A 97857-nucleotide genomic window follows, 5' to 3' on the forward strand; every position below is an offset into this window, starting at 1 on the left:
GGTCGACTGCCTGTACCAACGAGCTCCGTTGCGCTTTCGCCTCAACCTCTCAACGTGCTTGCAGGACCTGCGAAAACGCTAACTTCCCGGCCTTGCGGGAAGCCCCCACCCGCCCCCACCCCTTAAGGTTGCCGCCATGAAGCGCCCCGCGCAGCACCCGGCCCCGCTCCGGCGGGTCCGCGTGCTGCTCGCCCTCACCGCGCTTCTCGGACTGCTGGCCATGCACGGCCTGACCGGCGGCACCGTGGGCGGCGCCGACGCGGCCCCGGCCGCCGCGTCCGCCGTCCACACCGTGCCGTCCGCCGACGGGGGCGGCACGGACGGCCACCACGCCGACGACTGCCCCTGCCCGCACCACGACGGCGGCCACGGGGGAGCGGTCCACGCCGGGCCCATGTGCCTGTCCGCGGCCCCCTCCGCCTCCTGGACCCCGCCCGCCCCCGCCCCGGCGCCCCTGGCCGCCCCGCCCGGACCGCGGGCGGCACCCGCGGGCGCGGACCCCGCCGCCCTCGGCGGACCGCGCTCCCCGCCGGACCTCGCCGAGCTCCAGCTCCTGCGCATCTAGAGCAGCCCGTGCCCGTGCGGCCCCGACGGCCCGCACGCGGCACCGCCGCAGCCTCTTCCCCTTCGTGCACCCCGCAGGAGTACCCGCATGTCCTCTTCCACCCTCGCCCGCCGGGCCGCTGTGTCCGCCGCTGCCGCTGCCGCCGCCGTCGTCCTCGCCGCCTGCGGCGGCAACGGCGGCTCCGCCTCCGACGCCCACACCGGCCACGGCTCCGGCGCCCCGTCCCCGGCGGCCCCCTCCGCGCCGGCCTCGGCCACCGGGGCCCACAACGCCGCGGACACCGTCTTCGCCCAGCAGATGATCCCCCACCACCGCCAGGCCCTGGCCATGGCGGGGCTCGCCGCCGCCCGGGCCTCCTCCCCGCAGGTCAAGCAGCTCGCCGCCGCGATCGAGAAGGCCCAGGGCCCCGAGATCGCCACCATGACGGGCTGGCTGGCCGCCTGGGGCGAGCAGGTCCCCGACGCCATGGCGGGCATGGGCTCCATGCCCGGCATGGACCACTCCGCGATGCCCGGCACGGAGGACACGGCGGACATGCCGGGGATGGCGGGCGACGCCGAGATGGCCCGGCTCGGCACGCTCACCGGCAGGGCGTTCGACACCGCCTTCCTGCGGATGATGATCGCCCACCACGCCGGCGCGGTGCGGATGGCCGGGGACGAGCAGGCCGGGGGCGCCTACGCCCCCGCCAGGCGGCTCGCCGCCTCCGTCGCCACCTCCCAGACCGCAGAGATCACCCGCATGAAGCAGCTCCTCGCCCGGGGCTGACCCCCGCGGGCGCCGCCGGACCGCACCCCGCGGCCCGGCGGCGCCCCGTCCCGGGACGCCCGGCGGCAGGCCTTCCGCGGGACCGCGCCCTGCCGCCACACGGGCCGGTGCCGGCCGGCCCGCGCGCCGTACCGGCTCCCCGCCCGCCCGCCTGCCGCGCCCGCCCGCGGAAGGATCCCGCCCGTGCCGACCGCAGCTCCCGCCCGAGGCGGTGCGCCGGCGCGCGCCCGCCTGTGGCCGCTGTACGCGGCCGGGTTCACCACCGCGTTCGGCGCCCACGGGGTCGCGGCGAACCTGGGCCGCTTCACCGCGGGACACCACGACCCGCTGCTGGTCCTCGGCGGCCTGCTCGCCCTGTACGACGGTGCGGAGGTGCTCCTCAAGCCGGTCTTCGGCGCGCTGGCCGACCGGATCGGCGCCCGCCCGGTCCTCCTCGGCGGTCTGGCCGCGTTCGCCGCCTCCTCGCTCCTGTTCGCCCTCGCCGCCCACACCTCGCTGCTGTGGGCGGCCCGGCTGGGGCAGGGCGCCGCGGCCTCGGCGTTCTCCCCGGCGGCGTCCGCGCTGGTCGCCCGGCTGCGCCCGGCGGCCGCCCACGGGCGCGCGTTCGGCTCCTACGGCTTCTTCAAGAGCGTCGGCCACACTGCGGGCCCCCTGCTCGGCGGCCTGCTGGCCGCCCGGGGCGGCCAGCCGCTGCTCTTCGGGGCCATGACGGCGCTCGCCGCCTCCGTGGCGGTCTGGGCCGCCCTCGCCGTGCCCGCCGCACCGCCGCTGCCCAGGGCCCGGCAGGCGGTGGCCGACCTCGCGAAACGCCTGGCCGAGGGCGGCTTCCTGCGGCCGACCGCCGCGCTGGCGCTGGCGACGGCGGCCCTCTCGGCCGCCGTGGGCTTCCTGCGGGTCGCCGGGGCCGCCGCCCGTATGGGGCCCGTCGCCACCGGCGCCGCCGTCTCCGTGCTCGCGGTCTGCGCGGCCCTGCTCCAGCCGTGGGCCGGGACCGCCCTCGACCGCGGGCGGATCACCACCGGCGCCGGGACCGGTACGGGACTGGCGCTCACGGCTGCGGGACTCGCCTCGGCGGCCTTCCCCGGCCCCGCCGGAGTGCTCGTTGCCGCCGTGCTGGTCGGCGCGGGGACGGGCCTGGTCACCCCGCTCGGGTTCGCCGCGCTCGCCGCATCGACCCCGCCCGGGCGGCTGGGCGCGACGATGGGGTCCGCCGAACTCGGCCGCGAGCTCGGGGACGCGGGAGGTCCGCTCGTCGTCGCCGGGGTGGCGGCGGCCACCACGCTCGCCGCCGGTTTCGCCGCCCTCGCCGCCGTGACGGCCGCCGGCGCCCTTGCCGTGCGCCGATCCCACGCCCGGCCGTGAGCGTTCCCCGCCGCGACCGCCGGACGGGCTCCCCGCGGACCGGCGGGCTGTCGGCGTCCCCACCACCGCGGGCCGCCCGGTCGGCGGGCGGGCCGAGGAGGACCTACCCGGGGATCTTTGCGGCGATAATTCCCACAGGGGTGATGGTGGGCGGTACGGCGAACAGCTCCCCGCCGCGCTCCTCGATGGCCGTCCGAACCCCTCCCTGCAAGTGCGTCTCCCTTTCCTCCTCCGTTTCGAAGGCGTCGAAGATGCGGAACGACGAATCCCCGAGGCGGAATGCGAACCATGCCAGGGTGCCGGGCTCGTCGTCCACGATCGCCTTTGCCTCCTCGAGGAACCGGGCGACGTCCTCCTCCTTTCCCGGCTTGGCCTCGAACTCCACGAAGAATCCGTATTCGGGCATCCTGGAACTCCTTTACGAATCGTAATCGCACTTTTCGACGGCAGGTGCCGACGGTATTCCTCAAGACTTTACAGTCTGATGTCGCGGCATGTCCGGCGCGATTGCGCCCAATGGGCGCACCCGGGACTGGTGTGTTTTCGTCCGACGGGGCGGGCGGGTTCGTCGGGCCCGTCGTCCGGCGGGTGGCCTGTCGGGGTGCGCGCGGGAGATGCGACGCCGGGTGGTCGGGGCTGTCAGGGCCGGGGGCCGGTCCTGAGCCGGGCCCGCCGCCGTCCTCCGGGGCCCGCGTCCTCGCGCGCCCCCGCGGAGGTGCCGCCGCCCTCCTCGGGATCGGCCGCCGGGAGTGCGCCGGCCCGGGGGTGCGGGCCGATTGACGCCGAAGACGTAACTGCTACAGTTACGACATCGACAGGGCCCCTGGATGCCCTGTCGTAACAGAGTCAGTGACGTCTTCCCCGTGAAGCGACCTACGCGAAGTGACGTGAAGCAGCCCATGTGCAAGCAGGACCGATGAGCCGGGCCCGGCTGCGGACACGTGCGAAGCCCCTGGCAGGGCAGGTCTCGCCACGAGATCCCGGCCGAGGGCCGGGGGGCCGTCCCGCCCCGGTCCGCGGCCCGAAGGTCCGCACCGGGCAGGCTCTGCACACCGGCACGCGCACCACGGGCAGCCTGATCGGGGCCGTCCGGGCATGCGGCGCACGTGTCGCGGCCGAGCCCGGGCGGCGCCGGCGCGTGCTGCGGCACACCGCCCCCGCTCCGGACCGGACCGGTGGCACCGCCCGTGCGGCCTCCGTCCTCGACGGAATCCGGAGACGGTCACCCCTGGGAGGACGCCGGTCACCCCAGGGGCGCGGAAAGCAGAGGGCGGGCACGAGGCCGGGTTCATGACGTCGGAACGGCGGCTGACCCGACCCCGCCCCGAGCCGCGGAATGCGCTCCACCCGCCGCACGCCCAGGGCCGAACGCCGCAGTCCGGACGGTTCGGTGATCCGCGGAGCCGTGATCACCGACCACCCGCCCGCAGAACGGGCCCATGGATCGACGGGCCCGTGGACCGGTGTGCGCCACCTCCCGGGACCCCCGTGCGAAAAGCGGCGCCGTGCTCGAACGGCACGCGCTTTTCGAGTGCCGCGGGACCGACGTGCCCGGACGTCCGACCACTCTCACTGCATCATTCCTCCAAGGAGTCTTTCATGGACAGCCACAACGAAGATGTCGCCAACACCCCGGAAACGCGCCGCATCGGCCGCAGGGGCATCCTCAAGGCCGCCGTGGTCGGCGCCGCCGTCGCCCCCGCACCGTGGCTCATGTCGGGCGCGGCGGAGGCGGTGGGCAGGCCGTCCACCGCAGCCGCCCCCCGTCTGCCCGGGCTGCCCGAGGGCTTCTGGAAGACGTTCACCAGCACCCGGGTCCGCGTCAACGGGATCCACCTCCACGCCGTGACGGGCGGCAGGGGGCCCGCAGTCCTCCTCATCGGCGGGTGGCCCCAGACCTGGTACGCCTGGCGCCATGTGATGACCGCCCTCGCCCGCGACTTCCGCGTCGTCGTCATGGACCCCCGCGGTGTGGGCCTGTCGGACAAGCCCGCGTCGGGTTACGACTCCGGCACGCTGGCCGGCGACGGGGTCAAGCTCATGAGGGCCCTGGGGCACAAGCGGTTCGCCCTGGTCACGCATGACGTCGGCGCGTGGACGGGGTACGCGCTCGCCTCGGACCACCCCGAGGCCGTGGAGCGGTTCGTGGCGATGGAGACGATCACCCCGGGCCTCACCGATCCCGCTTCCTTCCTGCTTCCGGGGAAGCTGAACAGCCTGCTGTGGCACTTCCCGTTCAACCGCGTCCAGGGCATCAACGAGCAGCTCGTGCGGGGCCGCGAGGAGGTGTACTTCGGGTACCAGTTCGCCACCAAGGCCGCGTCCCCGACGTCCATGCCGGCCGAAGCCGTCAAGGTCTACATCGACGCCCTCAAGTCGAGCCCCGAGGCGCTGCGGAGCAGCTTCGAGTTCTACCGCGCCATCGACGAGATCATCGCTCAGAACACCGAGCGGAAGAAGACCAAGCTCCGTATGCCCGTCCTGGCCGTCGGAGGCGAGCTGGCCGTCGGAACCGGCGTGGAGACGGAAATGCGCACCGTCGCCCAGAACGTGCAGAGCGTGCTCATCCCGCACGCCGGCCACTTCCTGATGGACGAGAACCCCGACCAGGTGATCCAGGCCATCACGCCCTTCCTCGAGCACCACCGTTCCTGACGTGCCGGGGGCGGCGCACGAGCCGCCGGGCCCGCCCCGCGCACCGGGGGCCGGCCCGGCGGCCGCGCCGACTCCCCGTCCGGCGGAGGGCGCCCGTGCGGTCGCCCGGCGGCGGCCGTGCGGCTGCCCGGCTGCGCCCCGCGCCGGTGCGCCCCGGCGGGTCAGGACGCCCGGCGCCGCCAGTGCGCGGGGCGGGTGAGGGCCGGCGGGATCCGGGTGGCCGCGTCGCCCCTGGCCGCTTCCAGCTGGGCCTGGGTGAGGAAGATGCTCCCGGTGAGGTCCGCCCCGCCCAGGTCGGCGTCGCGCAGGTCCGCCCCGATCAGGTCGGCCGCCCGCAGGTCGGCGCCCCGCAGGTCGGCGGCGATCAGCACGGCCCCGCGCAGGCTCGCGCCGCGCAGGCCGGCGCCGGCCAGCCGGGCCCCGGCGAGGTCGGCGCCCCGGTGGTTCCTCCTCCGGCCCGGGGCCGTGGCGCGCACCAGGTCGCCGGCCCGCAGCAGCAGCGGGTTGACCTCGCCCCGCAGGGCCGCCACGTCGGTCGCGGCGACCGACGCGGCACGGCCGCGGGTGAGGCCGTCGACGGTCTCGAACGCGCGGCGCAGGTCCTCGTGGACGGGGGCGGCCTCGGCCCGGTCCAGCGCCTCGGCGATGTACCGGAGCAGCTCGTGCAGGTGCCGCATGACGGGGAAGACCTGGAACATCAGGCGTGCGGACCGCGGGTCCTCCCACCAGCTCCGGCCGCCGAAGGTGACCCGGGAGACCTTCTGGCCCGCGCCGGCGCAGTCGAAGACCGTGCAGCCGGAGAAGCCCTCCTCGCGCAGCCGGGTGTGGATGCCGCAGCGGAAGTCCGCCCGCAGGTGGGCGCATGGCTGCCCGGCGTCCTTGTCGACCGCGAAGTCGGACGAGCGGGCGAAGGGCAGGGCGACGCAGCACAGTCCGAAGCAGTTCGCGCAGTCCGCCTGCAGGCCGGGCCGGCCGGCCGGGCCGGAGGGGGCTTCCTGTTCCTGGGGCAACGTGCGTGATCTCCTTCTTCGCGAACCGGGCACCGCTCAGCGCCGTCCTCCGGACCGGGCCCATCCTCCCAGACGCCCCGGTCCGCGGGGGGCCGGGGCCGAGGCCTTCCGGCGCACCGCCCGCGGCGCGGAGCGCTCGACGCCGGCCTCGCGGGCGCCGTCGCCCGGACGGAGCTCCGGCCCGCCCCGCGCCGGCCGACCCCGCCCGCCCCGCGCCGGCCGACCCCGCCCGCTCCGCGCTGGCCGACCCGGGCGGTGCCCGTCGGCGCTCCGGGACGCCGGACGGCGGGTGCGGCGGCCTGCGCGGACGCCTCCGGCCGCCAGGGGCAGCGGTATGTGCAGATATGGAAAGAATGTACTTTTAATCCATGAATGTGCGGCTGGAGCTGCTCGGCTCCGTGGAGCGGGGCATTGCGGAGAGCGAGGTGTTCCGGCTCGCCCTCCAGCACGCGGTGGCCGAGCTGGGCGGCCTGGGCGGGACGGTGCACCTGTGCGGCCCCATGTCCGCCCTGCGCCTGGTGTCGGCGGCCGGGCTCCCCCCGGACCTCGTCCGGGCGTGGGAGATCATCGACCAGGAGGGGCCGACGGCGCCGGCCCGCGCCGTGCGCCGGTCCGGCAGCGTGTGGGAGCCCGCAGAGGCTGCAGAGCGGGCTGCAGAGCCCGCCGGGCCCCCGGACCGCGCACCCTCCGCCTCCGCCGACCGCACCGCGCCGGGCGGCCCCGGCCGCCCCGCCGACCTCTCGGCGGCGCAGGTGTGCCCGGGCTCGGGCTTGGCGGCCGTGCCGGTCCACGGGGGCGACTGCAGCCCGCTCGGCGTGCTCACCGTCGTGACGGGCGCCGCGGGGGAGCCGACCGGGGACCAGTGGGCCTTCCTCCGCGCCGTGGCCGCATGGGCGGAGGAGTGGGTGCGCCAGTCGCCGGTGCCGGTCCGACCCGCCCGGGAGGAGCTGAGCGGCGCCCGCATGCGGCAGGCGCTCAAGGCCGTCCAGGTGGGGACCTGGGACTGGAACATCCGCACCGGCGAGCTGGCCTGGGACGACGCCGCCATGGTCGTCTACGGCACCGACCCGGCCGACTTCGTGCCCCGGGTCGAGAGCTGGATGAAGATCGTCCATCCCGACGACCTGCCGTCGACGCTGGCCGCGGCCGACAAGGCGATCCGCACCCGCACCCTGTTCGAGGCCGAGTACCGGGTGCGGCGCCCGGACGGCGGCTACACCTGGACGCAGACCCGCGCCAGGGTCCTCCTCGACGACAGGGGCGAGCCCTACCGCATGATCGGCAGGGCGTGGGACAGCAACGAGTCCCGCTCCGCCCGCGACGCGCTCAGCCGCGCCCTGCGCCACATGAGCGACGGCTTCCTCTCGGCGGACGACGACTGGCGGATCACCTTCGTCAACCTGAGGGCGGAGCGCATGCTGGGCTCCTCCGAGGAGGAGCTGTTCGGCCGCGTGCTGTGGGAGGTGCCCTCGGTGCGGCAGATCCCCGAGCTGGAGGCGCGCTGCCGCAAGGCGGCCGCCGCGGCCGCGCCCACGAGCTTCGACGTCGAGGTCCCGGACACCGGGCGCTGCTACCACCTGCGGCTCGTCCCCGTGCCCGACGGGGTCACCCTCTACCTGACCGACGTCACCGACAGGCGCAGGGACGAGGCCGAGCGGGCCGCCGCCGCGAGCGCCGCGTCCGGGCGCGCCGCCCGGATCGCGGAGCTGACCGCGGCGCTCGCCACGGCGACCACCTCGCGGGACGTGGTGGCCGCGGTCGCCGCGAGGGTGCTGCACCCGTTCGGCGCCACCGGGCTCATGGTGCAGGCCGTCGAGGGCGACCGGGTGCACACCGTCGGGGCCGTCGGCTACCCCCCGGCCTTCCTCGACGTAATCCACGGCCGCCCCCGGAGGCCGCACGACCCGGTCTGGGACGCGATCCTGGGCGGCGAGCCCCTCTTCTTCTCCTCGGCCGAGGAGTACGGAGCGCGCTACCCCGGGCTCGCCGACCGCCCGCGCGCGATCGGCAAGCAGGCCGGCGTGTTCCTCCCGCTGACCGCCTCCGGGCACACCTTCGGCGTCTGCGTGATCGCCTTCGACCGGCCGCGCCGTTTCAGCGAGGAGGAGCGCACCCTGCTGACCGCCATCAGCGCCCTCGTCGCGCACGCCCTGGAGCGGGCGCGGCTCTACGACGCCGAGCACGCCCGGTCCCGCGAGCTGCAGCGCGGCCTGCTCCCCCGAAAGCTGCCCGACCTGCCGACGTGCACCGCCGCCGCCCGCTACCTCCCCGCCGGGCAGGGCATGGAGGTGGGCGGCGACTGGTACGACGTCATCCCGCTCTCCTCCGGCCGGGTCGCGCTCGTCGTCGGCGACGTGATGGGCCACGGGCTCTCCGAGGCGGCCACCATGGGGCGGCTGCGCACGGCCGTCCACACCCTGGCCGGCCTCGAACTGCCCCCCGACGAGGTCATGGGCCACCTCAACGAGATCGTGGGGGGCCTGGGCGACGACTCGTACGCCACCTGCCTCTACATGCTCTACGACTCCACCACCCGGACGTGCTCCTTCGCCCGCGCCGGACACCCGCCCCCGGCCGTCGTCCACCCGGACGGCACCGTGCGCTTCCCGGACCCGGCCCCCGACCCGCCGCTGGGCGCGGCGGAGCCGCCCTTCGGGACGGTCGAGCTGGCGGTGCCCGACGGGAGCCTGCTCGTGCTGTACACCGACGGCCTGGTCGAGTCGTCCGGACGCGAGATCGACCAGGGGATGGCCGAGCTCGCCCGGATCCTGCACGGCACGGACGGCGCGGACCTGGAACGGCTCTGCGACGCCGTCGTCGCCGGGCTCCTCCCCGCCGAGCACCCCACCAGCGACGACACCGCCCTCCTGGTCGCGCGCGTCCACGCGCTCCCCGCGGACCGGATGGCCTCCTGGCCGCTCCCGGACACGCCGCAGGCGGCGGGGCAGGCGCGCAGGTACGTCCGTGAGCAGCTGTCCGCCTGGGGTCTGGACGACCTGGCGGCCACCACGGAACTGCTCGCCAGCGAGCTGGTCGGGAACGTCGTGCGCCACGGGAGGGGACCGGTGGGGCTGCGGCTGCTGTACAGCACCTGCCTGGTCTGCGAGGTCTCCGACGGCAGCCAGACCATGCCCCGGATCCGCCACGCGTCCGCGACGGACGAGGGCGGCCGGGGGCTGCAGCTCGTCGCCGCGCTCTCCCAGCGGTGGGGCGCCCGCTACACCGCGACCGGCAAGTGCATCTGGACCGAGCAGCCGCTGCCCGGCTCCGGCTGCCCGGAGGTGCTCCCGGTCGCGCTCGACGCGTGGTCCCTGCAGCTGTGACCCCGCCCGACGCGGCCGCCCGGTACGGGCACCGCCGGCCGCTCCCCGGGCGGGGAGCGGCCGGCGGTGGTCCGGCGGTGGTCCGGTGACGGAACGTCAGTGACCTGCCGCCGGGGGTCGACGGGCCGTCAGCGGTCCGTCGGCGGCCGCAGGACCCGGTTCACCACCGGGTCATGTCGGGGAGCTGGTCGAGGGAGATCGTCCTCGGGTCGGCCATGGCGGTCCTCCACAGCCCCTGGACGTCCTTCCCGCTGCCGGCCCAGTCGCGCGAGGCCCACACGACGAAGTAGTTCCACGCCGGGTCGCCGGACGGGTTGAGCGGGCTGAACGTCTCGGCCACGCCCACCGTTTTGCCGCTGCCGACGGCCTTGGCCGTGGAGTAGTCGCCGGAGCCCTGGTAGTAGTCGGAGGTGACCAGGTCCGCGTAGGCGTCGCCCGGGTACCAGGAGGACAGCGAGGTGCCCTGCCCGCTCGCCATGCCGTTGAACACCCACACCACGTTGTGCACCCCGGCCAGCTGCGCCCGCTGGAAGATCAGCCGCCACAGCTGCTTGTACGCGTCCTGGCCCTTCTTCGTCCACCACATGTAGTTGTTGTTGCTCTCGTGCAGCGGGCGGAACATCACCGGGATGCCGGCGTCGCCCATCTTCCTCAGCTCCCGCACGACCAGGTCGATGTCCTGGTAGAGCTTCGACGAGGGGTTGCCGAGGTCGGGCACGAAGTCGCACGGCGCGGAGTAGTTGCCGCCGTGCGGGCAGTACCAGTGCCACTGGAAGGCGACGATGCCGTGGTGGGCGTTGTACCAGTCGACGACGCTCTGGGTCTGGATGCTGCCGTTGGTGTACTCCATGAAGTCGAAGGCCGTGATGGCCGGGTAGCGCCCGGTCAGCGCCTTCACCTTGTCCGAGTCGGGGGCGTCGGTCTGCCCGCTGACGTACGCGTGGGTCCTGAGGTAGCAGAGCAGGTTGCGGGCCTTGGAGTTCGCTCCGGGGTCGGCCGGCTCCTGTCCGCAGTCCGGTCCGGTCGGGGCGGGCGGGACGGCGTAGACCTCGAACTCGTACAGGGAGTAGCCCCAGCCGGTGCCGCGGGCCGTGCCGTACAGGCGCACGTAGCGCCCGCTGCCCGAGACGGCGAGGTTCTCGACGCCGCCGGTGCCGGTGGTGGTGCTGTGGACCGTCGTCCAGTTCACGGCGTCGTCGGAGGTCTCGATGCGGTACCCGCGGCCGTAGGCGGCCTCCCAGCGCAGGGTCACCTGCCGGACCGGGCGGGTGGCGCCCAGGTCGACCTGGACCCACTGCGGATCGCTGTACGCGCTGGACCAGCGGGTGGTGCGGTCGCCGTCGACGGCCAGGTCCGCGGTGAGGCCGGCGCCCTCGTTCGACGAGGAGGTGACCGGCCGGTGCAGGGCCAGGTCGCCGGCCGGTGCCGTGTCCGTGTGCGTCGGGGTGGGGCTGCCGGTCGGGTCGGGCGTCGTCGCCGTGGGCGTGGGCGTGGGCGTGGGGGTGGGCGTGGGGGTGGGCGTGGGGGTCGGTGTCGCGGTCGGGGTGGGGGTCGGGGTCGGCCCGGTCCCGCCGCAGGCGGCGCCGTTCAGGGTGAAGCCGCCGGGGGAGGGGTTCGCGCCGCTGTAGGCGAGGTTGAAGCCGAAGCTCACCGACCCCCCGTTCGCGGGGATGACGGCGTCGTAGTCGACGTTGGTGGCGGAGGCCGAGGCGCCGGACTGGGTCTTCGTGGCGCCCCAGATGTCCGCGAAGGTCTGGCCGCCGGGGAAGGTCCAGCCCAGCGTCCAGCCGTTCACGGCCGAGGCGTCGTTGTTGGTGACGACCACGTTGACCGTGGCGCCGGACCCCCAGTCGTTGGTGACCTGGTACTGCACCTGGCAGGCGGCCGTGGCGGCGTCCGCCTGCGGGATCTGCGCCAGCCCGGCGGCCGACAGCACGGCCAGTGCCGTGACCAGGCCGGCGAGCCACGCCCTGACGCGGTTTCTGCGGTGTTCCATGGGAAGCTCCTTGACCGGACGACGGCCGACGCGGTGCCTCCGGGCGGCGCGCAGCCGCCCCGCGTCCCGGCGTTGCCGGACCGATGGGTGGATCGGTGGTGGGGGGGATGTGCACGGGTGCCGGGCAGCGTGCCGCTGCGGCGGGGCATCCCGGGATCGCCGACTCCTCCGGAACACCGGTCCTCGGGCCGCCTCGACGCGATGCGCTGCCCTGACACGGGTGCCGCCGCGGTGGACCGCCGACACGGCGGTGCACCGGGAGTGCTGAGACGATGGTCGTGCTGAACCGGTTTACTTGTCAACGCCCTGACAGCGATGCGTCGTACGGCCCGGGTGCGCCGGTGGGAGGTGTCCCGCTCAGGGGTGTGCGGGTCGGGGATGCATACCGCTCAGGGGTGCGCCGGCCGGGGCCGAACCGGTCCGGGTGGCCCGGTCGGCGCGTCCGGAGGGCAGGCCGTCAGCGGGCCACGGCGGCGCCCGCGGCGGCGAGGGCGTCGGCCCAGGTGTGCATGTGCGCCGCGGCGGAGCCGTTGAGGACCTGGTCGAGCAGGCCCGCCCGGCGGGGGGCGGCCGAGGCGGGGTGGTCGGCGAGGAAGGCGGCGCACCCCTCCTGCTGGAGGCTGCTCGGCGCCGGCGACTGGGCGCCGCCGCGTCCGACGAGCGCGTACGCGTGCCCGCCGACGGTGAGCGTGAGGGTGCCGAGCCGGGACAGGCGGGCGGCGACCTGGCCGGCCGCGGCGGTGAGGACCTCGCCGCCGTCGCGGTCGCAGGCCCGCAGCCGGTCCCCGTGCAGGGTCATCAGGAGCGGTTCGCAGCGCGCGCCGTTCCACCGGCTGCGCCGCCAGAACACGATGCTTGCGTATGCCTGTTCGTCGACCACCTCCGCACTGTAGCGGGACCCGCCGCGCGGCCGCGTCCCGGATGCGCCGCCAGGTCCGAGCGCCTCCACGCGCCGCGTCCGCGAACGGGTCGCCACCCGGCTCCACCGGGCCGGCTCCGGACCCGGACCCCTTCCGGACGCGTTCACGGCCCGGGCGGCGGACCGCCCGCGGGTCGGACGGCCCGCGGGTCGGACCGCGGACCGGGGGCGACGCCGCTGCCGTCCGTCGGTGCGGCAGAGTGGATCCCGGCCCCGGACCGCCCGCCGGGTCCGGGCCGTGCGGCACCGCGCCGAGGACGGCGGGACATCCACGAGAGGCGGAGGACATGGCACGAGTGGTCGTCATCAGCGGTGGCGGCACAGGCATCGGGTTCGGCGTCGCGGAGGCCTTCGCGGCCGACGGCGAGCAGCTGGTCCTGGTCGGGCGGCGCGCGGAGGTGCTGGACCGGGCGGCCGCCCGGCTCCGCACCGCCTTCCCCGGCATCCCGGCCCCCCTGGCCGTGGCGGCCGACCTGGCCGACCCGGCCGGGGCGGAGCACGCGGCGAAGGCCGTGGGCGGGCGATGGGACCGGGTCGACGTCCTGGTCAACAGCGCCGGCGGCAACGCGGCCCTGGGCGCCCCCGCGGACCGGACCGGGGGCCTCGCCGGGACGGCCCGGCACTGGGAGCAGAACTTCCGCGCGAACACGCTGACGGCCGTCCTCCTCACCGAGGCGCTGAAGGACCGTCTTGCGACCCCCGGCGGCAGGGTGGTGCTCGTCAGCTCGATCGCGGCGTACCGGGGCTCCGGATCGGGCTCCTACGGCGGGTCCAAGGCCGCGCTCCACCCCTACGCCTACGACCTGTCGGCCGAGCTCGGCCCCCGGGGCGTCACCGTGAACGTCGTCGCCCCTGGATATGTGGCGGACACCGAGTTCTTCCGGGGCGCCCTGTCCGCCGAGCGCGAGCGGACGCTCGTCGCCCAGACCGACACGGGGCGCGCCGGCCGGCCGGAGGACGTCGCCGCGACCGTCCGCTGGCTCGCCTCCCCCGAGGCCGGCCAGATCACGGCGCAGGTGGTCCAGGTCAACGGCGGAGCCGAGCGCGGACGCTGACCCGCGGGCCGGCCGCCGGGCGGGCCCGCCCGGCGGAGGCGATGACCCCCGGCGGGCGGCGGACGGTGGGCGGTGGGCGGTGGGCGGTGGGCGGTGGGCGGTGGGCGGTACCGCCGGGACGGCGTTCGCGGCGGGCACCGCTCCACCTGCCGCTGCGCCGCTCCGCGGTGCCGGCCGTGTCCGGCCGCCGGGCGGGCCGCACCGCCGCGGGATGCGCGCGGCGTCAGCCGGTGACCGCCACCGTGACGTCGTAGGAGGACTGGGCCGGTGAGCAGGGCCTCGCCTCGCCGCAGGACCTCCGGAAGGCGGTGATGCGGGCGGTTCCCGGCTGCCGCGCGGTGAAGCGGGCGGTGGCGGTGCCGCAGCCCCCGCCGGGCCGGCAGGTCGCGCCGGGGCTGGTCGCGCCGCCGGCGGCCGGTGCCAGCACCTTCGGGGCGGAGGCCGCGGGGATCGACCAGTAGGTGCTGTGGAGCAGGACCGTGACGGCCGTTCCGGTGCGCACCCGGACGGCGGTCCCGGCGGAGCGCTCGTCGAGGGTGACCGCTCCGGCCGCCGGCGTACCGGGGCCGGATGCGGATGCGGACGTGGACGCCGTCGCCGGCGGACGGCCGCCGGAGGCGGGGAGGCCGCCGCCCCCCGACGAGCAGGCGGCGGCGCCGGCGGTCAGGACGAGGGCGAGCAGGGCGCCGGTCGCGGGCCGGCTGCGCCGGCGGTCCGGTCGGGTGGGCACGGGTCCTCCTGGAGCCGGGGTGTGCTGCGGTGCGCGCCTGTGGGGGCGGTCCGGGCGGACCGCCCCCACAGGGCCGGGACGACGCCGTGTCAGGAGGCGTTCAGGGCGGTGTCGTCGAGGACGAACGAGGTCTGGAGGCTGGAGTCCTCGGTGCCGGTGAACTTGAGGGTCACCGTCTGCCCGGCGTAGCCGGACAGGTCGAAGGACTTGAGGGCGTAGCCGGTGGCCGCGTTCAGGTTGGAGTAGGTGGCGAGGGTGGTGCTGCCGACCTGGACGGTCAGCTTGTCGTAGGCGGAGGTCGTGGTGGTCTCCGCGGTGTCGACGTGCAGGTAGAAGGAGAAGGTCGCCTTGCAGCCGGCCGGGATGGTCACCGACTGGGAGACGGTGTCCGTGTGGGCGCTGCCGTAGCCGTTCATCCAGGCCTTCCAGCTGCCCGAGTGGGCGGGCTCACCGGTGGAGTTGTCGATCACGCCGGTGCTGGCGGTCCAGGGGGCGGCGGTGCCGGTCTCGAAGCCGGGGTTGCCGAGCTTCTGGCCCGGGCTCGGGCAGCCGCCGCCGGTGGTGCCGACGGTCCAGGTGAAGGAGGTGCTGCCGGTGGCGCCCGTGCCGTCCTTGGCGGTGACGGTCACGGAGGAGGTGCCCGCCGTGGTCGGGGTGCCGCTGATCAGGCCGCCGGAGGAGATGGACAGCCCGGCCGGGAGCCCGGTCGCGGTGTAGGTGAGCGTCTGGCCCGAGGCCGAGTCCGAGCCCGACATCTGCAGGGAGACGGCGGTGCCCACGGTGCCGCTCTGGTTGCCGGGGTTGTTCACGGTGACCGTGTTGCCCGTGGTGCCGCCGACGATCGCGTGCGAGATGGCGCAGGAGTTGGTGTCGTTCGACCAGCTGGCCTGCTCGGCGAAGGTGCCGGTGCCCATGGTGACGTTGGCCGCGCCGCCGGTGCTGCCGGGCGCGATCCAGGCGCACTCGTCGGAGTTCTCCTGGCCGTTGTACGAGCTGCCGGTGTGGTTGGTCCAGCCGCCGGCCGGGTTCTGGTCCGACATCATCTCGTGCCACTCGTGGCCGAGCGTCATGGTCCAGCCGTCGAGGGTGCCGGGGGAGTTGACGAAGCCGACGCCGCAGCCCGCGCCCGAGTCGATGTTGTACGGCTGGTTGCTGAAGGCGACGTCGCCGACGGTCGAGGAGACCGCACCGCCGGTCAGCGTGGTGTCGCCGTTCCAGTCGTGCCAGGCGCAGTACTGGCCCTGGTAGTTGTCCGGGTTGGTGCCGTGCGGCGAGAGGATGACGTAGTAGGCGTTCCGGTTCGCCGCCGCGGTGGTGTTGCCGAAGTGGCCGGCCGCCTTGACGGCCTCGACGCCGAGCTGGTGGCCGGTGGCGGCGCTCGGCGAGGCCGCCGAGTTGTCGTACCACACGCCGCTCAGCACGCCGCCGCTCTGGTACGGGATGAAGTTGGCGTTCGCCGGGCAGCTGGTCGCGCCGGTCGGCACGTTCGGGCCGTCGCACCACTGCGTCAGCTCGGCCGACCACCGCTCGTTGCCGGTGCCGATGCCCTTGAACATCTCCTGGGCGGCGGCGGCGGCGCCGTTCGCGTCGCCGGAGAACGTCAGGTCCCCGCTGCTGTTGGTGCTCTGGGTGCCCCACTGGGTCCCGTAGAAGACCAGGTAGACCTTGGAGTGCCCGCTCTGGACGCCGATGCCGTCCACGCCGCCGCCGTAGGAGAGCGTCTGGCTTCCGGTCGCGACGCTCGCCTGCTGGTTGGCCTTGGCCCAGGCCTTCATCTTCGCGTGCTGCTGAAGGGTCGGCACGACGCCGTGGCGGTAGTCGTGCCCGTAGGCCGGGCTGTACGGGTTGGTGACGGGGTTGCTGTGCGCGGTGCGGGCCGCGGGGGCGGCGGCCGGTGCGGCGGCCAGCGCCTGGGGTGTGGCGGCCAGCATGCCGCCGGACACCAGGGCTGCGGTGGACAGCAGGGCGGTGGCCCCGCGACGGGTCATCCGGCCGAGTCGGCCGGATCTCCCGTGGTCCGTGTTCTGCGAACGCAAGTGACTGCCCTCCAAGGGGGTCGGGGGCCCTGCGGCGGGGAGTTCGCCTGCTATGTCCAGTTCATGACAACACATGATCCGGGACATGACGGGTCCACAGCTGCCGGCGGGCTTCGAGGAGCGCGCATTCAGGGGTGAGGGGTGCCACCCCGATGAGTGGTGGCAATCGATGATGCTAGGGACCGCCGTCCACGGGGGCCACGGGTGCATGGGCAAAGACTTCCCCCCGGAAGCGTCAAGGCCGGGTGGAGGGCCGGGGCGCCGGGGCGGGGGAGCGGCGGGCCGCGGCGCCCGGCCGCCGATCCGGGAGGGCGGCGGCGGCCCGGTGCCGATCGGCGGTAGCGTGACGCCGTGGACGCGGACGACGGACCGGTCAACGACCTCATCGCCCTGGGGCTGTCGCGCTACGAGGCCCGGGTGTACCTCGCCCTGGTCAGGCGCGAGTCGTACACCGCGGCCGAGGCGGCGCGCGAGGCCGACGTGCCCCGCCAGCGCATCTACGACGTGCTGGACGGCCTGGTGCGGCGCCGGCTCGCCGTGGCCCGCCCGGGCAGGGTCGCCACCTTCTCGGCGGTCGCACCCGGGCTCGCCACCGCCCGGCTGATGACGCTGCAAAGGGAGTCCCTGGACCGGCTGGAGCGGGTGTCCGCGGCCCTGACCGCCGCGCTCCTGCCGGTCTGGTCCGACGGGCGCACCCACACCGACCCGCTCGACTACATCGAGGTGCTGCGCGAGCCCGGCGCCATCGCCGAGCGGTTCGCCGACATCCAGGAGCAGGCGGGCCGCGAACTCCTGAGCTTCTGCAAGCCGCCCTTCGTCGCCCCGGCCGCCAACACCGAGGGCATCGCCGTGGTCCGCAGGCTGCACCGGGCGGGCGGCCGGGTGCGGGCGGTCTACACGCACGACGCACTCGACGACGCCGAGACGCTCGACAACGTCAGGTCCTTCGCCGAGGCGGGGGAGGAGGCCCGGTTCACCGCCGGGCTGCCGATGAAGCTCGTCATCGCCGACGCCTCGCTCGTGCTGTGCGACATGCCGGACCCGGTCGCCGGCACCGGCGCCACCACCGCGCTCTACATCGAGCACCCGGCGCTCGCGGCCTGCCTCCGGCTGGCCTTCGAGAGCGTCTGGCAGTGCGCCGAGCCGGCCGCCGGGGCGCGCGCCGCCCGGTGACCGGCAGCCCCCGGCCCCGGGGACGCCCGTGCGGCGCCGGGCCGCCGCCGGTGGCGCACCCGCCCGGCCGGGGAGGCCCGGCCCGGCGGCCCGCTACCGCTCCGGTTTCCGGGCCTCGATGAGGAACCGCTGTGCGTGGGCGACGAAGGGGCCGTGCCGTTCGATGAAGCCGTGGAGTTCCGCGAGACGGCCGCGGTGGGCGTCCACCGTGAAGCCCGGGACGATCCAGACCACCTTCCGCAGGAAGTGGACCACCGCGGCGATGTCGTGGAACTCCATCCGCAGCGCCTCCTGGCGCAGGTCGAGCACCTCCAGGCCGGCGGCCTCCGCGTCCGCCACCGCCGTCAGGGGGCTGCGGGACGGGTGCACGGGCCGGGGGCCCGTCATGAGGTCGGTCAGCTCCCGGACGGACCCCGCCCCCACCTGCTGGGAGAGGTACGTGCCCCCGGGGTGGAGGACGCGGTGGACCTCGTCCCGGCGGACCGTGGTCGGGTGCCGGCTCACCACCAGGTCGAAGCGGTCCGGCGGGAAGGGGAGGTCGGCCGTGTCGTCGACGTGGACGACGGCGGCGCCGAGCGGGGCCAGGGTGCGCCGCGCGATCTCCAGGTTCGGCGGCCACGACTCGGTGGCCGCGAGGAACGGCGGGGCGGCCGGGACCGAGGCGAGCACCTCGCCGCCGCCGGTCTGGACGTCGAGGGCCGCCTCCGCCTCGGCCGTCCTGGCGGCGAGCAGTCCCGCGTAGCCCCAGGACGGACGCTCCTCGGTCGCCCGTCCCGCGAACCACGAGAAGTCCCAGCCCTCGGTCGGGACGGCCTCGCCCTCGGCGGCGAGGTCCTCGAACGCGGACGGGCTGCCGGATGCGGGCGGGCTCCCGGGCGCGGACGGGTTGCCCGGCGCGGGCGGGCTCCTGGGCGCGGACGGGTTCTCGGGTGCGGACACGGGGCGAGGCCGGCAGGCCGCCGCGGCCCCGTGCAACCGGATATGCGCCGCCGGGCACCCCGTCAGCGGGCCGCGAGCACCGGGAGCGCGCCGGGCAGGACGTCGAGGGTGTACCGGCTGCCGCCGCCCCCGACCAGCTCCCCGTCCTGCTCGAAGACGAGGGGGTGTCCGTCGGTGCGTTCGACCGTGATGCGGCGGCCGCGTGCGCAGACCACCTCGGGGCGGTCCACGTGCCCTCCGTCGAGGGCGAGCCGCGGCAGGTCGCCCAGCGGGATCCCGGCCCCGACCACGCACACGTCGAGCAGTCCGTCGTCGAGCACGGAGCCGGGCAGCAGCCGGAACCGGCCGCCGCGGTGGCGTCCGCCCCCGACGTTGGCGAGGACGGTGGCGCCCTCGTGGACCACCTCGCCGTCCACGAGGACGCGGCCCGGGTAGGGGCGGAAATCCCGCAGGGTCTCCGCGACCGCGACGGCGTAGCGGTCGCGCCCGGCCACCCCGGTGACGCCGCGCACGGTGACCAGCGCCTGCGCCACCACGCCCGAGCAGGCGCCGAGGACGGCCAGGCTGCCGGTCTCCTCGATGCGCGCCAGGTCGATCCGGCGGGTCGGCGCGCCGGCCAGCGCCTCGTCGAGGGTGGACCGCCACGAGCGGTCCCCCCAGAGTTCCCGGTGGAAGGAGTTGCCGGTGCCTCCGGGCAGCACCAGCAGGACCGGCCGGCGGTCCGGGGCGCCGCCGTGCACCAGTCCGTGCGCCACGTCGTGGACGGTGCCGTCGCCGCCGACGGAGACGACGGTGGCGGGCCCGCCCGGGGCGGCCGCTGCGGCCGCGAGCCCGCGGGCGTGTCCGGGATGCTCGGTGAGGACCAGTTCGACCGCCGCGCCGGCCGCCTCGAGGCGGCGCGCGACGTTCTCCGGCCGTACCCGGGAGGAGTCCCGGCCCGCGGCCGGGTTGGCGATCACCAGGGCCGACTGCATCCGGACTCCCCCGTTCGGTTCGCCCGCGCCGCCGGACCGCGGGCGGCGGCCGGCGGCGGTGGGGCCGGCGGCGGTGGCGCTTGCGGCGGTGGCGGTCCGGCGGTTCGGCGGAGAGGGCAGGATTCGAACCTGCGTGGGCTTGCACCCGTACCGGATGGCTCCGGAACCCCGTTGGGCCGCTTCGGGTACCTCTCCCTGCTGCGCCACCCATCCTGCGGCAGCGCGCTGAGACGCCGCTGAGACACCCCTGAGACGCCGCCGGGAGTCCGCCGGGACGGGCGTGACGCCAGGTCAGGCGGGTGCGGTCCCGGGCTCGGGGTCGCCCAGGCCGCGGTGGGCCAGCTCCAGGACGGCGGCGGTGACGGCGTCGAGGTCGATGTCCTCCCGGCGGCTGATCAGGTCGTCGAGCAGCCCGTCCGCCGCGTGGAAGACCAGGCGGCAGGCCAGCCGGGTGTCCTGGGCGCTGAAGGCGCCCGCCAGGGTCCCCCGCGCGACGAAGTCGGCCATCAGGTCGACGACCCGCTGGTTGGAGAGGCGGCACAGCTCCAGGGCGCGCCCGTTCGCCGACTGGTAGACGATCCGGTGCAGCTCCGCGTTGCCCACGGCGTGCTCCACCAGGGCCCGGATCAGGCGGTCCAGCGTCGGCCACCAGGCCCCGCCCTCGTCGAGGAGGGTGCGGGTGGTCTCCAGGAAGCGGTCGACGTAGCGCTCCCACAGGGCGCCGAGGAGGTGCTCCTTGGAGTCGAAGTACAGGTAGAAGGTGCCCTTGGCCACCTCGGCGGCCTCGGTCACCTCGGCCACGGTCGCCGAGGCGAAGCCCTTGTCCCGGAACACCCGTGCCGCGCCCAGGAGGAGGCTCTCCCGGCGGTCCTCCGGGCTCCTGGTCACGCGCCTGCGGCGGGGCGCGGTGCCTGCGGTGGCTGTCATGGTCCTCACCTTGGTTCCACTCGACGGTGCTCCCAATCTACATCCGCAACGCCGGTGACTGACCGTCGGTCATTGACTGACTGACCGTCGGTCATTATCGTGCTGGGGGCCCGGCGGACGTGTCGTGCACCCCACCCCGCGCAGCCGCCGCCCGACGAGGCGGCCACTCCACGAAACAGGGGGAACCCCCGATGACCGAGAGCACCGGAAGCGGCAGCCGCAAGGGGCTGCTGCTGGCCTTCCTCTGCTTCGGCGTGTTCATGGTCTACCTGGACGCCACGATCGTGAACGTGGCGCTGCCGAACATCCAGCAGGACCTGGGCGCCGACATCACCCAGCTGCAGTGGATCATCGACGCCTACACGCTCACCTTCGCGTGCCTGCTGCTGACCTCCGGCACCCTCGGCGACATCCTCGGCCGCCGGCGGCTCTTCCTCGGCGGACTGGCCGGCTTCACGCTCGCCTCCGTGGCCTGCGCCCTCTCGGGCAGCATCGGGCTGCTGCTCGCCGCCCGCGCGGTCCAGGGCGTCTGCGGCTCGATCATGATCCCGGTCTCCCTGGCGCTGGTGTCCGCCGCCCACACCGAGCCCGCCGCGCGCGCCAGGGCGATCGGCATCTGGGCCGGCCTCGGCGGCCTCGCCCTCTCCGCCGGCCCGGTGCTCGGCGGCCTCCTGGTCGACCGCTTCGGCTGGCAGAGCATCTTCTGGGTCAACCTGCCGATCGGCGCCGTCGCCGTCGCCGTCCTGCCGCGGCTGCTCACCGAGAACCGCCCGGCCCGCTCCCGCCGCCCGGACCCCGTCGGCCAGCTGCTCTTCATCGCCGCCGTCGCCGCGCTCGCGTACGGCCTCATCGAGGGCAACAACCGCGGCTGGGGCTCCGGTCCCATCGTCGGCTCGTTTGCCGGCTCGGCCGCGGCCCTGCTGGCCTTCGTCCTCTGGGAGCTGCGCCGGCCCGACCCGATGCTGCCGCTCGGCCTCTTCCGCAGCCCCGTCGTCGTGGTGGCCGGCGTGGTCAACTTCCTGAGCCTGTTCGGCCTGTTCGCCGCCATCTTCCTGCTCACCCTGTACCTGCAGAGCATCAACGGCCTGAGCACCGTCGGGACCGGGGTGCGGTTCCTGGCGCTCACCGTCCCGATCATGGTCGCCTCCTTCGCGGCCAGCGTCCTCGCCGCCAGGGCCGGCTCCCGATGGCCCATCGTGGCCGGTTCGGTGCTCTCCGCCGCCGGCCTGCTCGCCCTCACCCGGACCGAGCCCGGGACCGGCTTCGGCGGCTACTGGTGGGCGCTGGTCCTGCTCGGCGCCGGCGTCTCGCTGACCGGTGCGCCCGCCACCGTCGCCCTGCTCGGCTCGGTGCCGCCCGAGCAGGCCGGCACCGCCTCCGGCGTCTCCAACACCTTCCGCCAGGTCGGCGCCGTCTTCGGCGTGGCCCTGGCCGGGGCCCTGCTGGTGCGCCGCCTCGGCGACGGCCTGCCCGGCGCCCTCGCCGCCGTCCCCATGCCCGACGCCGTGCGCTCCAGGGCCGTCGCGCTGCTCGGCGACGGCGACCTCTCCCGGATCCGGCTGCTCCCCGCCGGACTCCGCCGCCCGGTGCTGCAGGCCGTCGGCCCGGTCTACGTGGACGGACTGCACCTCGTGATGACGGTCGCCGCCGTGGGCACCCTGGCCGGCGGGGTCTGCGCCCTGCTCTTCCTCAGGGGCGCCCGGGACCGGGCCCCGGCGCCCGCGGCCGGGGCGGCCGGGGCGGACCGTCCCGCGGCGGAGGCCGCCCGGTGAACGCCGCCCCCGGACCCGGCGCGGACCCGCGGAACCCCCCGAGCCTGATCATCCGGCTCGCCGGATGGGCCGCCGCACTCCGGCTCGACGACGCCCCCGGGCGCGTCACCGCCCACCTCAGGAGCCAGCTGCTCAGCCAGCTCGCCGCGGCCCGCGCCGGGTACGCCCACCCCCTCGGGGCGAGGATCCTCCGGGCCTGGGGCGGCCCGCTCCAGGCCGACCCCGGCCGGGCGGCCCGCACCCTGGCCGCGGCCACCATCTGCCTCGACTACGACGACACCGCCTACGCCGGGCACCTGTCCCACTCCACCGTCAACGTGCCCCTCGCGTACGCCCGCCCGCTCCGCCTGTCCGGCCGCGGACTGCTCACCGCCGTCCTCGCCGCCAACGAGTGCGCCGCCCGGATCACCGCGGCCGCCACCCTCGGGCCGTTCCGCGGCCAGACCGCCGGGCACACCCACCTGGCCGGAGCGGTGGCGGGGCGGCTGCGCGCCGAGGACGCCCCGGCGGCCACCTGGGCGAACGCCCTCGGGCTCGCCTTCTCGGTGCCGACCTGGACGCTCCCGCGCGGCTTCTTCACCACCGACGCGAAGCTGCTCACCGCCGCCGCGCCGCTGCAGACCGCGCTGAGCGCCTGCGACGGCGCCGCCGCCGGCCTGCTCGGGCCGGACGACATCCTGGAGCACCCGGCCGGCTTCCTGGACCGCTTCGCCGACCTGCCGCTCCCCGAGGAGGCCGTGGCCGGACTGGGCACCTGCTGGTACACCGAGACGCTGTCCTACAAGGTCCACCCCGGCAGCGCCTACACCAGCGCGGCGGTCGACTGCGCGGTCGAGCTGCACCGGGACCTGCCCGGCCTGCGGCCCGAGGAGGTGGCCGACGTCCTGGTCGAGGGCTCGCTGTTCACCAGCGGCCTCGACCGGATCTCCCGCCGGCAGGCCGTCGGGCCGGACTCCAGCGTCGCCGCGCTCAACTTCTCCCTCCCGTACAACGTGGCCACCGCGCTCCTCACCGGAGCCCTGCGGCCGGCCGACCTGGCACCGCCCGCGGTCGCGGAACCGGACCGGTGGGACCTGGCCGCCAAGGTCCGGACCGGCCACGATCCCGAACTCAGCAGGACCGCCCTGCTCGCCACCGCGCCGCTCGGCCAGGCGCTGCGCCGGGCCGGGGACCGGGCCGAGGGCTGGGTGCGGGCGGCCGACGCGGAGGCGGCCGACGCCCTGCCCCCGTCCTGGCCGCCGCCCGAGGAGGACTTCCGCCGCGCCCGCAAGGACCTGGGCGCCCGGCTCACCGTCCGGCTCCGGGACGGCCGCACGCTGCGCGCCGAACGCCGTACCGCGGTGGGCGCGGCCGGGAACGCCGGGGGCCCGGACCACGCCGACCTCGCCCGCCGGAAGTTCCTCGGCTGCGGGGGCCCCCCGGAGGCCGCCGACCTCGTGCAGGACCTCGAACGGCTGGGGCCCGAGGAGGTCGGGCGGCTGCTCGACCTCGCCCTCGGGGACGTCGGCCGCACCCACGGGCACTGACCGCACCCCCGGCCGCGGCCCCCGGCTGCGGCCGCCGACCCCGTCTCAGGGAAGGGACCCCGGTGGACACCACCTCGCTCCGGACCGCCTACACCGGCCTGCTCGACGCCGCCGCCGCAGCAGGGGCGGCGGCGCAGGCCGGCCGCCCGACCGCGGAACCGCCCGGGGAGCCGGGCGCGGAGCGGACCCTGGCCCACGTCGCCCTCGGCGACCGCCTGCTGGCCGCCGCCGCACGCCGGCTCCTGGAGGGCGCCACCCCGTCGGTCGACAACGCCCCCGCCGTGGACCCGGCGGCGATCGACGCCCTGACCTCCTCGGCCGGGCACGACGTCCTGGCGGACCTGGTCCGCCGGAACGCGGCGGAGCTGCTCGGCCTGGTGGAGCGGCTCCCGGACGACGCCGCACTCCGGCTTGTCCGGGTGCGCCTGGTGGACGGATCGGGCCGGGAGGCGTTCAGCGGCGAGGTCCCCTGGGGAGAGCTCCTGCGCGTGCGGGCCGAGGAGCACCTGCCCGGACACGCGGACCGGCTGCGGCGCCTGGCGGCGGCCGGCTGAACGGTGGCCCACAGGGGAGAGCGGAGGACGGGCATGGGGGAACGGCGCACGGGGGAGCGGCCGGGCACGGCGGCCGGGCACGGACCGGCGGCGCCGGTGCCGGGCGAGGACGGCGACCCGCACTGCCTGGGGGAGGGGGAGGCGCGCCGGCTGCTGGCCGGGCACCCCTGGCGCCGGCTGGTGGTCCTCGGCGGGAGCGCGGCCGACCCGTCGCCCGAACCCGTACCGGGCTACCGCAGCGCACCCTGGTACGACCGGGTCGCCTCCGCCCTGCGCACCGCCGGTGCCGAGCCGGCCTGCCTCGTCCTGCTCGGCCCGCGGGAGCTGGCCGTCGGTCGGGTGCGGTCCCAGCAGCTCGCCCGGGCGCTCGACTTCAGGAGCGACCTCGCGCTGGTCTGCTGCGACGGCACCGACCTCCTGCGGCCGTCCTTCGCCCCCGACGCGCTGGAGGTCGAACTGGAGCGGATCGTCACACCGCTGCGGGACGGCGGCGCCGACGTGCTGGTGGTGGGCCCGTACAGCCTCGCACACTCGGCACGGGCGCCGGAGCCGCTGCGGGAGTCGGTGGGGCTGCGGCAGCGGGTGCTGATGGAGCGGGCGCGCGCCGTGACGCTGCGCCACGGGGCGCTGCTGCTGGACCTGTCGGTGCTGCCGCTGCCGCTGCCGCTGCCGCTGCCGCTGCCGGGGACGGCGGTGCGGGGTGCGGACCGGATGCGGCCGGACGGCCGCGGCCACGCGGTCGCGGCCGCGGCGGCGGTCCGGCGGCTGGGCTCGTTCCTCGCCGGGCGGTGATCCTCGCCGGGCGGTGGTCCTCGCCGGGCGGTGGTCGGCGCCGGGCGGCGGCCCGCCCGGCGCCGGTGGTCCGCGTCAGCCCTCCAGGGCCTGCCCGAGCCGCTGGAGGGTGGTGCCCATACCCGCCCGGTTGACCAGGTGGCGGCCGGCCGGCCGGGTCCCGGTGAAGAGCCGTCCCAGCAGGGAGGCGGCCCGGCCGGCCCGGCCGGTGCGCAGGTCCTCCCGGTACTCGGTCACCCGCGTGCCGCCGTCCTGCGCCGCGAAGCGGTGGCCCCACCGGGCCACCGGCATCCGGAAGGCGGTCACCCGGAACTCGAGGCACCGCCCCGGGTCGGCCCGGGTCACCCGGCACTCGGTGAACCACACCCACGGGCCCCGGCGGTTGAGGCCGGCGAACCGGGTGCCCGCGGCCACGGGCGGGCGGGGCACCCGGACGGCCCGGCACTCGGGGCTCCACCGCCCCGTCGACCGCACGTCGGCGACCGCCCGGTACACCCGCTCGGGCTCCGCCGCGACGAGCACGGCCTCCTCGACGCTCCACCGGCGTTCCATCGGCCCGCGGCCCCCGCCCCTCCCGGCTCCGGCCCCTCCGGCCTCAGCCCCGGGTGAACAGAAGGACGCTGTTCTGCCCCCCGAACCCGAACGAGTTGCTCAGCGCCACCTCGACCGGCATCTCCCGCCCGGCCTTGGCCACCACGTCCAGCTCCACCGCCGGGTCCTGGCTCTCCAGGTTCGCGGTCGGCGGCACGAAGGACTGCTCGACCGTCAGCGCGGTCACCACCGCCTCGATCGCCCCCGCGGCGCCCAGGGAGTGGCCGACCACGCCCTTGACGGAGGTGACGGCGGGCCGGTCGCCCAGCACCCGGCGGATCATGCGGGCCTCGGTGGCGTCGTTGAGCGGCGTCGACGTGCCGTGCGCGTTGACGTGGTCCACGTCGCCCGGGTGCAGCCCGGCGTCCCGCAGGGCCGCCCGGACGGCGAGCTCGGCACCGGTGCCGTACGGCTCCGGAGCCGTCGCGTGGTAGGCGTCGGAGGAGGCGCCGTACCCGCTCACCACGGCCCGCACCCGCGCCCCGCGGGCCCGCGCGTCCTCGACCCGCTCCAGGACCAGCACGCCCGCCCCCTCGGCCGGCACGAACCCGTCCCGGTCGACGTCGAAGGGGCGCGAGGCCGCCTCCGGCCGGTCGCGGCGGCGCGACAGCGCGCCCATCTGGCTGAACCCGGTGATGATCGAGGGGACCAGGCACGCCTCGGTGCCCCCCGCGACGACCACGTCGCAGGCGCCGCTGCGCAGCAGGTCGCGCGCCACGCCCACCGCCGTCGTCCCCGAGGCGCAGGCCGTGGCCGTGACCAGGCTCGGTCCCCGTGCGCCGAACTCCATCGCCACGTAGCCCGCGGACATGTTGACCGACAGCATCGGGATGAGCAGCGGGGAGACCTTCAGCGGACCGTCGGACAGCAGGGTGCGGTGCTGCTTCTCCCAGGTCGCGGCGCCGCCGATGCCGTTGCCCAGCACCACGCCCATCCGGGCGCGGTCCCAGTGGTCGGGGTCCAGCCCGGCGTCGGCGAGGGCCTCGGCGGCCGCGGCCAGCGCGAACTGGCTGCAGCGGTCGATCCGCCAGGCCTTGCGCCGGCCGATGGCCCGCACCGGGTCGAAGCCGGTGACCGCGCAGCCGAAGCCGGCGGGCAGGCCGGACAGCTCCGGCACCGCGGTCGCGGCCGTGGCCGCTCCGGCCCGGATGCGCTCCCAGGACGCCGCCACCCCGACACCGGCGGCCGTGACGAGGCCGACCCCGGTGACGGCGGCGCCGAACGGGGCGGGGCCGCCCGGCATCAGGCCGCCACCGCCTTCCCGGCGATGACCTCGGCGGCGTGCGCCACGGTGTCGTTCGGGCCCAGGTCGTCGTCGGAGACCGGCACGCCGAACTCCTCCTGGGCCGCGATGGAGAGCTCCACCAGGGCCAGCGAGTCGAGTTCGAGGCCGCTGAAGGTGTCGTCCGGGGCGATCTCCTCCGGTTCGAGGCCGAAGCCGGAGACGAGCAGCTTGACCAGGCGGCCGTAGACGTCGTTCACGGGAGTGCTCCTCGGGTCGGGTCGGTGCGGTGCGGTGCGGTGGGGTGCGGTGCGGTTCCCGGGGGGTGCGTCGGCACGGCCGGCGCACGTCCTGAGGGAAGGTCAGAGGGCTTCCAGCGCAGGCCAGGCGAGTGCGCAGGCGCCCCAGGTGAGGCCGCCCCCGAAGGCGGTGAGCAGCACGCGGTCGCCCGGCCGCAGCGAGCCGGACCCGGCGGCGTCGGCGAGGGCCAGCGGGAGGGAGGCCGCCGCGGTGTTGCCGACCCGGTCGATGTTGACCGCGCAGCGGTCGCGGGCGATGCCGAGCCGGTCGGCGACGGCGTGCAGGATGCGCAGGTTGGCCTGGTGGGCCACCAGCAGGTCGGGTGCGTCCCAGCCGGTGCGGTCCAGCACGCTGCGCGCGGACCCGCTCATCCGCTCCACCGCGCTCCGGAAGACGGCCTTGCCCGCCATCCGGAAGTACGGGTCGTGCTCCGGCCCCGGCAGCGGGTCGCGCGACCCGCCGGACGGCACGGTGATCAGCTCGCTGCCGGTGCCGTCGCTGCCCAGGTCCAGCGGGCCCAGCGCGCCGGGCTCCGCCGGGTCCCCGGCCCTCAGCACCACCGCCCCGGCCCCGTCCCCGAAGATCGCGCGGGTGGAGCGGTCGGCGGGGTCCAGGAGGGTGGAGAAGGTGTCGGCCCCCACCACCAGGACCCGCCCGGCGGTGCCGGCGGCGATCAGCCCGGCGGCGGCGGCGAGCCCGTACAGGAACCCGGTGCACACCGCCGCCAGGTCGAAGGCGGGCGCGGTCCCCAGCCCGAGCCGGGCGGCGACCAGCGGCGCGGTGGCCGGGCAGCGGCGGTCCGGGGTGGTGGTCGCCACGATCACGGCGTCCGCCCCGCCGGACCCGCCGGACCCGGTGGCCCCCGCCGACTTCAGGGCGCGTTCCCCCGCCTCGACGGCCAGGTCCGAGGTGGCGGTGCCGGGGTCCACCACGCGGCGCTCCCCGATGCCGGTGCGGCTGCGGATCCACGCGTCGGAGGTGTCCAGCTGCCCGGCCAGCTCGGCGTTGGCCACCGTGCGGGGCGGCAGCGCGGTGCCCAGGCCGCAGAGGACCGCGGCCCGGTTCACCGCGCCCCCCGCGGGGCCGGGTCCTCGAGCCGCCGCACCTCGTCGCTGACCTCCCCCAGGTACGCGGACACCTCCCGGTACGACCGCACCAGGGGGACCTCGGCGTACGGCAGGGCGCTGCGCAGGCAGAACTCCTTGACCAGCGGCTGGGCCCGGCGCAGGTTGCAGCGCGGCATGGACGGGAAGAGGTGGTGCTCGATCTGGTAGTTGAGGCCGCCGTAGAAGAAGTCGCTGAACCGGTTCGGCAGCAGGTTGCGCGAGGTGGCGACCTGGCGGGTGAGCCAGTCCAGCTCCTCCGCCTCGCCGTCCCGTACGGGCAGGCCCTTGTGGTTGGGGGCGAACAGCAGCCCCATGTAGAAGCCGAACAGCGCCTGGTGCACCAGGACGAACGCGACCGCCTTGACCGGCGGGAGCACGAGGAACACGGCGGCGGTGTAGGCGGCCAGGTGCAGGGTGAGCACGGCCAGTTCGGCGTTCCGGTGGCGGCGCAGCGCGCCCCTGCGGGCCGCCACGTAGCCGGACAGGTGCAGCCGGAGGCCCTCCATCATGATCAGCACGTAGAACATCCACGCCTGGTGGCGCACGATGAACCGGGAGACCGCGCCGGGGCGGCCGTGCCGCTGGCCGGGGTCGAAGATCACCTGGCGGCGCAGGATGTCGGGGTCCATCGACAGGTGGTTGGGGAAGTTGTGGTGCCGGGTGTGGTGGCCCACCCACCAGCCGAAGCTCACCCCGGTGAGCACGTCGCCGTGCAGGTAGCCGACCACCTCGTTGCCGCGCCTGGTGCGGAAGATCTGGCGGTGCCCGGCGTCGTGGCCGACCAGGGCGGTCTGCCCGAAGGCGAAGGCCAGCCAGACCGCGACGGCGAGTTGCCACCAGGAGTCGCCGAGCACGGCGAAGGCCGTCCAGCCGGCGGCGAACAGGACCGCGTTGGCGGCGGTCCTCAGGGCGAAGTAGCCGGGGCGGGCGTCCATCAGCCCCGCGTCGCGGACGATCCGGGTGACCTCCTCGAGCGTGCCGGTCACGGGGACGTCGGGCCAGACCGGCCGGTGCTGCGGAGCCTGGTCGAGCGAGGTCACAGCGCCTCCTCCAGGCCCATGTACGCGAGCCGGGCCCGCTGCATCCGGCCGGCCCACTCATGCGCGGTCCGCTCCCGCTCCTCGGCGGTGGTGTCCACCAGGCGGCGGCCGGGCCACACCTCGTAGTCGCCGGCCAGCGCGCCGTGCTCCTCCAGGCCCTGCTGGAACAGCACCTCGCGGCGGTGGACCAGCTCGGCGGACGGCAGCTCGGCCCAGAGCCGCATGCCGTCCCGGACGAGGGCGAGGATCCGGGGCTTCTCCTCCGGGTGTTTCAGCAGGTACTCGCGGGCGATCGAGCTGCCGACCGTCAGGTGGCGGATCTCGTCGATCCCGGCCCCGCGCTCGATCTCGGACGCGGCCGGGTCGAAGACCCGCCACTTGCGCTCGCTGAGCTCGGCGGCCGGCGCCAGCACGCCCTCGACCAGGACGGTCAGCACCACCACCCCGCCGATGAAGTCGCCCTCGTCCCGCAGGACGCGCAGCCCCAGCTCCTCCAGGGGGACCAGGACGCGGTCCCGGTCGGCGCCGGCGAGCCGCTCCACCTCCTGCTCCAGCTCGTGCGGCGCGATGCCCAGCGCCGGCAGGTGGCTGCGGAAGACCATGGCGTGCCGCGCCTCGTCCATCAGCTGCGTCGCGTAGAACTCCATGCAGTCGTTGTCGGGGGCGAGCGCCACCAGGTAGGAGATGGCCCGGGTGGCCTTCTCCTCGGCCATGGAGCGGAAGGCGAGCTCCTGGGTGAGCGCGTCGTTGAACGGGCCGGGTCGGCGCACGACGTCGAGGGTCCCGGCGTCCTCGGCGTGGCCGAGGACCCGGCCGCGGAGCGTGCCCTGCGGGACGGCGCGGAGCCAGTACTGCAGGTTGCACGAGGCGGCGGTGAGCTCCAGGTTCATGGCCCCGTCGACCAGGGAGGGGGCGCTCTCCCAGTCGGCCTCGGGGGGGTGTGCGGGTCCGGACATCGTCGACTCCTTGCGTCGGTGGACGGGCGGGGCGGGCGGCCTGCGGGTCAGGCCGGGGACGGGAGGGGGCCGGGCCGCGGGCGGAGGGCCGGGTTGAGCAGCGGGAGGCCGCCGCCCCGGGCGGCGTTGAGGACCCGGGCGAGGACCAGTTCGTGGTCGCCGACCGGGACGGTCCGCTCGACCCGGCACTCCAGCCAGCCGACCGCGCCCCCCAGCAGCGGCACCCCGCCGAAGGTGCGGCCCGCCCAGACCTCGGGGGCGGGGCAGCCGAGGCCGGTGCCCCGGTCGCGGCGCGCGAAGTACCGGGCCAGCGCCTCCTGCTGCGCGGCCAGCCCGTTGACCGCGAAGGACGGCGTGCGCAGCAGTTCGGCGAGCCCCCGGCTGCCGCGCCGCAGGGCCACCGAGACCATGGGCGGTTCGACCGCGGCCAGGGCCAGGGTGCTGACCGTGACGCCGTGCACGGTCTCCCCGGTCCCGCAGGTCAGCACCGCGACCCCGGTGGCGAACCGGCGCGTGACCGCCTCCGGCGTGTCGCGCCGGCCGCCGGCCGGCCAGTCCGCCGGGCGGTGGTGCGCGGTGACGGCGTTCACGGGGTCCTCGCGCCGAGCTGCTCCACCAGCGGCCCCCGGCCGGCCCCGTGCGCCCCGAGCTCGCGGCGGAACCGGAGGAAGGCCGGGTGCGCCACCGGTTCGAAGTGCAGCGCGAAGGGCTTGAGGAAGTTGCCGAACAGGGCCCGGTCGCCGAACAGGTGGACGGGGACGACGAGCAGCGCCCACTCGGCGCCGTGCAGCCAGATCCAGGCCAGGACCACCAGGCCCTGGGTGACCAGGCTGTGCATCACGTTGTAGAGCACGTAGTAGGCCCGGTGGATGCGCTTGTCCCGGCTGCGGTGGTAGGCGATCGCGCCGGGGACGTAGCCGACGAGGTCGATGTACAGGAACAGCCCGGCCGCGGGCAGCCAGCGCACCTCGCCCAGGTGGGTGAGGAGGAGGGCGGACGCGACCACCAGGCCCAGCCCGTACTCCAGGCGCACCAGCCGGTAGGTGGCGGGGGTGTCGAAGGTGTTCTTCGCGTCCATCAGGAGACCCCCGCCGCGACCGCCGCCACCGCGCGGGCGACGGCCTCGTCGCCCTCCACCGCGGCGTCGTCGAAGAGGCTGATCACCACGCGGGCGATGGTCTCCTTGAACACCCGCTCGGCGACCGGGTCGAGGATGCCGGCCAGGCTGGGGATGCCGAAGTCGAACTCCGTCCGGAAGGCGATCAGGCTGTCCGGCCCGTCGGCGGTGACGAGCCAGCCCCCGGTGAGCTCGGCGAAGTCCCCGTCGGTCTGCTCGAAGCCGATCGCCCGCCCGTCGTGGTCGAAGCGGTCGGTCTCGGTCCAGCGCAGGATGCCGTTGCGGAAGTACACCTCCCAGTCGCTGCTCTCCTCCAGGGGCGAGACCTGCCGGACCGTCACCGACCGCACCACGTCGGTGAACTCGGGATACCGCGAGAAGTCGCGGATGCGGTCGAAGGCCGTGCCCGGGTCGACGTCCCGGGCGCGGATGGACACGTGGGCGCTACGCATGGGTTCGGTCACCTTCCGTCGTGGGCGCTGCGGGCGTGTACCGGGCGGCCTGCGCACGGCACGCGCGGTCGACCGCCTCGTACAGGAAGTCCAGGTCGGCCCTGGTGAGGACGGCCGGCGGCGTGAACCGCAGGACCAGGTGGGAGTTGAGGGAGTGGTTGGCGACGACGCCCTGCTCGACCAGCCCGATCAGCAGGTCGCCCGCCGGCCCGGGCCGGTCGAACTCGACGCCCAGCAGCAGGCCGCGGCCGCGGACCTCGCGCACCGCGGCGCCGTAGTGGCCGCGGACGATCCGGCCGAGCTCCGCCAGCAGCTCGCCGCCCAGCTCGTGCGACCGGGCGACGAGGTCGTCCTCCCGGATCGCGGCCAGCGCGCCGCGCGCGGCGGCCATCGCCAGGGGGGCGCCGGAGAAGGTCGAGGTGTGCAGGTAGGGGTCGCGGTCCAGGACGGAGAACGCCTCGGGGGTGGCCACCACGGCCGAGACCGGGACCACGCCGCCGCTCAGGCCCTTGCCGACGAGCAGCACGTCCGGCGAGACGCCCTCGGCGTCGGCGCCCCACCAGCTGCCGAGCCGCCCCAGGCCGGTCTGGATCTCGTCGAGCACGAGGAGCGCGCCGTACCGGTGGCACAGCTCCCGCACGGCGCGCAGGTAGCCCGCCGGGGGGATGACCACCCCGGCCTCGCCCTGCACCGGCTCCACGAAGACGCAGCACTCGCCGGGGGCGGCGGCCAGCACCCCCTCCAGGGCTGCGGCGTCGCCGTACGGGACGTGGGCGGTGTCCGGCAGCAGCGGCCGGAAGGGGTCCTGGAAGAGGCTCCTGCCGGTGAGGCTGAGGGCGCCCATGGTCTTGCCGTGGTACCCGCCGCCGGCCGCCACCAGCCGGCGCCGGCCCTGCGTGCGGGCGATCTTGATCGCGGTCTCGACGGCCTCCGCGCCGGAGCCCGCGAAGTGGACCCGCTCCAGGCCGGGCGGGGCGACCGCCACCAGGGCGTCGGCGGCGAGCGCGGCCTGCGGTTCGAGGAACAGCCGGGTCGCGACGGGGTGGGAGTGCAGCTGCTCGCTGACGTGCCGGACGACGGTGGGGTGCCGGGCGCCGGTCAGGAAGACCCCGTAGCCGCCGCAGTTGAGGAACCGCCGGCCCTCCGCCGTGGTGACCCAGGCGCCCTGCGAGGCGACCTCCACGTGCCCGCCGAACAGCTCCCCGAGGGTCGCGCGGCCCCGGCTCAGCCGGGTCCGGTACAGCAGGCCGAGGTCCCGGCGGCCGGGGACGGCGGCGGGGGACGGCGTCGTTGTCGCGCTCATGAGTCCTCCTCGGCTCTCAGGACAGCCGCAGCGGGGCGCCCGCGACGTGGTCCAGCAGGGGGCCGGTGAAGGCGGTGCGGGACGGCGGGTGGAAGGACAGGCCGTGCGAGGCGGCCGCGAGGTAGGCGATGTCGGACGAGCCGATGAACGCCGTCCCGCCGAGCAGCTCCAGGGCCAGCCGTGCGGCGTCGCCCAGGGCCTCCTGGGCCGCGTAGCGGGCGATCAGGGTGCGGGCCAGCGCCTCGTTGCCGACCTCGCCGTCCATCACCGCGCGGGCGACCCCGTCGAGCAGCTGGGCGGCGGTCTCCAGGCGGACGACCAGCGCCGCCCGGTCGGAGTCGCTGCCGCGGCGGCGCCCGGTGACCCGCTCCACCAGGCCGCTGACGATCCCCAGGTAGCAGGAGGAGATCAGCAGCTCGAACCAGATGAAGCCGACGGTCTGGAGCTCGTCCAGCTCCCCCGCGGCGCCGGGCTCGGCGGTCCGCATCAGCAGCTGCTCGTCCACGAACACGTCGGTCAGGCGCACCTCGTCGCTCTCCGCGCCGGCGAGCGCCCAGCTGTTCCAGAAGGGGTGGACGCTGATCCCCTCGGTCTTCCGGGGGACCAGCAGGACGGCCGCCTCCCGGCCCTCCCCGTCCGGCGCGGGCAGGCTCACGCTGGCGGTCAGCAGGTCCATCGAGCGGGAGAGGCTGCACGGCTTCTTGGACCCGTTGACCAGGTAGCCGCCGTCGGCCGCGTCGGCCCGCATCGTCGGGCTGAGGATGCCCTGTCCGGGGTTCCCCTCGGCGAACCCCGAGGCGACCAGCAGCCCCTGCTCGGCGATGCCCTCCAGCAGCGCCCACTCCATCCCGCTGCTCCTGATGCTGTCGGCGAGCGTGAAGAGCGTGGCGACGGAGAAGTGGTGCATCGTCGTGGCCACGGCCAGCGAGGGCGCGCGGGAGGCCAGCGCGCGGACCGCGGCCATCGCCTGCAGCGGGTCGGCGCCCAGGCCGCCGTACGTCCTGGGGATCACCAGGCCCGGGCCGCCGCAGGCGCGGAAGTGGTCGAGGGCGGGGCTCCGCGGTGCCTCCAGCTCGGCCAGCGGCGTGGCGTCGAGGAGGCCCAGCAGGCCGGGGAGGAGGGACTCGCAGGTGTCGCGGGCGGCTTCGAGCGTGCGCATGGATCGGGTTCCTCGATTCCTGGGTGCGGCGGTCCGCGGGCACGGCGGTCCGCGGGCACGGCGGTCCGCGGGCACGGCGGTCCGCGGGCACGGCGGTGCTCCGGGCCGCGCCGGGGTGCTGCGGCGCGGGCCCCGGCCGCCGGCCGGTGCGGTGTCGGGGGAGGGGTCAGCGGGCGGCGTCCTGCAGGGCCTGCCAGGCGCCGAACACCGCCTCGCGGGGGCGGGAGCCGGGCGAGACGCTCACCCCCTGGACGTGCGAGGTGCGCAGGATCGGGTAGTTGGCCTCCCCGAACACGCCGCCGGTCAGCCCGGTGCCGCCGTGGGTGGGCAGGTAGGGCAGGAAGCCGATGTGCGAGTCGTTGACCTTCAGCAGCCCGCCCCGGGTGATCCGGGTGACGAAGCGGTCGACCACCCCGGGGTCCCGCGCCCACACCGAGTTGCGCAGGCCGTACGCGTTGCTGTTGACGAAGTCGACGAACCGGTCGAGCAGGACCTCGTCCGGGCCGGGCCCGGCGGCGACCACGGGCAGCAGCGGGAAGAAGGTCTCGTGGCGCACGGCCCGGACCTCGCGCGCCCGCTCCATGCCGCGGACCAGGACGACGGTGGGCTCCAGGAAGATCCCGGCGCTGTCCCTGGTCCCGTCGGCCTGCATCGCGTGCCCGCCGCACACCAGCTCCGCGCCCTTCCCCAGGGCGTCGGCCAGGCAGTCGAAGAACTTCTCGTTGCGCAGCACCGGGGTGAGGAGCACGTCCTCCTCGCCCGGGTGGCCGGGGCGCACGTGGGCCGCCTTGCGGGCGAGCAGCGCGACCAGTTCGTCCGCCACGTCGGGGTGGGCGAGCACCTGGTTGGGGATCATGCACAGCTGCCCCGAGCCGTAGAAGCTCTCGGTCAGCGCCTCGGCTGCCAGGTCGAGGTCCGCGTCCTTCCAGACCACCACCACGTCGTTGCCGGCCAGTTCGAGGATCGGCTTCTTGCCCGCCGCGACGCAGCGCTCCTGGAACCGCAGGCCGTTGGAACTGCTGCCGAAGTACATGACGTCGTCCACCAGCGGGCTCTCCAGCCACTGCGTGAGCAGCGGCGCCGGGTCGCCGCACAGCACCCCCAGGGTGCCGGGGGGCGCGCCGACCTCCTCCAGCACCGGGGCGACGACGTCGTGCATCACGTACATCACGCCGAGCGGCGCGCTCCGCGGCGCACGGACGACCAGGGCGTTCCCGGCCATGACCGAGGTCACCCCGAGCAGCGCGCTGGACAGCGGCGCGTTCTGCGGCGGGTTCAGGCACACCACGCCGTCCGGGCGCCGCCGCACCGAGATGCTGCGCGCCCCGTGCCGGAACTCCTGCAGCATCTGGTCGCGGTAGAAGCCCGTCGACTCGGGGCCGAAGCACTCCAGCATCCCCGAGACCTGCCAGCGGGCCAGCGCCAGCGGGTGGCCCTCCTGGACCAGGATCCGGGTGATCTCGCCGGCCTGCTCCCGCAGGCGGCGGTGGAGCAGGGCCCCGAACCGCCCGATCCGGGTCTCCTGGGGGAGGGCGGCCCACTGCGGGGCGGCGCGGGAGGCCGCTTCGAGCGCCCGGGCGGAGGTCTCCCGGTCGGCCTTGGCCACGCGTCCGACGATGCTCGGCGGGAGGTCCCCGGCGGGCGGCCGGCCGCTCTCCAGCCGGCGCTTGAGGGACAGGCTGGCGAAGGCGTCGTCGAGCAGGGCGCCGGCGTCGACGACGTAGACCCACTCCGGGCCCGGAACGCTCTTCCCGTCGACGAGGGAGAGGTAGGTCGGTATGCCGGAGTGCGGTGTTCCGGAATTCTGGCGGTGCGGCGCCGAAGGTGCCGTCCGGGTGCTGCTCACGCAGGGCCTCCGCTCGGGAATTGCGAACTTCCGTGCATCGGGAAGGACTCTTCCAGCGACCCCTGAGAAGCCCCTGAGAAGTCGCTGAGAAGCCCCGGAGACGGGTCTGAGACGGCCGTGTAAGGGCGGTCGAAGGGGAATCGGCAACCATGGCGGACCGGGCGTACGCCCTCCACGGCGCGACGACAGGGGAACGAGATGGCGGCGGTCGGCGGGACGGTCGGTCACGAATACGTGCTGGAATCACTGCGCAAGTACGGCGAGAACCCCAGCGGGTTCCTGGCGCTGAACACCGGGAACTCCTATTTCGCCGACCCCGCCGCCGACGGCTTCGTCGCCTACCGCGAGGCGGGCCGGTACCTGGTCCAGTTCGGCGGGGTCTTCGGGCCGCCCGACGGGCGGCGGAGCCTGCTCGGCGCGTTCCTCGGGCACGCCCGGTCGGCCGGCCGCCGGGTGGTCGCCATCCAGCTCCAGCGCGAGGACGCCGAGCTCTACGCGGACTGCGGCTTCACGGTCAACCAGGTGGGCGCCTCCTACTCGGTCCCCCTCCCCGGCTACTCCCTGCGGGGGTCGAGGTTCGTGAAGCTGCGCAACAAGATCTCGCGCGCCAGGCGCAGCGGCCTGGAGGTCCTGGAGGCGCCGTACGAGGCGTACGCCGGGCAGCTGGCGGCGATCGACCGGTCGTGGCTGGTGGGCAAGGGGCGCCACGTCAAGGAGATCGAGTTCCTGGTGGGCCAGTGCGGCGGGCCGGTGCAGGACCAGCGGCGGCTCCTCGTCGGGCGGCTGGACGGGGCGCCGGTGGCGTACATCTCCTACTCGCCCGCCTTCGGCTCCCGCCCCGGCTGGCTGCACGACCTCAGCCGCCGGCTGCCCGACGTGCCGCCGGGCGTGATGGAGGCGATCAACCTGCACGCGGTGGAGGGGTTCCAGCGGGAGGGCGCGGAGTGGCTGCACTTCGGCTTCACCCCGTTCACCGGGCTGGCGCCGGAGCACGAGGTGCCCGGCGCCAGCCCGACCGCGGGCCGGTTCATGCGGTTCCTGGCCGACCGCGGGGAGAAGGTGTACCCGGCGGCGAGCCAGCTGGCCTACAAGGACAAGTGGGGCCCGCAGCTGGTGCTGCCCGAGTACCTCGCCTTCCACGGGCGGGCGAGCCTCGGGGCGGTCTGGCAGGTCCTCCGGGTCACCAGGTCGGTGTGACCGCGTGCGGCCCGGGCCCGGGACCCGCCGCGGCGGCCCGGCCGGGCCGCTCCGGCGCCCCGCGGCGGGGGCGCCGGTCGCGTCCGGCCGCCGGCCGTGACGGGCCGCCGGCCGTGACGGGCCGCCGGTCACGTCGGGGTCCCGGTCACATCAGGGACGGGTCCTGCCGCAGGACCTCCTCGAACCTGGTCCGCAGCGAGCGGCACGGCTCCAGGCCCAGGCTGTCCGCCAGGCGCCGGCGCGTCCGGTGGTAGGTGTCCAGCGCCTCGGCCTGCCGGCCGGAGCGGTAGAGCGCGGTGATGAGCTGCTCGCAGAAGTGCTCGCGCAGCGGGTACCGGGCGTGGAGCTGCTCCAGCTCGGCGACCACCGCGCGGTGCTGGCCCAGCCGCAGGCGGGCGTCGAAGAGGTGCTCGTAGGCCGTGAGCCGGACGCCCTCCAGCCGGGTGTACGCCATCCGGCAGGAGAGGCCCTGCCCGGTGTCGAGCAGCGCCGGACCCCTCCAGAGGCCCAGCGCCCCGGTGAGCAGCTCGACGGCCCTCGCCGGCTGCGTCCCCTGGACGGTCTCCGCCTCGGCGACCAGCCGCTCGAAGCGGAAGGCGTCGACGGCCTCCTGAGGGAGCGCCAGGGCGTATCCGGCGGCCGAGGTCTGCACCGTGTCGCGCAGGCGGCCCTTCCCGGCACCGACGGCCAGCAGGCGGCGGAGCCGGGCGATGTGGCCGTGCAGCGAGTTCTCCGCGCTGCGGGGGGGCTCCTCGTCCCACAGTTCGTCGATGAGCTCGCTGCGGGGGACGGGTCGTCCCGCATTCAGCGAGAGGACGGCGACGATCGACCGTAACTTCTCCCCGGGGACGCGGACGGGGCGGCCGTCCTCCGACACCTCGAGTGGTCCGAGCAGACTGATCTGCACTTCTTCCCCCCATGTTTCTTCTGCACCGTGAAGAGCGACGGGGAGACGGATTTCCGATGGATTTTCCGGGAATGTGCGGAAGGAGCCCGGCGCCGCCCCCCTGCCCCCTGCAGGCGGGTGGCGCGGTTCCGCTTTCCGTGCATGCGGAAACCGACCCCCGTGTCGTGCATGACCCGAACGGTACGGCGTCCGGTTTTCGCGGTCAATGCCGTGGGGGAGCGGATCCGGCGGCGTGCGGCCGGACTCCGGTGGCCGGCTGGAATTGCGGGTCGAGAATTCCAGGTCCGCGCGCGTGCGCCGATGCCGCGCACCCCCCGGTTCCGCGGCCGCGGGCCGCCGCTGTGACGCGAATCACGCCGGGCGGCGGGGCCCCGTCCGCGGTGCCGGCGCGACGGCGTCCGGTGGCCGGTGCGGCACGTCCCGCCCGCCCCCTCGCCGTACCGGCCCGGGAGGAGGGCCGGGGGCCGGATTCCGGCGGCAGCGGGCCGGGGGCCGCGCCCGGTGCGGCCGTCCGCGCGCCCGTCGGGCGGCGGTCCTGCCGGAGGGGACCGCGGCGGCGCCGCACCGGCCCGTGAAGCCGTGCCGTCCGGCGAGGCCGTGGCGGGCTGTCGGCGCGGGTGCTCCCGTGCCCGGCGGTCAGGACGACCGGACCTGGTCGAAGAGGGCGAGGGCCTCGGCGGGGTCCGGGCTCACGAGGCGTTCCAGACCGGCCGCCGTGATCCTCGCCCACCGGCCGGCCCGTGCCCACATCCGTTCCTCGAAGGCGCGGACGGCCTCTTTCGGATCCCCGGGACCGGCGGCGGCGGACTCGGCGAGTTCGGCGCCCTCCAGCATCGCGAGGTTCGCGCCCGCCCCCAGCGGGGGCATCAGGTGGGCGGCGTCGCCCAGGAGCGTCACCCCGGGGACGTGGGTCCAGGTGTGGGACACGGGCAGGACGTGGAGGGGGCGGCGGACGAGGGCGGTGCCGTGGCGGAGGAGGTCGAGGACGGGGGCGGCCCAGCCGTCGAACAGGGCCAGCAGGCCCGACCGCACGGCCTCGACGTCGGCCGGGTCCCGGTCCTGGCCCGTGCGTCCGTCCGGCGGCACCTGGCAGCGCGCCTCCGGCCCGCATGTGACGAGGATGTCGTCCACGGGCCGCTTCCCCGCACTGTCCAAGGCCGTGCACGACGGCACGGACGTGGACGCCGGGACGTCCTTCGCGACCGGCCTGGAGCGGGTCCTCGACGCGGTGGCCGCCGGACTCGCCCGGCCCCCGGCGTGACGCCCGGCTCCTGCCGGACGTGAGCGGGGCCGGGTTCGGGGGCGGTGCCCGCCGGCCGTGCGGGCCTGCGCCGCCGCCCCTCCTCGACGCCGGTGCCGCCGTCGGGCAGGGTCCCCGCCCGGCCGCCTGCCCGTCCGTCAGGAACCCGGCCTGCACCCCGGACCTCCGGACCTCCGGACCTCCGGACCTCCGGACCTCCGGACCTCCGGACCTCCGGACCTCCGGACCTCCGGACCTCCGGACCTCTGGACCTCCCGGCGGTCGGCCGGCGGCGGCCGCCGAGGACCCCGCTGCCGCAGGGGTCCGGGCCGCACCCCGTCCGAGCACGCCCGGAACTCGGCGCAGGGTTTCGCCCCGATGCCCCCCGGCCCCTGTCCCGGGTGCGCGCGGCGGCGCGGGACGCGCCCTGCGCACGGCCCGGACCCCTCGCGGCCACGGCGTCGGGAGCGTCCCCGGCTGCACGGGCGTGAACGGGGGAAAGGGATTCCGGCGGTTTGCGAAAACGCCGATTTCCATCCTTCGGGGGAATGCGAGGATAAAATCCCGGCTGAACCCGGCGTGCGATGCGCCCCGGCCGTCAGGAGACGTGGAGACGTGGCCGCGCAGCCCCCCTCACCACGCAGGTTCCCGGAGGAGTTCGCACGGCTCCGGGAGGCGCTGGTGCGGTCCGGCGACCTCGCGGAGGTCCCCCACATCCTGCTGGCCGCGCTGAGCTGCCTGGGGCGCGTGGGGTGGGCCCTCCTCCAGGTCGAGAGCGGGGGGCGGCACCTGTACCCGGACGCGGCGCACGGGCTTCCCCCCGAGTGGAGCCCGTCCGCCTTCCCCCTGTCCGGCGACGAGTGGCCCGCCGTGCGGGCGGCCGCCGGCGAGGCGGGGTTCGGCGCCGGACCGCAGCGGCCCTACCCGCTGGCCCGGACGGACGCCCCCGCCGCCTGGGCCGCCCTGCCGCTGGCCGGCGCCGCGTCGGTCCTCGTGTGCCTGCGCCCCGGCAGCGGCGGGTGGAGCGCCCACGAGCGCGACTGCCTGCTGCGGATCGCCGGAGCCGTGGCCGACCTGCCCGCGTCCACCGCCCACCCCGGGGCGCGCCTCGTGCGCGACCCCATCCGCATCCACCCGGTCAGCCGGGGGACGTTCGCCTTCGACCCCGTCTCGCAGCGCGTCACCTGCGACCGCACCTTCGCCTCCCTGCACGGGATCCCCGGACGGGCCGGTTACCACCTGCGGACGCTCCTCGCGCTCCTCCCCGCGGAGGAGGCGGCGCGCGTGCGCCAGGCGGTGAACCGCATGAGCGGCGAGCCCGGCGAGTGGGAGGTCGTCTACCGCGCGCCGCGCCCCGACGGTACGGCCTACCTCCGTGCCCAGATCCTGTCCACGGTGAACACCGGCACCGGCCGCGAGACGGTCCGGGGGACCGTCACCGAGGTCACGGAGGAGTTCCTCGACGCCGCGGCCGACCTCCAGCGCCTCCAGCGGAACCGGCTGCGCCGCACCGGCCGCCTCGCCGCACTCTCCGCAGCGGTGGCCTCGGCCGCCGGCACCGCGGAGCTCCTGGCCGCCGTCCACGCCTCGCTCGCGCCCGCCGGCGTCGCCGCACTGCTCCTCGCGGAGGGCCGGGGCGGCCGGGTGGAGGTGGTCGCCACGGCCGGGCGGGCCACGGAGGAGCTGGCGGTCCTCGACGGCACCCCGCTGGACTCCAGCCTGCCGCTGTGCGACGCACTCCGCCGCCAGCTCCCCGTCTTCGCCACCTCCCCGCAGGACCTCGTGGACCAGTACCCCCACCTCGCCCTCCTCGCGCCCAGGCTCGAGCACAGGGCCTGGGCGGCGCTGCCGGTGCCCACCCCCGCCGCCGCGCACCCCGCGGCCTGCCTGGTCTCCTTCGACCGCCCCCACGTCTTCGAACCGCAGAACGAGGCCCTGCTGGTCGCCGCCGCGGAGCTGCTGGGGCAGGCCCTCCAGCGCTGCCGCGCGTACGACGCCGCCTGTGCCCGCACCGCGGCCCTCCTGGACTCCGTCCGGAACACGCCGTTCTGGCACACCCCGCAGGGGTGAGGGGCGGATCCGCCGGGCGCGCGGGCCGGCGGCGGCACCGGCGGCCGTGCGGGGCCGGGCGGGACCGGGCGGGCCGCGGCTGTGCAGAGCGGTACCCGGGAGGCGCGGCGCTGTGCGGACCGGTACTGGCGCGGGCCCGCCCGGCGGCCGAGGATGGGCACCGCGCTCCGGGGACGGTGCGACGGCGGGGAGCGGTGGGCCGGGCAACGGGGGTGCCCACCGACCCCGCCGCCCCGGCCGCGACCCCGCCGCCCCGGCCGCGGCGCCGCCGGACCGCGCCCGGGGAGGGCGCGCCGGAGCCCCTCACCGGGCCCGGACGGCTCCCGGCACCCCTGGGCCGCCGACGCCGCCGCGACGCATCCCCCGCCGTCCGGCGCCCCCGCCCCCGCCCCCGGCCCGGCCGAGGGGCAGGACCCCGACCCGTCCCGCAGGCCCGCCGCCGGGCGCCCGGACGTGCTGTCCCGGGCTCCGGGAGAGGGACGACGCGCGGTCGGCGAGCCACAGGTCGTACCGCGCGCTGGGGGAGTGCAGCAGGGACCGCCGGAGCAGCGCCTCGGCGCGGATGAGGCGTTTGCGCACCGCGGCGGCGCTGATGCCGAGGGCCGCCGCCGTCGGGGCCAGGCGCGCGTTGTGGGCCAGCCAGGTGCGGACGGTCGCGGCCGCCGACGGCGTCCCGCCCTCGGCGAGGGGCCGCAGCAGGACGTCGGCCCAGTGCGCGGCGGCCGGGGTGGCGAGCAGCGCGTCCAGACCGGGGGCTGCGGCGCCCGCCGGACCGGGGGCCGCCGGGCCGGGAACTGCGGTGTCCGCCGGGCCGGCGGCGGCCTTCAGGCGCAGGGCGAGGTGCGCGGCGGCCTGCCCCGGCAGCGAGCACAGGTCCAGCCCGAGCAGGTCCTCCAGACGGCGGAGCCTGGCCGAGAGCGTGTTGCGGTGCACCTTGAGGTGCCGTACGGCGCCCCCGCCGAAGTCCAGCCAGGAGGAGAGGGTGGCGAGGAGCTCCCCGGCGTCCGGGTCGGTCCGGCGCACGGGGGCGTACCCGGTGAGGGGCCCCAGCAGCCGCCGTGCCCAGGCGGCCCCCGCGGGCCCCAGGAAGGCGGCCGGCTCGCCCTGCGTGTCGAAGGCGGCGCAGCGGCCGGGCGCGGACCGGGCGACGGCCAGCGCGTGGAAGGCCTGGGCGTAGCCCGCGGCCGTCTCCCGCAGCGGCAGGACGCCGCTGACGCCTACCGCGCACCCGTGGGGCGGCGCGTCCGCACCGCCGGCGGGCGGGTCCACGGCCGCGGGGGCCACGACGAGGAGGTGGCGCGCGTACACCGGGCAGGGCACGACCCAGGCGCGGTCGCCGATCCCGCGGAGCCGGTCCCCGGCGAGCTCGCCGCGCCTCCCGGCCGGCCCCTCGACCACCCAGACCCGGACCGGGTCGGGCAGCCGGGGGAGCAGCGTCGCCGCGATGCGGCTCGCGGACGGGACGTCGCCGGCCATGAGCAGGTGCAGGACCGCCTCCCGGCTGCGGGCGTCGGCCTCCCGGGAGCGCCGTACCAGCCGGTCGGCCTCCTCGACCCGCCGGCAGAGTCCGACCATGCGGGCCGTGTCGGCCACCAGCTGCGGCAGCCCCGCCCCGCCGGGCCCGGTCCCGACCACCGCCAGGACGGGTCCTGCCGCGTCCGTGCCCGCCGCGGCGAACCAGCCCGTGCAGCCGTCGCGGTCCACCCGCGCCGCCCCGGCGCCCCGCGCCGCCATGCTCCGGGCCCCCTCCGCGGCGAGCGCCGCGACCGGCGGTCCGCACGGGGAGCCCCGCCCCGCCGCCGCGTGCAGGACGGCCCCGCCGGCGTCCAGCAGGGCCGTCCACCGGCCGCTGCGCCGCGCCAGCCACTCCAGGAGCTCCCGCGTCCCCCCGGGGCCCGCGGCCAGGCGCTGCAGGGCGAGGAGGTGCTCCGCCCGGACGGCGGCCGTCCCCGGCGGCGGGTCCTCGGGGGCTCCCGCCCCGCCGGCCCCCGCCTCCTGTCCGGGTCCGCCCCGACGCCGCGTCACCTCGTCTGCGAGGACCGCCTCTTCACGATGCACCCGCACATCCTCACCCCTCGGCCCTCCGGCGCGCGCAGCCGGGTGGCGGCTGCCGGCCGCCGTGCGGGAGGCGGCCGCGCGCAGCCGGACGCCCCGGCCCGCCCGGCCGCCGCCCGGGCGATCCGGCCGGGCGCGGGTGAGCACCCTACACCTCGACTCGGACATTTCCGACAAAAATCAAGATTCTCTGCAAAAAGCATTGATTGCCGGTCCGTCCGTGCCTACGGTGGCTTCCAGGCGACGTTCGAACAGAATTCGAACACGGGTGGCGGCCGCACGGGCGCGCCCCGCACCGGGGAGGGCGACACCCCCTCCCTCCGGCCCGCCCCCGAAGCGCAGCCGGGAACGCCGCCGGGAACGCCGCCGGGAACACCGTCGGGAACGCCAGGAGGAAGCGGCATGGGCCACATCACCTTCACCCCCGCCACCAAGGAGCGGGCCAAGGCCCGCATCGCGCTCACCGGCCCCACCGGGTCGGGCAAGACCTACACGGCCCTGGTCCTCGCCGCCGGGCTCGGCAAGCGGATCGCCCTGGTCGACACCGAGCACGGCAGCGCCGCCAAGTACGCCGACGAGTTCGCCTTCGACATCCTCCCGCTCAGCGCGTTCCAGCCCGCGACCCTCGTCGACGCCCTCGCGGTCGCCGCCCACGAGGGCTACGACGTCGTGGTCGTCGACTCGCTCTCGCACTTCTGGTCCGGTACCGGCGGCATGCTGGAGCAGGTCGACAACGCGGCCCGGCGTGCCGGGTCGGGCAGCAGCTTCGCCGGGTGGAGGGAGGCCCGCCCCCAGGAGCGGGCGATGATCGACGCCCTGCTCGCCTACCCGGGGCACCTCGTCGCCACCATGCGCACCAAGACCGAGTACGTCGTGGAGACCGACGACCGCGGGCGCAAGGTGCCGCGCAAGGTCGGGCTCCGGCCCGAGCAGCGCGAGGGCATCGAGTACGAGTTCGACATCGTGGGCGACCTCGACCACGAGAACACCCTGGTCGTCTCCAAGTCCCGCGCGAAGCCCCTGTCCGGCATGGTCCTCCGCAAGCCCGGCCCGGAGTTCGCCGAGGCCGTCCTGGCCTGGCTCGACTCCGGCGGGCCCGCCCCGTCCGTGTCCGGCTACCTCGAGGCGGCCACCGCCCCGGGCGCCGCCTACGAGGACCTGCGCGCCCTCTACGAGGACGCCCGCCGGCACAACCTGCTCGGCGCCGCCGTCCTGGACGGCGAGGAGTCCCGCACCCTCGGCGAGGTGATCGTGCGCCACGGCACCGAGGCGAGGCGCCGGGCCGGGAGCGGGACCGGGGGAGGGCCCGCCGACGGGCCCGCGGCCGGACGCCGGCCCGGTCAGGACCGCGAGCCGGAGCCCGCACGGAAGGAAGCGGCCGCATGAGCCTCAAGGACGACGCGGCCAGGGCCGCCGTGCTCCGGGTGCTGCGCGACGCGGTCGACGCCGAGTACGGGGCCGCGCGCCGCTCGGTGCTCGAAGGGCTGCGTGCGGCCCGCGCCGAACTCGACCTGAAGTCGGTGCGGGTGACCCTGCCGGACGGCACCCCCATCGCCACCCTCACCCTCGTCGACCCCCGGCCGGCGGTCGTGGTCGCCGACGAGGGGGCCTTCACCGCCTGGGCGGCCGAGAACCACCCCGGCGAGGTGGAGGTGGTGGTGCGGGTGCGCGCCGCCTGGCAGCGGCAGTTCCTCGCCGGGCTCGCCTGCCTCGAACCGGTCGCCGACCCGCGCACCGGGGAGGTCGTCCCCGGACTGGCCGCGCCGCCGCCGCCCGTCCCGCGGTCGTTCAGCCTGCGGCCCGTCCCGGGCGGACCGGAACGGGTCACCCGGGCCTGGAGCAGCGGCGCGCTCGACCTGCGCCGGCTGCTCGCCCCCGGAGGAGGCGCGCCGTGACCGCCGCCACCGACCGCGGACGGGACGGGCCCGCCGCCCTGTGGTTCCTGCTGGCCCGGTCCGGCCATCTCGCCTGCGGCCGCTGGACGTTCGAGGACGGCGCCCTGTGCTGCGCCTGCGGCGCCGTCCTGTACACCTACCGGGACCCGCCGGCCGCGACGGCGCCCCCGGCCGCGACGCCGCCACCCGGGACGGCGGGCGGCGGCGCGCAGAGGCCCTCCGGCGCGCTCCCCCGCGGAGCGGACCGCCCGGCACCGTCCGACGGGACGGGCCCGCCCGTCGCCCTGGCCGTCGTGGCGCTCCCGTCCACGCACCCCGAGGGGGACGCGGCGGACGCCGCCTGGCGCCTGCTGCTCGCCGACCTGGACGTCGCCGACGCGCGGGCCGCCGCGTCCCGGCTGGACCGGCGGCGTGGCCGCACCACCACCGCCGCCGACCTCTGCGCCGTGACGCGCGCGGTCCGCGAGGAGCGGCTCACCCGCGAACCCCCGCCCCTGCCGGACGCCGGCCCCGACGACCCGCAGCGCCCCCGCACGGAGCTCTTCGCCCTGCTCGCGGCCATCGCCTCGGGACGGTGCGCCGGACGGCCGCCGGCCGCCCCGGCGGCGGCCCCCCGCACCGGTCCGGAGGACGACGTCCTGCGCGCCCGCGCCCTGCGCGTGCCCTGCCCCTGGTGCCGGGCCGCCCCCGGAGGCCCCTGCGCCACCCCCCGGCTCCGCATCCCGCTGACCCGGTCCCCCGCCCATCCGGCGCGGCTCCGCGCGGCGGGGCTCGCCGGGCCGCAACAGCCGCGGGCGCTGCACCGCCCGCCGCACGAGAGGAACCCCCATGGCCGGTGAGACCGTCGTCACCGTCGTCGGCAACCTGACCGACGACCCCGAGATCCGCTTCACCCCGTCCGGGGACGCGGTCGCGCACTTCACCGTCGCGTCGACGCCCCGCGTCCTCGACCGGCAGACGGGCGAGTGGAAGGACGCCGAGACCCTCTTCCTGCGCTGCTCGGCCTGGCGTCAGGAGGCGGGGCACGTCGCCGAGTCCCTGGCGCGCGGCACCCGCGTCATCGTCCAGGGGCGGCTGCGCCAGCGGACCTTCGAGACCCGGGAGGGCGAGCGGCGCACCGTGGTCGAGTGCGAGGTCGACGAGGTCGGCCCCTCGCTGCGGTTCGCCGCCGCGAAGGTCGTCAAGGGGCCGTACGGGAGGGTCCCCGACGGTCCGGGCCCCGGCGGGGACCTGCTCGGCGGCGACCGCTCCGGCGACCCGTCCTCGCGGGACGGGGCCCCGCACGAGGCACCGCACGAGGACCGGAACGACGCCGGGCGGTACGCCGCCGGAGCGGGCGAACAGCCCTTCTGACCGGCGCGGGCACCGCGGAGGCGGACCGGCGCGCCCGGGCACCCGCCCCACCGGCGACCGGGAACCCGAGGGCGGCACCCGGCCCTCCCCGCCCCGCCCGCCCTTCCGAGCACCGACGGAGGAGGACCACGATGAGCTGGAACGACACCCGCGGCAGCGGCACCCCCACCGCTGCCGCCGCCGCCGCCGCCACCGCCGCCGCCGACGGCGGGGACAGCGGGGACAGCGGGGACCGGGCGGTCGAGGCGGCGCTGCGGCCCAGGGACCTGGGCGAGTTCATCGGCCAGGAGCGGGTGCGCGAGCAGCTCTCGCTGGTGCTCCAGGCCGCCCGGCGGCGCGGCGCCGCCCCGGACCACGTGCTGCTCAGCGGTCCGCCCGGCCTGGGCAAGACCACCCTGTCCATGATCATCGCCGCCGAGCTGGAGGCCCCCCTCCGGATCACCTCCGGGCCCGCCATCCAGCACGCGGGCGACCTCGCCGCCGTCCTCTCCTCCCTCACCGAGGGCGAGGTGCTCTTCCTCGACGAGATCCACCGCATGTCCCGGTCGGCGGAGGAGATGCTGTACATGGCGATGGAGGACTTCCGGGTCGACGTCCTCGTCGGCACCGGCCTGGACGCCGCCTCGGTCCCGCTGGAGCTGCCGCCCTTCACCGTGGTCGCCGCCACCACCCGGGCCGGCCTGCTGCCGCCCCCGCTGCGCGACCGCTTCGGCTTCACCGGCCGCATGGAGTTCTACGCCCCCGCCGAGCTGGAGCGCGTCGTCCACCGCTCGGCCGGGCTCCTCGACGTGGAGATCGAGGACGACGGCGCGGCCGAGATCGCCGGCCGCTCCCGCGGCACCCCCCGCATCGCCAACCGGCTGCTGCGCCGCGTCCGCGACTACGCCGAGGTCCGGGCGGACGGCGTCGTCACCCGCGGGACCGCGGCCGCCGCCCTCGCGGTCTACGAGGTCGACGCCCGCGGTCTGGACCGCCTGGACCGCACGGTGCTCGACGCGCTGCTCCGGCTCTTCGGCGGCGGCCCGGTGGGCCTGTCCACGCTGGCGGTCGCGGTGGGGGAGGAGCACGAGACGGTGGAGGCCGTCGCCGAGCCGTTCCTGGTCCGCGAGGGCCTGCTCGCCCGCACGCCCCGGGGCCGGGTCGCCACCGCCGCCGCCTGGGAGCACCTGGGGCTCGCGCCGCGGCAGGACGCCGGTGCGGGCCCGGTGGGGCCGGGTTAGGCGCCGCCGTGCTGCCGCTCAGCGCGTCCGCACCGGCCGCTGCTCCGGGGCCCGTCCGGACCGCGGGCGCCTCCCGCGGGCCGCCCCGGGCCCCGGTGTCCGGTGCCGATCTAAGCTGTCCGCATGCACCTGCGCCCGACGTACGAGAAAGCGGCGACCGGTGGGTCCGTCCCGCAGGCCGGCGGCCTGGAGGACGTCGGACGCCTGCTGGCCGGGCGGGACGTCGCGGTCCTGAGCGGCGCGGGGCTCTCGACCGAGTCGGGCATCCCCGACTACCGGGGCCCCGGCGGCAGTCTGCGGCGGCACACGCCGATGACGTACCAGGAGTTCACGGCGAGCGAGGAGAACCGCCGCCGGTACTGGGCCCGCAGCCACGTCGGCTGGCGGACGGTCGCCCGGGCGGAGCCCAACGCCGGGCACCGGGCGGTCGAGGCGCTGCGCAGGTCCGGCCACGTGTCCGCCGTCATCACCCAGAACGTGGACGGGCTGCACCGGGCGGCCGGCACGCGCGACGCCGTCGAACTGCACGGGGGGCTCGACCGCGTGGTCTGCCTGGGGTGCGGCCGCACCAGCGCGCGCGAGGACCTCGACCGCCGCCTGCACGCGCTGAACGGCTCCTTCCGGGACGCGGGCGCCAGGGTCAACCCGGACGGGGACGTCGAGCTCCCGGACGCGCTGGTCGCCGCCTTCCGGGTCGCGCCGTGCGAGGCGTGCGGGGGAGTCCTCAAGCCCGACGTCGTCTTCTTCGGCGAGAGCGTCCCCAAGGCCCGGGTCCGGCTCTGCTACGACCTGGTCGACGCCGCCCGCGCGCTCCTGGTCCTCGGGTCGTCCCTGACGGTCATGTCGGGCCTGCGCTTCGTCCGCCACGCGGCGCGCACGGGCAAGCCCGTCGCGATCGTGAACCAGGGTGCGACGCGCGGGGACGACCACGCCGCGGTCCGGGTGTCCCGGCCGCTGGGTGCCGCGCTGACGGCCCTCGCGGAGCAGCTCGGAGCGCTACCGCCCCCTGCCTGACGTCCGCACCCGCCCGGACCTCCGGTCCGCCCCGGAGGCGGCCGCCGGCCTCGTCGGGCGCCCGCGGGCCGTCCGGCGCCGTGGCCGGCGGGTCCGGACCCGCCCGGTGGCCGGCGGGTGCGGCCGCGCGGCCCGGGGGGACGGCGGGTGCCGGGGACCGTCACGGCGGTCCGGCCGGGTGACGACCCGCCAGGAGGGGCCTTCCGGCACCCGGAGGGGACGGTGCGGATGGGCCAAACGGCAGAACCGGCGCGCGCCCTCGCCGGGGCCCTGCCTACGGTGAGCGGGCTCGGGGACCCGAATCTGTGTTCAGAGGTGAAAACCGCATGTCCAAGAGCTTCATGCGTTTTACTGCCACCGCCGTCCTCGCCGCCGCCACCGCCGCCCTCCCCCTGGCCGGCACCGCCTTTGCCGCCTCCTCCGGGGAGGCCGGCAGTGTCAGCGGCTACTGCAAGTACCACGACTGCGCCGGCACCGACGGCAGCCGTGGCAGCGGCGGGTTGGGCCAGGGCGGCCGGGGCGACGAGGGCCGTGGCAACGGCGGCGGCCGCGGGGACGAGGGCCGCGGCAACGGTGTCGGCGGCGGCCTGGGGGATGAGGGTCGCGGCAACGGCGGTGGCCGGGGTGACGAGGGCCGCGGCAACGGTGGCGGCCGGGGTGACATCGGCCGCGGGGATGAGGGTCGCGGCGACGGTGGCGGCCGCGGGGACGAGGGCCGTGGCAACGGCGGTGGCCGCGGGGACGAGGGCCGTGGCAACGGCGGTGGCCGCGGGGATGAGGGCCGTGGCAACGGCGGTGGCCGCGGGGATGAGGGCCGTGGCAACGGCGGTGGCCGCGGGGATGAGGGCCGTGGCAACGGCGGCGGCCGGGGTGACGAGGGCCGTGGCAACGGCGGCGGCCGCGGGGACGAAGGGCGCGGTCGGCACCACGGGCACCACGGCCACCGGTACCACGGGCACCACGGCCACCGGTACCACGGGCACGGCCGCCACGGCCACGACCGCAGGTACCACGGCCGCCACGGCCACCGGCACCACGGTTACGGCCACAAGCACGGCCACCGGCACCACGGCTACGGCCACAAGCACGGCCACCGGCACCACGGCTACGGCCGCCACGGCCGCTGACGAGGGACCGCGGCGGCTCGTCCGCCGGGCGGCCCCCGCCTGCTGACCCGCACCTCCGGTCCCCGGGCCGTCGCGCGGGAGGGCCCACAGGACGCGGCACGCCTCCGCGTCCTGCGGGCCCTCGCTGCGTCCCGGCGGCCGGCCGCCCGTACCCCGCGGCGCCGTCGACGCCCCGGCCGAGGCCGGTGCGGACCGCCGGGCGAGCCCGGTCCCATCCGGTCACGGTCATGCCAGAATGCCTGCCATGTCCACGCGTGCACTGGGCTTCGGCGCGATCGCGGAGTCCTACGAACGGTTCCGGCCGGGGTATCCCGCAGAGCTCGCCGACATGGTGATGACGTATGCGGGCCGTCCGCTCCGGACCGCCCTGGAGATCGGTGCGGGGACAGGCAAGGCGACCCGCCTGTTCGCCGGGCACGGGGTCGCGGTCACGGCGACGGAGCCCGACGCGGCCATGCTCACCGAGCTGCGCAGGACGGTGCCCGCAGACGTGAGGACCGTCCGGGCCGCGTTCGAGGATCTGCGGCCGGGCGAGACCTACGGGCTCGTCTGTGCGGCGGCGGCCCTGCACTGGACACGCCCGGAGGGCCGGTGGTCACGTGTGGCCGCGCTCCTGGAACCCGGGGGCGTCTTCGCCTCGTTCGGCGGCCCGTTCCGGCTGGCCGACCCGGCTGTCGAGGAGTCCGTGCGTGCGGCACGGGCGCCGTTCCTGGAGGACGACGAGGTCCCCTCCCCCGACGGGACCGCTCCGGACGAGGAGATGCAGTGGCCGGGCACGGAGCTGCAGCGGTCCCGGCTGTTCGTCGACGTCCGGCAGTCCGTCGTCGAGCGGCGCCTGACCATGAGCGCCGACGACTACGTCGGCTACCTGTCGACCGTCTCGGCGTACCTCCAACTGCCGCAGCCCAGGCGGCGGCAGGCGTACGACGCGATCGCACGGGCCCTGCCCGGGACGGTCGGGGTCGTCGCCGACATCACCGTCCATCTCGCACGCCGCAGCAACCGCCAGGACCTCTGAGCCGTCGGTGCCCGGGCGTTCCCGCCCGGCGCGCGACGCCCCCCGGACTCCATGAGGACCCGGGGGCCCGGCGTCCACGGGGTCCTCGCCGGCGGCAGCGGCGTCTCCCGGGAGGCGGTGCCCGTGTGGTCGCGCACACCGGTGCATCCGGCCCGCCTCCACGGTGCCCGCTGCCGGTGGCAGCGCGACGGCGGCCGGAAGCGGATCCCTGGGCAACTGCAGGTCCGGGCCGACCCGCCGGGCCTGTTCACCTGAGCGCCCGGTTCTGCGCACGCCGACACGGACCTCGGCACGCGGCCCGACAAGATGCGGCCTGGAGCAGTGCGCTCGACGCGGGCGCCACGAGCTCGGGAGAATGCCCGCCATGTCGCTTCAGTCATCCGATCGGCTCCCGGTGCTCTGGCTGTGCGGGCCGGCCGGTGTCGGTAAGACCACGGCCGGCTGGGAGCTCTTCACCCGGCTCACGTCGGGAGGGCTCCCGGCGGGCTATGCGGACATCGACCAGCTGGGCATCTTCCTGCCAGGTCCCCCCGAGGACCCGGACCTGCACCGGATGAAGGCGCGCAACCTCGCTGCGGTGCTGGCCAACTTCCGTGTGCGGGGAGCCCGGTGCGCGGTGGTGTCGGGAGTTGTGGATCCGGTGCAGGGCGTGTACGCCGACGAACTGCCCGGCGCCGCACTGACGGTGTGCCGACTGCGTGCCGAGCGGGAGGAGCTGGCGCGCAGGTTCACCGGGCGCGGCATGCTGACGCACCTGGTGCAGGAGACGCTCGACGAGGCGGACGTCATGGACGCGAGCGGCTTCGGCGACGTGTGCATCGACACGACCGGCCTGGACGTCTCGGCGGTACTTCGGGAGGTGGCGGCGCGCGTCGGCGACTGGACGGTCCCGGGGGGCGGGGACCTCCGCGCCGGGGCGGAACGAGCAGCGGACGCCGTGGTGCCGGCCGACCCGGGCGTGGAAGCTCCACTGCTGTGGCTGTGCGGGCCCACCGGGGTCGGCAAGTCGACCATCGGCTGGCAGGTCTACCAGCACGTTCGCAGGTCTGTCCGCACCGCGTACGTGGACCTCGACCAACTCGCCTTCCTGCGCCCCGTCCCGCCCGACGGCCTCGCCCGTCATCGGCTCAAGGCGGACAACCTGGCCGCCCTGTGGCGCACGTACCGCAACGCGGGTGCGGAGGCGCTCATCGTGACGGGGCCGGTGGAGGACGAGGCGACGGCGAAGATGTACGCCGCTGCTCTGCCGCGCACCGAGGTCACGCTGTGCCGCCTGCACGCGGGGCGTGCCGCCCTGGCGGAGAGGATCGAATCCCGGGGTCGGGGCGGAAGTTGGCCTGCACCGGGTGACCCGCTGAAGGGCCGGTCCGCCACGGAGCTTCGCCGGATTGCCGATGAAGCCGCCGCGACGGCCGTCGCCTTGGAGCGGGCCTCGCTGGGGCGGCTGCACGTCGATACGGACGGGCGCACGGTCGAGGAGTCGGTGGCTGCGATCGTGGCTGCGTGGCCGGGCCGGTGGCGCTGAGGCCGGATTGCCCTGCAGTGCTCGAATCCGGTGGCGGCCCTGCCCCCGACGTCCCCGGTCCGGTGGTCGGAGCCGCTCGTCGAGGGCTGCGACCGGCATCGGCGCCTCGTAGCGCACGGCCCGCCTGCCTGTATCCGGTGGCCGCCGCATGCTGCTGTTCCGGGCGGTTGACTCCGCACTCCCCCGCATGGCGCTCCTTGAGAGCGGACGGCGGCACCCTGGTGACCGTCGAGGAGTCGCTCTCCGGTCCGCTCCTCACCCTCCTCCACAGCAGCGGGAAGCTCCGCGAGGGGCACGAGGACCGGCTGCGGATGCTGAAGGCCGCCGCCGAGGGCTGATCCGGGCCCCTCCGTGGGCCCGGGCGGACCGGCCCGGTCCGCAGGAGCGGGCCGGATCGTGGAGAACGTGTGGACACGCAGGGGTGCCGGTGTGGTTGGATGCGGTCCTTGCCGTTCGTGCCGCGCCCGTACGCCCGCCCGCCCCGTGGATCCCCGGGGTCCGGCGGCGCCCGCCGGCCGCCCGGGGCGGCATGCCGGGGATGGGGGGACACATGGCCGCACGCACGCCTGCGCGCACACCTGCACGGGTCCGCACCACGCGGACCCGTACCGCACGGACCCGCACCGCGCGGCGTCGGACGGCCCTCGCCGTCCTCGCCGCCGTGCTGCTGGCCGTCTGCCCGGGGTTCGGCCCCGTCCAGGCCCGCGCGGACGAGACCACCGTGTCGGTGGACAACCTGCGGACCGGCTGGGACGGGAAGGAGCCCGGCCTCAGCCCCTCGGTGGTGACGTCCCCCTCCTTCGGCCAGCGGTGGAGCGCCCCCGCCCGGCTCGACGGGCAGGTCTACGCCCAGCCGATCGCCGTCGGCGGCACCGTGGTGGCGGCCACCGAGAACAACAAGGTCTACGGCCTGGACCGGACGACGGGGGCGGCGGTCTGGAGCCGCGACCTCGGCCCGGCCTGGCCCGCCGCCGCCCTCGGCTGCGGCGACCTCACCCCCACCATCGGCGTCACCTCGACCCCGGTCTACGACCCGGCCACCGGCGCCGTCTACCTGACCGCCAAGGTGAACGACGGACCCCTGGTCAACGGCGTCCACGACGTCCTGAACCCGCACTGGTACATGCACGCCCTCGACCCCCTCACCGGGGACGAGCGGCCGGGCTTCCCGGTGGTCATCAAGGGCAGCCCCTCCAATGACCCCGGTACGGTCTTCAGCCCCGCGTACCAGATGCAGCGCCCGGGCCTCCTGCTGCTCGACGGCGTGGTGTACGCCGCCTTCGGCGGGCACTGCGACCACAAGCCGTACCGGGGCTACGTGGTCGGCGTGAGCACCACCGGCCGCTCGGTGACCGCCATGTGGACCACCGAGGCCGGCGCCTCCAACGCCGGGGCCGGCGTGTGGCAGGCCGGCGGGGGCCTGGTCTCCGACGGGCCGGGCCGGATCTTCCTCTCGACCGGCAACGGCGTCAGCCCCGCGCCCGGCCCCGGCGGCTCCCCGCCCGGCACCCTCGCGGAGTCCGTGGTGCGGCTGCGGGTGAACGCGGCCGGGGGCCTGGCCGCGGGCGACTTCTTCAGCCCCGCCGACGCGCCCGTCCTGGACCAGCGGGACACCGACCTGGGCTCCGGGGGGCCGGTCGGCCTGCCCGACGGCTTCGGCACCCCCGCGCACCCCCGCCTGATGGTGCAGCAGGGCAAGGACGGGCGGGTCTTCCTGCTGGACCGCGACCGGCTCGGCGGACGCGCCCAGGGGAGCGGCGGGACCGACGCGGTGGTCGGGGTCACCGGGCCGCTGAAGGGCCAGTGGGGCCACCCGGCCGTGTGGGGCGGTGGCGGCGGCTACGTCTACCTGGTCGGCAACGGCGGCCCGCTGACGGCGCTGCGCCGCGGCACCACCGGTGCGGGCGACCCGGCGCTCACCGCCGTCGGCACCAGCCAGGACACCTTCCCCTACACCAGCGGGTCGCCGGTGGTGACCTCGGACGGCTCCGACCCCGGCAGCGCCCTGGTCTGGGTGGTCTGGTCGGGCGGGCCGAGCGGCGCCAACGCCCAGCTGCGCGCGTACGGCGCGGTGCCGGACGCCGGCGGCATCCTGCCGCTCGTGTGGTCCGCGCCCATCGGCACCGCGGTGAAGTTCGCCACCCCGGCCACCGACGGCGGCCAGGTCTACGTGGGCACGCGCGACGGCAGGGTGTACGCCTTCGGCAGCCCGGTCGGCAGCCCGCTGGCGGGCAGCCCGCTGGACTTCGGTCAGGTGCCCGTGGGCGGGACCGGCCGCGGCACGGCCGTCCTGACCGAGAACCAGAGCCCCTCCGGGCCGCTCACGATCAAGGGCGTGGCCGTCAAGGGTCCGTTCACCGCGGACACCTCGGCCCTGCCGCCGACCCTGCCGGCCGGTGGCGGGCTCCCGATCCCCGTCTCCTTCGCCCCCACCGCCGCCGGCGGCGTCAGCGGGACGCTCACGGTGACCACCGGTGCCGGCGACTTCGCGCTGAGCCTGCACGGCGTGGGCACCAGCCCCGGGCTCGCCGCGGCCCCCGCCCGGGTGTCCTTCACCGACCAGCCGACCGGCACCACGGGCAGCGTGAACGTGCAGGTGACCAACACGGGCACCCAGGACGAGGTCGTCACCGCCGCCACCCCGCCCGGCGCACCGTTCACCGTCCGCAACCTGCCGGGCGCCGACCCGGCGGACCCGACCACCGTCCCCGCGCAGGGGTCGCTCGTCCTCCAGGTCGGCTACGCGCCGACGGCGGCCGGGAGCGACGCCTCGTCGATCACGCTGACGAGCACCAGCGGCACCCTCACCCTCCCGGTCACGGGAACCGCGGTCAGCGGCCGGGGCAACCTCGTCCTCACGCCGCCCGCCCTCGCGTTCGGCGCGGTGGAGCGGGGGACGTCCAGGACGCTGGGCTTCACCCTGACCAACACCGGCAACGTCCCCGTGACCGTCACCAAGGCCAAGGCGCCGGCCGGCGTCTTCAGCAGCGCGGACCAGCTCGCCGAGGGGCTGGTCATCGGCCCGCAGCAGGCGGTGCGCCAGTCCGTCACCTTCTCCCCGACGGCGACGACCGGGGCCGCGACGGCCTCCTACGAGGTCACCGGCGACGCCGGGCAGGGCGCCCAGTACGAGGGCCTCTCCGGGACGGGCGTCCCGCCGGCCGCGCAGCGCGGGGCCCTGTTCGCCCGGGACGCCGCCGGCGCCCTGTGGCTGTACCGCGGCACGGGCCTCCCCTCCGCCCCGCTGGGCCCCCGGACCGTCGTCGGCAGCGGCCTGGCCCGGGCCGCCGGCAGCGGCTGGAAGGCCTACGACGCGATCGTCAGCCTGGGCGGCCAGCGCGCGGACGGCAGCGGGGCGGTCGTCGCCCGCGACACCGCCGGCGCCCTGTGGCTCATTCCCGGCACCGGGAGGCCGACGGCGCCCCTGGGGAACCGGATCCAGGTCGGCACCGGGTGGCAGGTCTACAACGCGGTCGTCGGTGCGGGGGACGTGACCGGGGACGGCCGGGCCGACCTGCTGGGCCGGGACGGCTCCGGTGCCCTGTGGCTGTACCGGGCGACGGGCAGCCCGAGGGTGCCGTTCGCCGTGCGGGCCAGGATCGGCACCGGGTGGCAGGTCTACAACGCGGTCGTCGGTGCGGGGGACGTGACCGGGGACGGCCGGGCCGACCTGCTGGCCCGTGACGCCGGGGGCGTCCTGTGGCTGTACCGGGCGACGGGCAGCGCGGCCGCGCCCTTCGCACCCCGGGCCAGGATCGGCACCGGGTGGCAGGTCTACAACGCGGTCGTCCGTGCGGGGGACGTGACCGGGGACGGCCGGGCCGACCTGCTGGGCCGCGACGGCTCCGGTGCCCTGTGGCTGCACCCGGGGACGGGCGGCGCGGCCGCGCCGTTCGCCGCGCGGTACAGGATCGGCACCGGGTGGCAGATCTACAACGCCCTCTTCTGACGAGTCCCCCGGCAGGCCGCCGCGGAGCGGGCGCCCTCCCGGCCGCCCCCCGCGTGCGGCCCGCTCCGCCACCCGTCCCGCCATCCGTCCCGCCATCCGTCCCGCCCTTCCCCGGGCGGCCGTCCGGGGAACGGCGGGGCCGGAGGCGGGCGCAGCCGCGAACCGCCGGCTCCGCGGGGGATGCCGGCCGGACCGCGGGCCGGGGTGCGGCACAGGGGCGGGGCGGACACCTGAGGTGTCCGCCCCGCCCCTGCGCGCTTCGGAGCCTCAGACGCGCACGCCGAACTGGAACGGCAGGTAGCCGTCGTTCATCGCCTCGTACCTGACCGACGCGCCGGGCTTCGGCGCGTGCAGCACCATCCCGTTGCCCGCGTAGATCCCGACGTGGTGCAGGTCGCTGAAGAAGAACACCAGGTCGCCCGGCTGGAGCTGGCTGAGCGTCAGCCGGGTCCCGGCGTTGGCCTGCTCCTCCGACGTGCGCGGCAGGGAGACGCCCGCCCTGGCGTACGACCACTGGGTCAGCCCGGAGCAGTCGAAGGTCGACGGGCCGGTGGCGCCGTAGACGTACGGCGAGCCGATCCGGGTCTTGGCGGCGGCGAGGGCGGCCTGGGCGGTGCCGGACGCCGCGGCGGTGCTCCCGTTGCCCGCGAGGGCGGGGGTCAGCGCCGTGCGGGCCGCGGCGCGGGAGGCGCGCTGGGCCGCGGCGGTCTCGGCGGCCTGGAGCGCGGCGCGCTCCTGCGCGGTGAGGGTGTTGAGCAGGGCCTGCGCCTTCGCCAGCCTGGTCTGGACCTCGGCCTTCCGCGCCTTGAGCTCGCGCGTCGTGGAGTCCAGCTCGGCGAGGTCGGCCTGGGTCTGCGCCTTGTCCTGGTCGAGCTTGTGCTGCTTCTCCTGGAGCTGGCGGAGGGTCTGGGCCTGCTGGGCGCTGACCTGGTCCAGCGAGGACGCCTGGTCCAGGAACCGGCTCGGGTCGGAGGAGAGCATCAGCTGGACGGTGGGGTCGATGCCGCCCGAGCGGTACTGGGAGGAGGCGAGCTGACCCAGCGTGCCCTGCATGGAGGAGACCTCGGCCTGCTGCCGGGCGACCTCGTCCTGCATGTTGTTGACCTGCCGCTGCAGCTTCTGCTGCTGCTCCTTGGCGCCGTTGTACTTCTCCGCCGCCGCCTCGGCCTGCTCGTTGAGCTTGTCGACCTGGGCCTTCACGGACTCCTTGGTCGGCTTCGGCGCGGCCTGGGCGGCTCCGGCCTGGGCGGAGAGGGCGACGGCGGTGGCTGCGGCGGCGGTCAGGACCGAGACGCGGGCGCGGCTGGGCTGCTTGGGGCGGCGGTGGGTCGCCACGAAGGCGGGCTCCATTCTTCCAACGGCCGCCTACCGGGTGAGCTGACGGGTTCGGGCCGGAAGCTGCCCTACGGCGCCTCGGCGGGTCCCGTGAGGACAGCCGCGGCGCCGATTCACCCCGAGGAAGTTGGTTCCCCGGCTCCGATCGACGGCATCCCCGCGTAGGGCAGTCACCTGCCCTGCCGTTCCTCGGACTCGGCGGGAACCACCGCCGTCACCCCCCTCGGGTGATCACTGGAGCAGTGGCTCGCGAAGGACCTTAGTAACAAGAGGGTGATGTTTTCAAACGTTGGTAGGTAAGTCATCAAAGCTCGTGCGCCCGGCGCCTCGACGCCCCGCGCGCGCTCTGTCCGTTGCGTGCCCTTCCTCCCCGGATACGACCTCAGGCGGCGGCGCCGCGCGCCGCGCCCAGGAACGCCAGGAGGCCGACAGGCCGGCGGCCTGGTCCGCGGCGACGGCGCCGAGCGTGAGCTGGAGGTCGGCGGCGTGCCGGCGCGTCTGCTCCAGTCCGTCGCGCGCCTCGCCGAGCAGGCCGGCCAGGGCCTGGAGCCGCGCCCGGGGTGAGCAGGACGGGCACCAGGAGGGTGCGGCCCGGCGCACTCCGGTGGCGCCGGGCCCCGGGCCCCGGGCGCCGGGCCCCGGACGTCGGGCGCCGGGGCGGCGGCGGGCAGGACGGCCCCGGCCCGGGAGCCGCCGGCCGCTGACGGGGGCCGTCCCGCCCCGCGGGGGCCGGAGCTGTCGGGGTGGCCGGGCATGAGGGCGCCGACCGGTGAGGCCGGACCGCGCGTGCGGGAGGACCGCGGGCTGCGGCCGCGGCGTCAGGGCCTCCGGTAGATCGTGATCGAGTGGCCGACCTCGTCGATCGGCCTGCCGCCGCGGATCAGCGCCGCGAGCCGGTCGTCGGCCCTGGCGGCCGAGGAGTCCGACACGACGAGCAGCCCGTGCACCCGTGCCGGGGGCACGCCGCGCGGGTCGGCCGCGCGGATGCCGTAGGCGGCGGGCACGCCGCTGCCCTTGTAGACCAGCCAGACCTGCTCGCCCGGGTAGCGCTGCCGGAGGCGGTCGGCCAGCCGCCCCAGGTCCTGGCCCCAGTCCACGTTGGAGTCGTGCAGGAGCAGGTGCGTCCTCGACGGCCCGCCGAAGGCCTCGTTGGAGTACGGCAGGTAGTACGGGTACGTCCGCAGCGAGCCGACCGCGACGGACAGCACGAGCAGCGCCGTCGCGACACGCACCCACCGGTGGCGGCACACGGCCGCACCGCCCGCCGCCACGGCCAGGAACACCGGCACGAAGACGGCGTACCGGACGCCGAAGTCGCGGGACCCGGTCATCGCCGCGGCCAGCAGCACGGCCGTGGGGAGGAGCACGTACGGCGCCGCCGGCCGCAGCCGCGGCACCCGCACCGCCGCCACCGCGCCGGCCGCCCACAGCGCGAGCATGCCGAGCGGCGTCTTCACCAGCAGCGCGGCCGGCAGGTAGTACCAGAGCGCGCCCCGGTACGGCCGGCCGAACAGGAAGCCGCCGTACGTCGCGTTCTCGAACCCGAACTGGATCCGCATCCCGTCCCGGTACGCCTCCGGGAGGGGCAGCAGGTCGACGGCCGCCCCGCGCAGGCCGTGCACGACCGGCGTGTTCCCGGGCGCCGCCCACCGCAGCCGCGGGTCGACGGCGAGGTAGGAGGCCCAGACCACGGCGACCGCGACCAGGGCCACGGCCGCCGCCGCCCCGGCGCCGCGGGCGAGGAGCCGTGCCGTGCCGCGCGGGCCGGGTGCGGACCCGGGTCCGGGGCCGCCGGCCCGGTGGGCGCACCGCACCGACAGGACGGCCAGGAGCATCAGCACCGGGACCGCGGGCAGCGCGCTCATCTTCGTGGCGACGGCCGCGCCGAGCGCCGCCCCGGCGAGCGGCAGGTGGCGCAGCGGCCGGCGCCGCGCCCGCCACACGGCCCAGAGCGACGTCAGCAGGAAGCCCGCCGCCGGCACGTCGAGCGTCGCCAGCGACCCGTGGGCGATGACGTCCGGGGAGAACGCGTACAGGGAGAGCGCCGTCAGGCCGCCCGCCGGGCCGGCCAGGTCGCGGGCGAAGGCGAGGACGACCAGCCCGAAGAGCAGCGTCAGCGCGATCACCGGCAGCCGCGCCCACAGCATCAGCCGCCACGGGTCGTTGCCCGACGCGTAGAGCACCTGCCGTCCGAGCGCCGTCTGGTCGCCGGTGAAGGAGGGGTCGAGGCGCGGGTGGGCGAACGCCGCCCCGGACGCGATGACGAGCTTGCCCAGCGGCGGATGCTCCGGGTTGTACCGCAGGCTGTGCTGCTGCAGGTAGACCACGGCCGTGCCCACGTACACGGGCTCGTCGATGGTCGGGGTCTGCTCCACCGCCGTCGTGGCCATCGCGGCGGCCATCCCGGCGAGCAGCGCGGCCACGGCGAGTGCGAACGGCCATCGCCGGGGCCGCCGGGGCCGCCGGACGGTCCCCGGACCGGCGCCGGCGGCCCCGGCGGCGCTGTCGATGACGCCCTGCCCCCGCATGGGACCCGACCCTAACGCGGCGGCGCGCGCCGCGTGCCGGTCCGCGGAATCCCCGCCGCGCGCCCCCTGATGGCCCCGCACGGCCCCGGCGGCCGCCCGGGGCGGTCCTCCCCGGGGTGCCCGCCCTCCGGTACCGTCTCCCCGCCGGTCCGGCCCGCATTGAACCGAAGCCGCCCGCGGGCCGTACAGGTGGTGGCGGCCCCGGCACGGTGAACCCGGTCCGCCGTGCCACTGCCGGTCTCCGCACGGAAGGACCTCGGGATTGTCGCTCTTCACGGGCTCGCGTCGGCTGCCGGACGCTGAGAAGGCGGCCGCGGAGGAGGGACCGGCACCGGACGGCGCCGCCACGGACCGGGAGGACGCCGCTGACGGCGCCGCCACGGACGCACCGCACGGACCGGACGCGGCCGCCGCCGCAGCCGCCGCCGCAGCCGGCGGTTGGCGGGGCAGGCACCCGAGGGCGGCGCGGGCCGCGGCACGGGGCACCACCGCCCTCGCCGCCGTGCTCGTGCTCGCGGCCCTCCTCCTGCCGGACCGGCTCGACCGCCTCACCCCCGGCGCGTTCGCCCGCATCCCCGTGGAGGGGATCCTGGGCGCCGCCGTGCTGCTCCTCCTGCCGCCGAGGGCACGGCGGGCGGCGGCGCTGCTCGGCGGTGCGGTCCTCGGCCTGCTGACCGTCCTGGACCTCCTCGACATGGGCTTCCAGTCGGTCCTCGTGCGGCCCTTCGACCCGGTGCTCGACTGGCCGCTGCTCGGCGACGGCGAGGACTTCCTCAAGGACGCGGTCGGCCGGGCCGGCGCGATCGGCGCGCTGGTCGGCGCCGTGCTCCTCGTCCTCGCCCTGGTGGTCCTCACGGCGCTGGCCGTGCTCCGGCTGAGCCGCGTGACGGCCCGGCACAGTGCGGCGACGACGCGGACCACCCTGGTGCTCGGCACCGTGTGGACCACCTGCGCGGCGCTCGGCCTGCAGCTCGCCGGCGCACCGGTCGCCTCCGTGACCGCCGCCCGGCACCTCGAGGCCCACGCGGTGCAGCTCCGCGCGAGCCTGGCGGACGAGCGGGAGTTCGCCCGGGAGGCCGCCGTGGACCCCTTCCGCGGCACCCCGCCCGACCGGCTCCTGACCGGGCTGCGCGGCAAGGACGTCATCTTCGCCTTCATCGAGAGCTACGGCCGCACCGCGGTCCAGGACTCCCTCATGGCGCCGCAGGTCGACGCCGCGCTCGCGGACGGGACCCGCAGCCTGCGCGCCGCCGGCTTCTCCTCCCGCAGCGCCTTCCTCACCTCGCCGACGTTCGGGGGCGGCAGCTGGCTGGCCCACTCGACCTTCATGTCGGGCCTGTGGGTCACGAACCAGCAGCGCTACCGCACCGTGACCTCCAGCGACCGCATGAGCCTCACCGGCGCCTTCCGGCGCACCGGCGCCTGGCGGACCGTCGGGATCATGCCGGGCGTCACCCGCGCCTGGCCGGAGGCGTCCTTCTACGGCCTGGACCACGTCTACGACTCCCGCCGCATGGGCTACAGGGGACCGAAGTTCAGCTGGTCGCCCGTCCCCGACCAGTACAGCCTGACCGCCTTCCAGCGCCTGGAGCACGGCCGGCCGCACGACAGGCCGCTGATGTCGGAGGTCATCCTGACCTCCAGCCACACCCCCTGGGCGCCCGTCCCCCGGACGATCGGCTGGGACCAGGTCGGCGACGGCTCGGTCTACGACGCCGTCAGGAAGGAGGGGAGCACCCCCGCCGAGGTGTGGCGCAGCCGGACCCGGGTGCGCACCGAGTACGGGCGCTCCATCCGGTACTCGGTGGACAGCCTCGTGTCGTTCGTCGAGAAGTACGGCACCGACGACACCGTGCTCGTCTTCCTGGGCGACCACCAGCCCGCCCCCGTCGTCAGCGGCGACGACGCCGGCCACGACGTCCCGGTCGCGATCGTCGCCCACGACCCGAAGGTGCTGGACCGGATGTCCGGCTGGGGCTGGCAGGACGGCCTGAGGCCCGGCCCGACGGCCCCGGTCTGGAGGATGGACACCTTCCGGGACCGCTTCCTCAGGACCTACAGCGGCAAGGCCGCTCCCCGGTGACCTGAGCCGGTGACCCCTCGCCGGCCGCCCCGGGGAGGCGCGGCATGGGGAAGCGGTGGCACACGGCCGGCGACGGGGGCCGGGGCGTCCGGCCGGAGGCGCGCGACGGGCGCGCCCTGGGGGCGCTGGTGGTGGTGACGGTGGCGAACTACGTGGGGCAGGTGCCGTACTACCTGCACTTCCACGGCAGCCATGGCAGGGATCCGGGCGGGCTGTGGGTGCCGCTGGTGGCGACCGGGCTGTGGTTCGCGGCGGGCGCGGTGCTGTACGCCCGCGGCGCCCGGGGCGGGGGAGCGGTGCTGGGCTCGTTCCTGGTGGTGGAGGTGCTGTTCTACCTGCTGCACAACGCCACCGGGGCGGCCGGCCGCGACCTGGTGTCGGGGGACACGGCCCTGACCGTCGCCTCCGTGCTCGGATACGCGGCCACGCTCGCCGCGGCAGGCTTCCTCCTCCGCATGCGGCGCCGGACGCGCCGCCGCCGGCGGGAGGCCGCCCGCGCGTGACCCACCACCCGGACCGGCCGGCCCCCGCCCACGGCCGCACCCACGGGCCCGTCCCCGCCGGCCTCCGGAGCCCGGTCGCCCCACGCCGCTTCCGCCCCCACCGCTCCGAAGCCATGGTCCAGCTCGCGATGACCGACCTCACGAGCCGACGACTCACCCGAGAATCCACCCCGAACCGGTGCGGAACCCAGCCCGGGACCAACCACGAACCAGCGGACCGGGCAGCGGTCCTGGCTCCCGGCGCCGTCAGCAGCGGATGCGGTGACCTGCCCATGGGCGTTCGAGGCGCCGAAGGGCCGGGCCGGGAGCGAGAGGCCGAGCGGCACCAGCGCGCTACCGCTCCCGGCCCCCGGCCCGAGCGGACCGGGGGCCGGGGACGGTCCGAGGGCGTCCGGGCCGGCCGGCGCGGGCCGGCCCGGACGCCGCGGCCTCAGCGGAGGTCGAACCGGTCGAGGTTCATCACCTTGTCCCACGCCGCGACGAAGTCGTTCACGAACTTCTCCTTCGCGTCGTCGCTCGCGTAGACCTCGGCGAGGGCGCGCAGCTCGGAGTTCGACCCGAAGACGAGGTCGGCACGGCTGCCCGTCCACCGGACCTCGCCCGTGGCGGCGTCGCGGCCCTCGAACACGGTCGCGTCCCCGGACGTCGCCTTCCACGTCGTGCCCAGGTCGAGCAGGTTGACGAAGAAGTCGTTGGTCAGCACCCCCGGGGTCTCGGTGAGGACGCCGAGCGGCGACTCCTGGTGGTTCGCGCCCAGGACGCGGAGGCCGCCGACGAGGACCGTCAGCTCGGGGGCGCTCAGGGTCAGCAGGTTCGCCCGGTCGAGCAGCAGGTACTCGGCCGGCAGCCGGTTGCCCTTCCCGAGGTAGTTGCGGAACCCGTCGGCGGTCGGCTCGAGGGCGGCGAACGACTCGGTGTCGGTCTGCTCCTGCGACGCGTCCGCGCGGCCCGGCGCGAAGGGGACCTCCACGGCGAAGCCGGCGTCCCTGGCGGCCTTCTCGACGGCGGCGGCGCCGCCGAGCACGATCAGGTCGGCGAGCGAGACCTGCTTGCCGTCGGTCCGGCCGGCGTTGAAGTCCTGCTGGATCCCCTCCAGGGTGCGCAGCACCACCGCCAGCCGGTCCGGGTCGTTGACCTCCCAGCCGTTCTGCGGCTCGAGGCGGATGCGGGCGCCGTTGGCGCCGCCGCGCTTGTCGCTGCCGCGGAACGACGAGGCCGAGGCCCACGCGGTGGAGACGAGCTGGGACACCGACAGGCCCGAGTCGAGGATCCGGCCCTTGAGGGAGGCGACGTCCCCGGCGTCGACGAGCTCGTGCGTCACCTCGGGGAGGGGGTCCTGCCACAGCAGCGTCTCGGTCGGGACCTCCGGGCCGAGGTAGCGTACGACCGGGCCCATGTCGCGGTGGGTCAGCTTGAACCACGCCCGGGCGAAGGCGTCCGCGAACTCCGCGGGGTTCTCCAGGAAGCGCCGCGAGATCTGCTCGTAGACCGGGTCCACGCGGAGCGCCAGGTCGGTCGTCAGCATGGTCGGGGCATGGCTCTTCGACGGGTCGTGCGCGTCGGGGACGGTGCCGGCCCCGGCGTTGTCCTTCGGCCGCCACTGGTGCGCCCCGGCGGGGCTCTGGAACAGCTCCCACTCGTAGCCGAACAGGATCTCGAAGAACCTGTTGTCCCAGGCCGTGGGGGTGTCCGTCCAGATCCCCTCGAGGCCGCTGCTGATCGTGTCGCCGCCCTTGCCGGTGCCGAAGGAGTTCCTCCAGCCCAGGCCCTGCTGCTCGAGCGGGGCGGCCTCGGGGTCGGCGCCGACGCTGTCCGCCGGACCCGCGCCGTGGGTCTTGCCGAAGGTGTGGCCGCCCGCGACCAGGGCGACCGTCTCCTCGTCGTTCATCGCCATCCGGCGGAACGTCTCACGGATGTCGCGGGCCGCGGCGAGCGGGTCCGGGGTGCCGTTCGGGCCCTCCGGGTTGACGTAGATGAGGCCCATCTGGACCGCGCCGAGGGGGTTCTCCAGCTCGCGGTCGCCGGTGTAGCGCTCGTCGGCGAGCCAGGTGGTCTCGGGACCCCAGTAGACGTCCTCGTCGGGCTCCCAGACGTCCTCGCGGCCGCCGCCGAAGCCGAAGGTCTCGAAGCCCATCGACTCCAGGGCGACGTTGCCGGCGAGGATCATGAGGTCGGCCCACGACAGGCTCCGGCCGTACTTCTTCTTGACCGGCCACAGCAGGCGGCGGGCCTTGTCGAGGTTGGCGTTGTCCGGCCAGCTGTTGAGGGGGGCGAACCGCTGCTGGCCGGCCCCGGCGCCGCCGCGGCCGTCGCTGATGCGGTAGGTGCCCGCGCTGTGCCACGCCATCCGGATGATGAACGGGCCGTAGTGGCCGAAGTCGGCGGGCCACCAGTCCTGCGAGGTCGTCAGCACCTCGGCGATGTCGCGCTTCACCGCGGGGAGGTCGAGGGACGTGAAGGCCTCGGCGTAGTCGAACCCCTCGCCGAACGGGTTGGCCACGGCGGGGTTCTTGGCGAGGATCTTCAGGTTGAGCCGTTCCGGCCACCACTGGCGGTTTCCGCCGCCCTGGGTCGGGTGCAGGGCGCGCCCGTGCGGGACCGGACAGCCACCTCCGCCCTCCGCCTTCGCATCGGTGACGATCGCATCGTGGTTCTCAGTCATGGGAATCCTTCCGGACCGGGCGGATCATGGTGCTCGGGAGCTGGGGGCGGCGGAACGGTCGGTGCCCGGGGTCGGGCGGACGCACGCGGCCCCGTCGCCCGGGAGGCCGTGCTCGTCGCGTGTGGTCGGGTCGCGTGTGGTCGGGCAGGGGGCCTCGCCGACCGCGCACGCGCGGAGGCAGGCGCCTCGGCGCCGGTGCGGTCGCCGGTCCGGACGGTGCCGGGCAGCGCGACGCGGGCGGCCGCCACTCGCAGGCCGGTACCGCGCGGCTCCCCGGCGGTGGTCCTGTCACGTCTCCGTCTCCTGCCCTGCTGGAGCCTTCCTGTCCCTTGGATACCACCTGAAACGATCCTACAATGGACAGAGTCCAAGTCAAGAAGTGCACCAGACCCATATCCGATCGGAGCCCGGGCGCCGCTGGTGGTCCGCGGGCGTCCCGCCGAACCCGAACGGGTGAACCGAGATGAGTGACCTGCTGGAGCGGCTGCGCGGGCGCGGCTGGCGGATGACCTCCCAGCGGCGTGTCGTCGCCGAGGTCCTCGACGGCGACCACGTGCACCTCACGGCCGACGAGGTGCACGCCCGCGCGGCGCGGCGGCTGCCCGAGATCTCCCGGGCGACCGTCTACAACACCCTGGGCGAGCTGGTCGCCCTCGGCGAGGTCGCGGAGGTCTCCACCGACGGCCGCGCCAAGCGCTACGACCCCAACGCGTACCGTCCCCACCAGCACCTGGTGTGCTCCGGCTGCGGCACCATCCGCGACGTCCGCCCGACCGGCGACCCGCTGGCCGACCTCCCGGCGCAGGAGCGGTTCGGTTTCACGGTGTCCGGGGCCGAGGTCACCTACCGCGGGCTCTGCCCGTCCTGTGCCCGGCGCTCCGGCCGGGAGGGCTCACCGGGTCGCCGCTCCTCCGTCCGCGGCGCCGCGCTCCCGTCGGATCCGGCGGAGAGCCTGACCTGAACGCGGTCGGATGAACGGCGGGACCGGGCCTGCCACCGGGCGGGGTGGGAGGGCCTGCCCGTGGTGCGTGCGCTGCCGATGCCGCGCGGCCGGGTTCGGCGGGCCGGGGCCGGCGGCCGCGCGGTGTGCGGTGGCACGGCGTCGGCGCGGATGCCCGACCGGGGCCGTCCGCGTGTCCTGACCGCCGTGCGGGGCATCGGCACGGCCGCCCGGGAAGGCCCAGGAAGGGGGTCCTGCTGCGAAGGCGGCGTCTCTTCGCCGCTGCCGGCCCGCAGCAGAGGCGACCGGCGGCCGGGACGCCGTCCACGGTCCCGGACCTCTCGCATTCCCGACCCCGGGCCGCGGTGCACCCCGGGCCGAGGTGCACCCTGGGCCGCCGCCGGTCCCCGGGAGGCCTCCAGGCCCCGGATTGCGGGCGCCGGTGGGGGCGGTTCTCATGGTGGGGGGGCACGTTCTCGCTCCCGGGAGACCGTGTCGGAGACCGGGAGGCGCCTCGCGCGGTGCGGGAGGGTCTACAAAGCTTCCGGCACGAGTGGCCGCCCGACGGCGGGACGCAGGGAAGGAGTCGGCCGTGACCATTCCGGCGCGCCGGCCCGAGCTGCTCGGCCGGACCGTGGTGGTCATCGGCGGCAGCGCCGGCATCGGGCTGGAGACGGCCAGGCGTGCCCGGACCGAGGGTGCCGAGGTCGTCCTCGTCGGCCGCGATCCCGACCGGTTGGACCGCGCGGCCGAAGAGCTCGGCACGCAGCGCACCGAGGCGTTCGACGCAACCGATCCCGCGGCCCTCGCGACGTTCTTCCAGGACCTGTCGGCCCCGGTCGACCACGTGATGGTGACGGCTGGCGGCCCGAGCTACGGGCCGCTGCTCGACATGAGCGCCGCCGAGGTACGGGATGCGATCAGCGATCACGCGGTGCTGGAGTTCGAGGTCGCGCGCAACGCCGTCGGCCGGGTGAGACCCGGAGGCAGCCTGGTGTTCATGGGAGGCACCGGAGCACGGCGCGTCGGCCGGGGCCTCGGGGCTGCCTCCGCCGCCACCAACGCGCTGCCCTCGTTCACCGCAGCCCTCGCACTGGAACTCGCCCCGGTACGCGTCAACCTCATCGCGGCCGGCTTCGTCGACACCCCGCTCTCGGCCGCGCTGCTGGGCGACCGGATCGAGGAGCGCCGCGCCGAGCTGCGCGCGACGCTGCCGATCGGCCGCGTCGTCGGACCCGCGGACGTTGCGGCGCTGGCCGTCCACCTCATGGTCAACACAGCCTTGACCGGCGCGACCTACGACATCGACGGCGGGCAGCAGTTCGTCTCATGACGAACCCGCCAAAACAATGGAGTGGACATGACCGCTGAGCAGTTCCACGTCGTCGAGGTCTCCCCTTCCCACTGGCGGGTGACGTTCGACAACGGCCCGGTCAACCTGCTGGACCCGGACACGCTCGACCAGCTCGGCGCGCTCGTGGAGCGCATCGAGACCAACCCGCACCTCACCGTGGTCGTGTTCCGCAGCGACACCCCCGGCTACTTCATGGCCCACTGGGACTTCAAGGCCGACAACGCCCGGGTGGCGGGGATGCGTCCCGGGCCGACCGGCCTGCACCCGTACCTGGACAACCTCGTACGGCTCAGCAGGCTCCCCGTGGCGACGATCTCGGAGATCCGCGGTCGCACCCGCGGCGCGGGCAGCGAGTTCGTGCTTGCCACCGACATCCGCTTCGCGTCCGAGAAGGCGGTCCTCGGCCAGTTCGAGGTCGGTGTCGGCGCCGTCCCCGGCGGCGGGTCCATGGCCCGACTCGGACGGCTGGTCGGCCGGGGCCGCGCCCTGGAGATCCTGCTCGGCGGCGATGACATCCCCGCCGAGCTGGCCGCCCGGTACGGCTACGTCAACCGCCTCGTTCCGGATGCCGAGATCGAGGACTTCACCGACGCGTTCGCTCGCCGCATCGCAGCTTTCGACAAGGTGGCCGTCGCCGGAATCAAGGAACTGGTCGATGCGGCGACCCTCCCCGAGGACAGCGAATTCGTCCCCGGCCTGCAGGCGTACTTCTCCACCGCCGGCCGCCCGGAGCACCGGCCGTTCGTCCAACGCCTGCTGGAGAACGGCCTGCAGCAGCCCGACGGTGTCGAGACCGATCTCGGCACCGCGATCGGGCGGCTCCGGCAGCCGTGACACCGCCTGCCGCGAGGATGCCTCCGAGGTCCGCCACCGGACGCGGACCACAGGACAGGACCGCCCTGCGCGACCCGGCGGTCGCCCCCCTGCGAACCACGGCCGGTGCGGCATCGCCGCCGGAACCCGCCACGTCTCCTGCGCGCCCTCCACCCGCCCCCGGACCTCCTGCAGACCCCCTGACCGGCAGCGCGGCCCGGTCGCCACGACTGTGCACCCGCCCCGACCGGTTTCCGCCCCGGGTGCGGCTCCCGCAGGCCGGTCACCACCGGATGCGTACGCGGAGAGCCCGGTGCCCTGGACGGATCCGAACCGCCGACGGTGGGATGCCGGCCCGCGTCTGCCCGGCCGACGGGCCCGAGGTCCGGATACCGCCTGGAGGATCCGCGCGAGGAGCCGTGCGGTCATCCGCGATGACGACTCACTCTGCCGGCAGATCGGGGGTCCCGTCCGCGCGAGGTGAGTGCTGATGCCCACCCTGACCGCGAACGAGGATTCCCGCCTCTCCCTCCGGCTGCGCGTGCGCGAGTTCGCCGTGCCGCCGGATTCCCGTCAGCACCGGACGGCGACGGCGGCGGCGTGGCCGTCCGGGACGGCCACGTCGCCGACCGTCCATCCCGGGGGCTGGGCGATCCGGTCCGCCCCGGTTCCGAGGTAGTCCAGCGTCAGCGGACGTCCGAGGCCCGTGCCGAGCCCCTTCAGGTACGCCTCCTTGCGGGCCCAGGCGCGGGCGAACGCCAGGGGCCTGTCCACCGCGTCGCACTCCCGCAGCTCGGCGGCCTCCCGCGGGTGCAGGAGCGCCCCGATCTCGTCGGCGACCGCCGGATCGGGGACCCGCTCCGTGTCCACGCCCACCGGCGTGGCGGCGAAGGCCAGCAGGCAGATCCCCCCGCTGTGGGACAGGGAGAAGTGGAGGGGGTTCCCGCGCACCGCGGGACGCCCGTGCGGCTCCGGGCACAGGGGGCACGGCAGCCGTTCCAGCGGCACGTCCGCGGGCCCCGTGCCGAGGTAGGCGCCCAGCAGGAGGCGCAGTCCCACGTGGGCACTCACGTAGACGTCCCTGTCCTCGGCCTGCCGGAACGCCGCGGCCCGCTCCTGCTCCCCGTCGTCGAGCACGACGCCGGCCAGCCGTGAGGCGTCGGCCGCGAACCCGTCGGCGCGCACGAGCCACAGGCGGGGCGGCCCGCCCGGCAGGGGCGGGGGGAGCGGGTGCTCCCACACGCCGTTCCGCAGCTCCGCGGGCCGCTCCACCTCACAGGTCGTCACGCGCACACCCTACCGAGGCCGGTTCCGGAGGCCCCCGGGCCCGGGCCTCGGCGCAGGTAGGCGGACGCGTACGCGTCCGCGACCAGGCGGTGCGGCGGGAGACCGGCGGCGCGGAGTCCGGTCGGCACCTCGCGGAGCACCGGGACGCCTCCACGGCCGCAAACGGCGCGGCCCTCGCCCTGCGCACCGGCAGCCGGGCCGCGCGGTGGGCATCCTTGGCGCCTCGAACACGGCGGGCGGGACGCCCCTGACGTGCCGGCCGCAGCCGCCTCCCCGAACCCGGCGCACATGCAGCGGGTCGGACCCGTGCTGTTTCGGGGCGGAGCTCGTTGTGATCAAGGGGCGCGCCGGCGGACCGGCGCGCCCTTGTCGCACGTCCACAAGGCGCACGCGCCTGTAGGGAAAGATTCGTACTTTTGAAGAGCGATCGTAGGGACTCCGGTTCTCCGTGGCACGTCACCGCCTTCCAGGTCCGGCCCGGGGAGCGCGGTGCCCCGGAACTGGTGGGCCGTGTCCGGGAGCTGCGGGCGAGGATCCTGTTCGACAACGGGCGGCGCCCGGACTTCCGGCGGCACGACGGCGGGTACGCCGACGACCAGGAACTGGACTTCGGCGCCTGGCACTTCGTGGGCAGGCACGGGCCGGACGGGCCGCCCGTGGGATACGTGAGGCTGTCCACGCCGCTCACCGGCGAGCTGTTCCAGTCGCGGGCCCACCTGGGCGCGGAGCGGTTCGAGGAGTTGCTGCGCGAGCAGGGGCTGGGCGTTGCCGAAACGTTCGAGCACAGCCGGCTGGTGGTCGAGCACCGGGCGCGCAAGCTGGGCCTGGGGATCCGGCTCAACGCGTCGGCGATCGCCGCCGCGCGCTTCCTGGGCGCGAAGGCCATGATCGGCACCTCGGGGACGGCGGACGGGCAGGACCGGTTCCACGAGCGGTTCGGTTTCCGGCCGGTCCGCGGGACCCGCCGCTACGTGGACCACTACACCGAGGACGTCGTCGTCATGCTGTACCGGGCCGTGGACCGCGCCGGGGAGTACGCCGACCTGGTCGAGGACCTGGAGGCGGCCTTCCCCGCGACCGCGGTGGCCTCCGACCGGGTGCGCCTGGACGGGCCGGAGGTGCGCCGGGCCTCCGCGACGGCGGCCGCCGCCAGCACCGGAGCCACCGGAGCTACCGGAGCCACCGGGGCCACCGGGGCCGACGCCCACGGGCCCCGCGACGACAGCGGTGACGGATGCTGGCAGCCGGTGCTCCACGAGCCGCGGCACGACCGGGACCGGCGCGCCCTCGACGCCCTGCTGGAGTCCGGCCGGGTCCGCCAGGTCTGCGACACGGTCGGGGAGCAGCTGCGGGAACTGGTCAGGAGCCGCGAGCCCGGCCGGGACCTCGCCGGCGGGGACCTCGACCGCGCCGTCCGCGAACAGCTCGCCGGAACCGATCCCCGCGACTACGGGACCTGGGCCTGGTACCCGTGGTCGGGCCGCCTGGTGCACCTGCTGCCGCGCGAGGAGTTCCGCCTCGTGCGCACCGACCGCAACCGCGGACGGATCGAGCGGCCCGAGCAGCGCAGCCTGTTCACCCGCCGCGTGGGGGTCATCGGTCTCTCGGTGGGCAGCAGTGCGGCCCTGACCCTCGCGATGGAGGGCGTCGGCGGCGCCTTCCGGCTGGCCGACTTCGACACCCTGAGCCTGTCCAACCTCAACCGGCTGCGCGCCGGCGTGCACCACCTGGGCCTGAACAAGTGCGTCATCGCGGCGCGCCAGATGTTTGAGATCGACCCCTGGCTGGACATCGAGATCCACCCCGGCGGCCTGACCGAGGAGACCCTGGAGGAGTTCTTCACCGGCGGCAGGGGCCCCCTCGACCTGCTCGTCGAGGAGTGCGACACCCCCTGGGTGAAGATCGCCGCCCGCGAACGGGCCCGCGCGCTGGGCGTCCCGGTCGTGATGGACGCCAACGACCGCGGCCTGCTGGACGTGGAGCGGTTCGACCTGGAACCGGACCGGCCGCTGCTCCACGGCCTGCTCGGCGGCACCACCTCCGACGACCTGGCCCGCCTCACCCGCCAGGAGACGGTCGACCTCATCCTCGACATGGTCGACCGGGAGCGGATCAGCCCCGAACTCGCCGCCGCCGTCCCGCAGATCGGCACCACGCTCAGCAGCTGGCCCCAGCTCGCCTCCGGCGTCGCCCTCGGAGGCGCCCTGGTCACGGACGCCGCCCGCCGCATCCTGCTCGGCCGGCCCCGCCCCTCCGGGCGCTTCTACACCGACCTCGAGGCCCTCACCGCGGGAGACCGGAGCACCGTCGCATGACCCTCACCCGCGAACTGCCCGCCGACACCCACACCGGGGCCGGCCTGCCGGTCCCGTTCACGGTCGCGGGTACCGCCGTCCACCTGCCCCCGACCGTCGTCACCAACGAGGACCTCACCCGGACCCTGGACACCACCGACGAGTGGATCGTGGCCCGCACCGGCATCCGCCAGCGCCGCCGCCTCGACCCGGGCCTGGCCACCTCCGACATGTGCCTGGCCGCCGCCGGACCCGCCCTGCGGGCCGCCCGCCTCACCCCCGCCGACCTGGACGCGGTCATCGTGGCCAGCTACACCCACGACCAGCCCCTGCCCTCCACCTCACTGATCGTCAAGGACGCGCTCGGCGCCCGGCGGGCCCTGGCGTTCGACGTCACCCAGGCGGCCTGCGCCTCCGGCGTCCACGCCGTGCTGCTCGCCGCCCACCTCCTGCAGAACCCTTCCGTCACCACGGTCCTGGTCCTGGCCGCCGACTGCGCCTCCCGCGTCACCCGCCCCGGCGACCGCACCGCCGGCGTCTTCTTCGGCGACGCCGCGGCCGCGGCCGTCCTCACCCGGACGGAGGCCGCCGGAGCCGGCCTGCTCTCCCACGACCTGGGGTCCCAGCTCTCGTACCAGGTGCAGATCGCCGCCGGCGGCTCACGCCTGCCCACCAGTCCCGACACCGTCGCCTCCGGGGAGCACTACCTCGCCATGGACGGACGCGCGGTGTGGGACACCGCCACCACCCGCCTGCCGCAGAGCATCACCAACGCCGTGCGCCGCGCCGGCCTCGCCCCGGCCGACATCGACCACTTCTTCCTCCACCAGGCCAACATCAACATCCTCGACCACACCCTGAGGGAGCTCGGCGTCCCCGCCGAACGCGCCCCCGTCACCCTCGACACCCTCGGCAACACCGGCGCGGCCGGGATGTTCACCGCCCTCCACCACGCCACCACCCGCGGGCGCCTGCGCCCCGGCGACACCTACGTCCTGTCCGCCATCGGCGCCGGATTCCACTGGGGCACCCTGTGCCTGCGCCACGGCTGACCGGCCCCCGCCGCACGGCCCCGCCCGATCCGCCGCCCTCCGCGCCCGCTCCCGCGCGCGGGGCCGGACCTGACCGGACCGGACCGTAGGCGGCCACCGCCCGACCGGCGCCCCGGCACCCTGCCGGGGCGCCCCTCCCTCCGGCCCTCGCAGCGGCTCTGCGCGCGGCCGGGGGCCCGGAGGGGCGGGCCTGATCCAAACCTGCGGGGCGGCCGCCGTCCCTCCGCATGCGAGCAGTTCCAGCTCGCTCCTGCCCGTCTCCCGGCCGGTGGCCGGCGCCGCGGTGCCGTCACGGCCGGCGGCGGTTCGGGGGCGTCCGCCACGGATGGGCCGCCTGGGGCCGCCTGCCCTCCTGCTTCCGGCCGACGTCGCCCCCCGTCTCGCGGCCGGCGCCGAGCTGCCGTCCCGGGTTCCGGGACGGGAACGACGTCGACGCGGACGGCGACCTGGTCCGGCCGGACGGGGCCGCCGGCGGGGGCGCGGGGCCGTCGGCGGACCGCCGCCGGGGCGGGTCAGGCGGCGGAGCGCCCGTCGGCCGGGCGGCGGCGCAGCGCGGGCTCCCGGACGGCGGGCGGGTCGTACGCCGTGTCGAGCGTCCCGACGTCGGCCCCGGGGGGCACGATGGCGTCGATCCGGTCGAGGATCTCGTCGCTCAGGACGGTCCCGGCGCCCGCGAGCAGGTCGTCGAGGTGGTCCATGGTGCGCGGTCCGATGATCGCCGAGGTGACGCCGGGGTGGGAGACCGCGAAGGCCAGGGCCAGGTGCGTCAGCGGCATCCCCGCCTCCTCGGCCAGGAGGACGAGCTCTTCGACGGCGTCGAGCCGGCGCTCGTCGTGCAGGTGCCTGAAGCCGAAGCGGGCCCGGTGGCTGTCGGCCGGCCGGCCCTTGCGGTAGCGGCCGGTGAGCAGGCCGCCCGCGAGGGGGCTGTAGACCAGGGCGCCCATGCCGTAGCGCTCGCAGACGGGCAGCACCTCGCGCTCGATGCCGCGGTTGAGGACCGAGTACGCCGGCTGCTCGGTGCGGAACCGCTGCAGGCCGCGCCGCTCGGCCACCCACTGCGCCTCGACGATGTCCGAGGCGGGGAAGGAGGAGGCGCCCACGGCCCGGACCTTGCCCGCACGCACCAGGTCGGTGAGGGCGGAGAGGGTCTCCTCGATGTCGGTGTCCGGCGCGGGCCGGTGGATCTGGAACAGGTCGACGTGGTCGGTCTGCAGCCGGCGCAGCGAGTCGTCCAGGGCGCGCACCAGCCAGCGCCGCGAGTTGCCCTGCTGGTTGGGGTCGTCCCCCATGGGGAGGTGGGCCTTGGTGGCGAGCACGACGGTGTCGCGGCGGCCCTTGAGGGCCTTGCCGACGATCTCCTCGGACTCGCCGCGCGAGTAGGCGTCGGCGGTGTCGACGAAGTTGACGCCGGCGTCCAGCGCCCTGTGGATGATGCGCACGGAGTCGTCGTGGTCGGGGTTGCCGATGGCGCCGAACATCATCGCGCCCAGGCAGTAGGGGCTGACCCTGATGCCGGTTCGGCCCAGCGTGCGGTACTTCATGGCTCTCCTCGTGCGGTGGCCGGGATCCGCGGCGGCGCGGTACGCTCGCTCAAGCGGAACAGCGTTCCGGAAAGAAGATACGGAACACTGTTCCGTTTAGCAAGGAGAGGTATCCGTGGCCGACGGCCCGACGAACGGGGAGCGTCCCCGCCGGAGCGTGCGCGCCGACGCGCAGCGCAGCATCGACACCCTGCTCACCGCGGCCGCCGAGGTGTTCGCCGCCTCCGGCGTGGACGCCCCCGTGCGGGAGATCACCGCCAGGGCGGGTGTGGGGGCCGGCACGCTCTACCGGCACTTCCCGCAGCGCTCGGACCTCATCGCCGCCGTCTTCCGCCACGAGGTCGACGCCTGCGCCGACGCCGCCCCCGCCCTCGCGGCCGCGTGCGAACCGGTCGACGCCCTCACCCGGTGGCTCCAGCGGTTCGCGGGCTTCATCGCCACGAAGCGCGGCCTCAGCGCCGCCCTGCACTCGGGGGACCCGGCCTACGACAGCCTGCCCGCCTACTTCCAGCAGCGCTTCGTGCCCGTCCTCGGCGCACTGCTCGACACCGCCGCCCGGGCCGGCCGCATCCGCTCCGACATCGACCCCGAGGACCTGCTGCGCGCGGTGGGCAACCTGACCCTGCCCGCCCAGGACGACGCCGACGGCCACACGCAGCGCATGATCGCCCTGCTCGTCGACGGACTCCGCTACGGCGCCCCCGCCGGGTCCGTCTGAGCAGCGGCCCGGCGGCGGCCTCCGCCCCGGCCTCCGCCCCGGCCGCCGACCGGTACGCCGCAGCCGTCGGACGCGGCCGCCCGCCGACCCCGGCCGCCGCCCGCCGACCCCGGCCGCCGACCCGCAGAGCCCGGACGGTCAGCGGGACGCCCCGCCCCCGGCCGCACGCCCTGCGCGGCCGGCCGGCCGAGCACGTACCCGGCGACGGTGCGCCAGCCGCTGTCGACGGTGAGGGAGCGGCCGCGGTCGGCGAACTGGTTCAGCCCGGGACGGCGGGGGAGTCCCCGTACGGCTTGTGGGCGGCGCGGGTCACGGCGTCGGGGACGGCGTGGTCCTCCTGGCCCGAGACGAGGAGCAGGGGGCCGCGGTCGGCGGCGCCCGTGCCGACGGCGGCGGGGGAGTTCCGGCTGACGTTGGCCAACGCGGCCTTGCACAGGCGGCCGCCGGGGGAGCGGATCGTGTGGCGCTCGAACAGCTCGTCGGACTCCTCCCGGCACACGGCGTTGCCGAAGCCGCAGCGGAACTGCGCCGCGGTCAGGGGGGCCGAGCGCCGCCTGTTCGCGGGATTGCCCAGCACGGGGAAGCCGGGACGCAACTGCGAGAACGGGAGGGCCTTGACGCCCTTGATCCGGGCGGGGCCGAGGGCGACCGCGGCGCGGGCCGGGCCCTGGCCGAGGAGCTTCTGGGCGATCAGGCCGCCGAAGGAGTGGCCGACGACCACGGGCTGCCGGTCCGGGGCGTCGATGACCCCGGCGCGTAGTGGGCGGTGGCGTCGTCGGTGCCGAGTCCGGCCACGGCCTCGGGACGGCGGCGGGCCTCCGCCACGGTGTCCGGCTCGCCGGACCGGCCAGGGGCCACGGCCCGCTCGGCGGGCGGCGGGCACCCCGGGGAGCGCCGGGCCTGCGCCCCCGTACCGGGACCGCCGGCGCCCCGGGAAGCACCGGCGGTCCCGTACGCGGGCCGCACACCCTCCCGTGCGGCCCGGAACGGCGGGTCACAGCCTCCCCCGGCCCTCCGCCCGGCCGGCGGCGTCGAAACCCGCACCCACGGGCCCGGCCCCCCAACCGCTTGCGGGGCCGGCGACGCCTCCGGCCGCAGGTCCCATCGTGCGGACCCCTGGCCCGCCGATCCAGCGCCGTGCCCTTTCCGCCCGGAGGGCCTTCCCCTTCGTGCAGGCGGACCGGGGCCGGCGCCCCTCCCGGGTGGTCACGGCCTCCCCGTCGGCACCGTCCGTCCGGCCCGGCAGTGCCGCCCGTCGTTGATGCACGCCACGACCTCGGCCATCCGGGAGTCCGACATCACGTCGATGAAGAGGGCGTGGCCGGTCGACGGGTCGTGCCGCTGCTCGGGGAAGGAGTCCAGCGCGACGGGGGTGCCGGGCGGGACCGCGTACGCGACCACGACCCGCAGGTGCGGCACCGGGAAGGTGCCCGGAGGGCACGAGCCCCCCGCCACGGGGAAGACCGCGTGGCTGCGGTGGTCGGCGCTGTCCGTGCGCAGCCCGTCCCAGCAGCTGGGGAAGTCCAGGGTGGTGGTCAGCCGGTGGCCGACCGGGCACCGCGTGTACCGCAGGGAGAGGCGGCCGGGGAAGCCCTCGCACCCCCACTCCGCGCGGGCGTGGGCGCCTCCGTCGGTGGCCGCCTGCGCGTCCCCGGTGACCAGCCGCAGGAAGCGCGGCATCGGCACGACCTGGCCCGTCGGGTTGCCGGAGAACCCGATGGACACCGAGGCGGGGTCGAGGACGGTCCCCGTGTTGCCGTCGGCCGCCGCCGCGCCGTGTGCGTCCCCGCCGCCGCCCTCGCCGCCCGGCACCCGCAGCACGGGCCAGAAGAACGTCGACCGGTCGCCGCCCGTGCAGGTCGTCCCGGCCGCCGCCAGGCTGTCGTCGGTGGAGAAGGCGTCGGTCGACAGGTTGCCCACGTAGTCGTGGGTGTGGTGCGCGCCCATGGAGATGCCGGGGGAGATCACGACGTTGTCCGCGTTGCGGTGGTGCCCCTCGTTCCGTCCGCAGTCCTCGGTCCAGGACCCGGTCGAGGCCCCGGGGGCGGGCGGCGGGTCGGCCACGGGGGCGACCTCGCGGATGTCGACGGACCACCCGGGTGCGGAGGCGGGGCCGGCGTGGGCCGGACCGGTGGAGCCGGGCCGCAGGACGCCCAGGCAGAGGGCTGCCAGGGCGGCGAGGACGGCGAGGACGGAGAGAGCGGCGAACGCCGGGCCGCGTGTCCGGTTTCCGGACATGATCCCGATCTCCATGCGTGCAGTGTCGCAGCGGCCGGGCCGCTTGGTCAAAGGATCAAGGACATCCCCGGCCGCCCGGTGTGCACGCCGGGCCCTGTCGGCGATGCGGATTTAAATCGGTATGTAATATGCAAGTTATGCGGATGGGCTTCGGACCGGACGGAGGCTCCGGGGCGCCCCCGCAGGGGTTCCGCCGCGAGGGGCGGGGCGTCCCCGCCGTCGGGGACGCCCCGCACCGGCCCGGAGGCGGGCGCCCCTCCCGCACGACATCCCGGAAGCCCGAGCCAGGAGTACCACTGATGCTGTCCCCCCAGGCCGCCCCCGTCGTCGAAGCGACCCTCCCCGCCGTCGGCGCCGCCGTCGGCGACATCACCGCACGCTTCTACGACCGGCTCTTCGAGGCCCACCCCGAACTGCTCCGCGACCTCTTCAACCGCGGCAACCAGGCCAACGGCGCCCAGCGCCAGGCCCTGGCGGGCGCGGTCGCCGCCTTCGCCTCCGCCCTGGTGTCCCACCCCGCGCAGCGGCCGGACGCGATGCTCCGCCGGATCGCCCACAAGCACGCCTCGCTCGGCATCGCCCCCGAGCAGTACGAGGTCGTCCACGAGCACCTGCTCGCCGCGATCGCCGAGGTGCTGGGCGAGGCGGTCACCCCCGAGGTGGCAGCGGCCTGGGACGAGGTCTACTGGCTGATGGCCAATGCCCTCATCGCCCTGGAGAAGGACCTCTACGCCGGTGCGGGCGTGCGGCCGGGGGCGGTCATGCGCCCGTGGACCGTCCTCTCCAGGCGCCTGGAGACCGACGACGTCGCCACGTTCCTGGTGCGTCCGGCGGACGGGGGGCCGGTGCCCGCCTCCCTCCCCGGCCAGTACGTCTCCGTCCAGGCCGAACTGCCCGACGGTGCGCGCCAGATCCGCCAGTACAGCCTCTCCGGCCACCCCGACGGCGCCCTGCAGTTCTCCGTGAAGCGGGTCACCGGCACGCCGGACGGAGAGGTCTCCAACCACCTGCACGAGCACGTCGGCGTCGGTGACACGCTCCTGGTGAGCCACCCCTTCGGGGACGTCACGCTGGGCGGCGGCGACGCCCCGGTGCTGCTCGCCTCGGCGGGGATCGGCTGCACCCCCATGGTCGGCATGCTCTCCCACCTGGCCGCCACCGGGGCCACCCGCCGGGTGATCGCGGTCCACGCCGACCGCGACCAGTTCGCGCACGCCTTCCGCCCGGACCTGCACCGGCTCGTCGGCAGGCTGGCCGACGCCGAGGCGCACATCTTCTACCGGAACCCGGTGGGGGAGTGGCCGGAGCACAGGAGCGGCCTCGTCGACCTCTCGACGGTGGAGGTCCCGGCGGGCACCACCGCCTACCTGTGCGGGCCCCTCCCCTTCCTGCGCTCGGTGCGCGGACAGCTCATCGAGGCCGGCGTCCGCCCGGCCGACATCCACTACGAGGTCTTCGGCCCCGACCTGTGGCTGGGCGCCGGGGCCTGAGGCGTCCGGGGGAGGTGCGGACGCGTCCGCACCTCCCCCGGACGGGGCGGCCGAAGCCGGTGCCGGCCGGTGTCAGCCGGCGGCGGCCGCCGCGTCCGCCCCCTGCGGGCGGTGGTGCGCCGGCGCGGGCAGGCTCAGGAGGAGCGGTCCCGTCGGCCCCGCGACCAGGTCCGCGATGGTGAGCTCGTCCAGGACCGCGTAGAAGGCCTCCTGCGCGCGCCGCAGGGCCCCCCGCAGCCGGCAGCCCGTGCGCAGCGGGCACGGCACCGCGTCGTCGCAGCCCACCACGTCGCCGACGCCCTCCAGCTCCCGGGCGAGCCAGCCGACGGAGAACGCCTCGGCGGACGTGCTCAGGGCCAGGCCGCCGCCCCGCCCGCGGCGGGCGTCCACGACCCCCAGCTCGGCCAGCCGGTGGACCGCCTTCGCCGCGTGCGTGTAGGGCACGGCCAACTGCTCGGCAGCCTCGCGGGTCGTCAGCAGCTCGTCCTGACCGGCCGCCGCAAGGCGCATGACGATGCGCAGGGACAGGTCGGTGAACTTGGTGAGCCTCATCCCGCCACTCTAGCAAAAATAGGCATTTCGCTGCCGACTTATCGGCCGTGCACCCGGCAGGGCCGCCGGTGCCCCGCAGCCCTGCCGCGGACCGTGAGGATTCTCTCGCCCGGGCGGGCGGGTGCGGTGGCGTCGCCGGCGCGGAGGAGGCCGGGTGGTCCCGCCGCCGGGGGCGACCGCATTCCGGTCGGTCCGCCACCCGGGGCCGGTCCGCCGCCGGGGTGCCCGGGCAGTCGTCGCGCCCTCTCGGGCACGTGGTCGAAGGGCCGGGGTCCCGCTCGTCCACAATGCAGGGACGGTACGGGCGACGCCGCCGCCCCCGGTCCACCCCATCGTCCCTCCGTCCGCCTCCCGGAGCAGCGCCATCGAACTCCCCGACATGTCCACGAGCGAGTCCCAGCGATTCCACAACGCCCTCGGCGAACTCGCGGTCCTGTACCGCAGCGCCGTCCGCACCGTCGCGGCGATCTCCCGCGGCCTCTCCCATTCGGCCCGCACGCTGGAGGCCCTGCGGGGTGACGTCCGGCTCGTCCGCGAGGACCGGGAGGCCGACGGCGCCCCGGAGGTCCCGCACGCAGCCGGCCTCCACCCCCGGGACGACGACCTCACCCCGCTGCACCTGGCGGCCTGCCTGGGGCCCCGCGAGGCGGCGGCGCTCCTGGCGGAGCTGGCCGGCGACGCCCCCGCGCAGCCGCCCCGTGCCGCTCCTCCGGCGGGCGCGGTCGAACGCTCCTGCGTCGCGCTGCTGTCATGGCAGTACCACGGGACCCCGGGCGTGGAGGGCTGGGAGCTGTTCGCCGGCGCGGACCGGACGGAGGTCGCCACGATGCTCGCCCGCATCGCCCTGCAGTTCGCCGAGGAGGCGGGCGTCGACGTCCCTGCCTGGCTCGCGCGGGCGGGCGCGGACGCGGCCGCCCGCTGAGGGGATCCGCCCCGGGCCGCGGCGGGGTCCGGGGGCGCCCGCCCGGCGGTGGTCCTACAGCAGGCCGCGCCGGAAGGCGTAGGCGACGGCGTGGACGCGGTTCCGCAGGGAGAGCCGCGTGAGGACGCCGTGGATGATGCTCTTGATCGTCCGCTCCGAGTAGTGCAGCCTGGTCGCGATCTCGGCGAGGTCGAACCCCTCCGCCAGCAGCCGCAGGATGTCCACCTCCCGGGTGGACAGGCCCGACGGTGTGAGGTTCCTGGGGGCGAGCACGTTCTGCTGGATCGACCCGATCTCCTCGACCAGCGCCCGCACCGCCGTGTCCGGCAGGTCGGCCTTCCCCTGGGCGCTGCGGAGGACCGCCTCGGTGATCCGGGAGAAGGTGGTCGAGGTGCGCGGGAGCAGTGCCACCACTCCGCAGCCGGCCGCCCGCACCAGCCGGTGCTCGTCCACGGCGTCCGCCACCAGGACGAAGCGCATCGCGGGGTTGGCCGACGTCCGGCGCAGCTCCTCCATCCGGGTCAGCACCTCGTCCGTCACCCGGTGTGCGACGACGAGGACGACGTCCGCCTCCCCGATGCGGTCGGGGTCGAGCAGGACCACCGACCTGTTCGACCGGAAGTAGGCGTCGGCCCCCTCGGCGGAGAGGTTGTCGCAGCCGACGACGGCGAGGCGCGGCCTGCCGTTCCTGGTGCCGGCCGTGGCCGTTGCACCGGCGGTGCCGGCGGGTGCGGGATCGGTGTCCATCGGGGCGTCCTGGGGGTTGGGTTCCGCGGTGCCGTGCGCGGGTGCGCGGCCGCTGGGGCCCTCCTGGCGGAGTTCCGCACCGTTTTGGTAGTTACAGTATCAACCACCAGAGTCGGACTCCGGTCATTGGAGGCCAGGTCAGCCGGGTAGCCTGGGGCGATGACGCAGACACCCCGCCCGCTCACCCGCCGTGAGGAGTACGCGCAGGCCACGCGCCGGTCGATCCTGGACGCGGCGCGGCGGCTCTTCGCCGTGCAGGGGTACTTCGCCACCAAGGTCGAGGACGTGGCCGCGGAGGCCCGGGTCGCCCCCGCCACCGTCTACGCGGTGGCCGGCGGAAAGCAGGGACTGCTCGGGGAGCTCGCGCGGACCTGGGTGCGGCATCCGGCGATGCAGACCTCCGAGGACTGCGCGGAGGGGACGGACGAGCCCGGCGAGGTCGTCCGGGGGATCGCCGCGGCCTCCCGCAGGATGCTGGACGAGGTCGGCGACCTGATCCGCGTCGTCACGGCCACCGCGCCGCACGACCCCGGGGCGGCGGACCAGCTCGCCCTCGCCCAGCAGGCCCTCCAGTACGCCTTCACCGCCGCGGGCCGGAGGCTCGGGGAGCTCGGCGCCCTCCGGCCCGGCGTGGACGCCCGGCACGCCGCCGACGTCCTCAGGTTCTACCTGTGCTACCCGTCCTTCCTCACGCTCCACGAGCAGAGCGGCTGGTCGTTCGACCGGGCCGAGACGTGGCTGGCCGAGCAGGCGTGCCGGGAGCTGCTGGGGCGGTGAGCCCGCGGCGCCTCGGGGTGCGCCACCCCGGCGCCGGCCGGCCGCGTCGCGGTTCCGTACCGGGCTTGCCCGGGTCCTCAGGGCACCACGGTGACCGGCCACCGCCCGGCGCGCACCAGCCGCACCGCCAGGGACCCGACCAGCCGGTGCCCGGTGTGCGTCGACGTGCCCACCACGACCGCGTCCGCCTGCAGCTCCTCCGCGAGCCGGGAGAGCTCCCGGAAGGGGTCGCCGCTCAGGGAGACGAACTCCACCCGCACGCCGGCGCCCCTCGCGCCCTCCTCCAGCTCCCAGCGGACCTCCTCGCCGATCTCCGCCAGGGTGCTCTGGAGGGAGGTCTCCGCGTCCGGGACGAGCCGGGCCGTCGCCGGGGTCCTGGCGACGAACGCCGCCACCAGCCACGCTCCCTGCCGCCGGGCGAGTCCCGCGCCGTAGGCCGCCGCGCGGAACGAGGTGGGCGAGCCGTCGACGCCCGCCGGCACGGTCCCCGGACCGTCGCCGCCCCCGTGCACACCGTGCGCTTCCATGTCCACCACCCTCGCACCGCCGCAGCCCCGCCGCGCGGTGCACCGTCCCCCGTCAGTCGGTTCCTCCCGCCCGGGCGGTCCTCCCCGGTCCGCCGGCCGGGGACGGCCGCGCAGGCGGGTCCCCGGCCGGCGGCGCGTCAGGACGCCCCGTCCATACCGTCGAGCAGGCGGGAGAGCGGGCTCAGCATCTCCTGCTGGAGCCGGGTAACCTTCGTCTGGGCGTCGCGCACGGCGGCCAGGACCAGCGCGGCGAGCTCCGCCGGGTCGCCGAGGGAGAAGACCTGGTCCGACATCTCCAGGTCCTGGAGTTCGCCGGTCCCGCTGACCAGTGCCCTCACCAGACCGTTCCCCGCGTGCCCGTCGACGGTCGCGCCGGCGAGGTCCTGCTGTGCGTTCACCAGGTCCTCCTGCACCTGGCGCGTCTGCTCCAGCAGGCTGGTGAGATCGGCCATCCCCTGCGGGGAGGCTGCGTCCTTCCGGTCCATCGTCCCTCTTTCGTGCGTGTGAGCGGTGTGCGGGTGTGCTGTCTGTCGGTGTACCGGCGGCCGGTGTACCGGCGGCCGGTGTACCGGCGGCCGGTGTACCGGCGGCCGGTGTGCGCGGGCGGGGCTCAGGCCAGGTACCACTTCTGGTTCTCGGTCCCCGCGCAGGTCCAGAGCTGCAGCGGCGCACCGCTCGCCGTCTGCCTGTCCCGCACGTCCACGCACCGGTCGGCCTGCCGGTTGACGAGGTCGTGGGCCTGGTTGAGGACGAACTGCTGGGCGGGGTTGCCGGAGCAGCGGGCCAGCTGCACCGTGGTGCCGCTGGAGGTTCCGCCGCCCGCCGCATCCATGCACAGGCCCATGGAGCGCACGGTGCCGTCGGCGTAGAACGCCCACTGCTGCCCAGCGGCGCCGCTGCAGTCCTCGATCTCCAGCGGGGTGCCGTCCCTGCCGCTGCCACCGGCGGGCCCGATACAGCGGTGGGAGCCGTAGCCCGCGATCCGGTGGGCAGCCGGCCCCGTCGGCGTCGTCGCCGGGGAGGCAGCCGTCCGCCGCGGCGCAGCACTGGCGGACGCTGTGGGGGACGGCCGTGCGGAGGGGGTCCGCGACGGCTGCTGCGTCTGCGACGACTGCGACGTCCCTGACGACTGCGACGTCCCTGACAGCTGCCGGCGCGGTGCCGGCGTGGTGTGACCGGAGGGCTCTGCGCTGCGGCTCGGCGAAGGCGTGGCCGACCTGGTCGGGGAACCCGGGGACGGACTCCCGCCGGAGGCGAGCGCGGTTCCGTCCCCCGGTCCCTTCCGCTGGTGGGCCATGAGCGCGCCGATGCCGAACACGGCGGCCCCCAGCAGGACGACCGCCAGGACGATCCCCGTCAGCCGGGGGAAGAATCCGCCCCCGGCCTGCTCCCCGGCCTGCCGGGAGAACGAGGCGAAGCTCCCCGCGAAACCCGGTATTCCAGGTCCCGAGGACCTCCGCTGATCAGGCTCTTCCACATCCGCGTCCTTTCTTCGGGTATTCCGGCCCATGGCGGGGCTTCCGAGTAAAGCGGCCGACCGGTCGCGGAAGGCGCACAGAGGGTTGTTCCGGGGCTTCCCGGGGCCTCTTCCGGAGGAGGGCGCCCGATACCGGGGACGGGCCGGCCGTGTGGCGGCATCCCTCCCGTCGGCCGGCCGTGCGGCGGCCCCCGGGAGGGGCGGGGACGGGGCGCCCGGTGTTCCGGCGGCCCGTCAGCTGCTCTTCCTCCCAAGCCTCACGGGCGTGGCAGGGCCGACGGTGGCTCACGCTACCGGACCTCCGGACGCCTGCGGTGCCCCGGAGGCGGTGCCGGGCCGCACCACCGGAAGGACGACCCCTTCGGGCAGTTCCTGCCCTTACGGGCACCGATTCCGCCTGTGGCCCGGCCGGACTCCCTCCCGTCATCCGCAGCGGTTATCGTCAGCCCCCGAACACGCCCCGTGCGGCCCCGGCGGGCGGAATTCCCCCGTGCGGAATTCCCCCGTTCCGGAGAAAAGGGGCCGGCAGCACCGCGAAGGATGTGATCCCGTGCCAGCCACCGACTCACACGGCGTCCTCTACAACGTGACCCCGTCCGAGCTGACGGCGTACGCCGCCAACTGCCGGACCACGGCGTCCGACGTCGCCGACAAGCTCGCGCACCTCAGGACCTACGTCGTGAGCCTGGAGAACGACTGGAGGGGCATCGCCGCCGACCAGTTCCAGACCCTCATGGCGGAGTACGACAACGCCGCCACGACCCTCCACACCGTGCTGACGGAGATCGCCGGAGGCCTCGACGGGACGGCCCTCAACTACGTCCAGTCGGACGACGCCGCCAAGCGGAACGTCATGAGCGTCCACATCCCCGGCGCCCGGCTCAGCTGAGACGGCTGCTCCCGCACACCCACCCGCGTACCGACGAGGAGGCACACATGGCCGAGATCGACAGCTCCCCCATCTACGTGGGCGAAGGCCTCGAAGCGGCAGGCCAGAAGATCAACGCCTCGGCCGCCGAGATCGAGGCCGAGCTCACCTCGCTCCGCTCCGCCCTCCAGCCGCTGATCGACGCGTGGGTCGCCCAGTCCTCCGAGTACTACCAGGAGCGCATGCACGAGTGGGACATGGCGGCGGTCCAGCTGTTCGGCGACAGCGTGCACGGAGGGGTGCTGGGGACCATCGCCGACGTCATGAACGTCAACTGGACCAACTACACCGAGGCCGAGGAGGCCAACATCAAGACCTGGCAGTACGGCGCGCGCTGACCACCGCCCGCCGAGCCCCCGGCCCCCCGGGACCCCGGTCCCCGGAACACCAGACCCCCCGAACCACCCCCCCCGCCGACTGCCGGCTGGGCACGACGAGGAAAAGCACGTGGACGAACGCTGCCAGCTGACGGTCGTGGGAGCACGCCGGCGCGTGGACCTCGCGGTCCCCGCGCACGCCCCCATCGCCGAGTACGTCCCCGCGCTGCTCCGGCTGTGCGGCCAGGACGAGGACGACGACACCTTCCCGTCCGCGTGGTCCCTGGCCCCGGCCGGGGCCCCGGCCATCGCCCCCTGGTCCTCCCTGGCGGAGGCGGGCGTCCTGGACGGGGCCACCCTGTACCTGCGGGACTCCGCCGCGGGGGAGACCGACGAGCCGGTCGTCCGCGACCTGGAGGACATGGTCGGGGCCGTCGGCGCGCCGGACGGCCTCTGGAACGCCTCGCGCCGGGCCTGGACCCTGGTCGTCGCGGGCCTCCTCGCCCTGGTGGCCGGGGCCTGCGTCCTCGCCGCCACCCGCAGCGGCGAGCCGGTGGCGGGGCCGGTCTCCGCCGCCGCCGGACTGGGCCTCGCCCTCCTCGCCGGGCACGCCGCACGCAAGGGCTGGCCCGTTCCTTCCGGCGTCCGGCTCGTCCAGGCGCTCTCCGCGGTCCCCCTGCTCGGCGCGGCCGGCTACGCCCTGCCCCCGGCCCGCGGCGGCGCCGCCGCGGCGGCCGTCGCGGTCTGCGTCCTCACCCTGCTCGGCGCCCTCGTCGCGCGCCTCGCCGTCCCGCACGCCGCCACGCTCACGGTGCTCGCCGGCGCGGCGCTGGCCCTCCCGCTCTCCGTCGTCCTGCTGGTCCTCCACGCGAGCCCGGCCGAGGCGGCCGCCCTCACCGCGCTGCTCTTCCTCGGCGTGCGCGCCGTCGCGCCCACGGCGGCGGGGTACCTGGCGGCGCTCGCCGCCCCCGCGCCCGACGACACGGCCTCACCCGAGGAGATCCCCGCACTCGTCCTCCGCGGCCACCGCGTCCTGGCGGTGCTGGCCCTGCTCTGCTCCCTGGTGATCTCGGCCTGCCTGCTGGTGCTGGGTGCCGCCGACAACCCCTTCGCCCTCACCCTCGCCCTCGCCCTCAGCCTCGCGCTGCTGCTGGGCGCCTCCCAGCTCAGGCCCGCCGCCGCAGTGGTCCCCCTCGTCCTGGCCGGGGCGCTGGGGCTGAGTGTCCTGCTGCTGCAGGTGCCCGGGCGCCTCGGAGCGCCGCACTGGACCGGCCCCGCCTGCCTCGCCGCTGCGGGCCTCGCCTGCGTCGCCCGCGGCCTGGGCGCGGCCTTCGGCGGCCGTGACGAGACGGAGGCCCGTGAGCGTCCCGTCTGGGCCGCATCGATGGCCCTCTCCCTCTCCCTGGCCTGCGTGCCGCTCACCGTCGGGGTCTTCGGGGTCTTCGGCTACCTCTTCGGCCTCGGCCGCTCGATGTAGGCGGAGGGCACGGTCGTCATGAGGAGCACCTTCCAGCGGGTCGCCCGCAGCGGCTGGGGCACCCACCGCACCATCGCGGCCGCCCTCCGGGCGGCCGCGGACGGCTCCGTCGTCTCCGTACAGCCCGGCGTCTACCGCGAGTCCCTGGTCCTGGACCGCGACGTCACCCTCGTCGCCGAGAAGGGGCCGGGCACCGTGCGCGTCACCGCCGTGCACGGGCCCGCCGTCCTCCTCGGCGGCGGCACGGCGGTCCTGCGCGACCTGGAGGTCGAGGCGGCGGACCCCGCGGGCGCCGCGGTCCTCGTCCGGGGCGGCGTCCACCTGCTGGAGCACTGCGAGGTCGCCGGGGGCGTCGAGGCCGCCCACGACGCCTCCCTGACGCTCCGTGACTGCACGGTGCGCGACACCGCCCGCAGCGCCGTCGTCGTCACCGGTACCGCGAGCGCCGTCCTGGAGGGGTGCACCGTCCGCTCGGCCGAGGGCCACGGGGTGTCCGCCGGCGACGCCGCCCGCGTGGACCTGCTCCGCACCCGCGTCGAACGCGTCGCCGGGGCCGGCGTGCTGATGCAGGGCGAGTCCTCGGGGACGTTCGACGGCTGCTCCGTCAGCCGCACCGGCGGTCCGGCCGTCCTGGTCCGCACCCCCGCCCACCCGCTGCTGACGGACTGCCGCCTGCACGACACCGGGGCCCAGGGCCTCCGGGTCGAGGACCCCCCGGGGCGCGCCGGCGCCCCCGCACCGGCCGCCCCCGCCGAGGAGCCCTCCTCCGCGGGCCAGGAGGAGCACCGCGTCCGGCTGGAGCGGTGCGAGGTCTTCGCCACCGCCCACGAAGGCGTCCTGCTGTCCGGGGGCGCGGCCGCCCGGCTGCGCGACTGCCACGTGCGGGAGACCGGCGGCGCCGGCATCACCGCGGCCGACGACGCCCGGCTGGAGCTCGACGGCGTCCGCGTCGTCGACGCGGGGGGCACCGCCCTCGCCGTCGTGGACCGCGCCGAGGCGGTCGGCCGGAACTGCACGCTCGCCCGCCCGGCCGCCAACGGCCTGCACGCCGTGGGCGCGGTGTCCGTCAGGATCGACGGGTCCGAGGTGTCCCGCACGGCCTTCACCGCCGTCCACCTGGGAGGCGGGGCGAGCGCCGAGATCCTCGACACCCGGATCCTGGACAGCGCCGAGCACGGGGTGCGGGTGCAGGACGGCGCCTATCTCCACGGCGAGGAGCTGCGGATCGAACGGGTCCGCATGAACGGCGTCGACGTCCACGAGGCGGACGCCTCGCTCCGGCACTGCACGGTCAGCCGCTCCGCCACCGGGGTGAGGCTGCGGACGAGGCACCGCCCGCTCCTCGACGCCTGCCGCATCGAGGACTCCGACCGCAGCGGCGTCGAGGTCGCCCCCGGCACCTCGGCGCTGATCCTGGGCGGGCGGGTCGAGCAGGCCGGGCTGGCCGGCGTGTTCCTGGACGAGCGCAGCGAGGCCTGGATCGAGGACCTCGAGGTCACCGGGGTCAAGGGCAGCGGCATAGTCCTCTGGACCGGCGCCAGGCCGCGGATCCGCTCGGCGCGGATCTCCTCCACCGGCAAGAACGGCGTCTACGTCCACGACTCCGCCGCCGGCGTCCTGGAGGACTGCACTGTCTCCGGGACCGGCTTCCCGGCGCTCTCCGTCGGGTCCGGCGCGTCGCCGGTCCTGCGCCGCTGCACGGTCCAGGACACCGAGGAGGACCTGTCGCTGGCCGACGGCGCCGCACCTGTCATCGAGGACTGCCGCGCCGTCCGCGTCGCCGTCAGCACCCTCCCGGACGCGCCGGCCGCCCCCGGGGCGCGGCAGGCCGCCCGGTCCGGCGCCGGCGCCGCAGAGGCCGGCGCCGGGCACGAGGCCCCCGCCGCCGGGTCGGACCGGCTCCCCGAGCTCCTCGCCGAACTCGGCCGGCTGGTCGGCCTGGATCGGGTCAAGCAGGAGGTCGCGTCGCTGACCAAGGTCATGCAGCTGGTGAAGCAGCGTCAGGAGGCCGGTCTGCAGCCCCCGCCGCTCAGCAGGCACCTGGTCTTCGCCGGCAACCCCGGGACCGGCAAGACCACCGTCGCCCGGCTCTACGGGCAGTTGCTGGCCGCGCTCGGCCTGCTCGCCCGTGGCCACCTGGTCGAGGCCGACCGCGGGCAGCTGGTGGGCGAGTACGTGGGACACACCGCGCCGAGGACCACGGCGGTGTTCCGCAGGGCGCTCGGCGGGGTCCTGTTCATCGACGAGGCGTACGCCCTGGTGCCGGTGGGGCAGTCCTCCGACTTCGGGCAGGAGGCGGTCTCCACCCTCGTCAAGCTGATGGAGGACCACCGCGACGACGTGGTGGTGATCGCGGCCGGCTACCCGGACGACATGGAGCGCTTCATCGGCTCCAACCCGGGCCTGGCCTCCCGTTTCACCCGCACCCTGCGCTTCGACGACTACTCCTCCCGGGAGCTCGTCGAGATCGTGGAGCACCAGGCCGCCAGCCACCAGTACCGCCTCGCCGCCGAGACCCTCACGGCACTGCACGGCTACTTCGACGGCCTGGAGCGCGGGGAGCGCTTCGGCAACGGCCGCACGGCGCGCCAGGTCTTCCAGCAGATGACCGAGCAGCACGCCCAGCGGGTCGCCGACCTCGACGCGCCCGACACCGAGGCGCTGACCCTCGTGCTCCCGCAGGACCTCCCCCCGGCGGCGCTCCGGTGAGCCGCCGGGGGAGGGCCCCGCGTCCCCTGCCGGGGACGCGGCTAGGACAGCGGCGGCGGCTCAGGGAACTTCGCCGCCCGGTCGATCTGGCCGTAGGTCTGGCCCGTCCGGTTGACCGCTCCGACGTACTCGCCCAGCAGCTCGATGACATTGGCGATCTGGCCGAGCGCCCTCTGCTGGGCCGGGATCATCTCGTGGGCGAACATCCTGGCCATGCCCTGGATCGGGCTGGGCGTCTCGATGACCTGCGTGGCGTAGTACGTGGGGTCCTTGATCCAGTCGGTGTCGTTCTGTCCGTAGATCGTGTCCTGCCCCGTCGAGGCCAGCGCCTTCAACGCGTCGAATTCGCTGATGGTGCTCCTGATGTGGCTCATCATGTTCTCCTCCATCGTCCGGAGGCTCCCCAGCACGACCCTGAAGGGGCCGCTGTCCGCCATGGTGTCGGACACCCCCCCGCCGCCGGATCCCGGCGGGTCGGTGTTGAACGACGGAAGAGCGTCCCACTGCACCGTCACGTTCGGGACGAGGTAGCTGTAGTCCGTCGGGGGGATCGACAGGTCCGGGGGCGTCTCGTCCTCTTCGACCGGCGCGTTCGGATCGATCGGATTCGGGTCGTACATCGACGTCGCCATTGCTCTCCCTCTTTCTCCCGATCCGCCGTGCGCGGCTCCGGAACGGTCGCCCCGCAGGGTCGGGAATGGATTTCCAGGGCTCACGCTAGTATGTCGTCTCCCGTTTCCGCAACGGTTCTTCGGCGCATCCTGCGAACTTCGCCCGTCGGCATTCAGACCATTCGAGGAGAAGGCTTCCGGGATTGCCTGCCGAGGCTTTCCGCACCGCCCTCCGCCTTCAAGGAGAACCCATGACGCAGGATTCGGGCATCCTTTTCAACATTGCCCTCGGAAAGCTCGACGCGGCGGCCGGCACCGTGAGCTCGGAGGCGGCCTACATCTCCGGTCAGATGAGCGCTGTCCGGACGGAGTTCGCCGCGCTGCACACCGCGTGGGACAGCCCCTCCGGGCAGTCCTTCGACGACGTCGCCACCTGGTTCGACCACGTCTCCGGCGAGCTGGACGAACTCCTCGCCGAGATCGGCAGGCGGCTGAAGACCTCCTACGACAACTACGCCCACGCCGAGCAGGGCAACAAGCTGAACCTGACCGGTTCCCAGTCCCCGTCTTCCGAGGAAGCCCTATGCCGGACATCGCTCCCGACTACGACTCCGCCACCCTCAACATCGACCCCGCCGCCCTCGACACCGCTGCGCAGAAGCTCATCGAGCATGCAGGGAACATCGTCGGCTCTCTGAACCGGATCAGCAGCTCCTTCGCCGAACTCCAGTTCCAGTGGGCCGGTGACACGGCGGAGCAGGTGCAAGCCCTCAACTCCTGGTGGGACTCGGTCATGCGCGACCTCTTCGGCACCGAGGAGAACCCCGACCAGGGGGTCCTGAACGTGATGGCCGCCGGGGTCAAAGCGGCCGCCGTCGGATTCAGCCAGACCGAGGTCGAAATCCAGCAGATGTTCGTGAAGTTCGCCGAAGGCCTGGCCGCCGCAGGCCAGGAACCGACGCCCGACACGATTTCGGACGCGGGCGACCCCCTGTACTCCCCCGTTCACGAGGACTTTCCCAACGTATGAGCCGCACAGCTTTCCACCGCCCCGCGCGGACCCGCGCCGCTGCCGTCCCCGAGCAGCGGGTCGTCCTCTCCCCGCCGCCGCAGAAGACCGCGGAGAACCAGGCGTCGAGTTGGCTCTACCTGCTCATGCCGCTCCTGACCAGCGCCAGCATGGCGGCCTACATGGTCACCTACGGGCGCCCCTGGATGGTCGTCCTGGGAGTCGTCTTCGTCGTACTCTCGGTCTTCCTCACCTTCTGGGTCCGCTTCCAGGCCCGCAGCGCGCACCGCCGCGCCCGCACGCGCCAGCGCGACCGCTACGGCGAGTACCTGGCGGCCATCCGCGCCCAGGCACGCGAGTCCGCCGCCGCCCAGCGCGCCGTCGCCGCCTTCGTCCACCCCGGCCCGCGCCGGCTGTGGGCGACGGCCGTCAACCGGCGGCGGGTCTGGGAGCGCCGGCCCGGCGACGACGACTTCCTCCGCCTCCGCCTCGGCCTGGGCCGCGCCGTCCCCGCCCTGCAGCTGTCCTCCGCCAACCGCGGGGACCCCACCGCGGAGTACGACGAGCAGTCCCGGCGGGCGGCGGAGCGGCTGGTCCGCGACTACGCCACCATCGGCCTCCAGCCCGCCTGGATCGACCTCGCCCGCTGCGGCGTGGCCACCCTGCTGGGCCCCCCGGACCGCACCCGCGCCCTCGCCGCGACCCTGCTCGCCCAGCTCACCGTCCTGCACGCCCCCGACGACGTGCGCGTGGCCGTGCTCACCGCAGGGGAGCAGCCCCACCTCTCCTGGCTGAAGTGGACGCCCCACACCCGCCAGGACGCGCCGGACGGGACGGCCTCGCCCCTGGTCTCGGAGACCGTCGAGGGACTGGCCGACGTCCTGGCCGGCGAGGTCGAACGCGCCCGCAGGACGCAGGCCGAGCGGAGCGTCCTCACCGCCCGCCGCCGGGAGCAGCCCGCCCGCCACTGCGTCGTCGTCCTCGACGGCTACCGGCCCGGCGCGGACTGGGCCCGGCTCCCGCTGGTCGAGGACCTCCTCGCCGAGGCGGACCCCGGCAGCGGCCTCCACGTGGTGTGCCTCGTCGAGAGGGAGAACGACGAGCCCGGGCGCGTCGACGCCCGCGCCCGCGTCGACGCCTCCGGCGCCCTCGCCCTGGAGTCCCCCGACCCCGCGCTGGTCAGCGCCGTCCGGGACGCCGTCGCCGACGAGTCGGACGCGCGCCTGCACGAGCAGACGGCGAAGGCCCTGGCGCCGCTGCACCTGTCCGGCGAGCGCGAGCAGGTCCTGGCCCGCTCCGTCGAGCTGCCCGGCATGCTCGGCGTGGAGGACCTCGCCTCCTTCGACCCCGTCGCCCTCTGGCGCGCCCCCGACGACGAGGCCCTGCTGCGGCTCCCCGTCGGACTCACCGGCGAGGGCGAGCCGCTGGTCCTCGACCTCAAGGAGGCCGCCCAGGGCGGCGTCGGCCCGCACGGCCTGGTCGTGGGCGCCACCGGCTCGGGGAAGAGCGAGCTGCTGCGCACCCTGGTCACCGGGCTCACCATGACCCACGCGCCGGAGCAGCTCGGCTTCGTACTGGTCGACTTCAAGGGCGGCGCCACCTTCGCCGGCGTCACCGAACTGCCCCACGTCGCGGGCCTCATCACCAACCTCGCCGACGACCTCGCCCTCGTCGACCGCGTCCGCGCCGCCCTCCAGGGCGAGCAGCAGCGGCGCCAGCGGATGCTCAGGGACGCCGGGAACGTCGACTCGGTCCGCGAGTACCAGATCCTGCAGGCCCAGGGCGCCACCGACATCCACGGGCGGCCCCTGGAGCCCATGCCCTACCTGATGGTCGTCGTCGACGAGTTCGGCGAGCTCCTCACCCGGCGGCCGGACTTCATCGACCTGTTCGTCCAGATCGGCCGGGTGGGCCGCAGCCTCGGCATGCACCTGCTGCTGGCCACCCAGCGGCTCGACGAGGGCCGCCTGCGCGGCCTGGAGTCGCACCTGTCCTACCGGATCTGCCTGCGCACCTTCAGCGCCGCGGAGAGCCGTGCGGTGATCGGCACCCCCGACGCCTACACCCTGCCCTCCATCCCCGGCTCCGCCTACCTGCGGGTCGACGAGTCCGTCTACCAGCGCTTCCGCGTCGCCCACGTCTCCGCGCCCCACCAGGAGCCCGGCACCGACGCGGAGCCCGTCCGCAGGACCGCGCCTCCCGTGCTCTTCGGCCTGCGCACCCCCGAGGACGTCCGCCGGGCCGCCGCCGCCCGGGAGGCGGAGCCCGCGGCCGCCCCCGTCCCCCGCCCCCTCGCCGGCCGCCGCACGGAGATGCAGGTCGCCGTCGAACGGGTCACCGCGTTCGGCACCCCGGTCCACCAGGTCTGGCTGCCGCCCCTGCCCGGCTGTGTCGAGCTGGACTCCCTGGTGGGACCGGTCTCCGCCGACCCCGGGCGGGGCTTCCGCTCCGAGCGCTGGCCCCGCGGCGGGCGCCTCTCCTTCCCCGTCGGGGTCGTCGACCTCCCGGAACGCCAGGAGCAGCGCGCCCTCTTGCTCGACCTGGCCGGCGCCCACGGCCACCTCGCCGTCGTGGGCGCGCCCCAGAGCGGCAAGAGCACCCTGCTGCGCACCTTCATGCTCAGCGCGATGGTCACCCACACCCCCCGCGAGCTGCGCTTCCTCGCCGTCGACTTCGGCGGCGGCACCCTCGCGGGCCTGGAGGCGGCCCCCCACGTCTCCGGCGTCGCCACCCGCCACGAGGAGGACCGCGTCCTGCGGACCCTCGCCGTGGCCCGGCAGACGGTGGAGGAGCGCGAGCGGCTCTTCCAGCGGCTGCAGGTGAACTCCAGCGGCGACTTCCGGGCCCTGCGCGACGCCGGGAAGCTCCCCGACGGCACCGACGCCGCGGACGTCGTGCTCGTGGTCGACAACTGGCCCGCGCTCCGCGGTGCCGTGGAGGACGCCGACCGCATCGTGCACGACATCGCCTCCCGCGGCCTCGGCGTCGGCGTGCACCTGGTGCTGTCCGCCAACCGCTGGACCGAGATCCGTTCCAGCCTCCGGGACAACATCACCGGCCGGCTCGAACTCCGGCTCAACGAGCCGTCCGAGTCCGAGGTGTCCCGCAAGGCCGCGCGGCAGCTGGTCTCCGTCCTCCCCGGCCGGGGCATCGTGGCCCCCGGACACCTCTTCCACACCGCGCTGCCGAGGCTCGACGGGGACGCCGCCACCGAGGGCCTGACGAAGGCGGAGCAGAGCGCCGTGGCCGACCTCGCGGCCTGCTGGACGGGCGAGCGCGCCCCGGCGCTGCGGATGCTCCCGGACGTCCTCACCCCCGAGGACCTCGCCGCCGCCGAGGCGTCGGCGGCGGACACAGGGCAGCCGGAGCCGCACCCCTCGGCCGTGCCCGTCGGCCTCAGGGAGCTGGACCTGCTCCCCGCCCGCCTCGACCTGGAGGCCGACGACCCGCACTTCGTGGTCTTCGGCGACTCCGGCTCCGGGAAGACGCAGTTCCTCCGCTCCTGGATGCGCGCCATGAGCCGCCGCCGGTCGGAGTGGGACATCCGCTTCGTCGTCCTGGACTACCGGCGCGGACTCGTCGACGCCGTGCCCGAGGAGTACCTGGGGGCCCGTGCGGGCGACCCGGACAGCGCCGCCGCGTACGTCGGCCAGATGGCGGACAAACTGCGCGAGCGCACGCCGCCGCCCGACGTGACCCCGCGCCAGCTGCGCGAGCGGAGCTGGTGGGAGGGGCCGGAGCTGTACCTCGTCATCGACGACTACGACCTCGTCGCCTCCCCGGGGACCCCGGCGCTGACGGCCCCCCTCCTGCCCTACCTGACCCAGGGGGCCGAACTCGGCTTCCACGTCGTCCTCGCGCGGCGCACGGGCGGCCTGGCCCGCAGCCAGATGTCCGACCCGCTGCTGGCCCGGATCCGGGAGTACGGCTCCGGCGGCCTCCTGCTCTCCGGCGACCCCCGGGAGGGCGCCCTGCTCGGCGGCCACCGCGCCGCCCCCCGCGTCCCCGGGCGCGGCCTGCTGGTGGGGCGCAGGACGGAGGCGTCCGTCGTCCAGACGGTCCTGGAGACGGGGGCCGAGGCGGTGTAGCCCACCCGCGTGCCGCACAGAGCGGCGGACGGACGGCCGGGCCGCAGGCCCGGCGCAGGAGACGAGCAGGAATACGGACACGAGGTGCCCCCGGCCGGGGGCATCCGGTGGAAGGGACACGGCGATGGCTGACTTCGATCTGGGCCCGGTGCGCAAGCTGGCCCAGGCGTGGATCGACTTCGGCGACCACCTGTACGAGGCGCTGGCCGACATGGACCAGCAGGTGGGCGGCGTCGCCTGGACCGGGAAGGCCTCGGAGGCGGCCCGCTCGCTGTGGGGCAGCTCCGACCACAGCGTCCACGCCACCGTGATGAACGCGATCGACACCGCCTGGAAGATCGGCGAGACGCTCGACATCTACGCCGACGACGTCGAGCGGCAGATCGAGCTCATCAACAGGCAGGAGAAGTTCATGGCGCTGGCCGCGCTGCTGGGCCTGGCCATCGGGTCGATCCTGGAGCTGGTCGGAGGCCTCGTCGCCCAGCTCATGTCGATGGTCGGCAGGCTGATCGGCATGCTGGTCCAGCGGATCGGCACCCTCACCTCGGTGCTGGACGGCTTCATGGGTGACTTCTTCTCCTTCACCCTGAACGGTGTCCTGGGCGCCGTGACCACGCTCGGCTTCGACACCTTCATCAACAAGGTCGCGAGCCTCCTGGCGGGCGTCCCCTTCCACATCGACTGGATCAGCGAGGCCGGCAACATGGCCCTGGGAGGCGCCGCCGGCGTCATCATGGGCCCCAAATGGCTGCCCAAGAGGGGGGGCGCGAACGAGCCCGGGGTGGTCTCCGTGCCGGACGTCGGGCCGGGGACCAACCCCCCGCGCGTCGGTTCGCCCCACACCGCCACCCCGGAAACCCTTCCCGGGTCCGGCGCGTACCACCAGACCCCGGAAGGCCTCTCCATCACGCCGTCCGGCGGTGTGTCCCGTAATGTCGTGGCCTCCCACGCGGAGTTCCCCGGCACCGCCGGCCGGCCCGGTCCGACGACCCTGTCCGGCCCGGCCGGCGCCGGCGTGGGAGGCACCCGCGCCACCGGCGACCTGGGGCCGTCCTCCCCCGGGCGGTTCACGCCCTCCCCGGAGCGTCCGGCCGTGTCCGCCCCCGGGGGGCAGAACCACGCCCCGGGAGGACCGGAGAGCGGGCGGCCCGGCCCGGTCGAGGCCGTCCCGGGCCGGGCCGGCGGTACGGGGGCGGTCCGCACCCCGTCGCCCGCCGGGGCGGACCCCGCCCCCGCCGGACCCGGCCGCGGTGCCGGCACCTCCGCCGTCCCCGGCGGCCCCGGCGAGGGCGTCCACGCCGGCTCGCGCCCCGGCGGCCCGCAGTCGCGCCCCGCCGACCCGGCCCACACCTCGGCGGGTGCCGGCACGGGGGCCTCCCTCTCCGGCTCCGGCAGCCCGGTTCCGACGGCGGGGCGGGGCGGCCAGCCGCTGGGCGGCCAGCACCGGCAGGTGGACCCGGCCTCGTCCGCAGGGAGCCCGGAGCCGCTCTCGGGCATCCGCCCCGGCGGCTCGGAGACGTCCCCCGCGGGAGCCCTCGGAGGGCGCGGGGGCGCCGGCACGGGCGGTGTGCGCGACTCCTCCGCCGGGGCGGGCGGCGGGGCGGCGAGCCCGTCCCTGCAGCAGCGGGGCCCGGTGCAGCCCGTCAGGCCGAAGGCGTCGGACCCGGCGGTCCACGACGCCCCGCAGGCCTCGCCGCACGCCGGGTCCGAGGGCCCCGGCACGGCCGGGCGGCCGGGTGGAACCTCCGGCACGCATGCCGACGGACCGACGGCCACCTCGACGGCCGCCGCCTCCGGCCCGTCCGCCGGCAAGCCTCGGGACGGCGGCCTCCCCGGCGCCGGTCGGCCCTCCGCACCGGGTGCCCCGGGTCGCGGCCGGACCGGTCAGCAGGACCCGCTCCCCACCGCGGGTGACGGCCCTTCCCGGGGTGGTGGCCGTGTGGGTCCGGGGCAGTTGGATCCGCATGGTGTGCAGGGGCGGTTGGCGGCGCGGTCCGGTCCGGAGGGGCCGGGTGCGGGGGCTGTGCCGGAGGGGTGGTCCGGTGGTGGTGGCCGTGTGGGTCCGGGGCAGTTGGATCCGCATGGTGTGCAGGGGCGGTTGGCGGCGCGGTCCGGTCCGGAGGGGCCGGGTGCGGGGGCT

Annotated in this window: 78 protein-coding genes, 1 tRNA gene, 4 pseudogenes and 1 riboswitch; of the genes and pseudogenes, 45 read left to right on the forward strand and 38 right to left on the reverse strand. The window is 75.9% G+C overall.

Translation table 11 applies throughout. The features are described from left to right. Nucleotides 1-136 precede the first annotated feature (136 nt). From ACFY07_RS22745 to ACFY07_RS22755, 3 genes are all read left to right on the forward strand, one after another. Nucleotides 137-565: a DUF6153 family protein gene (locus ACFY07_RS22745; RefSeq protein ID WP_390871091.1), complete on the forward strand. Its 429-nt coding sequence runs from the start codon at nucleotides 137-139 to the stop codon at nucleotides 563-565. Between the two features lie 87 nt (nucleotides 566-652). Further along, a complete protein-coding gene (locus ACFY07_RS22750; RefSeq protein WP_390871093.1) occupies nucleotides 653-1333 on the forward strand; it encodes a DUF305 domain-containing protein in 681 nt (226 codons plus the stop codon). Nucleotides 1334-1516: 183 nt separating this feature from the next. Further along, nucleotides 1517-2695: an MFS transporter gene (locus tag ACFY07_RS22755; protein ID WP_390871095.1), complete on the forward strand. Its 1179-nt coding sequence runs from the start codon at nucleotides 1517-1519 to the stop codon at nucleotides 2693-2695. A gap of 103 nt (nucleotides 2696-2798) precedes the next feature. Here the strand turns inward: ACFY07_RS22755 and ACFY07_RS22760 are convergent, their stop codons facing one another. Beyond that, nucleotides 2799-3101: a putative quinol monooxygenase gene (locus ACFY07_RS22760; protein WP_390871097.1), complete on the reverse strand. Its 303-nt coding sequence runs from the start codon at nucleotides 3099-3101 to the stop codon at nucleotides 2799-2801. A gap of 1193 nt (nucleotides 3102-4294) precedes the next feature. Between ACFY07_RS22760 and ACFY07_RS22765 the strand changes: the two genes are divergently transcribed. Next, nucleotides 4295-5350, forward strand: a complete 1056-nt coding sequence (locus tag ACFY07_RS22765) for an alpha/beta fold hydrolase (protein WP_390871099.1) — start codon at nucleotides 4295-4297, stop codon at nucleotides 5348-5350. 161 nt (nucleotides 5351-5511) lie between these two features. On the opposite strand, the gene ACFY07_RS22770 is transcribed toward ACFY07_RS22765, so the two are convergent. Continuing rightward, nucleotides 5512-6360 carry a pentapeptide repeat-containing protein gene (locus tag ACFY07_RS22770; protein WP_390871101.1) on the reverse strand — a complete coding sequence of 283 codons (849 nt, stop codon included), beginning with the start codon at nucleotides 6358-6360 and terminating at the stop codon, nucleotides 5512-5514. A gap of 368 nt (nucleotides 6361-6728) precedes the next feature. Between ACFY07_RS22770 and ACFY07_RS22775 the strand changes: the two genes are divergently transcribed. Beyond that, nucleotides 6729-9683: a SpoIIE family protein phosphatase gene (locus ACFY07_RS22775; protein WP_390871104.1), complete on the forward strand. Its 2955-nt coding sequence runs from the start codon at nucleotides 6729-6731 to the stop codon at nucleotides 9681-9683. 160 nt (nucleotides 9684-9843) lie between these two features. On the opposite strand, the gene ACFY07_RS22780 is transcribed toward ACFY07_RS22775, so the two are convergent. Both ACFY07_RS22780 and ACFY07_RS22785 read right to left on the reverse strand, forming a co-directional pair. After that, nucleotides 9844-11679 carry a glycosyl hydrolase gene (locus ACFY07_RS22780; RefSeq protein ID WP_390871106.1) on the reverse strand — a complete coding sequence of 612 codons (1836 nt, stop codon included), beginning with the start codon at nucleotides 11677-11679 and terminating at the stop codon, nucleotides 9844-9846. Nucleotides 11680-12136: 457 nt separating this feature from the next. Further along, complete coding sequence (locus tag ACFY07_RS22785) at nucleotides 12137-12559, reverse strand: hypothetical protein (protein WP_390871108.1); 423 nt, start codon at nucleotides 12557-12559, stop codon at nucleotides 12137-12139. A 326-nt stretch (nucleotides 12560-12885) separates the two neighbouring features. Between ACFY07_RS22785 and ACFY07_RS22790 the strand changes: the two genes are divergently transcribed. Then, nucleotides 12886-13653 carry an SDR family NAD(P)-dependent oxidoreductase gene (locus ACFY07_RS22790; RefSeq protein WP_390871110.1) on the forward strand — a complete coding sequence of 256 codons (768 nt, stop codon included), beginning with the start codon at nucleotides 12886-12888 and terminating at the stop codon, nucleotides 13651-13653. Between the two features lie 223 nt (nucleotides 13654-13876). On the opposite strand, the gene ACFY07_RS22795 is transcribed toward ACFY07_RS22790, so the two are convergent. Both ACFY07_RS22795 and ACFY07_RS22800 read right to left on the reverse strand, forming a co-directional pair. After that, a complete protein-coding gene (locus ACFY07_RS22795; RefSeq protein WP_390871111.1) occupies nucleotides 13877-14383 on the reverse strand; it encodes a hypothetical protein in 507 nt (168 codons plus the stop codon). Nucleotides 14384-14472: 89 nt separating this feature from the next. Continuing rightward, entirely contained in the window at nucleotides 14473-16371 is a 1899-nt protein-coding gene (locus tag ACFY07_RS22800) for a putative Ig domain-containing protein (RefSeq protein ID WP_390871112.1), read from the reverse strand. Between the two features lie 399 nt (nucleotides 16372-16770). Between ACFY07_RS22800 and ACFY07_RS22805 the strand changes: the two genes are divergently transcribed. Continuing rightward, a complete protein-coding gene (locus tag ACFY07_RS22805; RefSeq protein ID WP_390871114.1) occupies nucleotides 16771-17592 on the forward strand; it encodes a TrmB family transcriptional regulator in 822 nt (273 codons plus the stop codon). A 93-nt stretch (nucleotides 17593-17685) separates the two neighbouring features. Here the strand turns inward: ACFY07_RS22805 and ACFY07_RS22810 are convergent, their stop codons facing one another. The 4 genes from ACFY07_RS22810 to ACFY07_RS22825 all read right to left on the reverse strand — a co-directional run bounded on the left by ACFY07_RS22810 (nucleotide 17686) and on the right by ACFY07_RS22825 (nucleotide 20432). Beyond that, nucleotides 17686-18531, reverse strand: a complete 846-nt coding sequence (locus ACFY07_RS22810) for a class I SAM-dependent methyltransferase (RefSeq protein ID WP_390871116.1) — start codon at nucleotides 18529-18531, stop codon at nucleotides 17686-17688. Between the two features lie 62 nt (nucleotides 18532-18593). Further along, nucleotides 18594-19505 carry a diacylglycerol/lipid kinase family protein gene (locus tag ACFY07_RS22815; RefSeq protein WP_390871117.1) on the reverse strand — a complete coding sequence of 304 codons (912 nt, stop codon included), beginning with the start codon at nucleotides 19503-19505 and terminating at the stop codon, nucleotides 18594-18596. Between the two features lie 108 nt (nucleotides 19506-19613). Continuing rightward, nucleotides 19614-19700, reverse strand: a tRNA-Ser gene (locus ACFY07_RS22820). A 96-nt stretch (nucleotides 19701-19796) separates the two neighbouring features. Then, nucleotides 19797-20432 carry a TetR/AcrR family transcriptional regulator gene (locus tag ACFY07_RS22825; RefSeq protein WP_230653520.1) on the reverse strand — a complete coding sequence of 212 codons (636 nt, stop codon included), beginning with the start codon at nucleotides 20430-20432 and terminating at the stop codon, nucleotides 19797-19799. Nucleotides 20433-20623: 191 nt separating this feature from the next. Here ACFY07_RS22825 and ACFY07_RS22830 point away from each other — a divergent pair, with 191 nt between their 5' ends. From ACFY07_RS22830 to ACFY07_RS22845, 4 genes are all read left to right on the forward strand, one after another. Then, the gene (locus ACFY07_RS22830; RefSeq protein ID WP_390871119.1) at nucleotides 20624-22204 is read left to right on the forward strand and encodes an MFS transporter; all 1581 of its coding nucleotides are present in this window, start codon (nucleotides 20624-20626) and stop codon (nucleotides 22202-22204) included. Beyond that, complete coding sequence (locus ACFY07_RS22835; protein WP_390871121.1) at nucleotides 22201-23730, forward strand: MmgE/PrpD family protein; 1530 nt, start codon at nucleotides 22201-22203, stop codon at nucleotides 23728-23730. Before ACFY07_RS22830 ends, ACFY07_RS22835 begins: the two co-directional genes overlap by 4 nt. A 62-nt stretch (nucleotides 23731-23792) precedes the next feature. Then, nucleotides 23793-24284, forward strand: coding sequence for a hypothetical protein (locus ACFY07_RS22840; protein WP_390871123.1), 492 nt, complete (start codon nucleotides 23793-23795; stop codon nucleotides 24282-24284). A 33-nt stretch (nucleotides 24285-24317) separates the two neighbouring features. Further along, entirely contained in the window at nucleotides 24318-25076 is a 759-nt protein-coding gene (locus tag ACFY07_RS22845) for an SGNH/GDSL hydrolase family protein (RefSeq protein ID WP_390871125.1), read from the forward strand. A 75-nt stretch (nucleotides 25077-25151) separates the two neighbouring features. Here the strand turns inward: ACFY07_RS22845 and ACFY07_RS22850 are convergent, their stop codons facing one another. The 12 genes from ACFY07_RS22850 to ACFY07_RS22905 all read right to left on the reverse strand — a co-directional run bounded on the left by ACFY07_RS22850 (nucleotide 25152) and on the right by ACFY07_RS22905 (nucleotide 36168). After that, nucleotides 25152-25628 (reverse strand): SRPBCC family protein, encoded by a 477-nt coding sequence (locus ACFY07_RS22850; RefSeq protein WP_390871127.1) that lies wholly within the window; start codon nucleotides 25626-25628, stop codon nucleotides 25152-25154. A 43-nt stretch (nucleotides 25629-25671) separates the two neighbouring features. Beyond that, nucleotides 25672-26910, reverse strand: coding sequence for a beta-ketoacyl-[acyl-carrier-protein] synthase family protein (locus tag ACFY07_RS22855; RefSeq protein ID WP_390871129.1), 1239 nt, complete (start codon nucleotides 26908-26910; stop codon nucleotides 25672-25674). Continuing rightward, nucleotides 26910-27149 (reverse strand): acyl carrier protein, encoded by a 240-nt coding sequence (locus ACFY07_RS22860; RefSeq protein ID WP_390871131.1) that lies wholly within the window; start codon nucleotides 27147-27149, stop codon nucleotides 26910-26912. Before ACFY07_RS22860 ends, ACFY07_RS22855 begins: the two co-directional genes overlap by 1 nt. A 102-nt stretch (nucleotides 27150-27251) precedes the next feature. Beyond that, nucleotides 27252-28256, reverse strand: a complete 1005-nt coding sequence (locus ACFY07_RS22865) for a beta-ketoacyl-ACP synthase III (RefSeq protein ID WP_390871133.1) — start codon at nucleotides 28254-28256, stop codon at nucleotides 27252-27254. Next, the gene (locus ACFY07_RS22870) at nucleotides 28253-29335 is read right to left on the reverse strand and encodes a fatty acid desaturase family protein (RefSeq protein ID WP_390871135.1); all 1083 of its coding nucleotides are present in this window, start codon (nucleotides 29333-29335) and stop codon (nucleotides 28253-28255) included. The genes ACFY07_RS22865 and ACFY07_RS22870 overlap by 4 nt, the downstream gene beginning before the upstream one ends. Beyond that, nucleotides 29332-30291 carry a VlmB-like protein gene (locus ACFY07_RS22875; RefSeq protein ID WP_390871137.1) on the reverse strand — a complete coding sequence of 320 codons (960 nt, stop codon included), beginning with the start codon at nucleotides 30289-30291 and terminating at the stop codon, nucleotides 29332-29334. The genes ACFY07_RS22870 and ACFY07_RS22875 overlap by 4 nt, the downstream gene beginning before the upstream one ends. A gap of 47 nt (nucleotides 30292-30338) precedes the next feature. Then, the gene (locus ACFY07_RS22880) at nucleotides 30339-30881 is read right to left on the reverse strand and encodes a flavin reductase family protein (protein WP_230654604.1); all 543 of its coding nucleotides are present in this window, start codon (nucleotides 30879-30881) and stop codon (nucleotides 30339-30341) included. Continuing rightward, a complete protein-coding gene (locus ACFY07_RS22885; protein WP_390871140.1) occupies nucleotides 30878-31369 on the reverse strand; it encodes a hypothetical protein in 492 nt (163 codons plus the stop codon). Before ACFY07_RS22885 ends, ACFY07_RS22880 begins: the two co-directional genes overlap by 4 nt. Next, nucleotides 31369-31860, reverse strand: coding sequence for a type II toxin-antitoxin system RatA family toxin (locus ACFY07_RS22890; RefSeq protein WP_230654607.1), 492 nt, complete (start codon nucleotides 31858-31860; stop codon nucleotides 31369-31371). Before ACFY07_RS22890 ends, ACFY07_RS22885 begins: the two co-directional genes overlap by 1 nt. Further along, nucleotides 31853-33163: an aspartate aminotransferase family protein gene (locus ACFY07_RS22895; RefSeq protein ID WP_390871142.1), complete on the reverse strand. Its 1311-nt coding sequence runs from the start codon at nucleotides 33161-33163 to the stop codon at nucleotides 31853-31855. The genes ACFY07_RS22890 and ACFY07_RS22895 overlap by 8 nt, the downstream gene beginning before the upstream one ends. A 16-nt stretch (nucleotides 33164-33179) precedes the next feature. Continuing rightward, a complete protein-coding gene (locus ACFY07_RS22900; protein ID WP_390871144.1) occupies nucleotides 33180-34322 on the reverse strand; it encodes an acyl-CoA dehydrogenase family protein in 1143 nt (380 codons plus the stop codon). 166 nt (nucleotides 34323-34488) lie between these two features. Continuing rightward, the gene (locus ACFY07_RS22905; protein ID WP_390871146.1) at nucleotides 34489-36168 is read right to left on the reverse strand and encodes an aldehyde dehydrogenase family protein; all 1680 of its coding nucleotides are present in this window, start codon (nucleotides 36166-36168) and stop codon (nucleotides 34489-34491) included. 198 nt (nucleotides 36169-36366) lie between these two features. Between ACFY07_RS22905 and ACFY07_RS22910 the strand changes: the two genes are divergently transcribed. After that, nucleotides 36367-37365, forward strand: a complete 999-nt coding sequence (locus ACFY07_RS22910) for a bifunctional lysylphosphatidylglycerol flippase/synthetase MprF (RefSeq protein ID WP_390871148.1) — start codon at nucleotides 36367-36369, stop codon at nucleotides 37363-37365. Between the two features lie 145 nt (nucleotides 37366-37510). Here the strand turns inward: ACFY07_RS22910 and ACFY07_RS22915 are convergent, their stop codons facing one another. Both ACFY07_RS22915 and ACFY07_RS22920 read right to left on the reverse strand, forming a co-directional pair. After that, nucleotides 37511-38272 carry a BTAD domain-containing putative transcriptional regulator gene (locus ACFY07_RS22915; protein WP_390871150.1) on the reverse strand — a complete coding sequence of 254 codons (762 nt, stop codon included), beginning with the start codon at nucleotides 38270-38272 and terminating at the stop codon, nucleotides 37511-37513. A gap of 636 nt (nucleotides 38273-38908) precedes the next feature. Then, nucleotides 38909-39325 (reverse strand): annotated as a pseudogene (locus ACFY07_RS22920) (FAD-dependent oxidoreductase); the annotation flags it as partial. 34 nt (nucleotides 39326-39359) lie between these two features. Here ACFY07_RS22920 and ACFY07_RS22925 point away from each other — a divergent pair. Beyond that, a pseudogene (locus tag ACFY07_RS22925) lies at nucleotides 39360-39533 on the forward strand (TetR/AcrR family transcriptional regulator); the annotation flags it as partial. Between the two features lie 594 nt (nucleotides 39534-40127). After that, on the forward strand, nucleotides 40128-41582 hold the full coding sequence (locus ACFY07_RS22930) for a hypothetical protein (protein ID WP_390871152.1): 1455 nt from the start codon (nucleotides 40128-40130) through the stop codon (nucleotides 41580-41582). A 303-nt stretch (nucleotides 41583-41885) separates the two neighbouring features. On the opposite strand, the gene ACFY07_RS22935 is transcribed toward ACFY07_RS22930, so the two are convergent. Continuing rightward, a complete protein-coding gene (locus ACFY07_RS22935) occupies nucleotides 41886-43640 on the reverse strand; it encodes a PucR family transcriptional regulator (protein WP_390871154.1) in 1755 nt (584 codons plus the stop codon). A gap of 399 nt (nucleotides 43641-44039) precedes the next feature. On the opposite strand from ACFY07_RS22935, the gene ACFY07_RS22940 reads away from it, so the two are divergent. From ACFY07_RS22940 to ACFY07_RS22990, 11 genes are all read left to right on the forward strand, one after another. Further along, nucleotides 44040-45023 (forward strand): ATP-binding protein, encoded by a 984-nt coding sequence (locus tag ACFY07_RS22940; protein WP_390871156.1) that lies wholly within the window; start codon nucleotides 44040-44042, stop codon nucleotides 45021-45023. Further along, nucleotides 45020-45532, forward strand: a complete 513-nt coding sequence (locus ACFY07_RS22945) for a hypothetical protein (RefSeq protein WP_390871158.1) — start codon at nucleotides 45020-45022, stop codon at nucleotides 45530-45532. The genes ACFY07_RS22940 and ACFY07_RS22945 overlap by 4 nt, the downstream gene beginning before the upstream one ends. Beyond that, a complete protein-coding gene (locus ACFY07_RS22950) occupies nucleotides 45529-46371 on the forward strand; it encodes a hypothetical protein (protein ID WP_390871160.1) in 843 nt (280 codons plus the stop codon). The genes ACFY07_RS22945 and ACFY07_RS22950 overlap by 4 nt, the downstream gene beginning before the upstream one ends. Beyond that, entirely contained in the window at nucleotides 46361-46885 is a 525-nt protein-coding gene (locus ACFY07_RS22955) for a single-stranded DNA-binding protein (protein WP_390871162.1), read from the forward strand. The genes ACFY07_RS22950 and ACFY07_RS22955 overlap by 11 nt, the downstream gene beginning before the upstream one ends. 131 nt (nucleotides 46886-47016) lie before the next feature. After that, entirely contained in the window at nucleotides 47017-48105 is a 1089-nt protein-coding gene (ruvB, locus tag ACFY07_RS22960; RefSeq protein WP_390871164.1) for a Holliday junction branch migration DNA helicase RuvB, read from the forward strand. Nucleotides 48106-48228: 123 nt separating this feature from the next. Further along, nucleotides 48229-49119: an NAD-dependent protein deacetylase gene (locus ACFY07_RS22965; RefSeq protein WP_390871166.1), complete on the forward strand. Its 891-nt coding sequence runs from the start codon at nucleotides 48229-48231 to the stop codon at nucleotides 49117-49119. Between the two features lie 326 nt (nucleotides 49120-49445). Beyond that, entirely contained in the window at nucleotides 49446-50246 is an 801-nt protein-coding gene (locus ACFY07_RS22970; RefSeq protein ID WP_390871168.1) for a hypothetical protein, read from the forward strand. Nucleotides 50247-50490: 244 nt separating this feature from the next. Further along, the gene (locus ACFY07_RS22975) at nucleotides 50491-51264 is read left to right on the forward strand and encodes a class I SAM-dependent methyltransferase (protein WP_390871170.1); all 774 of its coding nucleotides are present in this window, start codon (nucleotides 50491-50493) and stop codon (nucleotides 51262-51264) included. Between the two features lie 364 nt (nucleotides 51265-51628). Then, nucleotides 51629-52789 carry a hypothetical protein gene (locus tag ACFY07_RS22980; protein ID WP_390871172.1) on the forward strand — a complete coding sequence of 387 codons (1161 nt, stop codon included), beginning with the start codon at nucleotides 51629-51631 and terminating at the stop codon, nucleotides 52787-52789. A gap of 197 nt (nucleotides 52790-52986) precedes the next feature. Then, the gene (locus ACFY07_RS22985; RefSeq protein WP_390871174.1) at nucleotides 52987-53127 is read left to right on the forward strand and encodes a hypothetical protein; all 141 of its coding nucleotides are present in this window, start codon (nucleotides 52987-52989) and stop codon (nucleotides 53125-53127) included. A 212-nt stretch (nucleotides 53128-53339) separates the two neighbouring features. After that, nucleotides 53340-56738 carry a choice-of-anchor D domain-containing protein gene (locus ACFY07_RS22990; RefSeq protein WP_390871176.1) on the forward strand — a complete coding sequence of 1133 codons (3399 nt, stop codon included), beginning with the start codon at nucleotides 53340-53342 and terminating at the stop codon, nucleotides 56736-56738. A 267-nt stretch (nucleotides 56739-57005) separates the two neighbouring features. Here ACFY07_RS22990 and ACFY07_RS22995 read toward each other — a convergent pair whose 3' ends face one another. Next, complete coding sequence (locus ACFY07_RS22995) at nucleotides 57006-58073, reverse strand: NlpC/P60 family protein (protein WP_390871178.1); 1068 nt, start codon at nucleotides 58071-58073, stop codon at nucleotides 57006-57008. Nucleotides 58074-58084: 11 nt separating this feature from the next. Next, nucleotides 58085-58237, reverse strand: a riboswitch (cyclic di-AMP (ydaO/yuaA leader). 193 nt (nucleotides 58238-58430) lie between these two features. Between ACFY07_RS22995 and ACFY07_RS23000 the strand changes: the two genes are divergently transcribed. Continuing rightward, entirely contained in the window at nucleotides 58431-58637 is a 207-nt protein-coding gene (locus tag ACFY07_RS23000) for a hypothetical protein (RefSeq protein WP_390871180.1), read from the forward strand. A 254-nt stretch (nucleotides 58638-58891) separates the two neighbouring features. On the opposite strand, the gene ACFY07_RS23005 is transcribed toward ACFY07_RS23000, so the two are convergent. After that, nucleotides 58892-60601 (reverse strand): phospholipid carrier-dependent glycosyltransferase, encoded by a 1710-nt coding sequence (locus ACFY07_RS23005; protein WP_390871182.1) that lies wholly within the window; start codon nucleotides 60599-60601, stop codon nucleotides 58892-58894. Nucleotides 60602-60863: 262 nt separating this feature from the next. Between ACFY07_RS23005 and ACFY07_RS23010 the strand changes: the two genes are divergently transcribed. Together ACFY07_RS23010 and ACFY07_RS23015 are read left to right on the forward strand one after the other, a co-directional pair. Continuing rightward, a complete protein-coding gene (locus ACFY07_RS23010; RefSeq protein WP_390871184.1) occupies nucleotides 60864-62684 on the forward strand; it encodes a sulfatase in 1821 nt (606 codons plus the stop codon). Nucleotides 62685-62728: 44 nt separating this feature from the next. Further along, a complete protein-coding gene (locus ACFY07_RS23015; RefSeq protein ID WP_390871186.1) occupies nucleotides 62729-63187 on the forward strand; it encodes a hypothetical protein in 459 nt (152 codons plus the stop codon). Between the two features lie 430 nt (nucleotides 63188-63617). On the opposite strand, the gene katG is transcribed toward ACFY07_RS23015, so the two are convergent. Next, the gene (gene katG, locus ACFY07_RS23020) at nucleotides 63618-65849 is read right to left on the reverse strand and encodes a catalase/peroxidase HPI (RefSeq protein WP_390871187.1); all 2232 of its coding nucleotides are present in this window, start codon (nucleotides 65847-65849) and stop codon (nucleotides 63618-63620) included. 463 nt (nucleotides 65850-66312) lie between these two features. On the opposite strand from katG, the pseudogene ACFY07_RS23025 reads away from it, so the two are divergent. The 3 genes and pseudogenes from ACFY07_RS23025 to ACFY07_RS23035 all read left to right on the forward strand — a co-directional run. Then, nucleotides 66313-66720 (forward strand): annotated as a pseudogene (locus ACFY07_RS23025) (Fur family transcriptional regulator); the annotation flags it as partial. A gap of 661 nt (nucleotides 66721-67381) precedes the next feature. After that, the gene (locus ACFY07_RS23030; RefSeq protein WP_390871189.1) at nucleotides 67382-68122 is read left to right on the forward strand and encodes an SDR family oxidoreductase; all 741 of its coding nucleotides are present in this window, start codon (nucleotides 67382-67384) and stop codon (nucleotides 68120-68122) included. A 27-nt stretch (nucleotides 68123-68149) separates the two neighbouring features. Then, entirely contained in the window at nucleotides 68150-68977 is an 828-nt protein-coding gene (locus ACFY07_RS23035) for an enoyl-CoA hydratase/isomerase family protein (RefSeq protein WP_390871190.1), read from the forward strand. Between the two features lie 552 nt (nucleotides 68978-69529). Here ACFY07_RS23035 and ACFY07_RS23040 read toward each other — a convergent pair. Beyond that, nucleotides 69530-70243 (reverse strand): 4'-phosphopantetheinyl transferase family protein, encoded by a 714-nt coding sequence (locus ACFY07_RS23040; protein WP_390871192.1) that lies wholly within the window; start codon nucleotides 70241-70243, stop codon nucleotides 69530-69532. A gap of 416 nt (nucleotides 70244-70659) precedes the next feature. Between ACFY07_RS23040 and ACFY07_RS23045 the strand changes: the two genes are divergently transcribed. Next, nucleotides 70660-72558 carry a ThiF family adenylyltransferase gene (locus tag ACFY07_RS23045; RefSeq protein ID WP_390871194.1) on the forward strand — a complete coding sequence of 633 codons (1899 nt, stop codon included), beginning with the start codon at nucleotides 70660-70662 and terminating at the stop codon, nucleotides 72556-72558. After that, nucleotides 72555-73589, forward strand: coding sequence for a 3-oxoacyl-ACP synthase III family protein (locus ACFY07_RS23050; protein WP_390871196.1), 1035 nt, complete (start codon nucleotides 72555-72557; stop codon nucleotides 73587-73589). Before ACFY07_RS23045 ends, ACFY07_RS23050 begins: the two co-directional genes overlap by 4 nt. Before the next feature lie 512 nt (nucleotides 73590-74101). Here the strand turns inward: ACFY07_RS23050 and ACFY07_RS23055 are convergent. After that, the gene (locus ACFY07_RS23055; protein WP_390871197.1) at nucleotides 74102-75130 is read right to left on the reverse strand and encodes an aldo/keto reductase; all 1029 of its coding nucleotides are present in this window, start codon (nucleotides 75128-75130) and stop codon (nucleotides 74102-74104) included. A gap of 115 nt (nucleotides 75131-75245) precedes the next feature. Here ACFY07_RS23055 and ACFY07_RS23060 point away from each other — a divergent pair, with 115 nt between their 5' ends. Further along, nucleotides 75246-75848, forward strand: coding sequence for a TetR/AcrR family transcriptional regulator (locus ACFY07_RS23060; RefSeq protein WP_390871199.1), 603 nt, complete (start codon nucleotides 75246-75248; stop codon nucleotides 75846-75848). A 259-nt stretch (nucleotides 75849-76107) separates the two neighbouring features. Here the strand turns inward: ACFY07_RS23060 and ACFY07_RS23065 are convergent, their stop codons facing one another. Both ACFY07_RS23065 and ACFY07_RS23070 read right to left on the reverse strand, forming a co-directional pair. After that, the gene (locus tag ACFY07_RS23065; RefSeq protein ID WP_390871202.1) at nucleotides 76108-76731 is read right to left on the reverse strand and encodes an alpha/beta fold hydrolase; all 624 of its coding nucleotides are present in this window, start codon (nucleotides 76729-76731) and stop codon (nucleotides 76108-76110) included. Nucleotides 76732-77054: 323 nt separating this feature from the next. Beyond that, nucleotides 77055-78101, reverse strand: coding sequence for a DUF1996 domain-containing protein (locus ACFY07_RS23070; protein WP_390871204.1), 1047 nt, complete (start codon nucleotides 78099-78101; stop codon nucleotides 77055-77057). Between the two features lie 284 nt (nucleotides 78102-78385). Between ACFY07_RS23070 and ACFY07_RS23075 the strand changes: the two genes are divergently transcribed. After that, the gene (locus tag ACFY07_RS23075; RefSeq protein WP_390871206.1) at nucleotides 78386-79576 is read left to right on the forward strand and encodes a globin domain-containing protein; all 1191 of its coding nucleotides are present in this window, start codon (nucleotides 78386-78388) and stop codon (nucleotides 79574-79576) included. Nucleotides 79577-79648: 72 nt separating this feature from the next. Here ACFY07_RS23075 and ACFY07_RS23080 read toward each other — a convergent pair whose 3' ends face one another. Further along, on the reverse strand, nucleotides 79649-80128 hold the full coding sequence (locus ACFY07_RS23080) for an Rrf2 family transcriptional regulator (RefSeq protein ID WP_230654707.1): 480 nt from the start codon (nucleotides 80126-80128) through the stop codon (nucleotides 79649-79651). 379 nt (nucleotides 80129-80507) lie between these two features. Between ACFY07_RS23080 and ACFY07_RS23085 the strand changes: the two genes are divergently transcribed. Then, the gene (locus ACFY07_RS23085; protein ID WP_390871208.1) at nucleotides 80508-81050 is read left to right on the forward strand and encodes a hypothetical protein; all 543 of its coding nucleotides are present in this window, start codon (nucleotides 80508-80510) and stop codon (nucleotides 81048-81050) included. A gap of 54 nt (nucleotides 81051-81104) precedes the next feature. On the opposite strand, the gene ACFY07_RS23090 is transcribed toward ACFY07_RS23085, so the two are convergent. Beyond that, nucleotides 81105-81797 carry a response regulator transcription factor gene (locus ACFY07_RS23090; RefSeq protein WP_390871210.1) on the reverse strand — a complete coding sequence of 231 codons (693 nt, stop codon included), beginning with the start codon at nucleotides 81795-81797 and terminating at the stop codon, nucleotides 81105-81107. Between the two features lie 159 nt (nucleotides 81798-81956). Here ACFY07_RS23090 and ACFY07_RS23095 point away from each other — a divergent pair, with 159 nt between their 5' ends. Continuing rightward, on the forward strand, nucleotides 81957-82574 hold the full coding sequence (locus ACFY07_RS23095; RefSeq protein WP_390871212.1) for a TetR/AcrR family transcriptional regulator: 618 nt from the start codon (nucleotides 81957-81959) through the stop codon (nucleotides 82572-82574). 77 nt (nucleotides 82575-82651) lie between these two features. Here ACFY07_RS23095 and ACFY07_RS23100 read toward each other — a convergent pair whose 3' ends face one another. The 3 genes from ACFY07_RS23100 to ACFY07_RS23110 form a co-directional block, all read right to left on the reverse strand. Continuing rightward, the gene (locus ACFY07_RS23100; protein ID WP_390871215.1) at nucleotides 82652-83101 is read right to left on the reverse strand and encodes a universal stress protein; all 450 of its coding nucleotides are present in this window, start codon (nucleotides 83099-83101) and stop codon (nucleotides 82652-82654) included. 137 nt (nucleotides 83102-83238) lie between these two features. Continuing rightward, nucleotides 83239-83586 (reverse strand): YbaB/EbfC family nucleoid-associated protein, encoded by a 348-nt coding sequence (locus ACFY07_RS23105; protein WP_390871217.1) that lies wholly within the window; start codon nucleotides 83584-83586, stop codon nucleotides 83239-83241. Nucleotides 83587-83711: 125 nt separating this feature from the next. Next, complete coding sequence (locus tag ACFY07_RS23110) at nucleotides 83712-84611, reverse strand: ricin-type beta-trefoil lectin domain protein (RefSeq protein WP_390871219.1); 900 nt, start codon at nucleotides 84609-84611, stop codon at nucleotides 83712-83714. A gap of 517 nt (nucleotides 84612-85128) precedes the next feature. Between ACFY07_RS23110 and ACFY07_RS23115 the strand changes: the two genes are divergently transcribed. The 4 genes from ACFY07_RS23115 (at nucleotide 85129) to ACFY07_RS23130 (ending at nucleotide 90009) form a co-directional block, all read left to right on the forward strand. Further along, entirely contained in the window at nucleotides 85129-85467 is a 339-nt protein-coding gene (locus ACFY07_RS23115) for a WXG100 family type VII secretion target (protein WP_390871221.1), read from the forward strand. A gap of 47 nt (nucleotides 85468-85514) precedes the next feature. After that, nucleotides 85515-85844 (forward strand): WXG100 family type VII secretion target, encoded by a 330-nt coding sequence (locus ACFY07_RS23120; protein WP_390871222.1) that lies wholly within the window; start codon nucleotides 85515-85517, stop codon nucleotides 85842-85844. 109 nt (nucleotides 85845-85953) lie between these two features. After that, nucleotides 85954-87300: a type VII secretion integral membrane protein EccD gene (eccD, locus tag ACFY07_RS23125; RefSeq protein WP_390871224.1), complete on the forward strand. Its 1347-nt coding sequence runs from the start codon at nucleotides 85954-85956 to the stop codon at nucleotides 87298-87300. A gap of 18 nt (nucleotides 87301-87318) precedes the next feature. Then, a complete protein-coding gene (locus ACFY07_RS23130; protein ID WP_390871226.1) occupies nucleotides 87319-90009 on the forward strand; it encodes a right-handed parallel beta-helix repeat-containing protein in 2691 nt (896 codons plus the stop codon). Nucleotides 90010-90050: 41 nt separating this feature from the next. Here ACFY07_RS23130 and ACFY07_RS23135 read toward each other — a convergent pair whose 3' ends face one another. Then, nucleotides 90051-90641: a hypothetical protein gene (locus tag ACFY07_RS23135; RefSeq protein ID WP_390871227.1), complete on the reverse strand. Its 591-nt coding sequence runs from the start codon at nucleotides 90639-90641 to the stop codon at nucleotides 90051-90053. A gap of 230 nt (nucleotides 90642-90871) precedes the next feature. On the opposite strand from ACFY07_RS23135, the gene ACFY07_RS23140 reads away from it, so the two are divergent. From ACFY07_RS23140 to ACFY07_RS23155, 4 genes and pseudogenes are all read left to right on the forward strand, one after another. Beyond that, nucleotides 90872-91318: a WXG100 family type VII secretion target gene (locus tag ACFY07_RS23140; RefSeq protein WP_390871229.1), complete on the forward strand. Its 447-nt coding sequence runs from the start codon at nucleotides 90872-90874 to the stop codon at nucleotides 91316-91318. Next, nucleotides 91204-91650 carry a WXG100 family type VII secretion target gene (locus ACFY07_RS23145; protein ID WP_390871231.1) on the forward strand — a complete coding sequence of 149 codons (447 nt, stop codon included), beginning with the start codon at nucleotides 91204-91206 and terminating at the stop codon, nucleotides 91648-91650. Before ACFY07_RS23140 ends, ACFY07_RS23145 begins: the two co-directional genes overlap by 115 nt. Beyond that, complete coding sequence (eccCa, locus tag ACFY07_RS23150) at nucleotides 91647-95717, forward strand: type VII secretion protein EccCa (protein WP_390871233.1); 4071 nt, start codon at nucleotides 91647-91649, stop codon at nucleotides 95715-95717. Before ACFY07_RS23145 ends, eccCa begins: the two co-directional genes overlap by 4 nt. 124 nt (nucleotides 95718-95841) lie before the next feature. Further along, nucleotides 95842-97857: pseudogene (locus tag ACFY07_RS23155) on the forward strand (hypothetical protein); the annotation flags it as partial.

The sequence above is a fragment of the Streptomyces sp. NPDC001380 genome (assembly GCF_042895785.1).
Lineage (GTDB): Bacteria > Actinomycetota > Actinomycetes > Streptomycetales > Streptomycetaceae > Peterkaempfera.

Excerpts from the sequence above, each read along its gene's own strand:
- ACFY07_RS23085 (WP_390871208.1), top strand. The coding sequence starts at position 80,508 with ATGTCCACGAGCGAGTCCCAGCGATTCCACAACGCCCTCGGCGAACTC.
- ACFY07_RS23090 (WP_390871210.1), bottom strand. The coding sequence starts at position 81,797 with ATGGACACCGATCCCGCACCCGCCGGCACCGCCGGTGCAACGGCCACG.
- ACFY07_RS22910 (WP_390871148.1), top strand. The coding sequence starts at position 36,367 with ATGGCGGCGGTCGGCGGGACGGTCGGTCACGAATACGTGCTGGAATCA.
- ACFY07_RS22900 (WP_390871144.1), bottom strand. The coding sequence starts at position 34,322 with ATGCGCACGCTCGAAGCCGCCCGCGACACCTGCGAGTCCCTCCTCCCC.
- ACFY07_RS22745 (WP_390871091.1), top strand. The coding sequence starts at position 137 with ATGAAGCGCCCCGCGCAGCACCCGGCCCCGCTCCGGCGGGTCCGCGTG.
- ACFY07_RS22855 (WP_390871129.1), bottom strand. The coding sequence starts at position 26,910 with ATGCCGGGCGGCCCCGCCCCGTTCGGCGCCGCCGTCACCGGGGTCGGC.
- ACFY07_RS23080 (WP_230654707.1), bottom strand. The coding sequence starts at position 80,128 with ATGAGGCTCACCAAGTTCACCGACCTGTCCCTGCGCATCGTCATGCGC.
- ACFY07_RS22940 (WP_390871156.1), top strand. The coding sequence starts at position 44,040 with ATGGGCCACATCACCTTCACCCCCGCCACCAAGGAGCGGGCCAAGGCC.
- ACFY07_RS22965 (WP_390871166.1), top strand. The coding sequence starts at position 48,229 with ATGCACCTGCGCCCGACGTACGAGAAAGCGGCGACCGGTGGGTCCGTC.
- ACFY07_RS23005 (WP_390871182.1), bottom strand. The coding sequence starts at position 60,601 with ATGCGGGGGCAGGGCGTCATCGACAGCGCCGCCGGGGCCGCCGGCGCC.
- eccCa (WP_390871233.1), top strand. The coding sequence starts at position 91,647 with ATGAGCCGCACAGCTTTCCACCGCCCCGCGCGGACCCGCGCCGCTGCC.
- ACFY07_RS22945 (WP_390871158.1), top strand. The coding sequence starts at position 45,020 with ATGAGCCTCAAGGACGACGCGGCCAGGGCCGCCGTGCTCCGGGTGCTG.
- ACFY07_RS23145 (WP_390871231.1), top strand. The coding sequence starts at position 91,204 with ATGCCGGACATCGCTCCCGACTACGACTCCGCCACCCTCAACATCGAC.
- ACFY07_RS22765 (WP_390871099.1), top strand. The coding sequence starts at position 4,295 with ATGGACAGCCACAACGAAGATGTCGCCAACACCCCGGAAACGCGCCGC.
- ACFY07_RS22990 (WP_390871176.1), top strand. The coding sequence starts at position 53,340 with ATGGCCGCACGCACGCCTGCGCGCACACCTGCACGGGTCCGCACCACG.
- ACFY07_RS23120 (WP_390871222.1), top strand. The coding sequence starts at position 85,515 with ATGGCCGAGATCGACAGCTCCCCCATCTACGTGGGCGAAGGCCTCGAA.
- ACFY07_RS23105 (WP_390871217.1), bottom strand. The coding sequence starts at position 83,586 with ATGGACCGGAAGGACGCAGCCTCCCCGCAGGGGATGGCCGATCTCACC.
- ACFY07_RS22885 (WP_390871140.1), bottom strand. The coding sequence starts at position 31,369 with ATGGACGCGAAGAACACCTTCGACACCCCCGCCACCTACCGGCTGGTG.
- ACFY07_RS22780 (WP_390871106.1), bottom strand. The coding sequence starts at position 11,679 with ATGGAACACCGCAGAAACCGCGTCAGGGCGTGGCTCGCCGGCCTGGTC.
- ACFY07_RS23070 (WP_390871204.1), bottom strand. The coding sequence starts at position 78,101 with ATGGAGATCGGGATCATGTCCGGAAACCGGACACGCGGCCCGGCGTTC.
- ACFY07_RS22895 (WP_390871142.1), bottom strand. The coding sequence starts at position 33,163 with ATGAGCGCGACAACGACGCCGTCCCCCGCCGCCGTCCCCGGCCGCCGG.
- ACFY07_RS23140 (WP_390871229.1), top strand. The coding sequence starts at position 90,872 with ATGACGCAGGATTCGGGCATCCTTTTCAACATTGCCCTCGGAAAGCTC.
- ACFY07_RS22775 (WP_390871104.1), top strand. The coding sequence starts at position 6,729 with ATGAATGTGCGGCTGGAGCTGCTCGGCTCCGTGGAGCGGGGCATTGCG.
- ACFY07_RS22845 (WP_390871125.1), top strand. The coding sequence starts at position 24,318 with ATGGGGGAACGGCGCACGGGGGAGCGGCCGGGCACGGCGGCCGGGCAC.
- katG (WP_390871187.1), bottom strand. The coding sequence starts at position 65,849 with ATGACTGAGAACCACGATGCGATCGTCACCGATGCGAAGGCGGAGGGC.
- ACFY07_RS22955 (WP_390871162.1), top strand. The coding sequence starts at position 46,361 with ATGGCCGGTGAGACCGTCGTCACCGTCGTCGGCAACCTGACCGACGAC.
- ACFY07_RS23050 (WP_390871196.1), top strand. The coding sequence starts at position 72,555 with ATGACCCTCACCCGCGAACTGCCCGCCGACACCCACACCGGGGCCGGC.
- ACFY07_RS23110 (WP_390871219.1), bottom strand. The coding sequence starts at position 84,611 with ATGGGCCGGAATACCCGAAGAAAGGACGCGGATGTGGAAGAGCCTGAT.
- ACFY07_RS23135 (WP_390871227.1), bottom strand. The coding sequence starts at position 90,641 with ATGGCGACGTCGATGTACGACCCGAATCCGATCGATCCGAACGCGCCG.
- ACFY07_RS22970 (WP_390871168.1), top strand. The coding sequence starts at position 49,446 with ATGTCCAAGAGCTTCATGCGTTTTACTGCCACCGCCGTCCTCGCCGCC.
- ACFY07_RS22890 (WP_230654607.1), bottom strand. The coding sequence starts at position 31,860 with ATGCGTAGCGCCCACGTGTCCATCCGCGCCCGGGACGTCGACCCGGGC.
- ACFY07_RS22830 (WP_390871119.1), top strand. The coding sequence starts at position 20,624 with ATGACCGAGAGCACCGGAAGCGGCAGCCGCAAGGGGCTGCTGCTGGCC.
- ACFY07_RS23055 (WP_390871197.1), bottom strand. The coding sequence starts at position 75,130 with ATGAAGTACCGCACGCTGGGCCGAACCGGCATCAGGGTCAGCCCCTAC.
- ACFY07_RS23100 (WP_390871215.1), bottom strand. The coding sequence starts at position 83,101 with ATGGAAGCGCACGGTGTGCACGGGGGCGGCGACGGTCCGGGGACCGTG.
- ACFY07_RS22750 (WP_390871093.1), top strand. The coding sequence starts at position 653 with ATGTCCTCTTCCACCCTCGCCCGCCGGGCCGCTGTGTCCGCCGCTGCC.
- ACFY07_RS23035 (WP_390871190.1), top strand. The coding sequence starts at position 68,150 with ATGACCGCTGAGCAGTTCCACGTCGTCGAGGTCTCCCCTTCCCACTGG.
- ACFY07_RS22815 (WP_390871117.1), bottom strand. The coding sequence starts at position 19,505 with ATGCAGTCGGCCCTGGTGATCGCCAACCCGGCCGCGGGCCGGGACTCC.
- ACFY07_RS23130 (WP_390871226.1), top strand. The coding sequence starts at position 87,319 with ATGAGGAGCACCTTCCAGCGGGTCGCCCGCAGCGGCTGGGGCACCCAC.
- ACFY07_RS22825 (WP_230653520.1), bottom strand. The coding sequence starts at position 20,432 with ATGACAGCCACCGCAGGCACCGCGCCCCGCCGCAGGCGCGTGACCAGG.
- ACFY07_RS23015 (WP_390871186.1), top strand. The coding sequence starts at position 62,729 with ATGGGGAAGCGGTGGCACACGGCCGGCGACGGGGGCCGGGGCGTCCGG.
- ACFY07_RS22980 (WP_390871172.1), top strand. The coding sequence starts at position 51,629 with ATGTCGCTTCAGTCATCCGATCGGCTCCCGGTGCTCTGGCTGTGCGGG.
- ACFY07_RS22975 (WP_390871170.1), top strand. The coding sequence starts at position 50,491 with ATGTCCACGCGTGCACTGGGCTTCGGCGCGATCGCGGAGTCCTACGAA.
- ACFY07_RS23075 (WP_390871206.1), top strand. The coding sequence starts at position 78,386 with ATGCTGTCCCCCCAGGCCGCCCCCGTCGTCGAAGCGACCCTCCCCGCC.
- ACFY07_RS22760 (WP_390871097.1), bottom strand. The coding sequence starts at position 3,101 with ATGCCCGAATACGGATTCTTCGTGGAGTTCGAGGCCAAGCCGGGAAAG.
- ACFY07_RS23095 (WP_390871212.1), top strand. The coding sequence starts at position 81,957 with ATGACGCAGACACCCCGCCCGCTCACCCGCCGTGAGGAGTACGCGCAG.
- ACFY07_RS22800 (WP_390871112.1), bottom strand. The coding sequence starts at position 16,371 with ATGACCCGTCGCGGGGCCACCGCCCTGCTGTCCACCGCAGCCCTGGTG.
- ACFY07_RS22875 (WP_390871137.1), bottom strand. The coding sequence starts at position 30,291 with ATGTCCGGACCCGCACACCCCCCCGAGGCCGACTGGGAGAGCGCCCCC.
- ACFY07_RS22790 (WP_390871110.1), top strand. The coding sequence starts at position 12,886 with ATGGCACGAGTGGTCGTCATCAGCGGTGGCGGCACAGGCATCGGGTTC.
- ACFY07_RS22850 (WP_390871127.1), bottom strand. The coding sequence starts at position 25,628 with ATGGAACGCCGGTGGAGCGTCGAGGAGGCCGTGCTCGTCGCGGCGGAG.
- ruvB (WP_390871164.1), top strand. The coding sequence starts at position 47,017 with ATGAGCTGGAACGACACCCGCGGCAGCGGCACCCCCACCGCTGCCGCC.